Source organism: Myxococcus sp. CA056 (genome assembly GCF_013336715.1).
GTDB lineage: Bacteria > Myxococcota > Myxococcia > Myxococcales > Myxococcaceae > Myxococcus > Myxococcus llanfairpwllgwyngyllgogerychwyrndrobwllllantysiliogogogochensis.
The window spans coordinates 1-115,343 of record NZ_JABUMT010000006.1; the positions used below are offsets into that span (position 1 = coordinate 1).

Sequence of the window (115,343 nt, forward strand, 5' to 3'; positions counted from 1 at the left end):
CGAAGGGCACGAGCCCTGACGCACTTCCCTCGCCGAAGCAATTGGCATGGTTGTGCGTGAAGAGGCCCTCGGAGTTGACCTCCGCGGAGACCGCGACGTTGGCGCGCATTGAGCAGGACGAGGAAGCGTCGCGTGTCGTCGCATTGACCCGGCGGTTCTGCGAACTCGTGCGCTCGCGGGGCGTTTCACAGCGAGCAAGGCCACCGAGGTCCTGCAGGCCCTTCGAAGCGTGGTTGGGCGAGGCTCGTGCGTGCGGAGTACGCGCGGTGGAAACCTTTGCGGAGGGCCTCGAACAGGACGGCGATGCCGTCCGGGCTGCCCTGACCTCTCCCTGGAGCAACGCCCAGGCCGAGGGTCAAATCACGAAGCTCAAGCTCCTCAAGCGTTAGATGTATGGCCGCGCCAACTTCGACCTATTGCGTCGTCGAGTGCTGCTCACCGTCTGAACCAAGGGTCCACACGAAGTGCGGGAGAGCCACGAAACCGGGGCAACTTCAGGTGAAGGAGCTTCACAGTCCATCCACCGTGGGATGGGTGAGCGCAATCGCTGGCGGCGTTGTCATCCCAGCCATGAAAGCAAGCGCTCCCTGTGCTTGGCGCGGGCATGTGAGTTTCGTGAGGCACTCACTCCGTGAAACAAGGCGAGATTGAAAGCGCGGGACCCCGAGATAGCCCCTCCAGTGTGTTCTCATTAAATGAGAGGTCGGAAGTGTTTCGCGCCTGTTCTGCGCCGGATCTTCTTCCCTTTGCCAGGGAATGCCTGACTTCGAGTCTCGTCACGCTTGCTCGCTTGTTTGGTGGTCGAAAAGGCCACTGCCTTTGTCTATAAGGGAGTGAACGAACATTCATTCACCGAGACCTGTGGCCCTCGGCGAACCCATCCGGCCCGTTGGGAGCTGTCCCCTGAAGCGCGTACACACCTTGGTCTTCCCCACGCCGGCCGTTTACTGGCTCGTGGCGGGCTGCATCCTCATCTACGTGGTGGTGGCGATAGTGCTCGCGCCCATGTCCATCCACCTGCTGCCACTGTCGATGGTGAAGGACCTGCTGCGAGGCAGCTTCGGGTTCATCCTCCTCGTCCTGGGGCTCCCCTGCGGCATCTACCTGATTGCCTGGCGCGCCAGCGACCTGTTCGTCTGGCTGCGCTCCCCTGAATCACTGGTGGTGGACTCGCTGCGGCTCACGTCCGGTGACACGACGCTGGCCTGGGGGAACGTGGGCAGCATCGTCCGCCAGCACAACCATGACCGCCTCTTGCTTCTCCACCGCGGCGGCAAGTACCGGCTGCGGCTGAACCTGTGGAGCGACTCGGACGAGCTTGAGGCCGAGGTGACGGACCGTGTCGTCGCCGCGCTCCTGGACAAGGTGCGCCGCCAGGTCGCCTCGGGTCATTCCGTGGCCTTCGGCCCGCTGACGCTCAGCTCCGAGGGACTGACGCACAAGAGGCAGCTCATCCGCTGGGATGACATCGAGAGCATCCGCTTCCAGGACGGGCACGACCAGGGTGTGTCGACCCGGGAGCTGATCATCGCGGCGCACGGGAGGTTCCGGAAGATCGACGAGGATAAGATCGTCAACGCCCCGGTGCTCCTGGCCTACCTGACCGACCGTCTCGAGCAGTGACTTTTTCCCCCAACCCCGAACAGGCATCACCTCATGGAAATCTATAGCTCTGCCAAGACGAAGGCGAAGTCGGACCAGCCGCACGCGTTCTACTACTCGCGCACGAAGCTCATCGTGGGCGCTGTCATCTGGACGCTGTCCACGGCCTTCTTCGGCGCGCTCACCTATCGCTCCATTGGCGAGACGGGCGTCATGGCCTTCTGCGGCTTCATCACGGCGACGTCCATCTGGATGATCTTCAACTGCGTCAAGCCGCTGGGAAGTCTGGACACGCCTGTGCTGACCATCGGCCGGGATGGCATCCTCTTCCCGGATGGCGTGCTGATTGCCTGGGACGACATGAAGGAGAACACCTACGTCGACCAGTCGTACATGGGCATCCCCATCGGGAAGTCGGTGGTCGTGAAGACCACGCTGAAGAAGCCCAAGGCCAAGCAGCTGCGCGTCGCCGCCGTCCAGATGTCGAGCGACGAGTATCTGGCCATCTGCGACCGCTACAGCCAGGCCGCGTGACCCACTGCTGAGCCGCTCCTGCGTCAGGCCCTGCCAGGCCCGGCGCGGGAGGTCTCCTCCCAGTGTCGCGAAGTCACAGTGACACCGGGCGGAGACCGATGAACGAGTCCCGCGCGGACGCGGGCCGATGTGGCCCCTGCGATAGACTCCCGAGCGCCATGCTGCAGCCGTGAAGTTTGCGAGGCTCGGTCGAGATCAACCAGGAGAGGCATGTGACGCCGCGACTGAGCTCCTGCCGCATGTTGCTGCCTCATGAAGGACGAGCGGTGGGCGTGGACTGGAGCGGTGCGGCCCAGGCACACCGGAAGGTCTGGGCCGCGACCCTGAGCTTCAGGGGCGGCCAGGGGCACCTCGTCCAACTCCAGCGGCCTTTCACTTCACGAGGCGCGAAGGCGGTGTCGGAGGGCCTGGGCCCGTGGCTGGCGGCCCAGGTCGCCGACGTGGTGGGACTCGACTTCTGCTTCAGCCTGGAAGCCAGCCAACTGGTCGCATTGGGTCTTCCCGTCACGGGCCCTCGAGAACTGGGACAGGCGATCGGCGAGATGTTCACCTCGGCGGAGTCGTTCAGGGCCGCCGTCGGGCCAGAGAAGAAGCGCGTCACGGAGGTGGAGTGCTCCGCGCCGTTCGCCCCCACCAACCTGCGCATGTACAAGCAGACCTATTGGGGCCTGCGGGCACTTGGTTCCTGTCGCGGCGCCTTTCCTCCCTGGAGCACGAGTCCCGGGCCGGCCCTGGTGGAGGTACTTCCCGCCGAAGTCGTCCGATGGCTCGGCCTGCCCAAGACCTACAAGGGCCGAGGCTTCGAGGAACGCCGGCGAGAAATCCTCCGGCGCGTCCGCGCATCCACGGACCTCCTCATCCCCGACAGCGACCTGCTCACGATGGTCTCTGACGCGGACGGAGATGCGCTCGATGCACTGCTGGCCGCACTGTCTGCCGCGTCGGCGTGGGCCTCGGGTTTCACCGGCGCCCCTCCCACGTCGGCAAGCACGGGGGAGGGGTGGATCTACTCCGTGAGGCAGCGACCCGTGTAGTAGCGAGAATCGACTGCTCAGTACGTCCCGATGTCGTAGACAGTCGACAGCCAGTTGCCGCAATTCCAGCCAGTGCCCGTCGACAGACACACCGGGTAGCGCGCCCAGGAGCGGTGGACCTGGACGACGTCGGTGCGCCCATCGCCGTTGACGTCCGCCGTCATGAACCGCTGCTCGGAGGACCCCGAGTTGTAGATGGTTGCCGACGAGTTGCTGCAACTCCAGCCCGAGCCCGTGGAATAGCACGTGGGGATGCTTCCCCAGCCACGGTAGGTCTGGATGACGTCCGTGCGCCCGTCCCCGTTGAAGTCGCCCGTCAGCATCTGCTGCTCGTGCGAGCCCGAGTTGTAGAACGTGCCCGACGGGATGTTGCAGGACCAGGTTGCCGAGGCCAGGCCGTAGCACAGCGGCATGGCATTCCATCCGCGATAGGACTGGAGGATGTCGTCCCGCCCGTCGCCGTTGAAGTCGCCGGTGAGGAAGTCCTGCTCGGCATTGCCCGCGTCGTACATGGCTACGCTGGGGTTGCTGCAGGACCAGGCCGTGCCCGTCGACAGACACACGGGCTGCGTCAACCAGCGGCGATACGCCTGCGCGATGTCATCCCGTCCATCGCCATTGAAGTCTCCCGACAGGTAGCGCACCTCGGGAGAGTCCGTCGTGCGGAGCGTGGCCGCCGGGTTGTTGCAGGACCAGCCGGTGCCAGTGGAGCGACACACGGGCAGCATCGACGAGTCGTGGTACGCCTGCGCGATATCCGTCTTCCCATCACCGCTGAAGTCGCCGGTGATGAAGCGCTGGCTCCCGGTTCCCCAGTTGTAGATGTCCGCATAGGGATTGGCGCAGGACCAGGCCCCCAGGCCCGTGGAGTAACAGACCGGGTAGCTGGCCCAGAAGCGATAGGTCTGCACCAGGTCCGTGCGTCCGTCGCCGTTGAAGTCACCCGTGACGTACCGCTGCTCCGGAGAACCCCAGTTGTAGACGGTCGCGGAAGGGTTGGTGCACGACCATCCACTTCCCGTCGAGCGGCACATGGGAATAGAACCCCAGCCCCGGTACGTCTGGAGGATGTCCGCGCGGAAGTCGGAGTCCACCTTGGCCACGTGGAACTGCTGGTCGGCCCCGCGAGGCTGCCCGTAGAACTGCCGCACGCCCTGGATGTCAGTGGTGCTGAGCTGCCCGCCGTTGTTCCAGGTCGGGCTGCAGTAGTTCATCACCGACATCAAGTCCCACGCGCCCACGTAGGTGTCCCCGTCACTGCCCTGGGACGGAGTGGTGCAGGTGGACGGTGTGTCTCCGCGGTTGTGCTCGTGCGCGAAGCCCAGGGCGTGGCCGAACTCGTGAACGCCGATGGAGCGGATGCAGTGCTCACGCTGCGCGGCGCTGGAGGCACAGGAAGGGCTCCAGTTGGCGAACGTGAAGTTGAGCACCATGCCCTCGTTCTCGTCCTCGATTTCAGTGCCCAGGCCCTCCGTATGAGGCCCTTCGTCGCTGATGGTGATGCGGATGTCCGCGGAGCTGGGGCAGGCGCCCCAACCGGAGAACACCAGGTTGCTCTCCTTCTCCCAGGTGTCGCGGATGGAGGTGCGCACCCACTCCTTCTCGGTGGCGAAGCCCGGCGTGTCCCAGCACACCGTCAGGTTGGGGCGCCCCCAGACTTCGTCCGAGTCGACATACAGCGACTGCTCCGACGTGCCGATGGCCACGAGGGATGCGTCGGTAGTCGGAGTGGAGTCCATGGGGGCGCCACATGCGACGAGCAGTCCTGCGCCCATGGTGAGGAGGAGCCCTCGGGCTCCAGTGAGCCCGGTGTTTCGGTGCCTTGATGTCTCGATGAACATGACTTTCCCTTGGCGGACGCGAGGCGCCATCCAGAGGGACAGGCGCCTCGCGCAGGAATCGAACGCGAGACACCAGGATTCTTCGCCCGGGTCCGTTCAACTCGGACGCTCCGAGACGCTGATATGTCTTTGTTGGCGGAATGCGGAGCGCCGCCCCACGTGCTGGCACGGCTCCCGAATTCCGCCGTCGGCGCCACTCGTGGCTCAGCCCGGCCCTCGGAGGAGCCGGGTGGCCTCCTCGCTTTGGGGTTGCGCATCCTTCTGCCCGATGAGCTGGGTGGGCTCCAACTCGGCAGGCGCGGAAGTTGGCGCACGGGTCAGGAGGGCCTGGACCTCTTCGGGCGTGGGGTCGCTCAGCTCTGACAGCTCGCGCTCATGCGACCAGCGCTCCGGGTAGTTCTCTCGCAGCCAGCTCGCGAGGTCGACCACGGGAAGCGCCTGCCGCACGGGGAGCAGCGCTTGTTCCAACTCCCTCGCGTCCGAGAAGCGCTTCGCGGGCGTCAGGTGCAGCGCCTTCTCCACAATCCCACGAAGCAGCCGATTCACGGCGGGAGCCTCCGGGCCTTCCCACCGTGCGCGCTGTTGCAGGCTCAGGCTGATGCCCGGAAGGTCTCCCCAGAGCAGCTCATGGAGGACGCAGCCGAGCGCGTAGATGTCACCTGACGTCGTCGCCTCCGCGCCCGCCCTGCGCTCCGGCGGCATGTACGCGAGCTTGCCAATGACATCTCCGGCCTGGGTGAGTCGACTCACGGGAGGCAGCGACGCCGTCGACCGCGAAGCCAGATGCTCCTGGGGACTGTCCACCCCATGCGCGATGCCGAAGTCGACGACCTTCACCACTCCGTCGAATGTCACCACCAGGTTGTCCGCGCTGATGTCGCGGTGGATGACGCCTCGCTCGTGCGCGTAGGCGATTCCCTTCAGGGACTGCAGGCAGAGCTCCACCACGACCTCGAGCGGCACCTCGCTCCCGCGCCGCACCAGCCGCGCGAGCTTCAGTGCGTTCACCCCGCTCAGGTACTCCATGACGATGAACCACGCGCCGTCCACCTGTCCCAGATCATGCACGGACACGATGTTCGGATGGTGCAGGCGCGCGGCGGTGCGGGCCTCTCCAATGAAGCGGTGGAGCCGGACGGCCGGGTCTTCACTGTCCTCGTCGACCATCCGCTTGAGGACCACCAGCCGATGAAACCCCGCGCGGCCCGTGCGCACCGCCAACCAGACCTCGCCCATGCCGCCACGTCCGAGGCGCGAGAGCCGTCGGTAGCGATGAATTCCCGTGCCCAGGTCCGCGCCCCTCAAGGACCGAGCGGTGAGGATGGCGAGCGAGGTGGTGGCCAGGAGCAGGAACGGAAGACCCACGAGCGCGAACAGGGGCGGACCTGAAATCCACCCGACGTCCACCGCCAGCTCTCGCCCCAGGATGCCCAGCGCGAGCAGGGCGGCCCCAAGCACCGCCGCGGCCATGGCGCCCCGACGCTTCAGTGTCAGCAAGGCCTCCAGGGCCCACGTGCCTCCCACCGTCACCGCCAGCAGCCAGAACATCGGCAGCCCCAAGCCCACCGTCGCGCGGGACAGGTCCTCGGACGTCATCCGGGGCCCCGACGTCGCCAGCACGGACCCGAGCACGTCCGCGACCCGCATCGCTCCGAAGGCCACCGCCACACCCAGCAGCACCCGCCGCGAGCGCGTCAGTGGCACGTCCAGCAAGGCCCAGAGGACTCGCAGCAGCGTGTAGGGCAGGGGAATGGAACACAGCGCGCCGAGCAACAACCATGGACGGGTGTCCACGAACATCCACCCGACTTCGTGCCGAGTGGCCCCCGCGGAGAGGCTCAGCGCCGCGAAGCCCAGGAAGCTCGTCGCGAGCCATAGCTGGACACGTTGGGAGCGCACCGCCGCCCAGGTCGCGAAATGCACCAGCGCGAGCACGAAGAATGCCCCCGCGAGCGCCAGGTGCAGCATCGTGTAGGGCGTCACGGGCGGGAGCCTAACCCAGACACCTCGGTACTCGCGAATTGCAGCCTATCCAGGAGGATGGGGCCGCCGTGAGTGCCCCGGGGATGACGCGAGGTCTGCTCGCGTCATCGACCCGGCGAACAGCTACTTCTTGCCCGCGACCTTCGCGTAGGTGCCCTTGAGCGTCACGCCGACGGCGAAGGTGCCGGCATGGCACTCGATTTCAGAGGCGTTCTGCAGCTCGTTCCTCTTGTAATAGCTGACGATGTTGACGACGGCGTTGGCGCCGCGCTTCTGGGCGCCTTCCTGGAGCGAAATCAGCGCCGACAGGATGGCCCACTTGCAGCCCTCCTCGTCGGACTTGCCCACGCCGCTGGTCTTCTTGTTGGAGACGTCCTCGCCCAGTTCCTTGGTGACTTCGGGCGTCTTCGCGCCGGCCAGGTAGAACTTCACCGTGCCATCCAGCTTCCCCTGGGCCTGCGGCATCGACAGGACGGAGGCGAGCGGAATCATCGTCACGGTGTCTCGCGCCAGCGCGGGGCTGGAGACGGTGAGCGCGAGCAGCGACAGCAGCATTGCCTTCTTCATGGGGTTCTCCGTCACTGCCACCGGCGGAAGATCAACGACGTGTTGATGCCGCCGAAGGCGAAGTTATTGGTCATGACGACCTCGGTCTGGATTCTTCGGCCATCTCCCACCAGATAGTCCAGCGGAGCGCAGCGCGTATCCACCGAGGCCGCGTCCAGATGCAGCGTCGGAGCGAACCAGCCCGAGCGCATCATCTCGATGGTCATCCACGCCTCCAGCGCCCCGCAGGCCCCCAGGGTGTGCCCCATGTAGCTCTTGAGGGAGGAGATGGGCATCCGCTCACCGAAGACCTGCTGCGTCGCCGTGGTCTCCGCCACGTCGCCCGTGTCGGTGGCCGTGCCGTGGGCATTCACATACTCCACGACGCCTGGCTCCAGGCCCGCGTCCTCCAGCGACAGGCGCATGGCCTGGGCCATGGTCTCCGCGTGGGGCTGGGTGATGTGTCGCCCGTCGCTGTTCGTGCCGTAGCCGACCAGCTCCGCGTAGATGCGCGCGCCTCGGGCCCTGGCGTGCTCCAGCTCCTCCAGCACCAGCGTGCATGCGCCTTCGCCGAGGACCAGGCCGTCGCGCTGCGCGTGGAAGGGTCGGGGCGTCAGCTCGGGCGTGCCGTTGTTCTTCGTGCTGGTGGCGAACAGGGTGTCGAACACCGCGGCCCCCGTGGCATCCAGCTCCTCGGCGCCGCCCGCGAGCATCGCCACCTGCCGGCCCATCTTGATGGCCTCGTACGCGTACCCGATGCCCTGGCTCCCCGACGTACACGCGCTCGAGGTGGTGATGATGCGGCCCGTGAGGCCAAAGAAGACGCCGATGTTGACCGCGGCGGTATGGGACATGGACCGCACGTAGGACGTGGCGGTGATGCCCTCGGTGCTCTTGGCCACCAGCATCCGGCCGAAGTCACCGATGCTCGGCGGCGAGCCCGTGGACGAGCCGTAGGACACGCCCATCTTCCCGCTCGACAGCAGCGGGTCTCCCAACAGCCCGGCATCGACGAGCGCCAGCTCACTGGCGCGCGTGGCCAGCAGCGCCACCCGGCCCATGCCCCGCATCGTCTTGCGCGAGTACGTCTGCGGCGGCAGCACGAAGGGCGCGGCGGGGGCACCCACCTGCGTGTTCAGCCCCTCGTACTGCTTCCAGTCCTCGATGACCTGCACCGCGTTGCGCAGCGACTTCAGCCGCGCCTCCACTTGCGGCCAGTCGTGACCCAGGGGGCTGAGGGCTCCAAAGCCCGTGACGACGACGCGCCTCATCCGAACAGCCCTCCGTTCACGGAGATGACCTGCCGCGTGACATAGCCCGCGTCCTCACTCATCAGGAAGCTCACCGCGGCGGCGACCTCCTCGGGCCGTCCCAGGCGCTTGGCTGGAATCAACTTCAGCGCCTCCTCCACGATGTGCGGCTCCACCATCTCCGTGTCAATCAAACCGGGCGCCACGCAGTTGACGGTGATGCCCCGGCTCGCCAGCTCCACCGCGAGCGCCTTCGTGGCGCCGATGATGCCGGCCTTCGCCGCGCTGTAGTTCACCTGGCCCCGGTTGCCGGTAAGCCCGGAGACGGAGGACAGCGTGACGATGCGGCCCGGCTTGCGCCGACGGACCATCGGCATGGAGAGGGGGTTGAGCACGTTGTAGAAGGCGTCGAGGTTGGTGTGAATCACCGCGTCCCAGTCCTCGGGCGGCATGGCGGGGAAGGCGTTGTCCCGGGCGATGCCCGCGTTGCACACCACGCCGTAGTAGCAGCCGTGCGCCTCGACGTCGGCGAGCAGTGCCTTCTCCGTCTCGGCTCGGTTCGCCACATCGAAGCGCAGCACGCGGGAAGCCCGGCCCAGCTCGCGGACCTGGGCGGCCACCGCCTCCGCTTCCTCGACCTTCGCGCGGCAGTGCACCACGACGTCGAAGCCGTCGCGCGCCAGCCGCAGCGCCACCGCGCGGCCAATGCCCCGGCTGGAGCCCGTCACCAGTACCGTCTTCTCACTCATCCGTGCCCGCCTTCATCACGTCCATCGAGGCCGGGAGCTGGAACACCGTCAGCGCGGCCGTGGCCACCGTCTCGCCTCCAATCCCGAGCGTACAATCGAACTGGCTCATCCCGTTGTCCGTCCAGAACTGCCGGCGGACCTCGATGCGCAACTGCTCGCCCACCTTGAACGCGGGGCGGCTGCACTCATACCGACGGGTGCCGAGCAGGAAGCCCATCCGCTGGGTCTCCCCCTGCAGCCGCTGACGCCAGCCCGCGTAGGCCGCGATGGCCTGGGCCATGAACTCGATGCCCACCCAACCGCCCACGGCGCCGGACTCCTGGAACAGGCAGTCCTCGCGCAGCGTCACCTCGGCCACGAGGCTCTCCTCGTCGCCCTCCACCGCGCGGTCGATCAGCCGCATGCGGTCGGCGTGGGGCACAATCTCGGAGATGTCGAAGGCAATGGGCGTGCGCATCAGGCCCTTCCCAGGATGAGGGCGGCATTGCTGCCACCGAAGGCGAACGAGTTGCTCAGGACATAGCGCGGCGGGCGCCCGAGCGCCTCACCGGGCTTCACCAGCGCGAGGGCGGGCAGTGACGGGTCAGCCACTCCATCCCACCAGTGCGGAGGCAGCCGCCCCTGGGCGTCGTCCGTGAGGGTGAGCCAGCACAGCGCCGCCTCCAGCGCCCCCGCGGCCCCCAGCGTGTGGCCCGTGAGCGGCTTCGTGGAGCTGCACGGCACGTTGCCCCCCAGAAGCGCGCTCACCGCCCGGCTCTCCATGGCGTCGTTCTGCGGCGTCGCGGTGCCGTGCAGGTTGACGTAGCCCACGTCGGCCGGGGTGATTCCCGCGCGCCCCAGCGCCGTCCTCATGGCGATGAGCGCGCCCCGGCCCCCGGGCTCGGGCGCGGAGAGGTGGTGCGCGTCCGAGGACTCGCCCCAACCCGCGAGCCGCACGGGCCCAGGCTCGCGCGTCATCAGGAACAGGGCCGCGCCCTCGCCGATGTTGATGCCCCGGCGGTGGACGCTCATCGGGTTGCAGCGCGCGTCGCTCACCGAGTCGAGCGACGTGAAACCCGCGATGGTGAAGCGGCACAGCGCGTCCGCGCCGCCCGTGATGACGGCGTCTGCCGCGCCGGAGCGCAAGAGCCGCGCCGCCGTGGCCAGGGCCTTGGCGCTGGACGAGCACGCGGTGGAGATGACGAACGAGGGGCCCTTCACGCCCAGCACATGGTTCAGCGCCATGGCGGGAGAGCCCAACTCTTGTTGACGGACATCGAAGTTGGAGGGGAGCTGGCCAGTGGCCGCGCGCGAAACGATGGCGGCCTCGCTCTCCCCGATGCCGGAGGTGCTGGTACCCAGGACCACGGCCACGCGCTCCGGGCCATAGCGCCGCATGGCCTCGTCCACGGCGGGACGCACCTGGGAGAGCGCGGAGAGGAGGAGCGCGTTGTTCCGGCTGCGCAGCGGCACCGGCAGCTCGTCCGTGGGGGGGAGCGGCTTGGTGACGTACCCCACGTGGAGTGGCCGGTCCGCGAAGTCGAAGCGCTCGGAGACGCCCGTGGGCCTGTCACCGAAGAGGGCCGTGGCCACCTCGAGCAGGCCTTGTCCCAGGGCGCAGACGAGGCCGAGCTGATTCAGGAAGACGGGCGGAATCATGAGCTCATTCCTCCGAGGGGCGTGACTCGATGGTCAGCCGGTAATGCTCCGCCAGGTTGACCAGCTCCGCGCGGCCCACCCAGCGCGGCTCTCCATCATAACGCACCGTGAGCCAGTCCTTGTCCGCGTGGCGCAGCACGCGCATGCCCGGCGAATCCTCCAGCGTCCAGTCCGGCGGCAGGGCCGCGCGCACCGCCGGGGCCGGCCAGTAGACCAGCTGGAGGTCCCGCAGCACCGTGCGCGACTGGAGCTGCTCGGGCACGCGAGCGTCCCGCTGCTCGTCCAGCTTCGCGCCGTCCCACTGCAGGGTGAAGACGCGCTGGCCCAGCGCGAACCCCGCCAGCTGGAGCGACGACGCGTCGATTTCGACGAGCGCCTCCAGCGAGCGAGGTCCGCCCGGGTCCGCGTCATGCGCGAAGCTCAAGCGCTGCGACAGGCTCACGCTGCCTCCGAACGTCGCCGGAGCCAGCGTGAGCGTGGGCAGGGCCACCTCCGGCGCCACCCGCCGAGGGGGCGGGGTGACGCAGGAGACGAGCCCGAACAGGACGACGATGGGAATCAGGCGGCGCACAGCTGCTCGAGTACGCCGAGCCGTCGCCGGCTGTCAGCCACGAAGGGGTTCTCCTTGTCCCAGGCGTAGCCGGCCAGGATGGCGGAGATCATCCGACGCACCTCGGGGGACGCGTTGGGGTGGAAGATGACGTTCTGGAAGCCGCCCGCGTACCAGGACTCGACGAAGGTGCGGAACGTGTCCACGCCCGCCTTGAGCGGCACCGCGTAGTCGCGCTCCCAGTCCACCGTCTCGCCCGCGAACACACGGCCGATGCACTTGGACGCGAGGCTCGCGGACTTGACGGCGATGGTGACGCCCGAGGAGAACACCGGGTCCAGGAACTCGCCAGCGTTGCCCAGGAGCGCGAAGCCGTTGCCCCACAGCGACTTCACGTTCGCCGCGTAGCCGGTGATGCTGCGCGCGGGCGTGTCCCAGACGGCGTCCTTCAAGAGCTTCGACAGCGTCGGGTCATCCGCGACGATGGCCTTGAGCCGCTCGGTCTCGGTGCCCTGGAACTGCTCCAGGTACTCGCGCTTGGCCACCACGCCCAGCGAGCAGCGCCCGTTGGAGAAGGGGATGGTCCAGTACCAGACGTCCACGTGCTTGGGATGCACGGTGACGCGAATCTTGCTGCGGTCGAAGTTGCCGCCGGACGGCACGCGGTCCTCCACGTGCGTGAAGAGCGCGCCGCGCACCGGGAAGTTCGACGGCGTCTCCAACTGGAGCAGGCGGGGCAGCACACGGCCAAAGCCGCTGGCGTCGAGCAGGAAGCGCGCCTGCACGCGGTAGGTCTCGCCCTCGGGCGAGCGCACCGTGATTTCGGGCTCCGCGCCGGTGACATCCACGGACTCGACGGTGTGGCGGAAGCGCAGGGTGGCGCCCATGCGCTCGGCGGCGAGCGCCAGCACGTGGTCGAAGGTTCCACGCTGCACCTGGTACGTGGTGCCCCAGCCCTTGGAGAACTTGTCGCGGAAATCGAAGTCCGTGTACGTCTCGCCGCGCGCGAAGGCCGCTCCATTCTTGAACTGGAAGCCCGCCTCCACCACGTCGCGAATCATCCCCGCTTCCTCGATGTACTCCATGCTCTGCGGCAGCAGGCTCTCTCCGATGGAGAAGCGAGGGAACTGCTCGCGCTCCAGGATCAACACCTGACGACCCTGCTTGCGCAGAATCCCCGCGGCCACCGAGCCAGAGGGGCCCGCCCCAATGATGACGACTTCTGTCTTTTCTACCTTCACGACACGTCCTTGCCAGGAGGCAGTCTGCAACAGGGCGTGAGCAACCAGATGGTGACTTCGCCCAGTAGCATGGTGAGACCAAAGGAGCGCAGGGCCGGAGTGGCCGAGAGCCCCAGGAGACCGAATGAGAGGAGGGTGCTCACGCCCGCGAGTGCCACCGCGAGCCAGGCGGAGCCCTCACCCGGGTGCTCCAACATGAAGATTCCGTAGTCCACGCCCATGCCCAGCAGCAGCATGAGGCCCAGCACGCTGAAGAGCTGGAGCGGCTCGCCCACCCAGCCGAACACCGCCAGCGTGACGAGCGTGCCCACCACCGTGGGCAGCCAGGCCCGCCACGCCTCGCGTCGGAAGCGCACGACGAGCAGCAACAGCACCGCGACATAGCCCAGCAGGATGAGCCCGCCCATGAGCCGGCGGTATCGCTCCAGGAGCCGGGAGATCTCCTGCGTCTTGTCCACCCACCGCACGCCCTCCAGCCCCTGGGCGGCGTCGGCGATGCGCGGGAGCACCGACGGGTCATTCAGCCCGCGCAGCATGACGATGCTGAAGTGCTTCTCGCCCAGGCGCCCCAACCACTGCTGCCGGATGGCCGCCGAGGCGGGACTGGCGAGCAGCCGCTCCGGAGTGAGCACGTCGTCCGCGAAGCGCGCGCGGGTGGGCTCCTCGCCCGTGGCCTGGGCCACGGCGGCCACCGCCTGCGCTTCCGCGCGGGCGCTCAGCTTCGCGTCCGAGCGCTGCTGCTCCGCGCTGGGCAACCAGTCCGACACCGCGCGATAGCCCGCGAGGACCTTGTCCGTCACCAGCGGGTCCAGGCGCGCCTTCAGCGAAGCCTCGCGCGCGAGCACCTGCTCCTCGTCCTGGCCTCCCACGAGGAAGAACTGGGCGGGGCTGGGCAACCCCAGGAGCCGCCCCAGCTCGCGCTGGTCGGCGATGAGATGCGCCGGCGCGCCCTGCAGCTGTCGCACGTCATCGCGCGTCCGCACGCGCCACAGCCCTCCGATGATGAACAGGACGAGCGCCGCGGTCCCCACCCACCACGCGCGGGTGGAGGCGAAGCGGGGCCAGCGCGCCAGGGACGTGGCGAAGCGCGTGGAGAAGGACGTCACGGGCAGGGCGCCGGTGTCCAGCGTCGGGAACCAGCAGGCCACCGTCAGGAACGCGCCCACCAGGCCCGTGGCGGAGAACAGCGCCATCTGCCGCAGCCCGGGGAAGGGCGCCACGCCCAGGGCAAGATACGCCACCACGCTGGTGAGCAGCGCCATCACCATGCCCGGCAGCAGGCTGCGCATCAGCGGCCCGCGCTCGGAGGGCGGCTTGCCCTGGCGCGCGGCGAAGTAGTGGAAGCCGTAGTCCTCCGCCACGCCGACCAGGCTGGAGCCAAAGACGAGCGTGAGCAGGTGGACCCGCTCGAACACGAGCGCCGTGACGCTCATCGCCACCGCGCAGCCGATGCCCAGCGACACACCCACCAGGATGATGGGCCGCACCGAGCGGAACGTCAGCCACACCAGCACGAGCACCGCCACCAGCGAGCCGATGCCAATGGTGGACATCTCGTTGCTGGCCTGGGACGCGGCGGCCTCCGCGTACAGCGGCACGCCCGCGGCCACCACCCGGCTGCCGGGCACCTGCGTCGTCACGGCGGCCCGCGCGCGGTCCACCACGGTGGTGATGTTTCCGTCGGCGCCCAGCGCGAAGGCGGAGACCTGGCTGTGCCACGCCAGGAGCACCCACTCGCGGCCTTCGCCAGACAGCCAGAGGCGACCGTCGCGCGGGCGCGCGGTGCTTTCGGAGGCGCGCGCCGCCCACCAGTCCGGCCACAGGCCCAGCGGGTCCGCCTCCCAGTCCGTCAGGTGGGGCCCCGCGGGCTGGTACAGCTTCATCAGCGCCGTGCCGCCCAGTTCCTCCGGTGTCGCCCGCGAAAGCCACGTGCGCTGCGCGGGCGTCAGCAGCCTGTCTCGATAGGGACGGTACAGCTCCAGCGCCGCATCCAGCGAGGACGCGTCCAGGGCGGAGGGGCTCAGGAGCGAGGTGTCCTTCGAAAGCTCCGCCGTGACGAGGTCCGCCGCGCGCTGGGCGGATGCCCAATCCGGCGCACCCACCAGCAACACCAGCTCCCGGCCCGCCTGGTCCGCGAGCTTGCGCGTGGCGGCATCGACCTCAGGGGCCTGCTCGTCCTCGGGCAGGAGCGCCAGGACGTCGGTGTCCAGGCGCGCCGAGCGCCAGAACTGGACCTGGTGCACACCCACGGCCAGCACCACCAACAGCCAGAGGATGGCGGCCTTATTTCGCAAGACGCCCGGCTTCCGCGTCACTGGGGGCGGGTGTCTGGCTCAGCTTGTCGAACTGGATGACGCTGGTGTCGCCGCGCGCCTCGTCCAGCTTGACCTGCCGCACGTACGAGTCTCCCTCCAGATGGATGCTCTTGAAGACCCGCTTGAGGCCCTCGTCCGTGGGCGTCAGGGTCAGCTTCCAGCCCGCCGTGCCCACCAGCTCGCCCTCGACGCGAAAGCGCTTGGACAGCGCGGCCACGTCACCGGACAGGAGCGCGAACATCACCTCGTTCACCGCCGCGAGCCCCGGCTCCTTGCTCGCGTCCAGGCGATAGGCCGCCGCGCCCGTGCCCTGCTCGGCGCTCAGCGACTTGCGCGTCAGCGTGAGCGTGGACGCGAAGGGCACCCGCGTGTCCCACAGCACGCCGTGCTCCCGCGACAGCAGGAACGCCCCGCGCGAGACGAGCGGCTTCTTGAAGCCGGCCACCGTCTTCTTCTGCTCGAAGTCCCCCCGCAACAGCGGCACGTCCGCCAGCCGGGCTCGGACCCCCGCGACGATGTCGTCACCGGCGCTGGCCGTCGAGCCCACCAGCAGCATCACCAGCAAGAGCGCGCGCTTCATTCGGGCTTCACCCCCAGCCGCTGCCAGAGCACCGGCGGACAGATGTACTGGAGCTCCTTGGTGGCCATCGACACGGCGACCTGGACGGTGTGGGCCTGGTTCACCTTGCGGCCCGTGGAGGCGTCTCGAATCACATAGTCGATACGGAGCCGGTTCTCCCATTCGGTGATTTCGGCGCGAATCTTCAGCGTCTTTCCGTAGAGCGCGGGCTGCACGTACTTCAGCCGCATGTCCACGACGGGCCACGCGAAGCCGGACGCCAGCATCTGCGGGTAGTCGTAGTCGAACTTCGCCAGGAGCGCGCACCGCGCCAGCTCCAGGTACTTCACGTAGTGGCCATGCCAGACGACCTCCATCAGGTCGATGTCATGGAAGGGCGGCGACAGCTCGATTTCATGGCTGAGGTCAGGCCTCATAGAGCCCCCACTCGCGGGCGCGGATGGCGCCCAGCAGCCCTTGCAGCTCCTTGTCCAACGCTCGGTCCTCCACCACCAGCGGGATTCGCTGCTCCAGATCGGCCTGCATCGACGCAAGAGACGGCGCCAGATTCATTTCTTGAGCAATCCGGCCTCGCAGGGTGATTCCCTGACGCGCCGCGATGAGCATCGCCGCCACCACCTGCTCGGACAGCTCCAATACCCGGAGGCAGTCGCGCGCGGCGATGGTGCCCATGCTCACCTTGTCCTGGTTGTGGCACTCGGTGGAGCGGGAGAACACGGACGCGGGCATCGTCTGCTTGAGGGCCTCCGCCGTCCACGCGGAGACGCTGATCTGCACCGCCTTGAGCCCGTGGTTGATGGCCGCGCGGGGGCCCGTGGAGCCGGAGAGGTTGGAGGGCAGCCCGTGGTTGTAGCGGGTGTCCACCAGCAGCGCGAGCTGCCGGTCCATCAGGTCCGCCACGTTGGCCACGGCCGTCTTGAGCCCGTCCATGGCGAAGGCGATGTGGCCCCCATAGAAGTGGCCGCCGTGCAGCACCCGCTCGCTGTCGGGGTCGATGAGCGGGTTGTCGTTGGCGCTGTTCAGCTCGTTCTCGATTTGCGCCCGGAAGAAGGGCAGGGCGTCCTCGAGCACGCCAATCACGTGAGGCGCGCAGCGCAGGGAGTAGCGGTCTTGCAAGCGCTGCTCGTTGCGGCTCGGCCGGTCCGTGGCCAGGTCCACGCGCAGTCGCGCGGCCACGCGCTGCTGTCCCACGTGCGGCTTGAGGGCGAACAGCGCCTCGTCGAAGTGGTGCGCGTTGCCGGCGCTCGCCACCACGTTGAAGGCGGTGAGCCGGGTGGCCAGTCGTCCCAGGTACTCGGCGCGCTCCCACGCGAGGCAGGCCAGGGCGGTCATCACCGCCGTGCCATTCATGATGGCCAGGCCTTCCTTGGGGCGCAGCTTCAGGGGCTTCAGGTCGTGCCGCGCGAGCACCTCCGCGGCGGGACGTCGCTCGCCCCGGTACCAGACCTCTCGCTCTCCGCAGAGCACCGCCGCCACATAGGACAGCGGCGTGAGGTCGCCACTGGCGCCCACCGAACCCTCGGCGGGAATCAGCGGCAGGATGTCGTGGCGCAGGAGCAGCTCCAACTGGGTGAGCAACCCCAGCCCCACGCCGGACACACCCTGGGCCAGCGAGGCCAGCCGCGCCGCCAGCACCGCGCGCGTCTCCTCGGGCGTCAGGAAGCGGCCCGCGCCAATGCCGTGGTACGCGTAGAGGTGGTGCGGCAGCTCGGCGATCAGCTCGGGCGGAATGGAGACGGTGCACGAGTCTCCGTACCCCGTCGTCACGCCGTAGATGTTCCCGTCCTCCGCCAGCAGCCGGTCCAGGAACTCCGCGCCCCGGGTGATTCTGCGGCGGAAGTCAGTGGAAGTGCTCAGCTCGGCGTCACGCTCCCGGCGCGACAGCGCGGACACGTCTTCAATGGCGAGCCGGCTCCCATCGAACCGGACCGCACGCTCATTCTTGATTCCTGGCGGAGGCATTCGCCTGATCCCAAAAGGGAAAGAAGTTGAACCAATCGAACGGAGAGCGCTTCAGCAGCGCCGTCACCCGCTCGGCATAGTGTTGGGCGTGGCCCGTCAACGCGGCCGCGCGCTTGCCCCGGGGGAGCTCGACACGCTCGGCCAGGGTCTCGAAATGGATGGTGTATCCGTTGTTCTCGTGGATGCACCCCAGCAGGTACAGCGGGCACTTGAACAGCGAGGCCAGCACGTAGGGCCCCACGGGGAAGGCGGCCTTGTGCCCCAGGAAGTCCACGTCCACCGTCTGACTGGCGCTCACCGGCACCCGGTCTCCGGCAATCACCACGAACCCGCCCTCCGTCACGTACTTCTCCAGCGCGACGGCTGTCCCAGGCCCCATGTCCGTGACTTCCACCAACTGGAAGCCGCTGTCCGGATTGAGCCGCTTGAGCAGGCGGTTGAACTGCTCGGCATGGCGGGTGTGCACCAGGATGTGGAGCTTCACTTCGCCACGCTTCTCCGCCATGGCGCGACACAGCTCCAGGCAGCCCATGTGCGCGGTGACGATGATGCCGCCCTTGCCCGCCTTCACCACCTCGTAGAACTGCTCGCGCCCCTCGGTGTGGACCTGCTCGAAGCGGTATCTCCCGCTGACGGCCAGGAGCTTGTCGAGCATCGTCTCCGCGAAGGTGACCATGTGGCGCAGGCTGTCGCCTCGCCCGGGTTTGCGCCCGAGCGCGCCGGTGGCCTGCTCCACCCGCGAGAGGTACTGGAGCGATGCCTTGCGCACCACGGGGCGGGCCAGCCAGTGCACCAGGACCACGGGGTACAGACAGAGGCGGAACGGCCAGCGCCCCAGCAGCCGGTGGACCCAGTACAACAGCCAGATGCCGAGCACGAAGGTGCTCTCGCCCATCTCCGCCCAATGCCGCGGCTTCATGCGGAGACCTTCCGCCACAAGAGCAGCGGCAGCCGCAGCAACATCCCGAAGAAGAGCCGGGCGTGCATGCGGGAGATGCGCACGTTGTCCCAGAGCACGTCGAAGTGGGAGATGCCGTCGGTGGGGTAGCGCACCTGGGTGGGCTGGTTGAGGATGCCCACCCCTCGCCAGTACAGCCGCACGATGACTTCCACGTCGAAGTCCATGCGCCTGCCAATGCTCACCGTGTCGATGAGCGCGAGCGTGGGCGTCAGCGGATACACGCGGAAGCCGCACATCGAATCGCGGATGGCCAGTGACAGCGTGTTGATCCACACCCAGATGTGCGTGGCGTAGCGGCCGTACAGCCGGCCCTTGGGCACCGACTCGTCGTAGATGGGCGTGCCACAGATGATTTTTTCCGGGGCCGAGGCCGCCAGCTCGACGAAGCGGGGGATGTCCCGGGTGTCGTGCTGGCCGTCGGCGTCAATCTGCAGCGCGTGGCTGAAGCCGGAGGCCTTCGCCGCCCGGAAGCCCGCCATCATCGCCCCGCCCTTGCCCTCGTTCCGGGGCAGGCGCACCAGCTCGATGCCGGACCTGTCCGCCTCCGCCAGCGTGTCCAGGACCTTCGCGCAGCCCGGCTCGCTGCCGTCATCCACCAGCAGGCACGGCAGCCCGTGCGCGCGCACGGAGTTCACCACCGCGCCCACCGCCTCGCCGTGGTTGTAGACGGGAATCACCACGCAGAGCTTCATCCGCGGACCTCACCGAGCAGGATGCGGCCGCTCCCGTGGGTGCCGGCCTCGGACGTGTACTTGAACTGGAGGCTGCCCTTGGCCTGCGTCCAGGTGAGCTCCAGGGTGAGGAGCGTCTCGGGGACGATGAGCTGCTGGAACTTCACCGCCTCCATGCGGAGGAACTCCGGCGGGAGCGTGAACAACTCCCGGCCCAGATGGAGCGCCCACTCGATTTGCGCCACGCCGGGCAGGATGGCCTTCTCCGGGAAGTGGCCCTTGAAGTACGGCAGGCTCGCCGGTGTCTCGATGCTCAGCACGGCGCGGTCCGCGGTGTGCTCGAGCACGCGCAGGGGCGGGCGGCGGGAGTCGAAGAGGGCGACGAGCGCGGCCTCGGTGGATTTGCCCTGGGAGTTGACTGGCATCGCCTCCAGATACCGGAATCGACGCGGAAGGACACTGGGCTCGAACTGGGAAGACAGGTGCTTTCGGATGGCCCGGTTCAGGAAGGGCTTTCCACTGTCGGCGTGAAGGTGCCGGCCGGTGGGCCCCAGCACGGCCACCACCCCCAGAACCGAGCGGTTTCCCTCGGACAGGGGCACCACCCGCGCCTCGCGGACCAGGTCACTCTCCAGCAGGGCCCGCTCCATGGCGCTCAAGGAGACCCGCTTCTCCTCCAGTTTGAGCAACCGGTCCATGCGCCCCAGCAGCTCGAAGCCCTCCGGCAGCAGCTGGGCGCGGTCCTCCGTCTGGAACCAGGTCCCGTCCGGCAGGTGGGGGGAGCGGACCGCCAGGGCATCCTCCGTCAGGCGGACCTCCACGCCGGGCATCGTCCTCCAGCTCAGCGCCTCGTCCTGGGTGCGCTGGCGCCAGGCGATGCCCCCGGTCTCCGAGCTGCCGTAGACCTCCACGGGCGCCTGCCCGAGCAGCCCGCGACAGGCGTGCAGCGCGTCGGTGGACAGGGGGCCCCCCGAGGAGAACACCGAGCGCAGGTTCCCCCGCACGCCCGCCCAGTCCAACGTGTCCGGCAGCCGCTTGAGGTGGGCGGGGCTGGCGATGAGCGCCGCCGGCCCGTGCGAAAGCTCGGCGACGATGTCCTCGGGGTACGGCAGGCTCCGGGCCAGGAACGGCCGGCCCGACGTCAGCGGCCAGAGGACCCGGAACAGCAGGCCGTAGATGTGCTGGTGCGACACCGTGGCGAGCACGCGGCCGGGACTGGGACCGAGCCTGTCATCGAAGAGGTCCGCCAGCGTGGCGACCTCCCGGGTGAGCTGCCCCAGGTGTTTGGGGATGGCGGCGGGCTCTCCGCTGGAGCCGGAGGTGTAGACGACCAGCGCCTGGGCCTCCGGGGAGAGCGGCGTCCACTTCGCGCGCGCGCCCTCCTGGAACTTCAGGAGCGGGGTGGACGAGGGAATCTGGCCGGCGAAGCCGTCCACCTCGCCGCGGAGCTTCTCGCGCGTGGTGGGCTGGATCTCCGAGGGAAGATAGACGCACCGGCCCGCGTGCCAGGCGCCGAGCAGGGCCGCGGCGAACTCGAAGGTGTCCTCGAAGGAGAGGGCGAAGCGGTGGCCCCCGTGCCGCTCATACGCGGCGCGCCAGCCGGCGGCCCGGGCCTCGAAGTCCGCGAAGGTGAGCACCTGCCCCTCGCGAAACGCCACCGGAAAGTCGGCGGGGCGTCCACGGCTGAGGAGGTGTTCGATGGCGATGCGCTCAGCCATGGGCGTGGCTTGCCTTCACGCGTCGGCGCACCAGCCACTCCCCGGCGAAGAGCACGCCCATCAGCCCATAGGCGATGAGCCCGTTGTACAGCGCCCACGTGGCGTCACTGGCCCACAGCGCGGTGCCCAGCGCGATGCTCCCGTTGACGACGAAGAACCCGCACCACACCTGCGTCACCCGCCGCGTATAGGCCACGCCGGACGGGGGGAGCTCGGGCTCGCGCAGCCGCGCCAGCCGTTCGATGACGCTGGGAGGGGACACGAGGCTGGTGGCGAAGACGGTGAGCAGCATCGTGTTCACGAGCACCGGATAGAGCTTCAGCGGCAATGCGTGGTTGCCCAGCAGGCTGGTGCTCGCGAGGACCAGGGCCCCCGCGGCCGTGACGAGCCAGACGCGCTCGCGCGTGGCCACGGCCCGCACGACGGCCATGCCCGCCAGGGGCACCGCCATCCAGCGAGGCTCGAACCGGCCCAGGCCCCAGTACACCAGCAGCGGATACGCGAGGCTCAGCACGCCGAGCAGCGCTGGACGCAGAAGCTTCACGCCGCCACGGACTCGTCGAGCAGGCTGTGCAGGGCGTCGACGACGTCCTGAATCGTCCGGACCGACTTGAAGACCTCCGGCGGAAGCCGCTTGCCCGTCACGGGCTTGAGCTTCACGAGCAGGTCCACGGCATCGATGCTGTCGATGTCCAGGTCGTCGCGGAGGCGGGCCTCGGGGGTAATCCGGGCCGGGTCGATGTCGAAGGTGTCCTGCAGGAGCGTGCGCAGGTTCTCGAAGAGCTGGGTCTTGGTCATGTGCATATCCCCCTCGAATGGGTGGTGCGGGTCCTCAGGACTTGCGGTGGGCGCTCACGAAATCCGCGAGGGCGCGCACACTGGCGAAGTGACGGCGGTTCTCCTTGGAGTCGCTCGCCAGCGCTACCCCATAGGCCTTCTGGAGCGCCAGGCCGAGTTCCAGGGCATCGATGGAATCGAGCCCCAGCCCCTCGACGAACAGCGGCGCCGCCGGGTCTATATCCTCCGGCTTGAGGTCCTCGAGGTTCAGCGTCTCGATGACCAGCTTCTTGATTTCCTGCTCAAGCGCCTGCATGGCGTTGTGTCTCCGTGGAGAAGTAGTCGTGCAATCTCTCGGTGAGATGGCGGGCCGCGAGGGCCTCTCCGTGCGCCTCTTCGACCAGCGACGACACGCGAATGTCGTCTTGAACCACGATGTTGAACTTCATCCGGGTGGGGGCCACGCGCCACCACGGCATCCCCTTGGTGAGCGCCATGGGCGCCACCTGGATGGTGACCGGGGTGATGTCGCACGGGCCTCGCACCGCGATGTTGGCCGCCCCGCGCTGCAGCTTCATGGGGCCGGACAAGGGCGTGCGGGTGCCCTCCGGGAAGATGATGAGGTTGTTGCCCGCCTTCACGGACGCGATGCAGGCCTCTACGAGCTCCGGGCCGGAGTCATTGCAGAGGTAGCCGGTGGCCTCGATGGGGCCGCGCATGAAGGGGTTGTTCGCCAGGCTCGCCTTGACCACGCAGTCCGCGTTGGGCACCAGCGAGATGAGGAACACGACGTCGATGAGCGTCGGGTGGTTGGCGAGGATGAGCAGCCCGGGGCGCGCCAGCTTCTCCACGCCCTCGACGCGGTAGTCCAGGCACCCCAAAAAGTGCATCAGCCCGACGAAGAAGCGGAACGAGTGGTGCACCGCCAGCCGCGCCAGCCGGGTGCGGCGCGGCCTGTCGCGGACCAGGAGCGACAGCAGGGGGAAGAACAGCAGGCGCAGCGCCAGCCCCCCCACGCCGAAGGTGGCGAAGGAGATGCCCGTGGCGATCACCCGCCAGCCGCGATCCAATCGCTCAAGCATCGCGGTGCCACCGCCAGAGTCGGGAGCCCGTGTGGTGCTCGAAGCGCGCCTCGCCGGAGACGAGGAAGCGCAGCACGGAGAGCTCCTCCGGCAGCGGGTCCACGGACGTCCGCTCCGGTGCGCCCTCCGAGGCGCCGCAGGTGAGCTGGTAGGTGGGGCCTTCTCCGGCCGCCCGCACGCTGCAGGCCCAGGCATGCGGGAGCGCTACCTGCTCGGGGAAGTGCGCGAAGGGGGCGGGGCGGGGCTCGTCATAGACGACGACGAGGACCTCGGGGGCGCCCTCGGCCAAGAGGCCGCACGCCTCCACGAAGGCCGCCTCCACCGTCTCCGCGCCCGCGGCCACCGCGCTCTGCGCCGTCAGGTCACCCCGGGCGATGGAGTACAGCGCGCCAATGGCGTTGTGCACCGACAGGCTGAAGGACGTGGGCGACAGCGGGGTGGCCTGGGCCAACTGCTCCAGCAGCTCCACGGAGCGGCCCATGTCCCCGTAGCGCGACGCGAACACCATGGGACACGGAGGCGCGTCCGCCTGGCACGAATAGGCCGCCTGCAGCGCGATGCGACCCAGCCGGTCCACCCGACGGCGCATCATCGCCGGCATCTCGGTCAAGGGCGGGGTGCCCTCGGCCGGAAGCGGATGCGGCTGTGAGAGCCAGGACCGCCAGGCGTCTTGCCCGACAAGCCCGGGAGCCCACGCGGCCCAGTGGTGGACGGAAAAAACCATGATGGCAGGGAAAAAGGCGGATGCTGCGTGCGGCGGTCCTCTACCAAAGCATCATATACGAGACAATTGGCTCCAATGAGGATTGCCTCGGAGGACGAGCCAAGGGGCCTCCGTATTCACTCGGCCATGCTACGCCGCGCCCGCACCGGGCCGAGAGGGGTGGGGCGGCGGCCGCGCTCGCATGGCCGGAGGGGAAGAAGCCGCGCGGCGCTGGGATTCGGAGCCGTGACGCCCGCGATTCCACCCGGAACGCAGCGCTCATTCGCACGTGGCGTATGCGGAGCGCCAGGGTGCAGCAACGCTGGGTGGTAGGGGGTGGGATTGGCCTCTCGCGGATTCCCCCCGGTCGGTTCCTACCCGGGGCGGAAGATGGATCTCCGGGCAGGTGCTTCGTGGGGGCTCATCGCTTCCGCCAGGATGGAATCGCGATGGGGTTGTGGCCCGTGAGGCAACGGACCGGGCCAACGGGTTGTCCTCGGGGCCACGCGTGAGTGCTCGCGCGGGAGTGATTCGCGAGGCCGCTCGTGGGGGAGAACGCCGCGTCGCGTCCCTGGTACGCCGCTTGAAGATTGTGGGCGGGAGCCGTTCGTCCCAGGGAGCGCAGGTGATTCGCCGGAACGCCGGACCGGAGGTAGCCGCGAGGAGGCCCGACTCAATCCCGGGCGTTGAGAATGTGTTGGAGGAGCTGGCGGGAAATCTGGAGCAGCTTCGCGGCGCCGCGCACGCTGCCTCCGGACCTGGCAAGGGCCTCGTCCACGAGGGTGTCGCGGACCAGGCTCTCGAAGTGATGCAGCGGCACCTTGCCGGCGCTCGCCCTCAACGCGGGGCCCAGCTCCGGAGGGCCTGACAGCGTCTGGGTCCACACGGCTTCCAGCCGCGCGAGGTCCAGCGGCTTGGGGACGAAGGCGCGCACGCCACTGGCGGCCAGTCGGAAGGCCTGCTCGGCCGTCGCGCTGCCGCTGATGGCAATGACATACGGCAGGGGCTCCACCGCGAGCAGGTCATCCAGCAGGGAGTCGCTGGTGCCGTCCGGAAGGCTGACGTCCAGGAGCACCGCGTCGGGAGGTTGGGTTCGCAGCACCTCGCGCGCGGCGGCGAGGGTGGTGACGTGCGTGATTCGTTCAGCGCGGGATTGCAGGACGTCTTCGAGCACGCGCGCCAGGCTGACCGAGTCCTCTATCAGCAGGAGGTGTTGGACCATGGCCATACAGGAAAGCATAACACGCAAGGTCCTCACCGATGCGTCCAACGACGGCGAAGTGCTGGTGAGCGCGGTGCGCATCGTCTTCTGCGCGCTGGTCATGGCGCGCTTCCTGGCGTTGGGAGGCGTGGCCGCGGATGGGGGCTGGCCGGCCGCGGTGCTGGAGCTGGCCTTGTTGCTTTCGGGCATGACGCTGTCCGTCGTCGCGTTCTGGGCGGGACGGCGGCGACTGTTCGGTCCGAGGCTGCTGGTGGCCTCCGCGCTCCTGGATGCCGTGGTCGCCCAGGGCACGCTCCTGTCCACGTTGTTGTGGCATGGCGACAGCTACACCGGCCTGTTGCGGATGCCGGACCCCTCCGCCGTCATCGCGGTGGTCTTCATCACCGCGTTGCGACTGTCACCTCGTGTCGCCTGGGTGGGCACCGGCGCGAACCTGCTGCTCCTGGGGGGACTCGTCGCCCTCGACTTCCGGTTCAATGCCAGTCAACTGACGTATGGCGTTTCGGAGGTCGCGCTGCTCGTCATCTTCGTCGGCAGCGCGGGGAGCGTGGCCGCGGTCGCGTGTGGCGTGGCGCGCCGGATGGTCCTCAAGTCCGGTGCGGAGGGGGTGAGGATTCGCCGGGCGCGCACGAACCTGAGCGTCATCCTGCGCGAGCACCACGATGCGCGGACGCTCCTGTCGGCGGCGCGGCTTCGCGCGGACCTGCTCCTGAGAGACCCGGGAGGCGCCTCGTGCTCGCGGCATGTGCAGGGGCTGGCGTCGGACCTGCGCGAGCTGTGGGAGTTCGTGGAGAGCGTGAAGTCACGCGCCCTGGGCGAGCTGGCGATGATTGACGAGGCGACCCCCGTCGAGGTCTCCGCCACCCTGCGCAACGCGGCCGCCGTGGTCCAGACGCGCTACTCGCATGTGCGAATCCTGCTCGGGCCCGGGGCACCGGAGGGACAGGGGCCGCGCGTCTGGGTGGTGGGCGGCGAGCGGGGGCTGGCGCACGTGGTGACGAACCTGCTCGTGAATGCGTGTGAAGGGGATGGGCAACGTGGCGCCGGCACCGTCCAGGTGAGCGTCGAGCCGGAGGGCGGCACGCGGAACATCCTCCTGCGGGTGAGTGATGACGGGCCGGGCTTCCGGGCGGGGTTGCTGGACGGGGCGCGTCTCACGGGAGGCACGACGAAGCCGGAGGGCTCGGGCCTGGGAATGCGGCTGGTGGGCGGGCTCATCGAGGCGAGTGGAGGGTCGCTGCGCGCGTCGAATCTCCCGGAGGGTGGGGCTCGGGTCGAAGTGATGCTCCTCGCCGGTGGGTGAGCGTCTGGGGGGCCCGCCACCGCTTCACGTGGACGAGCGCCAGTCCGATGTTCGCGGCGAGCAGGACGGTCATCGGCTCGAGCGTTTCCTGGTGTGACGTGGGCGACAGCTTGAGCAGCACCGCCAGCAGGGAGCCGAGGGTGAGCACGCCGACGCAGTGACGTGCCCGGCGCTCGGCGCGCTCGTTCCCCCAGGCGATGCCCAGGCCGAGCGGGAGCAGCGCGAGTGAGAGGGGATGGGCCAGCCACTGGTTCTCGTTGAGGCCGAAGTAGGGGTGCTCGGAGCCGAGCATCAGGACGAAGCCGATGGCGCCCGCCGTGCCGAGCGTCGCGCCGATGAACGCGTGGTACAGGCCGAAGGTGACTCGGAAGGCGCGACGGTGCGTATGCGCGCGGGGCACCGCGAGCAGGACCATCGCGCCCGCAACGAGGAGGGCGAGGAGCCCTCGCGTCAGCGAGGTCGGGCCCGGGGCCAGCGGGGGAGGAATGGTGGTGGTCAGGTGCTCATCGTGGCTTCGCCTCACGAGCGGAGTCGAAGTGCCCTGTCCGCTCATGAAGGAGAACTCCGCGAGTGCCCGGGCCAGCTCCAGGGGAAAGGCGGCCTCCTCCCACCGGGTCATCGGCGCGTCCACGTCGTCGTTCAGCCAGAGCATCAGCGCCCACTGGAACAGCGGGGTGTCGCGGGTGTAGCGGCGAAGGTGCTCGCGGTGGGTCAGCGCGGCGGGGCCCGCGAGCCGGGCGTGCAGCGCTCCGCCCAGGGCGTCGTCCAATGCATCGCGCAGGCGCGTCGCGCAGTTTCCCCGCAGCGGGTCATACGCGTACTCGCGCGTCTCGGGATTCACGTCGCGTTCGAGGCGCGCGAGGAGTCGGCGCCGCTGCTCCACGGACAGGTCCAGCTCCTGGAGGAAGATGGAGCGCCCCCGCGCGCGATAGAGGAAGAACGAATGCTCCACCGAGAGCCGGGCGGCCCAATAGGTGGGTCGCTCCAGGAGGTAGCGCACCTCGGCGGCGGGGCCGTGGGAGGTCACGCCATAGCTGTAGAGCGCGACCTCACGCAGCCGCGTATCCTCGACCCAGAGGGCGCTGTGTCCGAAGCGCTCCTGGACGTATGTGCCGGGACCGAAGGTCACCACCTGGATGCGCAGCGCCTCCGGCTGTGCGCCGAAGTCCTCGGCCGTCGCGGCGAGCAGCGGTGTGCTCCAGAGCAGCCCCAGGAGCAGGGGGAGTGTCGCGAGTCTTCCCATGCTCGCGAGGGTTCCACTTCGCCGTCATCCGGGGCAGGGCAAGAAATCTGGCAGTGGGCAGGTTCCTGGCTTCGCGGCACCTTGGCTTCGCTTCGTGAGCGACGTGGCCCCTGGGGCCGCGCCATGCCCACGAGTGTGACCCACCCCTAGAGGAGACGACGATGACCGCTGCCCTTTTCCCCACTGCGATGACGCCTCGCTTTGGTTCGAGCCTGATGGCGATGCTTGCCGCCGCCGTGCTGTTCCTGCTGCCCGGAATGGCGCACGCCGACGATGGACTCCGTTCCGTCACCCGGCTCCGCATCACCGTCGCCACGGGCGGAGACGACCTGCGCAATGCCAGCCACGCGGTGGCCGCGATCAAGTACGTGGGGCTGTCCGGCAACCAGCTCACGGCCAGCATCAACCTGAACAACGGCGCGCGCTGGCCTGACTGGACCTCGCACACCGTGACGATGGTGACGCCCACGGGCATGCTGCTCGCCAACCTCGTCGAGTTCAGCATCCAGTTCACCTCCGGCCAGCCGGACATCTTCGCCACGGGTGACAACTGGAACATGAACGCCATCACCGTGACGGCCGTCCTCGATGACGGGACGGAGGCCGTCATCATCCAGCAGGCCGACAATTACCTGCACCGCTTCTGGAGCGACCACGACACGCGTTGGGCCACCGCGCTCTAGCGCGACCCGGGCCAGGGCCATCCTGGCCGCGCGCGACGCCGGACCTCCCCAGGACTTTCGGGGGGGCCGGCGTTTTTCCGTCGTCGGGCCCTGGCGCGGCGTCCGCGTCGAGGTGCGGGGCCGCGTGCGGGTCGCTGGCCCGCGGTGACGTGTCTCGCATCAGGTAGAGAGGGTCCCTCCGGGGTGCATTGCCGCTCCGAGGCCTCGACGGCAGCTTGGCCGCTCTCATCAGCCGGCATCGGCTGCACGGCCCCATGCGGGCAGGAGCGTCACGCCATGTTTCAGGTCCTCGCAGGCATTCTGGCCGCGGCGGGTGTGGCCGGGTCGAACCCGGTCCCCGATGCCGCCCCGGACGCGTCCGCCGATGCCGAACTCGCCAGGGCTTGCACCACGTTGACGGCGCCGGGCGGCAGGAAGGCGAGCGTGTGCAAGACGTGGACGGCCACGGGCGGCGGCTACTACAAGGGCACGTGGTCCACCAGCAGCCACGGCAGTGGCGTCAAGCTCCAGTTCTACGCCGATGGGTGGGTCGTCAACGCCGCGTGGAATGGGAGCTACTCGGGCGTCGCGCGCTTCCATCTGCGGCTGTGCAACACCAGCTCCGGGCAGTGCTCGGCCTGGTTCTAGCCACGCCCCCTTCCTCATGAGCAGGCGGTCCGCTCTGGCCACCACGAGCACGTCTGGTCGCCAGCCATGGTGCCCAGGCCCTGTCTCTCCGCTCGCCCCTGCGAAGCCCCCGCGGCCGTTGTGAAGCGCCCTGTCCCTCCCCACCTGTACGCGAACCCAACGCACGGAGGTTGTCGCATGGCTCAGGTGGAATCCCAGAAGTTCCAGATGCAGCCGTTCCTCGTCGGCGCGAACAGTCAACTCACGGATGACATGCGCGCCTGCATCAGCAACTGCATGTCCTGCGCGGCCGTGTGCCTGCAGACGATGACGTACTGCCTCCAGAAGGGCGGGAAGATGGCCTCGGCGGACACCATCCGCCTGCTGGAGGACTGTGTGCAGATGTGCAAGACGAGCGCGGACTTCATGCTGCGTACCTCGCCGCTGCATCCGCAGACGTGCGCTGTCTGCGCGGAGGTCTGCGAGCGGTGTGCCGTCGCGTGCGAGCGCATGGCGGACGACGCGGTGATGAAGGCCTGCGCGGAGTCCTGTCGCCGCTGCGTCGAGTCCTGCCGACGCATGGCGAAGATGTCCTGACGTCGCGTGCATCACGGGCCGGCCGCGCCGCTGTCGGGGCGCCGGCCGGAGCCCGGAGCGGCGGGCTACGCGGAGGGCTCGCTCCAGTCCCAGGCGACGATGGCCCACTCGTCCGTCGCGTCGCGGTAGGTGTGTAGCGGCTTGAACCCCACGCGCTCGTGGGCGCGCAGGGAGCGGGTGTTCCGGGTCGCGACCTCCGTCACCAGCACGTCGAAGCGCTCGCGGTACAGCTCGCGATGCCCGGCATAGAGCTGGTCGAACAGCCCCACGCCCCGGTGGGCCTTGTCGATGCAGATCTGCCCCATGACATAGAAGCGCTGCTCACCCAGCGGACGGCCCTGGTAGTCCAGCGTGTCCAGCAGGTCGAACATGGGGACGAGCACGGGCATCAGCGAGCGGCACTCCCGGGGCATCGTCAGCGCGTAGGCCACGAGCTCTCCCGCGTGGCTCGCGATGACGCTGGGGGCCAGGGCGTGCATCCGCTCCAGGGCCGCCACGTCATGCTCCACGGTGACGAATCCCTGTGCGCGCATCTCGTCCGCGCTGATGGCTTTGGGCAGGTTCTTGCGCTGGAGGTCCAGGATTCGCGCGAGCTCCGAGGGGCTGCGCACCGGTGTCACGTCATAGGGGCTGGCCATGCGCCGGAGGATAATGGGGACCGGGTTCGCGTGTCTCGGCTTCGCTCGGAGCCTGGCGGGGGCCCGGCGCGCGATGGGTCGCCAGCCACTGTTCGACTTCCTTGACCTGCCGGGCTCGGGGCTTGGGGAAGCGGTGGTTGTATTCCTGCGTGGCGGTGGCGAGCTGGCGGGCCCGCTCCAGGCCGTTGGACGTGCTCATGAGCGCACGCGCGAGCGAGAACCGGGCATCCGCGAGGAAGTCGTCGTTCTTCGTCGACGTCTGTTTCTCGTAGACCGTCACCGACCGCTCGAGGAAGGGAATCGCTTTCTTCGGGGCTCCGAGCCCCTGGTAGTCATCGCCGATGCCGAGCAGGTCGAGCGCCACCATGGAGTGTTGGGGGCCCAGGCTCTTCTCGTTGATGAGCAAGGCGCGCTGGTGATGCTTCAAGGCCTCCTCGAAGTGCCCCAGGGAGGCCAGCGCGGTCCCGAGCCTCGACAGGGAGGAGGCGACCTCGGGATGCTCGGGGCCCATCACCTTCTCGCGGATGCGAATCGCCCGCTGATAGTGCTGGATGCTCTCCTCCGTGCGCCCCAGCTCCAGCAGGAAGCCGCCGATGTTGTGAAGCACGCTGGCGGCGGGCTCGCTCTCCTCGCCATAGGCGCCCTGGTGGATGGCCAGGGACTCCCTGGCGTATTTCAGCGCGCTCTCGGAGTCGCCGACCCGGATGCTGAACACGGAGAGGTTGCCCAGGACGGTCGCCAGATAGGGATGATTGGGGCCGTAGGTCTTCCGGTAGATGGCCTCCGCCTCGAGCAGGTAGCGCAGGCCCTCCGCGTGGCGATTGAACTCATGGAGTGCGTGGCTCATCGTGAGCAGCGCCGTCCCGAGCTCGGGTTCGTTCGCGGTGTAGACCTTCCGGGCGAGCTCCACCGCCTTCTCGCTCGCGGCCAGCGCCTCCGCGGGGCGGCCTCGGGTGCGGTGCAGGCTGGCGAGGTTGCGGAAGTACATCGCCTCGATGCGTGCGTCTTCGCCCAGCCGCTTGAGGGCGGCTTCCGCATGGGCCGGGGCCACGCCATCGGGGTCCACTTCGGGCCCCACCAGACTGATGAGCCGGATCATCCCCGCCCAGGACTCGGCGGCCTGGCGGTCGTGGCGGCTCGCGGTGGCGACCTGGATGGCGTGGTGCAGGGTCTTGATGGCGTCGCGGTAGGCGAGGTTCTTTCCCTGGGATTCGGCGACGAGGTCCAGGACCTCGGCCTCCAGGGGCCCGTAGCCAATCTCGTGCGCCTCGCGTGCCACCTCGGTCGCGAGCGCGAGGGCAGGGGCCAACTGGCCCGCGGTGAGCTTCGCGCGGACCTGCGCGCGCTGAGCGCGCACGGCCTCCATGTGTTTCTGGCTCGACTCGTCGGTGGGCGGAGGCTCCGGTGCGGCGAGCGCGGAGAGGTTCGCGCAGACCGAGAGGTTCTCCAGGCCGTGCGCCATGCGCGGCGAGTTCTGGATGACCTGCGTGTCCGCGGTCGCGAGCGTGTCCACCACGGCGCCCAGGTCCTTGAGTCGCTGGTCCAGGCAGATGACGCGCCGTTCGAGCAGGCGTTCGGTCTGCTGGCCCTTCACGCGCGTGGCGACGCAGGCCTCGTGACTCGCCGCCACCCAGTTGCGCGCGAAGCCGTCCAGGGTGCGCTCCACCTCGCTCCAGGCTCCGGCGGCGTAGGGGAGGGGGCTGCTCTTGAAGACGGTCTGGACGGTGGCCTTGCGGGAGGCGTCCCAGATGCCGATGAGGGACTGCTCGCTGCCCGCGCAGGGGTCTCCGGAGGTGGAGCGGTGAAGGGCCGCGCCACCGGCGAGGAGCAACAAACCCGCGCTCGCGGCGAGCACCGCGCGCCGCCATTTTTCTCCCGGGGCATGGCCGAGCCTGCGCAGCAGCGCCTCCATGGAGTCGTGGCGCGCGTCGGGTGATGCGGAGAGTCCCTGGAGAATCACCTGATGCACCCATGCGGGAACATCCGAGCCCTGCGGCGGGCGCGGCCCTGGCTCGGGAAGGGGGGCCTCCGGCGTGGCGTTCACCACCGCGGCGGGCCTGGCGAAAGGCCGCTTGCCGTAGAGCGCTTCATGGAGCGCGACGCAGAAGCTGTACTGGTCGCTGCGCGCATCGGAGGGCTCGCCGCGCTTCTGCTCGGGAGCCATGTACGCGGGAGTTCCCAGCACCATGTCCGAGCGGGTGTGCCACTCGGAGCGCAGGGGAACGGGAGACGAGGAGCCCGGAGGCGTGGGCGTGTCGTCGATGCCCTCGACGATGCGCGCCAGTCCGAAGTCGGTGATGCGCACGCGGCCGTCCTTGCCGACGAGCGCGTTGTCTGGCTTGAAGTCGCGGTGGACCAGTCCCTGGGCATGCGCGGCGGCGAGACCGCGTCCCGCCTGGATGAAGAGGCTCAGTGTCTCGCGCCAGTCGTTGCGTCCCTTGCGAGCGCGGATGTGCGAGCGCAGGGTGGTGCCGTCCACCAGCTCCATGGCGAGGAAGACGTGCTCCCCGAAGCGGCCCACGTCGTGGATGGTGATGACGTTGGGGTGGATGACGCGCGCGGTGGCCTGGGCCTCGCGCAGCAGTCGGGCCTGCGCGCGCTCCAGGTGGGCGGGGGTCGTCGAGTCGATGCGAATCAGCTTGAGCGCGACGCGACGGTCCAGCTCCGGGTCATATGCGGCGTGGACGACGCCCATGCCGCCCGCTCCGATGCGCTCGAGCACGACGTAGCGGCCCAGCAGCGCGCCGCGCTCGAGCCAGGAGAGCGGGGGGACCGACGAGGAAGGGGACGGAGTGGACGAGCCTGCTTCCCCGTCCTCCGTGCGGGCCGCCTCCCCTACGAGTGCTCGACAGGAGGCGCAGGAATCAAGATGCTGCTCCACCTGGTGCGCGGCTTCTGCGTCCAGTTCACCCTGTGCGAAGGCGAAGAGTCGTCGCGTCTCGAGGCATTCCATGACGCGAGGACGATAACCGACGTGGGCGGTCATGACGATGAATGGCACCGACCATGAAGTAGACGTGTCTTTCGCGCGAGCCTGCGCTCGCGGTGATGCGCAGGCCCTTGCGGAGTTCGAGGCCCGCTACGTCCCACAGCTCCGAAAAGCGTTGCTGCACCGAGGAATGGAAGTCTCGGTGGTGGACGAGGCGCTCCAGGTGCTGCGCGTGAAGCTTTTTCTTCCCAGCGGTGATCGCGCTCCGCGAATCGCGGATTACGAGGGAGAGGGCACCCTCTTGGCGTGGCTCCGTGTCGCGGCGCTGCGCACCGCGCTCAACCTGATGCGGGAGCGGAGGATTTCGTTCGATCTGGACGACTCCAAGCTCGCGGAAACGAGCGTGCCGGAGGTGGACGCGGACCGGCGGTTCATCCAGGAGCACTATCGCGAGGACTTCGCGGCGGCGTTCCAGGAGGCGCTCAAGGCGCTGGAGCCGCGCTCACGGACGCTCCTGCGCCTGCATCTGGTGGAGGGGTTGGGGACGGCGCAGATTGCCCGCGCGTATCAGGTGGACCGGTCCACGGTGAAGCGGTGGCTGGCGCAGTCGCGGGAGCGGCTGCGTGATGATGTGCGCCAGCGCCTCGCGGCCCGACTGGGCGAGGACACCCAGGGGCTCAGCAGCCTGCTTCGCGTGCTCCAGAGCCAATTGGACCTGAGCATCCGCAGCGTCATGCGAGACGCGACGCCCACCTGAATCCCTTCAGGGGACTTGCTGGCGAAAGCGCTGGGAAACCAGGGGGTTGTGGCGCGGGTGGAGATTCTCTCGCGAGAAATGCGCCACCTGTTCGCGGGCCGTGTCTTCCAGGAGATGCACCCCGGAGCGTGCCTTGCTTCCTCACACCCCACGCGGTGCGGGTCCGGGGCGGGATGACCGTTGCGGTTGGGATTCGACGGGAGCGTGGAGCCGACCCGCGGGGGGCGGCTCCACGCTCCATGTTCGAACGCGGCGGACGGTTCGTCAGGGCGCGGGAGTCGCGCCGAGCGCCCGGCGAATCGCACGCGTGACGGGAAACTCGTCACCGTCGTTGCTTTCGAGCGTCCTGGGCCCCGAGGGGAACAGTGGAGGCTGGGCCATGAAGCGTGGCCGCGTACCCCGGTGGGGCTGCGCCGCGTGCACGATGAAGGGGTGGCACAGGTAGACGGTTCCCGCGTCACCGGTGGCCAGCGCTTCAGGACAGTGGGTGGTGGTGTCGAGCCTGCTCGCGATCTCCATGAAGCTCAGTCCCGCGGCGCCTTCCGGGGCGAGGAGTCTCGCGATGTCCCAGTGGGAGCCGACGCGGATGCGCGTGGGGGCGTCGTGCTCTCCGACGTCGGAGAACAGGAACAGCATCAGCAGCGCGCGCCCCTGGGAGGCGACATTGGCGCGCCACTCGAAGAAGGAGCCCGTTCCTCCATCGGGAGGCGGGAAGCTCGTGTCGACGTGCCAACCGTCGTCGCCGGGGTTCTCGGCGCTGGGGAAGCGGATGGGAAAGCTGCCCAGGCTCATCCGGGGAGCCCATCTCCCGGGACCGACGAGCTGGTCGTACGCGGCCCTCAATCGTGGAGTGTTGGCTGCTTGCCGAAAGGGCTCCTGGACGTACTCACCGAGCCGGATGACGGGACGTGTCCAGGTGGGTGGGTCTTCCGGGGAGCAGCCCGTGTCGCGCCAGAGGATGTCGCGCGCGGCGTCCGCGACCTGTCTGGGAAATGCGTCATCGAGCCGGACGAAGCCTTCCTCGATGAACTGTTGGACCTGGGCATCGCTTAGAACAGACAGGGGGGCAGGGTGGGGAGGGGTCATGGGAATCGTCCTCGGCTCAATGCCTATCGATGGATGAAGGCCAGACCGCCCAGGGTGAGCGGTCCTACGTGGAGGGCGCCACGGCCGGCGACACCTGCTCGCGAGGCGGAAAGATGGCCTGTGCGGCACCGGAGACCAGCGGCGACACGTCCTGCTGGAGCCGCTTCAGCCGGCCCAGGCGCTCCGGCGTCCATCCACGCCCCGGCGCCGAGTCGCGCACCAGGCACCACACCGCCACGCGCCGTGCCTCCGCGCTCCCGCTCATGGTGAGTCGGGCCTCCACGGCTTCCAGGTCGCCCACGGGCAACGTGTTCACCGCGGCACGGCACGCCTCCAGCGCATCCGCATGCAGATGGCCCGCCTCGCCCATGTGGACCAGTCGCTCCGCCAGCTCCCGAGGCGCCAGCGCCGCCGTGGCGCACCGCACACGCAGCGGCGCCAGGCGGCTGTCCTGGGAGAGAACCTGCTCGGCCGCACGCGCCGCCAGCACGTAGCTGGCGCGGGACTTCACGTCGAGGCGCAGGAGCTGTTCCAGCGCCACGGTCAACGCGCGCCGGTCCGGGGCCACTGCTTCCAACATGCCCTCCAATCGCTCCAGGTCATGCTCATTGGAGCGATGGAGTACGGCCCGCATGGCCGCGCCCCCCTCGTCATCGTAGGGCGACGCCAGCCGAGCCCCACAGGCGGAGAGGAAGGTCCGCTCGACATCCTTCACGCCGAGCCACGCCGCACGCTGGAGCAGTTCAATGCGCGCCTCCGGCTCGGGCCGCGCCAGCACCCGTCCGAGCAGCGCGGACAGCTTGCGGTCAGAGTCCTCGGTGAGCCGGTCCGCGGGAACGTCGCCCAGGCGCGCGGCCATGACCCAGTCGGCGTCCTCCACCGCACGGGCGAAGACAGTCCAGGTGGGCTCGCGCTCCAGGTGGTCCCAGAGCGCGCGCAGCATGGCGATGCGCACATCCCGATGCAGGCGCATTCCATCCAACTCCAGGAGTCGCTCGTAGGCGGCGTCCGCGCGCAGCTCCCCCAGCAGGCGCACCACCTCCTTGGCGACGGTGACCTTGGTGAGCGGGACGCTGGCCAACAGCGACAGCACACGCCCGGGAGGCATGCCGTTGAAAGCACGTCGCAGTCCGTAGATGGCGACGCGCGCGCGGGCATCCTCCAGGCAGCGCAGCAGCGTCGGCACCCCCTGGCCCTGGTCGCACCGCGACAGGACCTGGATGGCCTTGTCGCGCACCGCGAGCCGCGCGTCATCCACCAGCGCGCACAGCCCCTCCATCGGCGCCCAATCCACCGCCGCGAGCGTCGCGACGCCCCAGAGCAACGTCGGCGTGTCGCGCTCCAGGTCCTCGACCAGCCGCCCCACCGCGTTCGAGTACAGGGCGCTCTGCTCCGACGTCCACCGATGGAAGCCGTTGGCGTTGAACGCCAGCAGCCAGCCGGTCTTCGCCGTCGCGAAGCGGCCCGTGATGACGGGCGCGCTCAGGTAGGGCGTCAGCAGCTCCTGCCTGCGGCGGTGCAGGTACGTGTGAACGACGGGGAAGCAGATGACGCTGGCATCAGACCGCAGCAACCGAGGCAGCAACCCGTCAAAGGCCATCCACGCCCTGGAGCGGAGCACCGTCAAGGCGGAGTGAGCCTCCTTCCCCATGTGGAGCGCCACACGCTCCAGTGCGGAGACGAGCTCGGAGTGCAGCGGCCGTGCCTCCTCCTCCGAGTGGGCCAGCGCGATGATTTCGGAGAACCAACCCCGGTCGTGGAAGCGCCGGACCACGGCGCCCACGGTGGACTCGAAGCCCGCCCGGTCGTACTTGGACTGCCACTGGGCCAGCCCCAGCGCCAGCAAGGACCAGGGCGTCTCGTCGCGAATGGATGCGGCGAGCTCGGGCAGGCCCGGCACCAGGCTCACACGCTCGCCCAGGCTGTTCACCAGCGCCAGCATCGGCCCCCCACGCTCGCGCTGAGCCCATCCCCGGGCGATGCCCAGGAGGTGGGGCGCGGCGGTGCGCACCTCGTCATCCGTGAGGAACTCGCCCAGGCGCGTGTTGAAGAGCTGGCCGCGCTCCTTGAGCAGGGTGGCCAACCACGTCGCGCCCCAAGCGGGAGCCTGGGCGAAGGTGCGCAGCAGCAGCGTCTCGGCGAGCACCGCGGTCCGATGGGACAGGTCCGCCGCATCCAGCGCGTCGCGCAGAATCCGGCCCACGGCCTCGGTGTGCTCCGCGCGCCACACACGGCGGGGCCACAGCACGAGCGCACCCAGCATCGCCATGCGCACGGGGTCCTGCTCGTTCTTGCGTGCCAGGACCAGGGGTAGGGCGCGGTCCACCAGGGCCGGCTCGTCGGCGCGCAACCCGGGGATGGCCAGCAGCGAAGCCAGCGCCTCGCCGCGGATGTTGCCCTCCGGGTGGCCCAGATGGGACTTGAGGAGCGCTTCTGCCTCGTCCCACGAGAGCAGTCGCGCGTACTCCATGCGCGGCAGGGGGCGGGTGCCCAGGGCGACGACCTCGTGGAGGTGTCGGCGCGCCTCGCGCTCACGCAAATCGTTGGGCAGCGCGGTCAGCGTGGCGGGAGGGATGATGCCCTCCGGATTCCTCGCGGCCACGCTCCAGCGCGCGTGGACGCGGTCTCGCTCGTGGGTGTCGGGGATGGAGCGGAGCAACTGCGCGCCCCAGTCCGGAGCCACATCCACGGCCGCGCACCACGCCTCGACCACGGCGCGACGGGCGGACTCGGAGAGCCGGGGCAGCAGGGTCCTGGCGTCCCCCAGCGTGATGGGCGCGCGGCGAACGAGCCACACGAGCGCCTCCTCGCTCAATCGCGGCGCGGCGCGGGCGAACTGCTTCTCGAAGACAGGGGCGTGCTCATGCCGCTGGAGCAGCGCCACGGCGGCCTCGGGCCGATGAAGCACCAGGCAATGCCAGTCATAGGTATCGGGGTGGATGTGGCGGGAGAGCAGCAGCTCGAACACTTCCAGGGCCGCGTCGGGAGCCTGATCGGCGATGCGAGGCAGGTACGCCCGGAGGTACATCCTCGTCACGGGGTCGGGCTCGCCCGTCACCGCCTTCAGTCGCGCGGAGAGCACCTCCGCGAGGATGCCGGGGGCGTCGTGCGCCAACCGGTTCCAGAAGCGCATGCTGGGGCGCGTGAGTGCTCGGGGGAGGTGGCGGCGGATTCCCTCCGGGGTGGCCCAGGGGACGGCGTCAGCGAAGTCAGGCACGTCCGCACAGGAGGCCAGCCCGTCGAGATACGCATCGATGACGCCCCTCCGCTCGGTCCGCACGAGCCCTCGGAGGAGTCCATCCTGCCGGCGAACGACGCGCGCCATCTTCAGCGCCTCCAGCGCCTGCGTGTCGTCACAGGCCAGGGGCACCAGATGGTAGGCCAGGGACCGGACGCGAGCGGACACGTCGGTGGTGGCGGAGAGCACCTGCCGCCCATCGCGCCAGCTGTACTGGGCGAAGAGCGCGAGCTGCCGGTCATGGGCATCGCCCTGGGACAAGTGCCCAAGGACCTCGCGGACCTCGGAGTTCGTCGGCGCGAGGCGGCCCAACTCGACCATCCTGGTGACGCGAGCATCGTGGTGGGTCGCGGACAACTCGGCGCGCAGCTCGGTGAGGCGAGTCTCGTGCATGGACGCGGGAGACTGGCCGACGTTCCCGGGCCTGACAACCCCTCCCGGGGGGAGTGGAATGAGCGACGGCCCCTGTCCGCGCATTTGGGCTGCCCAGGCAGCGGAGGCAGGACTCGGCGTGGAGCCGCTGGGGCGAAGCACGCCCTGTGCTGGCGTGCATCCGTGAATCCACCTGTATGAGAATCATGCAGTGCGCTGCACACCTTCTCGGGAATACACAGCCGGCGACGACCAGGATTTGCCAGGGCTCCGTATCTCTCTCGGCTACCTCAGTCGATGTCCCTTCCAGGAGAGAGAAGCATGTTTGGAGCCGTGCGAATTTCCAAGCTCGTGACAGCCCTTGCATCCGCCATCGTCGCACTGGTCTCGGTCCCGGCTTTCGCCGGGCCTGTATGGTTCGACACGACGGCCGCGATGCGGAGCGCGGCAGGCTTTCCCATCACGAACCGCAACGACGTGGGCTGGGCCTACGCGAACCGGAGCGCGGAGGCGGTGTGTGCCTATTATGGTTACGCGCGAGGGATGTACACCGGCGACCAGGACGGTGAGTTGATGGGCATCCATTGTTTCACCTCGGACATGGTGACCTGGCAGGATATCCCTGGCGGCGATGCGCGGGCGTGGGCCCTGTGGCAGGGCAGCTCCATCTCGCTTGATTCGCAGGCGGCCTACAACGCGGGCGCCATCGCGGATAACGAGTGTGGCTCCTTCTACAACACGGGGTTCTTCACGGGCTTCGCGGACACGTCGGCGGATCTCTTCGGACTGGTCTGCGTCCCGAGCACCCACGTCGCGGTTCGCGGGGTCGACACCAATGACTCTCGCTTCCCGTTCCTCAGTGGCATGAACCCGCCGTTTGCTTCGTGGTGGCACCTGCGCGGGTCCATCAACCGGGTCTGCCAGTACTTCGGTTACACCACGGGCACGATGGACAGCTACGCCAACACCGGTGTCCCGTTCGTGCTGAACCTCGGCCTCAAGTGCATCTACTGAGCTGGGAACACGTCCTCGCCATTCGCATCGCGGACGGTGGTTGAAGTGGAGAGGGGGGCCCTCGGCGTGAGCAGGGGCCTCCTCTCCACGAAGAACACGCCCAGGCACGGGGCGGCGGACCTCCTGCCCGGGCGCGGTGATGCGGTCTTCATGATTCAGGTTGTCTTTACTTCAGACAGGACCCGAGGTTGGTGGAGATGCTCCAAGAGGTCGTCTCGCCAAACTGGGCGAAGTAGCCGCAGTTGCAGCGAGCCCTCCCCACGGGGATCGTGTAGAGGATGTTGGAATAGTAGAAGGTCTCCCAGTTTCCAAAGCAGTAGTCCGGGGACGGCTCACCCGGGCCTGGCCCGCCTGCGTCGGGTCCTCCGGCATCCGGCATGTCCCTGTGCTCGACGCCCAGGTCTGAGTCTCTCTCCTCATCGAGAACCAGCGCTCGCTCGCTGTCGCCGAGGAGAGTCTCCTCGTGCTCGAACGAGAGTTCGTCAGGGGCGCAGCCCGTCAGCATGAGGATGGCCACCCCCAGTGCACCGCAAAGACTCCGTTCTGCTCGCATGTATTCCTCCCGGGTTGAGAGGGAGCGTGCCGGAGTCAGATGAGGCGAGGCAATCCCAGATATGTGGGGTGATTCGTCGCGATGCTGTCACGGCCCGACGCGCCGGGGGGCGCGATGTTCACGCCCCCGGAGCCCTGCCTCAGAGCTGGTTGATCATGATGAGGTTTCCGCAGGTGTCGTCGAAGATGGCCCCCATGACAGGCCCCATCTGCGTGGGCTTCTGCCGGAACTCCACGCCAAGTGCGCTCAGCCGCTCATAGTCCTTCTGGATGTCCGAGGACATGAGCGCCGTGGCGGGAATGCCATCCGCGAAGAGGGCCTTCTGGTACGTCGTCGCCGCAGGATGCCCATTGGGCTCCAGGACGAGCTGGGTGCCGTTGGGGTCCTCGGCGGAGACCACGGTGATCCACCGCGCGCCTCCCGCGGGAACGTTCACCTTCTCCACGAAGCCCATCTTCTCCGTGTAGAACTTGAGCGCCTTTTCCTGGTCATCGACGAACAGACTGCAGAAGGGGATTCGCATCGTTCCCTCGGGAGGTGATGGAGTCGCCACGGGGCATCCGGACGACGTTCAACCACTTTGTTGAGCATAGCGGCGACGAAGTGACAGTCAACCACCTGGTTGTGAGTATGCGGGACGCGCTTCACTCAGTCGCCCGTCTCCTTCGCGCGAGCGCGGACCTCGGAGGCGAACAGCTCGGCGGCGGGAGCACGAGGCGCGCCCTTGCGCCAGAGGAGGGCGGCCAGCTCGGAGCGTGGCGCGGGCGCCAGCCGCTTCACCACCAGTCGTTCCACGTCCGCGAGCCGGGGCTCGGGCAGCACCGTGACGGCCAGCCCCGCGCGGACGATGGCCAGCACCGTGGCGACCGCGTTCGATTCGAGCGCGATGCGCGGGGACAGGCGCAGCGTGGCGAAGTACGCATCCACGCGGGAGCGCACGCGCAGCCCCGGAGAGAGCAGGGCGAAGGGCTCGCTCGCGAGCTGCCGGGCCCCGACCGACTCCGCTGACGCGAGCACATGCCCGCGCGCCACGACGAGCGCGAGCCGGCTGTCGAACACGGCCTCCGTGTCCAGGTCCGGCGAGCGCGCCGGCGCATAGCCCAACCCCACGTCCAGCTTTCCATCCGCCAGTCGTCGCTCCAGCCGCCGCACCACCGCTTCCTCCGCGCTCAACACCAGCCCTGGATGGCGGCGCAACACGGCGGCGAGCGCGGGCACGACGAGGCCGCGCATGCTGGGCGGATAGCCCACGCGCAGCGAGCCTGTCGCCAGGCCCCGCAGCGCGCCCACCGCCATCCGACCCGCGTCCACGTCCTCCAGTGCCCGCGAGGCGTAGGTGCGAAACAGCTCCCCCGCCTGCGTCAGCCGCACCCCGGTCCTGGCCCGCTCGAAGAGGGGTGTACCGAGCTCCTCCTCGAGCTGGCGGATCTGCTGGGACAGCGTGGGCTGGGAGACGTGGACCCGCCGCGCGGCCCGGCCGAAGTGCAGCGTGTCGGCGACGGCGGTGAAGTAGCGCAGGTGCCTGAGCTCCATGGCGCCATCATAGATGGCGCCTATCGACTCCATGCGAACAAACGAATGTACGAATCGAGCCCGGACCGTAGAACTTCCCTTGTCACGGAAGGAAGGACTGCGATGAAGGCCTCGGACCTGTTCGTCAAAGCACTCGAAGCGGAGGGCGTGCGCTGCGTCTTCGGACTCCCCGGAGAGGAGAACCTGGACCTGCTGGAGTCGATGCATGCCTCCGGCCTGCGGCTGGTCGTCACCCGGCATGAGCAGGCGGCCGGCTTCATGGCCGCGACATGGGGGCGGCTGACGGGGCGCGCGGGCGTGTGCCTGGCGACGCTGGGGCCGGGCGCCACCAACCTCGTCACGCCCGCCGCGTACGCGCAGCTCGGCGCCATGCCCATGGTGATGCTCACCGGGCAGAAGCCCATCAAGGCGAGCAAGCAGGGCCACTTCCAGATTGTCGATGTGGTGGGGATGATGCGCCCGCTCACCAAGCAGACGCGCACGCTTGTCTCCGCGGAGCACATCCCGTCGGCGGTGCGCGAGGCCTTCCGTCGCGCGGAAGAGGAGCGGCCCGGCGCGACGCACCTGGAGTTGCCCGAGGACGTGGCGCGTGACTCCACCGAGGCCGCGCTCCTGGCCCCCAGTGCCTGGAAGCGGCCCGTGGCGGATGAAGGCTCCATCGCGCAGGCCGTGGAGACCATCGCCTCCGCCAAGCGGCCCCTGCTGATGATTGGCGCGGGCGCGAACCGGAAGCTCACGTCGGAGATGCTCCGCGTCCTCGTGGACCGGGTGGGCATTCCCTTCTCCAGCACGCAGATGGGCAAGGGCGTCGTCGATGAGTCCCACCCGCTGTGGATGGGCACCGCCGCGCTGTCCGACGGCGACTTCGTCCACCGCGCCATCGAAGCCTCCGACTGCATCATCAACGTGGGCCACGACGTCATCGAGAAGCCGCCCTTCGTCATGCGCGACAGCCGCCGCGCCGTGGTCCACCTCAACTTCTCCTCGGCGGAGGTGGACCCCGTCTACTTCCCGAAGCTGGAGGTGACGGGCGACATCGCCAACGCCGTCTGGCGCATCGCGGAGGGATTGGGCTCGCGCACGAACTGGGACTTCACGCCGTTCGAGAAGGCTCGGGCGGGATTGGAGGCGCAGCTCGCGAAAGGCTTCGCGGATGACCGCTTCCCCATCTACCCCGCGCGACTGGTGGCGGAGGTGCGCCGCGCGCTGCCGGACGACGGAATCGTCTGCCTGGACAACGGCATGTACAAGCTGTGGTTCGCCCGCTACTACCGCACGCGGCGGCCCAACACGCTGCTGCTCGACAACGCGCTGGCGACGATGGGCGCGGGGCTCCCGTCGGCGATCGCCGCCAGGATGGTGCACCCCCGCCGCAAGGTGGTCGCGGTCTGCGGAGACGGTGGGTTCATGATGAACTCGCAGGAACTGGAGACGGCGGTGCGCCTGGGCCTGGACCTGGTGGTCATCGTCGTACGCGACGATGGTTACGGAATGATTCGCTGGAAGCAGGGGGAGATGGGCCTGCCGGACTTCGGCATGGCCCTGGGCAACCCCGACTTCGTCCGCTACGCGGAGGCCTACGGTGCCAGGGGTCACCGGCCCACGAGCGCGTCGGAGTTCGGCGCCACGCTGGCGCGCAGCCTCGATGCGGGCGGCGTCCACGTCATCGACCTGCCCATCGACTACTCGGACAACACCCGCGCGCTCGGCGTCGGGGACAAGGAACTCGAGGTGCTCCATGCTGGCTGAACGCTACCCGTACTATCTGGCCAATCGTCCTCGCCAGCCCAACTCGGACCTGCCCGTCGTCGACAAGTACTCCGGAGAGGTGGTGACGCGAGTCGCGCTCGCGGACGCCGCCGCCGTGGAAGAGGCCATCGCCTCCGCGGTGCGCGCCGCCGAGCCCATGCGCAAGCTGCCGGCCCACGCGCGACAGTCCGTCCTGGAGCACTGCGTGCGCCGCTTCCAGGAGCGCGCCGAGGAACTGGCCCTGGTGCTCTGCATCGAGGCGGGCAAGCCCCTGCGCGACGCACGCGGTGAAGTCACGCGCCTCATCGAGACCTTCAAGGCCGCCGCCGAGGAGGCCGTGCGGGGCGGGGGCGAAGTGATGGACCTGGAGGTGTCGCCGCGCGCGGAGGGCTACCGAGGCTTCACCCGCCGCGTGCCGGTGGGGCCCGTGTCGCTCATCACCCCCTTCAACTTCCCGCTCAACCTCGTCGCCCACAAGGTCGCCCCCGCCATCGCCGCGGGCTGCCCCTTCATCCTCAAACCGTCGGACCGAACACCCGTGAGCGCGATGCTGCTCGCGGAGGTGCTCGCGGAGACGGCCCTGCCCGAAGGCTCCTTCTCCGTCATCACCCCCTCGCTTGCGGACATCGGTCCGCTCATCGAGGACGAGCGGCTCAAGCTGCTGTCGTTCACCGGCTCGGAGAAGGTGGGCTGGGACCTCAAGGCCCGCGCCGGACGCAAGAAGGTGGTGCTGGAGCTGGGTGGCAACGCGGCCTGCGTGGTGGACCGCGAGCCCGGCGCCTCGCTGGACGTCATCGCGGACCGGGTGGCGCATGGCGCCTTCTTCCAGTCGGGGCAGAGCTGCATCTCCGTGCAGCGGGTGCTCGTGCATGCCTCGCACTACGAGGCGCTCAAGGAGCGGCTCGTCACGCGGGCCCAGGCCTTGCGCGCGGGCAACCCCCGGGACGAGGCGACGACGCTCGGCCCCATGATTGATGAGCCCGCGGCGCGGCGACTCGAAGGCTGGATTCAGAGCGCGGTCGCGAAAGGCGCTCGCGTGCTGACGGGCGGTGGTCGCAAGGGCGCGCTCTTGGAGGCCACCGTGGTGGAGGGCGTGCCCGCGGACGAGCCGCTCTGCGCGGAGGAGGCCTTCGGGCCGGTGGTGTTGCTCCAGTCCTTCACGTCCTTCACCGAGGCCCTGCGCACGGTGAACGAGGGCCGTTACGGCTTGCAGGCCGGCCTCTTCACCAATGACCTGTCGCGCGCGATGCGGGCGTGGGACGAGCTGGAGGTCGGCGGAGTCGTGGTGGGTGACGTGCCGAGCTTCCGCGTCGACACCATGCCCTATGGCGGCGTGAAGGGCTCGGGGCTGGGACGGGAGGGCGTGAAGTACGCCATCGAGGACATGACCGAGCCGAGGCTGCTCGTGCTGCGCCAGCGGGCGTCGAGCGACGACTGAGCTTCAAGAAGCAACGACGGTTCGACAGCCGGTGGCATCCCCTGTACGTCGAGGGCCTTTCCCGGAAGGCCCTCCATGCTCAAGTCGATGCTCACCCTGCTGGTCCTCGCGCTGTCGTCTCCTTCGGTCGCCGCGTCCCCGAGCGCGGATGAGAAGGCCGTGCTCGACGGGCTCCACGCCGCGTGCGAGGCCTTCCAGAAGGGCGACCTCGCCTTCCTGGAGGGCTTCCTCGCCGACGGCTTCACCCAGATGGACTCGGCGGGAAACGTGACGGACCGCGCGGCCACCCTGGCCGAGGTCCGCGCGAAGGAGCCTCGCTACGAGGTCTTCCGCAACCACGACATGAAGGTCCGCCTCTACGGCGACACGGCGGTGGTGATTGGCATCACCTCCGTGAAGGGCGTCTCCGGTGGCTCGCCCTTCGACGTGGACTTCCGCTTCACCGACACGCTCATCAAACGCGACGGGCGCTGGCGGATTGCCGCGAGCCACATCTCGCGACTTCCCAAGGCCGCGCCTCCCGCGACGACTGGCAAGAAGTAGCCCGCCAGCCGTCAGCGGGACGGTGCTCAGCGGATGACGGTGTAGCCGGCGTGGGCGTGGTCGCTGACGCCCTCCGTCTTCACCTGGGCGCTGGTGTCGGTGTCCAACCCGCCCGATACCCAGACCTGGTCGAAGTTGTCGCCGTTGGCCTTCTTGCCGCCCACCACGCGGCGCAGGCCCGCGCCCTCCAGCGCGTCGCCCACGTTCTTCGTGGAGTCGTTGAAGTCGCCCATCACGACCAGCTCGCGCGCTGGAGGGCCCTTCGCCTCCGCCCGGGCGATGTCGGCCAGGTACGCGAGCTGTTTCGCGCGCAGCCCGCTGGACTCGCTGCCCGCCGCGAGGTGCACGTTGATGATGCTCTTCTCCCGACCGTCCGGCCCCACCACGCGCGTCACCAGCGCGGTGCGCGGCTCGGAGGGGCTGTTCTTGCGCAGCGCCTCGTTGCGCTGACCCAGCTCGTTGCGTTCCGCGTTGGTGACCTTGCCGTCGCCCAGCGCCGCGAGCTGCTCCGGCGAGGACACCGTGGGGCCGCCCGACTCGGCGGCGGGCAGGGTGATGGTGTACGCGTCGACGACCTTGTCCGGCGCGCCCACGTACACCGCGTTGCCGTACGTCGCGTCCGCGCCGCTGTCGCCCTTGATGTTCCGGTCATCACCGGAGAAGGACTCGCCCGTCACCAGCGTGCCCTCGGGCGTCTGGTAGAGCGTGGTGCCGTCGTTGCCCTTGCGGATGGCCGTCGCCGGCGCGTCCTCGCCGATGGGCACCGTGGGCACCGTTCCGGACTTGAAGGCCTCGAACGCCGGATTGAGGTGGGTGACGACACTCAGCGCGGTGTTGGCGTTGCCGCTGCGGTCGACGTTGATGTCCACCTCCTGGAATCCCGCGATGTTCGCGCCCGTCTCGCGGATGAGCCGGGCCTGGTCCTCGCGGTTGTCCTCCGTGCGGTACTTGGAGCCCGCGCCGTTGGCCAGGTTCAGCGTCAGCACGCCAGAGCCGTTGCCCACGTCCGGCAGCTCGTTCGCCTTCACCGGCTTCGAGTACCCCTCCGGTGGCGCGGGGTTCAGCTCCGGCCGGGTGGGACTGGGGCCCGGCGACGGCGACGGCGTGAAGGAATCCTTCGGCGTCTCCGCGGCGCTTCCATTCTTCGCCCGGGCCTCGTTGCCGACAGGGGCGGCGGCCGGCTGCTGAAGGACGTTCCGGGCCCAGCGACCCGCCACATTCCAGATGCTCATCGTCGACTCCTCGCGTTCCATGAGGGAGCGCACGGCCAGGCGCCGCGCGCCCCGAGGGCTCTCTGCACGAACCCCGAGTGTCGCTCAGCCCCGCCATCCCAGGAAAGCACGCCGGGTCGTTTGGACCCCGGGAGTCGCTGTCCCCGAGCTGACGCCTCGTGGGCCGCAGGGCGTCCGGGCTCGGAGAAGTTCATGGACGCGGCCCACTCATACCGCTAGTAGGTTTGACCTCAAACATTCACCCGAGGGTGGAGGCACCCGCCAGGGCACACCGTCCGGTGCGCGCTGGCTCGCACGCGTCCCGCCACGAGAGGCCCGAGACATGGTTCGTACAAGCTCCCTGCAGTCGCTGCTGTTCGCCCTGCCCACCGAGGCCTCCGGTGTGGAAGGGGCCGCGCCGCCCTTGCCCGTGCCGGTGCCGGAGGGCGCCTGGGGTGGACTGGAGCTGTGGCAGTGGGCGGGGCTGGGCGTGTTGGTGGCGGGAGCGTGGCTGTTGGGGCGGGGCGTGGAGTGGCTGGTGATGCGGCTGGTGGACCGGGCCACGTCGATGACGAAGTCCGGCTGGGATGACCAGCTGGCGGCGTCGGCGCGAGGGCCGGTGCGCTACCTGCTCTTCGTCGTGCTGGTGGCCTCGGGGCTGTGGGCGTTGAAGCTGCCACCCGTGGCGAAGCACGGCGTGGAGCTGGTGGCCCGCTCGGTGGGGCTGGCCGCGGTGGGGTGGTTCCTCCTGCGCTTCGTGAAGCTGGCGGCGGGCTTCGTCGAGCAGACGGTGGCGCGCGAGGAGCAGGGCGGCAACGTGGCCCGCGCGCGCGGATTGCGCACGCAGCTGTCGGTGCTGCGCCGGGTGATTGAAGTGGCGGTGGTGCTCATCTGCGCGTCGCTGCTGCTGCTCCAGTTCGAGGCGGTGCGCAACGTGGGCGTGTCGCTGCTGGCCTCCGCGGGCATCGCCGGCCTCTTCATCGGCCTGGCCGCGCAGAAGTCCATCTCCACGCTGCTCGCGGGCATCCAGCTGTCCATCACCCAGCCCATCCGCATCGGCGACACCGTCATCGTCGAGAACGAGTGGGGCTGGGTGGAGGAAATCACGCTCACCTACGTGGTGGTGAAGGTGTGGGACTTGCGGCGGCTGGTGATTCCCATGGGCCACTTCCTGGAGAAGCCCTTCCAGAACTGGAGCAAGGTGTCGCCGGAGATCATGGGCACCGCGGAGCTGTACGTGGACTTCCGCACGGACGTGCCCTCGGTGCGCGCGGAGCTCAAGCGCGTGCTGGAGCAGGAGTCCAACGGCCTGTGGGACGGCAAGGTGCAGGCGCTCCAGGTGACGGACCTCTCCGAGCGCACCATGAAGCTGCGCGCGCTGGTGAGCGCGTCGGACTCCGGCAAGGCCTTCGAGCTGCGGTGCATCGTCCGCGAGAAGCTCATGGCCTTCCTTCGCGGGCAGCCCCACGGCCTGCCCATGGTGCGCACCGAGGCGAGCCTCGCCGAGTCCGATTCGCCCCTGGCCGCCGTGCGCCCGGGCCTGGGCGCCCTGGCCGCACGGTCCGGCGACTGAAGGCCGCTTCCACGAATGGGGCCGGTGTCGGTCCAGGAGGGTGACGCAGCCGGGCAAGGGGCTTCTGTTGACGGGTGAACACTTCCCTCCCGTGCTCAGGGGAGGGGTGTGTTGCCGGGATTCACCGGAAAAACGGAAAGTACGGGTCCGTCTCCGTCGACGCGCGCGGGTTGGCGTTGCGCACGTCCTGGGGACCACACGCGGAGGCCGTGCGATGCGGCCGCCCGCGGTGATCCGCGTCGCACCACCCACCCACCGAGGAGCGCTGCCCATGAAGCGGTTGATTCCGTTTGCCCTGTTATTGCTGAGCCCCACCGCGGCCTTCGCTGAAGCCGAGGACAAAGAGCTGTGGATTTCGCTGGGCTCCGACGCCCTGGCCCCCGTTTCGGAGGCCTTCGCTCGGGAAGGCTGGAGCGTCCCCGCGCCCTCGCTGTCGAAGGAGGACGTGGTGGTGATTCCCGTGCGCGAGTCGCAGCTGTCGCGCATCGCCGAGGTGATGCACGACCGGTTCAACCGCTGTGCGGGGTTCGTGACGTTCGAGAGCCGTGACGAAGCGGAGCAGTCGCTGGTGCCCGCGTCCGACGCGTCCACGCGCGACCTCATCACCTACACCATCGACAACGCCGCCACGGCCAACTGCCTCATCGGCCAGATGACGGAGGCGAACGTCCGCAGCACCATCAACTCCATGGCCGCGTACACCACGCGCTACTACACGTCGAGCACGGGCGTGAGCGCGGCGAACTGGCTGCGCAGCCGCTGGGCGACCCTGGCCGCCGGCCGCACGGACATCACGTCCGAGCTGTTCACGCACACCGCCTGGGCGCAGCCCTCCGTCATCCTCACCATCCGGGGCACCACGCTGCCCAACGAAGTCGTCGTGGTGGGTGGCCACCTGGACTCCATCTCCTCCGGCAGCACGGCGCCGGGCGCGGATGACAACGCCTCCGGCATCGCCTCCTTCACGGAGGTCATCCGGGCGGCGGTGGCCTGCAACTACCGGCCGCAGCGCACGGTGAAGTTCATGGGCTACGCGGCCGAGGAAGTCGGCCTGCGCGGCTCCAAGGAGATCGCCGCGTACCACAAGAACAACGGCATCAACGTGGTGGGCGTGCTCCAGCTCGACATGACCAACTACCGGGGCACGTCAGCCGACGTGGGCATCGTCACTGACTACACCAACTCCGCGCAGAACACGTTCCTGCGCAACGTCATCAACACCTACGGTGCCGGCATCACCCACGTGAACACCACGTGCGGCTATGCCTGCTCGGACCACGCGTCGTGGACGAACGCGGGCTTCGCGGCCTCCATCCCGCATGAGGCTGTCGTCAGCCAGGGCAATCCCTACATCCACACGACGGGCGACACCATCGCGAAGTCCGGCAGCACGGCCAACCACGCGCTCAAGTTCTCCAAGATCGCCGCGGGCTTCGTGGCGGAGCTGGCGAAGGGCCCGACGGGCCCGACGGGCCTCTAGCTTCGCAAGCCCAGGCTCCCCGTTCCATCGCGCCGCCTGTCTCGAGGGCGCGGTGGGACGCGGGGGCCGCTGTCGTCTGTCGTCGCGCACGAGAGGGTGAACCGGTACGCTCGTCCGCCATGGCCTACTCGGCGGAAATCAGCCGCACCGCGCCCGCATGCATCCTCCTCTTGATTGACCAGTCCGGGTCCATGGATGACCCCTTTGGTGGGCCGGGTGGCTCGCGGAAGAAGGCCGAGGGCGTCGCGGACGTCACCAACCGGCTGCTCCAGAACCTGGTGGTGCGCTGTGCCCGCGAGGAGGGCATCCGCGATTACTTCCACCTGGGCGTGCTGGGTTATGGCGAGCGCGTGGGCTCCGCGTTCTCGGGCCCGCTCGCGGGTCGGGGGCTGGTTCCCATCAGCGAGATTGGCCACGCCCCCGCGCGGCTGGAGGAGCGCACGCGGGAGCGGGAGGACGGCATGGGCGGGCTGGTGCGGGAGAAGGTCCGCTTCCCTGTCTGGTTCGAGCCGGTGGCGCACGGCCCCACGCCGATGTGCGAGGTGCTCTCCCGCGCATCTTCCCTGGTAGGGGACTGGCTGCGCGAGCACCCAGAGGGCTTTCCTCCCATCATCGTGAACGTCTCCGATGGGCAGCCCACGGATGGAGACCCGACCGCTGTCGCGTCGTCCCTGCGTGCGCTGCGAAGCTCCGACGGCGCGGTGTTGCTGCTCAACGTGCATCTGTCGTCGAACCCGGCGACGCCCATCCAGTTCCCCGACGCGGAGGTGGGGCTTCCGGACGCGCATGCGCGGCTGCTCTTCGACCTGTCCAGCCCGCTGACCCCGGGCATGCTCGCCGCCGCGCGAGAGGAGGGGCACGCGGTGCGCGAGGGGGCCCGGGGCTTCGCCTTCAACGCGGACATCGTGTCGCTCATCAAGTTCCTGAACATCGGAACGCGCCCCAGCAACCTGCGGTAGCCCTGGCCAGGACGTCGTCACCGTGAGAATCCAGCTCGAGGCGATGTGGGTGCAGAAGGCGGGCAACACGCCCTCCGAGAACGAGGACGCGTGCGCGCCAGAGCAGACGTCCACGTTCGAGGGCGAGGTGCTGCACGTCGCCGTCGCCGATGGTGCCACGGAGAGCCTTTTCTCGGGCCTGTGGGCCCGGCTGCTCGCGGGGGAGTTCGCCGAGGGGCGGATGGGTGAGTCCTCCGCGCTGCTCCAGGCCCTGCCCGTGCTGCAGCGGCGATGGCACGCGGACGTCGGGAGTCGGGAGCTTCCCTGGTACGCACAGGAGAAGCTCCTGGAGGGCGCGTTCGCCACGCTCTTGGGGGTTCGCCTGGAGGCCGCGCGCGGTGGCGACGCGGTGGGCACCTGGACGGCGCTGGCGGTGGGGGATTCGTGTCTCTTCCAGGTCCGAGGAGACCGGTTGCTGCGGTCCTTTCCCCTGGAGGCGGCCGTGTCGTTCGGCTCGCGTCCGTTCCTGGTGTCCACGCAGTCCGGTCAGAACGCGCGCGTGGGCGAAGCGGCGCGATGCGAAGCAGGGGACGTGCGACCCGGGGACCTCCTGTTGCTGATGACCGATGCGCTGGCCCACTGGTTCCTGGCCGAGCACGAGCGGGGCGGGGCGCCCTGGCTCGCGCTTCCCACGGGGACGTCGGAGGACCTCCCGGTGTCCTTCGCGCGCTTCGTGGATGGCCTGCGGACAAACAAGGTCATCCGCAACGATGACGTCACGTTGCTTCGCTTGACGGTGGGGGCGTGAGGTCGTGATTCTCCCTTCGGACAGCGACTACCAGACGGCGCTCCAGCATCCTCGGCAGGCGTTCGCCGACCCCGAGTTGAGAGAGGGCGTCGTCGAGCTGGGAACGGGCGCGATGGCGAGCCTGCCCCGGCCGCGCGCGGGCAACTTCGCGACCATCTACAAGGTGACGTGTGGCGAGAAGGTCTACGCCGTGCGTTGTTTCACCCGCCCATTTCCCTACGACTTGCAGTCCCGCTACCTGGAGATCCAACGTCATCTGGAGCAGCACTGGCTGCCGTACATGGTTGGCTTCACGTTCCTTCCCCGAGGCATCCACGTCCGAGGGCGGTGGGTGCCCATCGTCAAGATGGAGTGGGTCCAGGGAGAGTCCCTGGAGCGCTATGTCGGGCGCCACCTGCATGAGCCCGCGAAGCTGTTCCAGCTCGCCGCCGAGTGGTTCGACCTGGTGAAGGCGCTGAGCCGCGCCGCTGTCGCGCATGGTGATCTCCAGCATGGCAATGTCATTGTCACCGACTCAGGACTGCGGCTCATCGACTACGATGGAATGTGTGTGTTCTCGCTGCGTGGGCGCGAGAGCCATGAGCGGGGGCACGCCAACTACCAGCATCCAGCGCGCGACTCGGGCTCGCTCAACCTCCAGTTGGACCTCTTCCCGGCGTGGGGGGTATGGCTCTCGCTGGTCGCGCTCGCGCACGACCCGTCGCTCTGGGAGCGGTTCCAGGGGGGCGACGACTGCCTCCTGTTCCGGCGGAAGGACTTTGTCGAGCCGACCCGTTCTCCATTGCTCCAGGCGCTACTGACTTCGCCTCATGCTCGAATCCGCGAGTACGTGCCGAGAACCCTGTTGTCCCTGCTGGCACTCGCGCCCTCGCGCTTGCCGGAGCTGACCCTGGACGAAGGACTGGACAAGCGACTTGTTCCGGAGCCCGGACCGCAGCCGACGCGCGCGCAAGCCCACGCGCGGGCGCTGGCGCGCTTCATCGCTCCCGCTTCGCTGGCCCCCCGCGAGTTTTCTCGTGAGGACTCGTTGGAGCGCGGCATGACCGGGGGCGTGCTGGTCACCGCGATCCTGGGGCTCATCCCGGGCGTGGTGTTTTCTCCGTGGTGGTTGGTGGGATCGGGGCTCGTGGGTGGACTGGGGCTTTCGCGCGCGCTCTTGCTGTATCGGAAGGAGCCCGTGGCCCAGGAACACCTGCGGTTGGAAAGGCAATGGGCCGAGTCCCGTGCGTCCCGAGGCGATGTGGAGGCGCGACTTCAACAGCTTCGAGTGGACCGACCGGCCGTGGCGCAGCGCGCCCAGGCGGCCCACGCTCGACTCCTGGGTGAGCAGGAGTCGCTCCATGTCTGGATGGAGGAGGTTCGCGAGCGCAACCACGATGTGGATCGCTCGGCGCTCGACCGCGTCGACGGACGGCGTGTCCAGGTGGACCGAGAGGAACTCAACGCTCGAAAGGACCTGGAGGCCGAGCACAAGGGCTGGGAGGAAGACGCGGCGCTCCAGTCCCGGCTCCCCGACGAAGAGAAGAGACAGGTGCGACTGCGGTTCAAGCGCGAGGCCGAAGAACTCGCGGCCCGCTTCGACGCGCGGCGTGAAGCCCTGGAGTTGGAAGAAGACTCCGCGGCGGTCCAGATGCGAGCGGATGGCATCCTGTCGAGGGAGTTCCGCAAGGCCCTGACGCATGCCGAGCAAATCATCGACCAATTGAGGGAGCACCATGTGGAGCTGGTCGAGGTGGACCAGGAGATCGCCCGCCTCCGGCGCGAGTGCATCACCCTCTGTTGGAGAGAGCTGGAAGCGGAACGGGCCGTCTCCTCGGGCGACTCCCTCAGCTTCACGCGCTTTCTCGCGCGGCTCTTCCACGAGACTCCCGAGAAATCTTGAAGCAGGGCTGTCGTTGTCACCCGGGAGTCACCAGTGACTGGACACACGCTCGGACGGGCGGGTTACGTCCCCGGCTTTGGTCGTGGTGGCGCCGGTGTGTCCCTGGCGGGCGTGGTGGACTTCGACTACGAGAGAGCGTCCCGGCTGGGCGTCGCGGATGCCCTGGGGGCCTTCGTGGCGGGCTCGGCGGCTCCCGCGGGGGGCAGCACTTCCTGGAGGACGATGATGACAACGTGGTTCGTGCCGCGTGGTTGGTTTGGGGCCTTGGCGCTGTCCTGGCTCACGATGGGAAGCGCCCTGGCGGCGGCTCCGGCAGCAGGGGCTCCGAAGCGCGAGGCACTTCGGTCCGTCGTGGATTCGCTGGCGGCGGAGGCCGCGCGCCTGGCTCCGGGAGCGGACGTGGCCATCGCGGTGAAGGACCTGCGCACCGGAGAGTACGCGGGGTCTTCCGACACGGTGCCGCACATCTCAGCCAGTTCGGCGAAGGTGTTCTGGGTGGCGGCGGCCTTGAAGAAGGCCGAGGAGTCGAAGGTGGCGCCGCTGGCGGAGAAGGTCTTCCGCACCTCGGACAACGAGGCCTCGGGCGCGGTCATCGACCTGGTGGGTGGGCCGGACGCCATCAATGACTATCTGCGCTCGCTGGACGTGAAGAACACCGCGCTGACGAAGTGGAACTACGGCAAGCCGCGCCGCGCGACGAACTCGCCCCAGGCGATGGGGAATGACAACTACCTCTGTGCTGCCGACGCCGTGTCTTTCCTGCATCGCTTGAGCGCGGGCGAATTGCTGAAGCCAAAGCCCACCTCGCGCATGCTCGCGTGGATGGAGCTGACGCCTCGCGAGGGGTGTGGTGGTTGGCTGGGGACGCTCCTGCCCGCGAAGGTCCGGGCCTCGATGCGCCACAAGGCGGGCTGGCTGCCTCCAGGGTGCTGCTCGGATGACTCGCGCTACAATGTGCTCAACGAGGTGGGGTTGGTGCGGCTGCCGGATGGTGGCCACTACGCGGTGGCCATCCTCGCGGCGCGCGGACCGGACTGGCCGCGACAGGCGTTCTTCGTCGAGCGGGCGTCGTGTGTGCTCTATCGCACGCTCTCGGGAGAGGCCTCGCTGGACTGTGGGGAGTCGCTCGCGAAGCAGGGCGGACCCGCGCCGGTGCCCGTCGAGGACGGCGGCACGCCTCCGAACTACGACTGCTGAGCACGGCTCGATGGAGTTCCTCGCCACGCGTGTGGAGGGGCTCGGCGGAGGGAGGCACGCCTCCGAACCACGACTGCTGAGCACGGCTTGGTGGAGTCCTCAGGGGTTGAATGCAGGACCCCGAGCCACGAGCGCGGAGGGGTTCGATGGCCCTCCCGCGCTTCGGGATGGGCTGTGCCGTCCGTACCTCTTTCCCGCCGCGAGACCCTGGCGCTGGAGGATGTCGCCCGTTCTTCCTCCCACCCACGCTAGATTGCGGCGGCAACCGGCGTGGGAGGACTGTCATGGGCTTTGGTTGTTGCCACTACCAGTCGGTGGGCGAGGGGTGTGACTCCGCCTTCACGATGGATGCGTCGCGCGTCACCTTCGGTCGAGGCTGTCTGTCGGAGGTGGGCGAGCGGGCCCGGGCGCTCGGCATGAGACGCGTGGCGCTGTTCTCGGATGCGGGCGTGGCCCGACTGCCGCACTTCGAGAAGGTGCGCGCCTCGCTGCTCGCGGCCGGACTCGAGGTCGGCGTCTTCACGGACGTTCGCGTCGAGCCCACGGACCGCTCCTTCCTGGAGGCGGTGCGGTTCGCCGCGGACCTGCGCCCGGATGGCTACGTGTCACTCGGTGGCGGCTCCGTCATCGACACGTGCAAGGCGGCGAACCTCTATGCGACGTGGCCCTCCGACTTCCTGACCTACGTGAATGCCCCCGTGGGCGAGGGCAGGCCGGTGCCCGGTCCCCTCAAGCCCCACATCGCCTGCCCCACGACGTCGGGAACCGGCAGCGAGGTGACGGGCATCACCATCTTCGATCTGCTCTCGTTGGGCGCGAAGACGGGCATCGCCTCGCACGCGCTGCGTCCCACCGAGGCCCTGGTGGACCCGGACTGCACCGCGACGCTGCCGGGCGAAGTGGTGGCCGCCAGCGGCCTGGACGTGCTCTCCCACGCGCTGGAGTCCTATACGGCGCGACCCTACGTCCGCCGCCCCGCGCCTCCGCGCCCCAGCCTGCGGCCCATGAGCCAGGGCGCCAACCCGTGGAGCGACCTGGGATGTCGAGAGGCCCTGCGGTTGATGGGGCTGTATCTGGAGCGCGGCGTGAAGGATGCGGGAGACCACGAGGCACGCGAGCAGTTGATGTGGGCGGCGACGCTGGCGGGCATCGCGTTCGGCAACGCGGGCGTGCATGCGCCCCACGGCATGGCGTACGCGGTGGCAGGGCTCGTGCGCGAGTTCAGGCCCACGGGTTATCCCCAGGACGAACCGCTCGTACCCCATGGAATGGCGGTCATCCTCAACGCGCCCTCGGTGTTCCGGTACACGGCGGAAGAGAGTCCGGAGCGGCACCTGGAGGCCGCGACGTGGCTGGGCGCGGACGCGCGCGGCGCGGGGCCGAAGGACGCGGGCGAGGTGCTGGCGGACAAGCTCATCCGCATCATGCGCGCGGTGGGGATGCCGAACGGACTGGGCGGAGTCGGGTACACCGAGGCGGACGTGGCGGCGCTGACGGAGGGGGCCTTCCCGCAGCAGCGACTGTTGCAGAATGCTCCCCGCGAGATGTCGAGGCCCGTGTTGAGCGGGCTGTTCCAGCAGGCGCTGGGGTATTGGTAGCCATGGGGAGACTGAAGCCGTGAGTGACGTCGAGACCGCCGAGCGCTATCGCTACTTCCTGCCCATCACCACACGGTGGATGGATAACGACGTCTACGGCCACATCAACAACGTCACGTACTACAGCTACTTCGACACGGTGGCGAACCACTTCCTCATCCAGGAGGGCGGGTTGGACATCCACGGCAGCTCCGTCATCGGGCTCGTCGTGGAGTCGAAGTGCCACTACCGCGCGCCGCTCGCCTATCCAGACGCGCTGCGGGCGGGGCTTCGGGTGGACAAGCTGGGCACGCGCTCGGTGACGTATGGGATTGGCATCTTCAAGGAAGGGGCGTCGGAAGCGGCGGCCCACGGGCACTTCGTTCACGTCTTCGTGGACCGCCAGACGCGCAAGTCCACGGCGATCCCCGAGCGACTGCGCGAGGCGCTTTCGCGACTGACCCTGGCGACTTAGGACAGCGGCCATGCCCTCGTCCTTCCTCGACCTCCTGGTCAAGACGCATCCCTGGGGAGCCACGCTCCTGCTCGTCGTGGGGTTCGCGTTGGCCCTGCGCGTGGCGTCGTGGATGAGTGGCTGGCATGGACTCGCCAGGCAGTTCCGCGCGGACGGGCCCGCCCCGAGTGACATGCGGAACTTCACCACGGGGAAGATCGGCTGGATCGACTACAAGAGCTGTCTTGCCGTGGGCGGCGATGCGCAAGGGCTCTACCTGGTGCCGAATCTCATCTTCCGACTCTTTCATCCCCCGCTGCGGATCCCCTGGTCGGAGATTCATGACAGGGAGGTCACGTCGTTCTTCTTCGTGAAGCGCGACACGTTTCGGGCGGGGGAGCACTCCACCCGGATTCGGCTCCGGGCCGCCGTGACGGAATCCCTCGACTTCTACCTGCCCCCGGCGAACTGATGGAAACGCTCAGCATCACCTTCGACGCACGGCATGAACTCACAGGCGAGGTGGGTTCAGTGAAGTGTGGCCTCTGTGGAGAGGCCGCGCGGGGTCGGATGCTGGACCAGGGTGGATTGGCTCGGGGCTTTGGTTGGGATTGCCCGTGTGGCGCGTTGGGGATTCATGCGCCGCTGTATGACCTGGATGAACTGTACCGTGACATCCTCGAGGCCTGGGGCTTGAAGCCTCGTGACCCGGACGTCTCGCCGCCGGCTCCGGTGGGCGAGTCCGGGCTGTTGTCCGCGGTGTATGTGGATGGGCCAGCGCTGCTCCGAGGCTTGTTCGTGGAGGCGCGGAGTCAGGGCGCCCAGGTGGCCTCCACGGAAGTGCTGGTCCGGCTCGTGGTGCCTGGGTTTTCGTCCCCTGCGTCCATCTGGGATGTGGTCTGGGCACGCGCGCCTCGGCAGGGAGAGTGACGATGATGGAGACACCCTCCGTGTTTCTGCTGGCCGCGACCTCCATTCCGCTCTGGTTGGGCATTCCGCTGTTTGTGGTGGGCCTGCTGGCGTTGGCGCTCTTCTCGTCGCTCAAGGGGGGCTGGTTCTGGCTCGCGCGGAGGTTTCGCACGGACGAACCCATGCCGAGGGGCGCCATCAGTGGTGTCACGGGGCGGATGGGTTGGGTCCATTACAGGAACTCGCTCACCGTGGGGGCGGACGAGGATGGCCTCTACATCTCGATGATTCCCGTCTTCATGCCCTTCCATCCTCCCCTGTTCATTCCCTGGTCGGAGATTCGAGAGCGAAAGCGGGAGACGCCGTTCCTCTCCGTCCTCACGAAGTTCGACAGGCTGGAGGTTGGCCCGAAGCGCACGGTGGTGCGCATCGAGAGCCTGGTCATGGACGGGCTCGGTCGATACCTGCCGCTCCCGCGCTGAGCCTCTCTTCCTCGAGAGGCCCAGCCCGCTCACTCAAGGGCGTGTCAGGCGTCCCGCGCCGCATGCACGGGAGGCCGGCGCACGGACCACGGACGTGCCTCCTCCAACTGTCCCGCGAGGCGGAACAACGTGGCCTCATCCGCGAAGCGGCTCACGAACTGGACGCCGATGGGCAACTCCTGCGCGTTCCAGTGCAGCGGCACGGACATCGCGGGCTGTCCTGTCACGTTGTAGAGCGCGGTGAAGGGAATCATCGAGAACACGTGGCGGTACCACTCGCCAGCGCTCATCGGCTTGTTGGAATCCATCGCGCCCAGCGGGTAGGGCGGCACCGCCGCCGTGGGCGTCAGCAGCAGGTCATGGTCCACGTAGAACGCGCCCACGGCGCGGCTGACCTGATTGAACACTCCCAGCGCTGCCTGGAGATCCGTCGCCTTCAGCGAACGGCCATGCTGCACCGCCGCCCAGGTGGTGGCCTCCAGCGTGTCCGGGCCCACGGGACGTCCCAGGGCCCCGCCCAGCATCCCCGCCAGGGCCGCGTTGGTCGAGGACCAGACCGTCACCATCGCCTCCACCAGCGCGGCGTCGTCATAGACGGGCGCTGCCTCGACGAGGTCGTGCCCCAGGGAGGCGCATAGCTTCGCGGCGTCCTCGACCGCCGCGACGTTGTCGGGGCTCACGGGCCCTCCGGACGCGGGCCTCCTCGAAATCGCGATGCGCAGCCGCCCCGGCTCCCGCCGGACCTCGTTGAGATAGGGCCGCTCCGGCGGCGGCGCGTAGTGCGGGTCGCCCACCGCGGGACCGTGGGTGGCATCCAGCATCGCAGCGCTGTCGCGGACCGAGCGCGTCACCACATGCTCCACGCCCAGGCCGTTGATGGCCTCTCCTGAATTGGGCCCCACGGAGTTGCGCCCGCGCGTGGGCTTCAGGCCGAACACTCCACAGAGGGCGGCGGGAATGCGCAGGGAGCCGCCGCCATCATTGCCATGGGCCACCGGGACGATGCCCGCCGCCACCGCCGCCGCCGAGCCTCCACTGGAGCCACCGGAGCTGCGTCCCAAATCCCATGGGTTGCGCGTGGGGCCATGCAGCACCGGCTCCGTCGTCGCGTTGTTGCCGAACTCCGGCGTGTTCGTCCGGCCCAGCAACACCACGCCCGTGCGGCGAAAGCGCTCCATCAACACGGAGTCGAACGGCAGCATCAGTCCGCGCGTCAGCCGACTCCCCAGGTCCGTCGGGACGCCCGCCGCATGCAACGCCAGGTCCTTGATGAGGAAGGGCACCCCGGTGAAAGGACCCTGGGGAAGCCCCGTCTGCACGGCGGCCCGCGCGTCCGCTTCCCGGACGTCGATGACCGCGTTCAGCTTCGGATTGACGCGGGCGATGGCCGCGAGCGCCGCTTGTGTCAGCTCCGTCGGAGTCACTTCCTTGCGACGCACCAGCTCCGCCAGCCCCATCGCGTCGTATCGCGTGTAGTCGTCCAGGTGCATAAGCCCTTGTGGCGCACCGGACCGCGGAACGCGTTCCAGGTGCGGCGCACGAGGATACCGCCTTGCCTCGGGCCGCCGCGAGGACGGCCCAAGGCACACCTCGACTTCAGTACCGACAGGCGCGGGCTTCGCAGTAACCCTGTTGCCCCTTGCACACGCAGTCGGCGTCGTCGCTGCACCGCGTCAGCTCGCACCACGGGCCTCCACCGCCGCCACCACCACCAGGAAGGGTGTAGCGACACCCATTGCTGACGCAGCTCACGCTGCTCGCGCCGGGGCACGCGGCCCAGCACTCGCTCACCGTCGAGCACCGGACCGCGACACAGACCAGACTCGCCGCGTCCTGGGGTTCGCTGGACTCGGGCGCGAGAACCTCGGTGGTGGCCGGCTCGGCGAAGGCGGCCGTGGTGAAGGACAACAGGAGGGCGAGACTCCACGGGAGGGCACGGCGCAGGGACATGACTGCTCCTTCGAGACCCCGGCCGACCTCGCGCCAGTGCGGGACGCCATGGGCGAGGACAATCGTATCAGCATGGCTCTGGTAGCGCGGATGTGCGCCCGACCTGCCGCACTGTGTCTGTTGTTCCGCTCCACGCCGTCAACCGGGTTCAGACGCGCCTGTCATTGGACCGACACCCCGGCGCCCGCCGCTTCCAGGCCGGCGACTCCTCGTGACGCACGGAGACGTCCCCTGAAACCACGGTCTCGAGGTGGGCGTGGATTGCTCGATATGCCCGTCGTGCGGGGAGTATCCTCCCGGGCGCGAAGGCGGAGCCGTCCGCCCCTGCATCCCAGAAGGAATCCCCCTCCATGTTCATGTCTCAGCACCGTCGGCGCCAGGGAGCCCTGGCCCTCCTTCCTCTCACCCTCTGTCTCGGGCTCGCGTGCGGCCCCGTGCAGGAGGGTGAGGCTCCCGTCGAGGTCGCCACCGAGGCCCAGACACAGCCCCTGGCCGCGCCGGGCTTCGCGGAGCTGCACCACCACATGTTCGCGGAGGAGGCGTTCGGCGGCGGGTGGTTCCACGGCAGCCACACCGGCTCGCTGGTGAGCTGTGACGGTGGCCTGCCGGAGAGTGACCATGCCCGGGTGCGCATGGACCTGAGCAACCTGCTCAACCTCTGCCCCGGGGTGGACCTGAGCGGCAACCCGTTGCTCGCGGCGTTCTTTGGCCTGGGCGGCGCGGTGGGCTCGGAGTTCATCGGGAAGATCGAGGGCACCGAGGGCGACACGGGCATCCACCTGGGGCGCATGTCGGTGAACACGCAGTGGCCGCGCTGGGACACCATCGCGCATCAGCAGTCGTGGGAGGGGTGGCTGCGGCAGGCGCACCAGGGCGGCATGTCCCTGGTCATGGTGTCGCTGGTCAGCAACGAGTTCCTCTGCAAGGCATTGCCGTACCAGAACATCTCCCGGCCGTGTGACGAGATGGTGGACGTGGAGCTGCAGCTCCAGATGGCGCGGGCCTTCGACGCGCGCACCGACTGGGTGGAGATCGCCCTGACGCCGTCGCACGCGCGCAGCATCATCGCCTCGGGCAAGCTGGCCATGGTGCTCTCCATCGAGACGAGCAAGCTGTTCGGCACCAAGGACTGGCGCCTGGAGCTGGACCGCTTCCACGCCCTGGGCGTCCGCTCGCTCCAGCCGGTGCACCAGCTGGACAACCGCTTCGGCGGCGCGGCGCTGCACAACGCCATCTTCCAGGCCGCGCAGTTCACGGAGAACTGCCACATCGACACCGACTGCGGCGTGACGACGGACACGATGACGCTGGGCTTCGACGTGTACCGCGACGCGGCCGGCAACTGCCGCAACACCAAGGGCCTCACCGCGGACGGCAAGGCGCTGCTCCAGACGATGATGGGCAAGGGCATGCTCATCGACGTGGCCCACCTGTCGGAGAAGGGCCTCCAGGACGCCTTCGCCGTCGCCCAGGCGAACACCTACTACCCGCTGGTCATCTCCCACGGCCACTTCCGCGAGGTGATGAACCCGAAGCTCGCCGACGACGAGAAGACGACGCCCGCGTGGGTGGTGCGCTACCTGCGCCAGACGGGTGGCATCTTCGGCCTGCGCACCGCGCATGACGAGACGCGCGCGTACACGCACTCCGGCGTCGCCAACAACTGCCATGGCTCCACGCGCTCGCTGGCCCAGGCCGTCGAGTTCGGTCGCCAGGGCCTCAAGGTCCCCATGGCCTTCGGCGCGGACCTCAACGGCTTCATCCAGCAGACGCGTCCGCGCTTCGGCAACAACGGCGCGTGTTCCGCGACGTTCCAGGCGGAGGCGGATGCGCACCTGCGTCAGCAGAACGTCTCCGGTCCCGCGCGCCTGGGCACGGGCTTCGACGAGTTCGGCCTCGCGCACGTGGGCTACCTGCCTGACTTGCTGAAGGACCTGGGCCGCGTGGGCGCCAACACCACGGGGCTGTCCGGCTCGGCGGAGGCCTTCCTCAAGGTGTGGGAGCGCGCGTCCAACCCGCGCACGGGCATGGCGGACGCGGCGGCGGACATCGACACCGCGGGCGTGGCCACCTACGTGGACAAGGGCACGCGCGAGGCCGCGTACCCGGTGCTGTGCGGCGAGCACTACGCGCCGGACTCCAAGGCGGTGGGCGAGTCCTGCCGCTTCAAGGAGGAGTGCGTCAGCGACGCATGCACCGCGTCCGGCTGCAACAGCGCGGGCACCTGCATCTGCGACCAGGAGACCGACTGCGCGAGCACCCAGTACTGCGGTTGGGGGCTCAACAGCGGCAAGTGCCAGCCGAAGAAGGCCAAGGGGGCAACGTGCCTGTATGGCAAGGAATGCCTGTCTAATACCTGCCGTTGGACGCTGACCTGCGGCTGAGCGAGGGAGCCGGGGTGCGCATCGCCGTTGCGCGGCGCACCCCGGGGGCGTAGGGAGTCGACACTCCCATGTCCGCATTCGCCAAGCTGCTCGAAGCCGTTCGGAAGGAAGCCCGCCCCGGTCTCTGGTCCAAAGGCGTGGGTCTCGCCCGTGACGGGGCCGTGGTCCTCCAGTCGAAGACGGACAGCGAGCTGGAGCTGAGGGTCCGCTCGGCGGGGCGCCCGGTCCCCTTCACGGTGGCCCTCTATCCCGCCGACGACGCCTGGGAGTGTGACTGCCCCAGCCTCGTGGACCCGTGTGAGCATGTCGTCGCGGCGGCCATCTCGCTCCAACAGGCGGAGCGGGAGGACGCGCCCATGCAGACGGCGGCGACCCGCTGGTCTCGCATCGCCTATCACTTCACGCGCACGGGGGACGGCCTCCAGCTCAAGCGCACGCTGGCCCACGCGGACGGCAAGGAAGAGGCGCTGGAGGGCAGCCTCACCTCGTACATCGCGAAGCCCGCGCAGGCCGCGAAGCTCCAGGTGGAGCAGGCGGACCTGCTCGCCGACCGCATCCTGGAGCAGCGCCGCACGCGCGGCACACTCAACCCGGAGACGCTCGACGCGTTGCTCAAGGTGCTGGTGCAGGCGCGCAACGTCCTGTTGGACGGTCGCCCCGTCGCCATCCCCGACGAGGTGGTGGTGCCCCGGGCGCTGGTCGAGGAGCGCGGCGGGCAGCTCGTGGTGACGGTGGCGCGCGACTCGCGCGTGTCCGAAGTCGTGAGCCCCGGCGTGGCCCGCGTGGGAGACGCGCTGGCCCGCATGGGTGAGACGGGCATGACGGGGCCGTGGCTCCAGAACCTCCCCATCGTCCGCACGTACAGCGCGGAGAACCTCGGCGAGCTGACGTCGAAGGTGCTGCCGGAGCTGGGCCGCCGGATGCCGGTGGAGGTGCGCACGAAGCGTGTGCCGTCCATCGACCGCGAGCTCAAGCCGCGCATCCTGCTGGAGCTGAACCAGCTCGAGTCGGGCCTGTCCGTGCTGCCCACGCTCGTCTACGGCGCGCCGCCGACGGTGCGCATCGACAACGGGAAGATGGTGTACCTGCGCGGCGCGGTGCCGCTGCGCGACGAGGCGGTGGAGCAGCGGCTCATCCACGACCTCCGCGAGGAGCTGAACCTGGTGCCCGGACGTCGGGTGACGGTGCAGGGCCCGGAGATGGTGCGCTGGGCGGACCGGCTGCGACGGTGGGGCGGAGACCTGGCCGGTGACGGCGCGTCCGTGGTGAGTCCGGATGTGCGGCTGCGTCCATGGCTCTCGGTCGAGTCCGCGGGGGATGGCGCGGGAATCCCGCAGGTGCGCTTCACGCTCGAGTTCCAGGTGGAGGGGGGCAAGGGCGGCGAGGCCCGCTCGGTGGACGCGGCGGCCGTCGTCCGGGCGTGGCAGGAAGGACTGGGGCTGGTGCCGCTGGTGGGAGGGGGCTGGGCGCCCTTGCCGCGCGCGTGGCTGGACAAGCATGGTCAGCGCGTGGCGGACCTGCTCGCCGCGCGTCAGCCGGACGGCCGCGTCTCCAACCACGCGCTGCCGCAGCTCTCCTCGCTGTGCGAGACGCTGGAGCAGCCGCCTCCTCCGGGCCTGGACAAGCTGGCGCCGCTCGTCGAGGGCTTCGAGAAGCTGCCGCCGCCCGTGTTGCCTGAGGACCTCAACGCGTCCTTGCGTCACTACCAGCAGACGGGTGTGAGCTGGCTGGGCTTCCTCAAGAGCGCGGGCCTGGGCGGCATCCTCGCGGACGACATGGGTCTGGGAAAGACGCTGCAGACCATCTGCGTGCTGGGGCCGCGCTCGCTCGTCGTCTGTCCCACCAGCGTGCTGCCCAACTGGGTGGCGGAGCTCAAGCGCTTCCGTCCGTCGTTGAGCGTCTGCGTCTACCACGGCCCCGGCCGCGAGCTGGACCCGGCGGCCGACGTGACGCTCACCACGTACTCGATTCTGCGACTGGACGCGGCGGCGCTGGGCGCCAGGGAGTGGGCCGCCCTGGTGCTGGACGAGGCGCAGGCCATCAAGAACCCGGAGAGCCAGGTCGCGCGCTCCGCGTTCGGCCTCAAGTCCAACTTCCGGTTGGCGCTCAGCGGTACGCCGCTGGAGAACCGGCTGGACGAGCTGTGGAGCTTGATGCACTTCACCAACCCGGGCCTGCTCGGGGGACGGCGGCAGTTCGAGGAGAAGGTGTCGCGCCCCATCTCCGAGGGCAACGCGGCGGCCTCCGCGGACCTGCGCCGTCGCATCCGCCCCTTCGTGCTGCGCAGGCTCAAGCGGGACGTCGCGCCGGAGCTGCCCCCGCGCATCGAGTCGGTGATGCACGTGTCGCTGGATGAGCGCGAGCGCTCCATCTACGACTCGGTGATGGCGGCGACGCGCAAGGAAGTGGTCGCCCTGCTCAACGAGGGCGGCAGCGTGCTCAAGGCGCTGGAGGCGCTCCTGCGACTGCGACAGGCGGCGTGCCACCCGGCGCTCGTCCCCGGTCAGAAGGCGACCTCGTCGTCGAAGGTGGAGACGCTGGTGGACGCGCTCGATACCGCTGTGTCGGAGGGCCACAAGGCGCTCGTGTTCTCCCAGTGGACCTCGCTCCTGGACCTCATCGAGCCGGCGCTGAAGCAGGCGGGCATCGGGTTCGACCGGCTGGACGGCACCACGGTGAATCGCGGCGATGTCACCTCCCGCTTCCAGTCGGAGGACGGCCCGCCGGTGTTGCTCATGTCGTTGAAGGCGGGCGGCACGGGCTTGAACCTCACGGCGGCGGACCACGTCTTCCTGGTGGACCCGTGGTGGAACCCGGCCGTGGAGGCGCAGGCGGCGGACCGCGCGCACCGCATCGGTCAGGAGCGGCCCGTCAACGTGTACCGCCTGGTGTCCCAGGGCACCGTCGAGGAGCGCATCCTCGGACTCCAGGACAAGAAGCGCGCGCTGATGGAAGCGGCCTTGAGCGAGGCCGCCGGCGCCGCGGCCATCACCCGTGAAGACCTGCTGGAGCTGTTCTCGTGAAGTGGCTCCAACTCACCACCCTGGGAGTTCTCCTGATGATGTCCGTGGATGCCGAGGCGAAGAAGCCGGACGCGGCCAGCACGCTGCGTGCCCTCATCGAGCAGGATTGGCAGTACCAGCTCGAGCACAGTCCGACGTACGCGTCCGTGCAGGGCGACCGTCGCTGGAACGAGCGCTGGGATGACCTGAGCCTCGCGGCCATCCAGGCGGACCACCAGCACTCGCGACAGGTGCTGGAGAAGCTCAAGAAGGTGGAGCGCGCGCGGCTGTCCGCCGAGGAGCAGCTCAACCTGGACCTGTTCCGCAGGGACCACGAGACGTGGGTGGAGGAGCACCGCTTCGGCTGGTATCTGCTGCCCACGAATCAGATGGGAGGCATCCCCGAGGGCATCAAGCAGCCCCCTGGCGTGCAGACGGCCTACCAGCTCGCGGACACGCTGCGCTTCGAGACGGTGAAGGACTACGAGGACTGGCTCGTCCGGCTCCAGGGCTTCGGCACCTATGTGGACCAGGTGGTGGCGTTGATGCGCGAGGGTCTGCGCCAGAAGAAGGTGCATCCGCGCGTCATCCTCCAGCGCATCCCGCCTCAAATAGAGCGGCAGCTCGTGGAGGACCCGACGAAGAGCGGCTTCTACAGCCCCTTCCTGCGCTTCCCCGAGAAGCTCTCCGCCACGGAGCAGCAGCGTCTGGCGGAGGCCGGCCGGAAGGCCGTGCGCGAGGGCGTGGTGCCCGCGCTGCGGCGCTTCCACCAGTTCCTCACCGCCGAGTACCTCCCGGGCGCGCCCGAGGCCGTGGGCGTCTGGCAGCTTCAGGACGGCGTGGAGATGTATGGCTTCTTCGCGCGCAAGTACACGACCACCGCGCTGACGCCGGAGCAGATCCACACCCAGGGGTTGGCGGAGGTGAAGCGCATCCGAGGGGAGATGGAGGCCATCATGAAGCGGACGGGCTTCCAGGGCTCGCTCGCGGAGTTCTTCCAGTTCCTGCGCACGGACCCGCGCTTCTACGCCCGCACCGGCGACGAGCTGCTGATGCGCTACCGGGCCCTGTCCAAGCGGATTGACCCGCTGCTGGTGCGCCTGTTCAAGACGCTGCCGCGCCAGCCCTACGCGGTGGAGGCGACACCGGAGGCCATGGCCCCCGACGTGACGACGGGCTTCTATTACCCGGCGGCCTCGGACGGCTCGCGTCCCGGCACGTACCTGGTGAACCTCTACCGTCCGGAGACGCGCCCGCTCTGGGAGATGGTGCCCCTCACGCTGCACGAGGCGGTGCCCGGACATCACCTCCAGACGGCCCTGGCCACCGAGCAACTGGGGCTGCCTGAGTTCCGTCGCTACGGCTACTACGTGGCCTATGGCGAGGGCTGGGCGCTGTACTGCGAGACGCTGGGGGACGAGCTGGGCCTCTACGTGGACCCCTACGACAAGTTCGGCCAGCTCTCCTATGACATGTGGCGCGCCGTCCGCCTCGTCGTGGACACCGGCATGCATGTGAAGCAGTGGACGCGCCAGCAGGCCCTCGACTACTTCATGGAGAACGCGCCCCGCCAGGCGTTGGACATCACCAACGAGGTGGACCGCTACATCGCCTGGCCCGGGCAGGCGCTCGCGTACAAGGTGGGGCAGCTCAAGATTCAGGAGCTGCGCACGCGCGCCGAGCAGGCGCTGGGCTCGCGCTTCGACGTGCGCGAGTTCCACGACGTGGTGCTGCTCGGGGGCTCGCTGCCACTGGACGTGCTCGAGCGCAAGGTCGACGCGTGGGTGGCGGGACAGCAGCCCCCCGCCGGAAAGAAGGGGGCTTCGTCCCACGCACCAGCGCCGTAGCTACTTGCCGCGCTTCACCGTGGCCCGCACCAGCTGTTTGATGGCGCGGTGGGCGCGCGGGCCACCGGCCTTGATGAGGCGGTCATTCAGGTCGTCCACCAGCCGGTGGCGCAGCGGGGGCTCGGTGGTGAGCAGGGCCTCGTAGCTGGCCCGCAGCTCCTCCTCCCGCTCGGCGAAGGCGCGCAGCTCCTGCTCGCGCGCGGCGAGCTGCTCACGCAGGGAGAACAGCTCCTCCCGCTCCTCCTCGCGCGCGGCGAGCCGTGCCCGCAGGGTGTGCAGCTCCAACTGCTCCGCCTCCCACCGCGTACGCTGCTGCTCCAGCTCCCGCAGCCGGGCCTCCGTGGCCTCGCCGCGCTCGAGCAGTGCCTGGTGGCGCATCTCCGCTTCCCTCGCGGCGGCCTGGGCCGCCTGGGCATCCTCGGCCCGCTGGAGCCGCGCCTGCTGGAGTTCCTGGCGGAAGTCCTCCATCCACAGGGACGCGCGCGACACCCAGCTCACGTCCGGCGTCGGCAGCTCCAGGCTGACCGCCAGTCGCTCCAGCCACTCGCGGCGCAGCGCCCGCTGGCTTTCGATGTACTCCGTGCCTCGGGCCAGGGACTGGCTCCAGTCGCTCGCGAGGAACTCCGCGAGCGAACCCTCCGTCTCCGCGAGCCCCGCCTTCTTCTGGCGGTAGTAGTCGTTGAAGGCGAACAGGTGGGTGGGTACTCCGGCGACCTTGCCCAGCAACGTGACGTGGTAGGACGAGGCGAAGAGCACCTCGCCCTGCTGGATTTGCTCGACGGCCTGATGCAGTCGTCCCTGGAAGAGCAGGCCCACCAGGTCGATGACGTCCGCGCGAGGGAAGTACTCCGGGAAGGACGTCTTGCGCATGGCCGCGACGCTGTCCTCCACCACGGGCCGCTCATCGATGTACGCGTTGAGGACGACAGGCGAGGCGTCCTCTCCGAACCGTGTCCGCAGCGCCTGGAGCTGCCCGTTCATCAACGTGGTGGGTGTGGGCATCAGCGCCGGGTCCTCTCCCACGTTCGTGTAGACATACGTGGAGAGGTTCATGTGCAGCGCGAAGCGTCCGGCGCCAGGTGTGCGGGGTTCGCCGCGTGAGGCCTGCGCGCCCGCGCGATCCAACTCCTCCAGCGCGTCGTCTCCAGACAGGCGCGCTTCCAGGCCGCAAGCGACGAGGGCCTCGGTGGACTCCGGATCCCTGCAACCGACGAGCGCCGGCTGCCACTGCCGCGCATGCGCCGCGAGGCGGCTGGCGAACTCCGGCCCCACCTGGAGTCCCGACAGGACGTAGTGGCCCGGCAGCCACGCGCGGAGCACCGTCTCGATGAGCTCCAGCATGGAGTCCCCCCAGCGCCCGTTGAAGTACCCGCCGCCATAGACGTGCAGGCGGCAGGGCCCCCGAAGCAGGAGCGGGGACACGGGCTCCAACCCCAGGCTCCTCGCCGAGCGGTCCGCCTCCTCCCAGGGCGCGCCCGAGAAGAAGACGAAGTCCTCCGTGCCGAGCACCGCGGGAAGTTGTTTCAGGGACTGCGGGTCCGTCACCCTGCCCAGCTCATGCAGGGAGGCGACGACCGCTGACTCCTGGCGCGCGCGGTGCCAGCGGACAACCCCTTGCAGCATGAGGATGTCCCCGAAGTTCCAGTAACCGTTAAATCCTCCAGCGAGGAGGACTTTTGGCAGCTCGGGGGAGTTGAGCTTCTTCAGGGTGGTGGGCGTCGCGAAGAAGGAGAAGCGCATCCTCGTTTCTTAATCACGGACGTCACGACGTCGTCACGCCCAACCGACGTGTCGACAGATGACAGTGTTCCGTTTCACAGAGGCCGAGGCTCGGCCGTCCGCCTGTCTTGAATGTTTCGCGCGCACCTCCGAGCACACTCCTGTCTCGGGCCTGGACTCATCGGCCGGATTTGCCTGCCGGGGGCCGCTTGGATTTGGGCGCGGGCGTGAGCCGTCCGTATTTCTTCAGGGCCTTCACCAGTCCGTCCGGGGGCAGGCCGTAGACGCGGATGTTGTCCGCGCCCGTCATGGTGTCGGAGGCGAGCATCGCGTTGAGGATGGCTTCCTGTGTGGCCTGGACCGTGGCCTCGAAGAGGGGATTGAGTCTGTCGTTGCTGAGCACCGCGACGTTGGCGGGACGCTCCTGGGCCGCGGGCTTGAGGCTCTGCGTGGAGAACGCGAGGAAGATGTCTCCCGAGTAGTTCTCACCCAGTCCGCCCATCTTCGCGATGCCCAGCGGCACGCGCCGCGCGAGCCGTCCGAGCTGGTGGGGCAGCAGGGGGGCATCCGTCGCGACGATGATGATGATGGAGCCCGCGCCCTCGAAGGGAGTGGGCACCGCGGGCGGACCGCCGGTGGCGCCGCAGGACGTCAGGGAGCTCATCATCGGGCTGCCGGGCTTCTGCGTGCCGAGATAGCAGGGCTTGTGGTCCGCCAGTTCCTCGCCGACGGGAACCCCTTCGACGGAGAAGAGGCGTCGCGAGCCGTAGTTGCACTGCACCAGCACGCCCAGGGTGTAGCCGCCCGCGGACTCCGGCAGCTTGCGCGAGGCGGTGCCGATACCGCCCTTGAAGCCGTGGCACACCATGCCGGTGCCGCCTCCGACGGAGCCCTCCAGCATGGGGCCCGGGCGTGCGGACTCGAGTGCCTGGATGGCGTGCGACGGCTTGACGTGGAAGCCATAGAGGTCGTTCAGCATCCCGTCCCAAGTCTCCGCCACCACGGGCAGCCCCAGGTCCCACGCGAGGTCCTTGCCCATCGCCCAGGAGATGACGCCCTCGCGCACCGCGCCGATGTCGTTGGTGTTGGTAATCATCACCGGGCCATTGAGTTCACCGGACTCCTGAATCCAATGGGTGCCTGTCATCTCACCGTTGCCATTGAGGGCGTAGATGGCGGCGAACACCGGCTCCGCGACGCCGTCCCTGCCACGGGGCAGCACCGCCGTGACACCGGTGCGCATGGGGCCCTTTCCGGGCTCGATGCGCCCCTCGCCGGAGATGAGCGTCGTATGGCCCACCTCCACGCCGGGCACATCGGTGATGGCGCCGAGCGGACCTGACTGGCCACCGAAGGTGATGCCCAGGTTCCTGGCGCGGGGGCGGGCGCGCTCGGTCTGGGCGGCGCCGAGCGAGGGAGTCACCAACAGGCAGAGCAGCACGGAGGAGAGCAGGGTGCGCATGCCCCGCTTCCTACTCCTCCCCGCACCGTTCGTGTAGCCAGGATGCGAGAGCGCCCGGGGATTCCCGAGCGCCTTCGCGGTGCGTCAGAACGCGGTGCCGTCCGCGCGCAACCCCGGGGACGAGGTGAGGCCGGAGGGCAGCGACGTGTGCCGCACGAAGGCCCCGTTCGGGTCCGCATCCGGGGAGCGGTTGTCGGACACATTGTCAGCGGGAGAGACGTAGCTGTACGTGTCCACGTCGGTGTTGTCCGCCTTGCGCAAGCGCACGGTGTCGCCATCGTTGCTCAGTCCGAGCGCTCCACTGGAGGCCCTCACCGCGTTCGTCCTGCCCGGAGGGATGCCCGCGGCCCCTCCGAAGACGACCACGGCCTTGCCCGCGCCCAGCGTGGTTCCGGCCGGGAAGACATGGCGCGAGAGGGCGGAGTCCCACACGCTCCATCCCGAGATATCCACGGCGACGGCGCCGACGTTGACCAGCTCCACGAACTCATAGGCGGGGTTGTTGTTGCCGTTGACGGCGGGCTCGTTGGCGAGCACCTCGTTGATGATGACGCGGCTGGCGCCCTGGACGATGGTCACCGGCGAGTCGCTCTCGTCGAAGAGGGTGGCGTTCGACGTGTCCACCACCCGCACGAGCGTGTTCGTGGAGGAGAGGGCGGGCAACGTCCACGCATGACTGCCCTGGACGGCGGGCACCGAGGCGGCCAGCACGCTCCACGTCGTGCCACCATCGGTGGTGGCTTCCACGCGCACGTCACCGACACCCCAGGCATGCCACCGGATGGGGAGCACGGAGCCGGCGAGGAAGGTGCCTCCGTGGGGGTCCTTGAGCCGCACGAACGGCTCCGTCGCGGAGCTGAACGCATACGTGCTGACGACAGGGCGGTGGTCGCTCAAGGTGTTCAAGTAGTCGGGCACCCACTCGTCCGCGTAGATGACCTCGGCGGAGCTCGGGACATAGCGGGCGGCCACCTCGTTGCTGGCCAGCGTGTGGTCCACCATGTTCTCGAAGCCGATGGACGTGTCGTCGCCCGCCAGCGACAGCTCACGGGTGATGAAGGTGTAGCCGTTCGGGTCCGACACGAAGTTCTGGTACGGCGTGGGCATGGGCTGCTGGGTGCCGGGGTCCAGGGTGATGGACTCGTCCACGTCGTCGTTCCAGTCGCCCAGGACGAGCACGTGCTCGTTCGGCAGGTTCTGGTCCAGGTACTCCTTCAGCGCGGCGCTCGCGCGCTCACGGGCGGCGCGGGGGCTGGTGTCGACGCCGTTCTCCGCGCGCATGTGGACCACGATGACGACGAGCGGCGTCTGCGTGCCCTGGATTTCGGTGGTGAAGTTCACGCGCAGGGGCGGGCGGTTTCCGAAGTCGCTCTCGCTGCCCACGCGGAGCAGCTCCGCGCTCTGGAAGGTGAGCGTGCTGTCGTAGAGGATGCCCAGCTTCTGCGTGGTGCCGCCGTACGGAGAGGTGCTGCCCGTGACGTAGTTGGCGTTGTTGGAGAGAAAGCCGCTGAAGCCCGGGAGCTGGGCCTTGAGGGTGTCGAAGTCGACGACGTCGACCATCTCCACCATGCCCCACAGGTTGGCGCCCGCCTGGAGCATGACGTCGCGCGCGGAGGCAATCTGCAGGTCATCCAGCGCGCCGCCCTGCGACGTCGAGTTCACGGGACCCTGCGTGTCGGAGCCGAAATAGGTGAGGTTGTAGTGGCCCACCTTGAAGACCGGCGGGCTGAAGCTGGAGATGGTCAGCACCAGGCTCCGCGAAGCCGTGCGGTCCGTGGAGTCCGTCGCCGTGACGATGAGGTCGAACGTTCCCTGCACGGTGGGCGTCCCGGAGAGGACACCCTCCGAGGACAGCGTGAGGCCATCTGGCAGCGCGCCCATCGTGACGGCCCAGCTCAGGGGCTCGACGCCTCCGGTGGCCGCGAGGGCGGATTGGTAGGCCGCATCCCGGGTGGCTCCGGGCAGTGAAGCGGTGGTGACGCTGAAGGCGGTGAGGACGGTGAGCTGGGTGGCATACTGCGCCTGCCTTCCATTGGCGTCCGTCGCCGAGACGACGAAGCTGAACTGGCCCGCCTCGGTGAAGGTTCCCTGGAGGAGTCCCTGCGCCGACAGCGTCAGGCCGGGCGGCAGGTCTCCCACGCGCGCGAAGGTGATGGGGGCCTTGCCGCCGACGACGGTCAGCGTGAGCGAGACGCTCTCGCCGACTTCATGGGATGAGAGCTGGAACTGCACGATGCGAGGACGCGCGTAGACGGAGAGGGCGAGGTCGGCGGTGTCGCTCGCGCCCGAGGCGTCCCGCACGCGCACGGTGAAGGTCGCATCACCGGCCGCCGAGGGTGTGCCGGCGAGGGAGCCGTTGGTGCCGAGCGTGAGGCCCGCGGGCAGTGCTCCGGCGGTGACGTCCCAGGTCAGGGGCGCGAGTCCACCGCTCGCAGACAGGGCGAGCGAGTAGGGATCACCCGTGTATGTGTCCGCCAGGGTCTCCGTGAGGACGACGGGAGGCGTGGTCGAGCCACCGTCCGTGTCGGGGCCCGCGTCCGGAACGAACCCACCATCCAGGTCGGGGCCGCTGTCTGGAGTGAAGCCGCCATCCGTGTCGGGGCCGCTGTCTGGAGTGAAGCCGCCATCCGTGTCGGGGCCACCGTCGAGCGTGGGGCCCGCATCCGTGTCGGGGCCACCATCCAGGGGTGGGCCACCGTCAGGGTCTCCGTCGTGTCCAGGGCCGGCATCCGTCTTGGTTCCGCTGTCCACGGGCCCGGGTGTGGGGTCGGAATCCGAGCAGGCGGTGAACAGGAAGAGGACGAGCAGCGGCGCGACTGCGCGATGCGACAACATGAAGGACTCCGAAGCAGGGAACGAAGCGCGCGGGGGGGCCTGGAATCCTAGCGCAGGAGCCCGTCGCGCATGCGGGTGGGTTGATGGGAGAGGGCGTCAGGTCGTCTCCGCGCCCGGCGTCCGACGCCTCGAAACCGGCCCCCCGGCACACGGTTCCTGGAGCTGGCCCCTCGGCTCCCTGCGCGAAAGAAACCCCATGACCGAGCGTGAGTTGACGCATCTCGAGGTGCCGTGTTTCGTCGACTTTTCCGAGGCCCTCTCGGGTCGGGAGTTGATGGCCCAAGGCGTCGGACCCGACTTCGACCTGTGGCTCCTGGCCCTGGAGGGAGAACGGGATGACCGGGAGAAGGTCGCACCGGGCCTCCCATCCTTCGCGAAGTCGCTGGCGGATGTGCCGCAGACCTACGAGGTCCTGCGCTTCTCTTCGCCGGATGCTCCGCCCGAGTGCGTCCGCTTGCCGCCCAACCGACGCAACTTCCATTTCGTGCAGCCCCTGCCGGAGGGCGAGCTGCTGCTGGTGGGCGGCCGTTGCGGCTACCTCGACAAGGACGCGCACGAACGCAACGCGGTGGTCTATTCCCGCGACGGGCGTGTGACGCGTGAACTCACCCTCGGCGATGGCATCCAGGACGTGCAGGCCACCGCCGACGGGCGCCTGTGGGTGAGCTACTTCGACGAAGGCGTGCTCGGCAATCGAGGGTGGGGGCGCGGGGATATCGACAGCGAGCCGATTGGACGAAGCGGGTTGGTCCTCTTCGATGCGCGGGGCCAGCGCCTCAGTGAGTACGACGCGAAGGCCGTGGGCACCGATGTCATCGTCGACTGCTACGCGCTCAACGTCGCCTCCAATGACGAGATGTGGCTGTACTTCTACACGGACTTTCCCCTGGTCCGCCTGCGCACGGAGGGCCGGCCCGCTGTCTGGAAGACGCCTGTCACAGGGGCGAGCGCGCTCGCAGTAGGGGCGACGCACGTGTTGTTCGGAGGCTCCTATTCGGCGCGCTCAACCTTCGAGTTGTTCGTCCTGCACGGTGGCCGCGAGGAGGCGCTGACTCCGGCGGGCACCTTCGTCTTCGTGGACCCGGACGGTACCCGGTGGCAGCCGACCTGGATGTGCGGGCGCGGTCCCTGGCTCTACGGTGGAGAAGGCACTCGCGCCTTTCGCATCGACCTCGACACGCTCATCGCCTCGACCCGGGTCTGGCACTGAATGCTCCTGCCACTCTCGACGACCCATTCCCCCGCGACAGACCTGGGCTCCCTGCTGCACAAGAGCCCGCGTGTGGCACCTGGAGACGCTGGCGAAGGTGTGTCGCGCGGACCCGGATTGGCTCATGGCGACGTCCCATCGCGTGGTGTCACTGAGTGACGCGCGGGCCGTCGAGGACGCGACGCGCTGGTGGGAGTCGCTGACCTCGCGAGGCGGGGAGGGCATGGTGGTGAAGCCCCTCGCGTACGTGGCCCGAGGCCAGAAGGGAGTCCTCCAGCCGGCCATCAAGTGCCGGGGCCCGGACTACCTGCGCATCATCTACGGTCCGGAGTACACCGCGCCGGAGCACCTGGAGCGTCTGCGCAAGCGAGGGGTGTCCACGAAGCGCTCGCTGGCGTTGCGGGAGCTGGCGTTGGGGGTGGAGGCACTGGAGCGCTTCGTCCGGAAGGAGCCGCTGCGGCGCGTCCACGAGTGTGTCTTCAGCGTGCTCGCGCTGGAGAGCGAGCCGGTGGACCCCCGGCTGTAGCCGGACCGGGGCCGCTTCCTTCACGCGGAGGGCCCAGGCACCAGGTGCCGTGCGTGCGCCCTCCGAGGCCCTTCACTCAGTGAAGGCCAGGCGCCGACTCGGGCGTCATGCCGGACCGGGTCGACTTCGTGGCTTCTCGCTGCGCGTACTCCGCCATGCCCTCGAAGTCGACGCAGAGGCAGGGCTCGTTGCCGATGACCCACGCGTCGTGTCCCGGTGGGATGATGGCCACGTCCCCAGGACCCATTTCGTTCTGGTCCCCGTCATCCATCTTCACCACCATCCTCCCGCTGACGACGTAGATGGAGTGGGCCACCTGGCAGCTCTCCGTGCCGGCGATGGGCTTGACGTCCTGGGACCACTTCCAGCCGGGCTCGAAGACGCCCATCCCCACCGTGCGCCCTCCGTCGAACTGGAGAACGTCCGCATGCCCGTGCGCCTCGAACGGCCGGCGCTCATCGGGTGTCGAGAATCGCTTGATGATGAACTCGCTCATGATGTTTCCCTCCGCGAGCCAGAGGAGGGAGGAGCGCCGCGCGCCCCACACGCCCCGGGCCCGCCCATGTTTCCCAAGGGAAACCTAGGGACGTTCCCGGCGGACGTCAGTGCTCAGGTCATCAACTCCAGCGGCATGGACAACCCCGCCTCGAACCCCGGCTCCTTGCGAAGTTGCTCCAGCACGCCGCGCGTGCAGTGCAGCGTCACCAGGGGAAACAACCCCGGCTCGCTCACCCAGCGCACGGCGCTCATCAACTCCCGCGCCCGCAGGAAGCCCAGCACCGTGTCGCGGAACTGCTGGCTCTCCTCGCCCGCTTGCCGATGCACCGCCGCTCGACTCCTGGCGGGCGCGGACGCGGCTGGTCGCTTGCCACCCTGGCGAGAGGACGGCCGGGACGCAGTGGGCTGCTCCCGGGGCATGACGATGGCTTCAATCCACATCGTGTCGCCCTCCTCGTGGCGTGGCGATTCCAGACCTGCTTGAAGATTATCGGACAAGGGCGTGGTCCAGTTGTGTCCCCACCTCGTCGAACAAAAGGGTGGGGCGCCTGCACCCCCATCGCACGGGTTCGATTCGGAGCGCCGCTGCCCGCCCCGTGGAGTCAGCTGGCGCAGAGGGGCCTGGTCGCTCGGCTGCCCCACGGGGGGACGGCCGTCCGCCGCGCGCCCGACAGGCCGCTCTCAGGTGCGGAGCTTGTCAGGCTCGCACGCGAGGGGGCCTGACTGGCGGCGCATCACTTCCTACCTTGTCGCTCATGAAGGACTCCAGTCGCCAGCTGCCGGTCTACGTTCCCGCCCGCACGGTGTGGGCCGTGGGGCTGCAGGTGCTGCTCCTGGCGATCTGCTGGCTGGTGCTCCGGCGGCTGTATCCGCTGTTCACGCTCCTGGCCGTCGTGCTGCTGCTCTCCCTCGCGCTGGATCCGCTGGTGCGCCGGCTGGAGCGGTGGGGCCTGAAGCGAGGGTTGGGCGTGGCCGTAGTGGCGCTGGTGCTCCTGGGGTTGGTGGGCGTGCTGGTGGGCACGCTGGTGCCCGCGCTCGTCCAGCAGATTGAGGGCCTGGTCCAGGCGATGCCGGGGCTGCTGCAGCGGCTCTCCGAATCCCAATGGGTGAGGGAGCTGGGAGCTCGCTACGGCTTCGAGATGCATCCCGAGGAGCTGCTGCGCTTCGAGCCGATGGACCTGGCGGGTCGTGCCGTCGGGGTCCTTTCCTCCACCCTGGGACTGCTGGCTGCGGGCATCACCGTGGTGGCCCTCTCCGTCTTCAGCCTGCTGTTCGGCAAGGAACTCTACGAGAGCATCCTCCAGTGGGTGGTGCCACGCCGGAGGCACCACGTGCGCGGGCTGGTGGAGCGCATGCGCGCCGCGGTGAGCAACTACGTCGCCGGCACGCTGCTGGTGATGACCATCGGCGGCACCGTGGCCGCCACTGTCGCGCTCGTCCAGGGCGTGCCCTTCTTCCTGGCCCTGGGGCTGGCGGTGATGGTGCTGGGGGTCATTCCCTATATCGGCAGTGTCATCAGCGCCGTGCTGGTGAGCCTCACGACGCTGGCCACGGTGGGGCTGCGCGCGGCCGTCATCGCGCTGGTCGTCTTCATGGTCTACCAGCAGATTGAGTCCAACGTGCTGGGCCCCATGGTGCAGCGCCGGGCCATCCGGATGAACCCGCTGCTCATCTCCATCGTCGTGCTCTGTGGCGGCGCGCTCGCGGGCCTCCTGGGCGCGGTCGTCGCAGTGCCCCTGGCCGCCGCCGCGCAGGTGCTCGTCCAGGAGCTGCTCCGGGCGCGGCAACTGAACTGGAGGCGCGTCCACCGCCGCGAGAATGCCCGGCGACAGGCGGGGCGGGGCGCGGTGGAGGAGGGGCTGCTGTTCGCGGGCCCCATGGACGACACGTCCGAGCACGGGGGGCCGCCTTCGGAGAGCGACCGCCACTGAGCGGCGTGGCGCCCGGACGTGAAGAAGGGCTCCCGGAGTGTGTCCCGGAAGCCCTTCTCGTTCAGCTCAGGCTGACGACAGCGCCGCACCTCCGACCTGGGAAGCGTGGAGGCGTGGCGCCGGGCTTCAGCGGCCCGCGGGGGCCGAGCGGCCCTGCGACGTGACGGACTTGCCGCTGTCCGCCGCGGCCACGGACGTGCCGACCGAGAACACCAGGTCGTCACGATCGTTGTAGGAGCCGCTGGTGCACGCGCTCGCCGTCCCGTTGAAGCGGAACTGCGGACGGATGGCGTGCGTGCCCGCCGTGGCACCCAGGTTGAACGTGTGAGTGAAGGTCCTCGCGACCCCCCCCGCGGTGCAGGCCACGTTGGTGGTCAGCGCCGTCCAGGACGGAGCCGACGCGTTCGTCGTGTAGTAGAGGTCGAAGAAGTCCGTCGTCCCCCAGCACCACACGGTGACTTCCACCGTCACCTGCTTGCCCGTGGCGAACGCGCCCTGGTCCGTCGTCTTGATGACCACCCGGTCGATGCTCTCATCGGTGTGGTAGACGCCGGAGACGCCGTCCGCGCACGAGTCGTTGATGGTGTTCGGCTGGTTCAGCTCGGCGCCGCCAGACAGCGTGCCGCGGCCGTTGACCAGCGTGGTGCCGGTGTCGCAACCGCACACGTTGCCGCAGGTCGGAGCCTGGAGCGTGGTGTTGAACGTGGCCACCGCGGGCGTGCAGACCGTGCTGGTGGTGAAGCTGCGCACGGTGCTGTTGGGGCTGGCACCGCAGACATCCGCCGCGCGGGCACGCCAGTAGTACGTGGTGGCGCTCGTCAGAGCCGGAGTCACCGTCCAGTTGCTGGCCGACAGGGCGGTGCCCGTCCGGACGATGTTGGTGAACGCCGAATCAGAGGCCACTTCGACCACGTAGTTGGCCGCGCTCGGCACGTCGGACCAGTCCAGCGCCGCCGACGTCGCGACGCCCGTGGCGCCGTCCGCCGGAGACGCGAGCGTCGGAGCCGACAGCGGCGTGCAGCCGCGCGTGGTGTAGCTGAACGCGGTGGACCAGGCCCCCACGCCGCCGCACGAGTTGTTCGCCCGCACGCGCCAGTAGTAGGTGGTGTTGACGTTCAGCGCCGGGGACACCGTCCACGTGCTGGAGACCAGCGAGTTGGCCGAGGCCGTCACCGTCGCGAACGTCGGGTCGGTGGACACCTGGACCTCGTAGGTGGAGGCACCGGACACGTCCGCCCAGTCGAGCACCGCGGCCAGCTCCGCGCCGGTGGCACCGTTGCTGGGGCTGGACAGGGTGGCGAGGCCCGGCGCGGTGCAGGCCGGCGTGGCGCACGAGCACGCGCTCGCCGCGCCGTAGCACGCGTTCGAGGACGCGGGGACGATGGAGTAGCAGTACTCGCGGCCGTTGGCGACCTCGGAGTCCGTGTACGTGGTGCCCGTGACGGTGGCGACCTTCGCCTTGCCGAAGTTGCAGCCCATGCCCTCGGTCTTCATCACCCAGTACTCGCTGGCGCCAGCGGAGGCCGTCCAGTTCAGGGCAATCTGACCGTCACCCGGGGTGGCGGTGTGCGTGGGCGCCGCGGTGGGGCCGGCCGAACAACCCGAGTTCACCGGGGGGGTGGTGTTACATGCGATGTTGTGACGGTTGAACGCGGCGTGGATGGCCGTCATGTGCGGCGTGCCGTCCGCCAGGTTGCCGTTGTCGTCGTCCGCCGCCAGCCACTGCATGTAGCCGTTGGTGGAGCCGCAGCCGTCGGACGTGCCGCCGGTGCAGTTACAGGAGTGCCACGCGCCGACGTTGCCGCTGCCCTGGTAGAACAGCTTGTTGCCGACGATGAACGCCGTGTTGGAGTCGTAGTTGAACGGCGCGCCAGCCAGGTCGATCTTGACCAGGTCCCAGGCGGCCTGACGGGCAGGCGAGGCGGCGCAGTGAACCTGACGGCTGCACGGGCCCGTGCCGGAGCTGCAGTTGGGGCACACGAAGTTCTGCGGGGTGGCCGGGGGCGCGGGCACGCCGCCGTAGGTGGCCGCCTGCCAGTCCGCGTCACGCACGCCGGAGCACCGGGTGTTGCACCACGGCGTGCCGACCTGCGACTCGTTCTGGTTCTGCCCCGTGCCGTCCGGCGTCACACCGCAGCCACGGCTGCCGGTCTGGAAGAAGCCGTAGCCCACGCAGGACGTCTGCAGACGATAGATGGCCGCGATGTCCGCGTAGCCTTCGCTGGAGTTCGACAGCACGCCGTTCGAGTCGAAGTCATCCATGCCATGGCCCCACTCGTGGTCGAACACGGCGCCAATCTCACCGGTGTTCCGGCAGCCACCGCCGCTGCGGTAGAAGTTGACCGACGTGCCGTTCCAGAAGGCGTTGCAGGTGCTGTTGATGTTGACGTTCGCGAGCAGCTGCGTGGACAGCCAGGTGTTGCCCGGCAGGTAGCCGCGGGCCTGCTCGGCCAGCTTGTTCAGCTCGTAGAAGCTGGAGCGCGACGCGGGGGAGTTGCCCGCCTGGCCGGTGATGCAGTCGTGGTCGTTGTTCGCGCCGCCCATGGCGATGTTGCCCGTGGTGGAGCTGACGTTGATCGCGCCGCAGGTGTCCGCCACGCGGACGTAGCGGCCGGACAGCGTGGTGGCGGCGGTGCCAGTGCTATAGGCGAAGATGCCCGCGCCATCCGTGAAGTTGTTGGGCGAGGCCAGGCCCGTGTTCGCCCAGGGCATGGGCGAGTTGGGCTTCATCGTGCCGCACACCGTGTTGTCCACGCAGGTGCCGATGTTCGTGGACGGGTAGATGCCGCCCTGGATCTGCGCGTCGAAGTAGTGGTTGTCGTCCTCGATGGCGAGCGTCTCGCCGGAGTGCGCGTCCACCGTCACCTTCCAGCGCTGGTGGGCGTCCGGGTCCTGGAAGCCGTAGGCGTAGACCAGGCGATGCTCGTAGCCGGTCCCCACGGCGCCGGCAAAGGACTCACCCTGGGGCGCCATGGGGGCGACCTCCAGCGTGGGCTGCTGCCAGAGCTGCTGCGGGCTGGCGTTCAGGCCGACGAAGCCGTTGCCCGCGACGAGCGCGTCGTTCGGCGCGAGCGCCGGGCGCGTGTCGATGCCCACGTTGGCCCACGCCTCGGTGCCGATGAGGATGAGGTTGCCGTGGCTGATGGTCGCGGCGATGCGCGCGTGGCGCACCGGCAGGCCATTGACCACCTGCTGGATGTGGACCTGCCACAGGTTCTCGTTGACCGCCGTGATGCGGGGCGAGCCCAGCTGCATCAGGTCGATGTTGAACGCGGCCTGGTTGTCCGCGATGAACTTGAAGACCAGGTCGCCGATGACGGACTCGTCCACGGCCGCCACGGAGCGGCCAATGGACTCACGCACGCCGTCCAGCGTCACGTTGTTGCGGAAGCCCTTGCCGGGGATGAGGGGAATGGAGCCCTCGATGCCCGACGGGGTGCCGGTGCGAGGGTCGATGTGGACGCGGAAGTCCTTCCCGTTGCGGGCGAAGAAGTCATCCCAGCCCGTGGCCGTGTCCTTGGCCATGGTCCGCATCGCCTGCTCCAGCGGTGTGTTCTGGATGGGCAGGTAGAACTCGGGCTTGTAGAACGCCTTGCTGGCGATGGCGCTCTGCCCCTGTTCGGGGGGTTGCACCGCCCAGCTCGTCGCTGACATGAGCAAGGCAAGACATGCTGCTGACACCTTGGTGTGGCGCATGCGGTTCTCCTCTAAGGGGGTCCCGAGGGGCGGACCCGAGGTGGCTCCAAGACGGAGCCCGCAGACGCCTTACTGATGCCTCACCAAAAAATGAATATGCCTTATTCCCCGGCTACCAATCGAAACTGGATCCCTAGGAAAAACAAGGCCGCGAAGTGTTCACTGGCCAACGCCATAACGCACTGTAAGTAAATCCCACCATGGCTCTGAGCGCGGAAGTGTGCCACTGCCACCAAAATTTTATTGACAGGGTGTTGCGGGCTAGCGCGGCCAGATGCGCACCCAGTCATCCTGGATGAGCTTGCCGCTGGTCCTGTCCGTGCTTCCGCTGGCCATGAAGCCTCGAGGCGCGCCGAGCGCCAGCGCGCCGGCCTCCACCCACAACAGCAGCAGCAGGGCCACCACGAGTGCGGGCACGCGCGTGGCCAGTGCGGGGCGGCGCGCGGTGAGGACGACGAGGGGCAGCAGCAGCAGCGGAACCAGTGCGGGGAAGATGGTGAGCAGGCCGCGCGTGTAGCCGAAGAAGGCGACGGTGATGAGCGCGCGGTGCAGGACGACCAGCGTGAGCAGGCTGAGCTCGCGCCAGGGGCGGGTGAGGGACAGCGCGGCGCCCGCGACGAGCAGCACGAGCAGCGGCCACTTCAGCCACGTGCCCTCGGGGACGAAGAGGTCCACCGGGGCGCGCGCGCCGCTCAGGCCGGAGGGGAGGTTGGAGGCGCCCAGCCCCAGGCTCAGGCCGTCCAGCCAGCGCGACAGCTTGGTGCTCCAGAGGCGCGCGGCGTCCGCGGGGTGCTCGCGCATCCACTCCAGGCCCACCGCATAGCCATGCAGCAAGAGCTTGCGCTGCGCGGGATTGGCCACGTCCAGGTGGCCTTCCTGGCCGAGCTGATTGACGGAGTCCGGAGTGAAGCCGCCGGTGGCGCGCGCGTGGTTCGCCATGGCGAAGTTGATGGGGCCATAGGCGGTGACGGGCGCGAGCACCGGCAGCGGCTCCAGCGTCGGAGTGTTCGCGTTCAGATCGCCGAGCACCTTCGCGTTGCGCACGGCCCACGGCGCGAGCACCAGTCCACAGACGAGCACCGCGGCGCCCCAGCGGATGGCGAGCGCGGGCAGCGGCGTCGAGCCCCGGTAGAGCCACGCCCACGCGAGCAGGAAGGGCCACAGGTAGAGGTGTTCGGCGCGGGTGAGCGAGCCCAGGCCCATGACGAGGCCCAGGAGCGCGGCGCCGCCCCAGGTCGGCCCCGCCTTGTGCCGCAGGACGAGCGCGAGCGTGGCGGACAGGAAGAAGGCGTAGAGGACCTCGTTGCTGTACGTCGTGGAGAGCACCAGCCAGCCGAAGCTGGAGGCGAAGAGGGCCGCGCCCACCAGACTCCACGCGGTGCCCAGCAGCTTGCGCCACCAGGCCCAGGACAGCGCCACCGTGGCCGCGCTCAGGGCGGCGAGGCACAGTTTGTATGGATAGGCATTGCCCTGGGGCTCCCCCAGCACGCGGTACAGCACTCCGAGGAGCCAGGGGAACAGGGGCGGATGGTAGGGCAGGGTGGCGGGGCCTTCCGTGCCGCGCACGTGCTCCAGCGCGTACGTGTGGAAGAAGCGCGCGTCCCCGTAGAAGAAGATGGAGAAGGGCCACGCGCGGTCCGGCGCGGACTGCAGATACAGCCAGCGCAGCAGCAGGCTGAGCGTGAAGGTCACCGAGAGACCGAGCGCCACCGGGTGCCGTTGCCACAGCTCCCGCGCGCTGACGAAGAACCGGCGCATGCCACCCCCAGGAATCGGCGCAGGCTAGCACCTCGGGCGCGCGCGGGGCCCAGGCGTTCAGAAAAGCGCCCTTGCCATGAGTTGTGGATGGCGGGATGCGCGACGCGCTTTCTAGAGTCCCGGCGCCGCGGCGTTGGCGGCATCACGCAGTCCGGCTCGGAGGGCCGAGTGTCCCAAGCAGGCGAGAAGTCCATCCTGGCCATCGACCTGGGCACCTCGGCCGTGAAGCTGGCCGTCGTCACCCTTCGCGGAAGGATTCTCGGCGGCGAGGTGGAGCCGCTGGCGCTCGACCTCCTGCCCGATGGAGGCGCGGAGCAGGACCCGGAGGCGTGGTGGAGCGCCGTCGTCCGGGGCACGCGTCGCCTGCTGGCGTCGGGGCGGGTGGCCGCGCGTGACATCGTCAGCGTCAACTGCAGCTCCCAGTGGTCCGGCACCGTGGCCGTGGACGCGCAAGGCAAGCCCCTGCGTCCGGCGCTCATCTGGATGGACTCGCGCGGCGCCCCCCACGTCCGGCGCGTGGCAGGCGGGCTCATTCCCATCGAAGGCTACGGCGCGGCGCGGCTGTTGACGTGGATTCGCCTGACGGGAGGGGTGCCCAGCCTCTCCGGCAAGGACCCGGTGGGCCACATCCTCTACCTCCAGGCCGAGCACCCCGACATCTACCGCGACGCCTACAAGTTCCTGGAGCCCAAGGACTGGCTCAACCTGCGGCTGAGCGGACGCTTCGCGGCGTCGTTCGACTCCATCACCCTGCATTGGGTGACGGACAACCGCGCGCTGAACCGCATCGTCTACGACGAGCGGCTCTTGAAGATGGTGGGCCTGCACCGCGACAAGCTGCCGGACCTGGTGCCCGCGGCGAGCGTGCTGGGGCCGCTGAGCGCCCGGGCCGCGAACGAGCTGGGGCTGAGCGAGGACGTGCGCGTGGTGACGGGCGCGCCGGACATCCTCGCGGCGGCGGTGGGCTCCGGCGCGGTGAGAGACCACGAGGCGCACCTGTGCGTGGGCACGTCGTCCTGGCTGTGCTGCCACGTGCCCTACAAGAAGTCGGACCTGTTCCATCAGATGGCCTCCGTCCCCTCCGCGCTGCCGGGGCGCTATCTGCTGGCCAACGAGCAGGAGTCCGCTGGCATCTGCCTCACCTTCCTCAAGGACAACATCCTGTATGGCCAGGGGGGCGGGCCCGGAGCGGAAGAGGACTCCGCGGAGGTGTACCGGCTGATGGAGCGCGAGGCGGGGAAGGTGCCCGCGGGCAGCGACAAGCTCATCTTCATGCCCTGGCTCAACGGGGAGCGGAGCCCCGTGGACGACAAGTCCCTGCGCGGGGGCTTCTTCAACCAATCCCTCAAGACGACCCGTGCGCACCTGGTGCGGGCGGTGATGGAGGGCGTGGCCTACAACTCGCGCTGGCTGTTCACCTACGTGGAGCAGTTCGTCGGCCGGAGGCTGGACTCGCTGCGCATCATCGGTGGCGGCGCCAGGTCCGCGCTGTGGTGCCAGATTCACGCGGACGTGTTGGACCGGGTGATTCAGCAGGTGGACGAGCCGGTGCTCGCCAACGCGCGCGGGGCCGCGTTCCAGGCGGCGGTGGCGCTGGGCGAGCTGACGGTGGAGGAGATTCCGTCGCTCGTCCCCATCGCTCGCACCTTCGAGCCCGACCCGGCGAACCGGGCGATGTACGACGAGTTGTTCCGCGAGTTCGTCAATCTCTACAAGAGCAACAAGGCCATCTTCGCGCGCCTCAATCGCGCCCGGAGCGCCTGACGCCAAGGAGTGAAGATGGCCCTGCCAGACCCGAAGTCGCTCAAGCTGCTGAACCACGTCCCGCCCCGGTTGCTGTCGGCGGCCGAGCGCTACCTCAAGGCCGTGCCGCTGGTGCGGGACTTGTTGTCGAAGGAGACCGACACGCTGCTGTCCGAGCTGGAGGGGAGCCTCAAGCCCTACCGGGGGAAGATGACGGCCTTCGGGCGGCTGCCGGTGACGGGCCGCTCTCGCGAGGAGGTGCTGCGCGAGCTCCAGGCGCTGGAGGCCCAGGAGGAGGAGCGCTGGCGGGAGGGCAAGGTGTCCGGTGCCGTCTACAACGGTGACCAGGAGCACATCGACTTCCTCAACCGCGTCTACGCCCTGCACTCGCAGAGCAACCCGCTGCACGCGGACCTGTGGCCCAGCGCCACCAAGTTCGAGGCGGAGGTCGTGGCCATGGCGGCGAGCATGCTGGGCGCCGATGCCGCCAACGCGGGCCGCGTGCCCGACGAGCACGTCTGCGGCTCCATGTCCTCGGGTGGCACCGAGAGCATCATGCTCGCGGTGAAGACGTACCGGGATTGGGCCCGGGAGACGAAGGGAATCACGAAGCCGGAGATGGTGGCGCCCTCCAGCGCGCACCCGGCCTTCGACAAGGCGGCGCACTACTTCGGCGTGAAGATGGTGCGTGTGCCGGTGGGGCCGGACTACCGCGCGGACGTGGCGGCGACGCGCAAGGCCCTCAACCGCAATACCATCCTCCTCATCGGCTCCGCGCCGGGCTTTCCCCACGGCGTCATCGACCCCATCTCCGAGCTGTCGGAGCTGGCGCGCAAGAAGCGCCTGGGCTTCCACACGGACGCGTGCCTGGGCGGCTTCGTGCTGCCCTTCGCGCGCGCGCTGGGGCGTCAGGTGCCGCCCTTCGACTTCCGGCTGCCGGGCGTGACGTCCATGTCCGTGGACACGCACAAGTTCGGGTACGCGGCGAAGGGCTCGTCGGTGGTGCTGTACCGGGGCACGGCGCTGCGCTCGCACCAGTACTTCACGGCCACCGAGTGGCCCGGGGGCATCTACTTCTCGCCCACCTTCTCCGGCAGCCGCCCCGGCGCCCTCATCGCCGTGGCCTGGGCGTCGCTGGTGAGCATGGGCGAGCAGGGCTACATGGAGGCCACGCGCCGCATCCTGGAGACGGCGGACACCCTGAAGCAGGGCATCCGCTCCGTCCCCGAGCTGCACGTGCTGGGAGACCCGCTGTTCGTCATCGCCTTCGGCTCGCAGACGCTGGACATCTTCAAGGTGATGGAGCGGATGGGCGAGCGCGGGTGGAGCCTCAACGGACTGCACAAGCCCGCGGCCGTGCACCTCTGCGTCACCCTGCGGCACGCGCAGCCGGGCGTGGCCGAGCGCTTCCTCGCGGACCTGCGCGAGGCGGTGGAGGACGTGAAGGCCCACCCGGGCGAGAAGGGGACGATGGCGCCCGTCTACGGCATGGCGGCCGCCGTCCCCTTCAGGGGCCTGGTGAGCGACTTGCTCAAGAAGTACATGGACCTGCTCTACAAGGTCTGAGCGTCCGGCCCTCCGCCGCGCGGCCTTCAGTGCGGTCGCGCGGCCCACTCCCATGTCGTGCCCTGGTGCAGCGCCGCGTAGATGTCATCGCGCAGGACGTTGCACTCGTCATGCGTCAGCGTGCGCTCCAACGCGCGCAGCACCACCCGCAGCAGCACGTTCTTCTGGTCCGGACGGAGGGCCAGGCGCTTCACTGCGCTGGGAGGGAGCGCGGAGTACGGAGTCTCCGTCACCACCTCCACGCTCTCCACCAGCTCCGCCCGCTCGCCGAGCGCGGCGCGCACCGCGTCCCCCAGCTCCTCGGACGTCCGGCCTTCGTCGATGACGAGCGACATGTCCCTGCGCACCGCCGGCATCAGCGACACCGGACGGTAGGGTTCCAGGTCCAACAGCTGGGTGGAGATGCGCGCGTCCGTGGAGCGCAGGAGCCGGATGTCATCCAGGCCCTTGCGCAACATCAGGATGCGGTCCAACCCCAGGCCCATGGCGAGCCCGGTGACGGGGCCCGCCTCCAGGCCGCTCTCCGCGAGCAGCGCGGGCAGTGCCAGGCCGCACTCGCCAATCTCCACCCACTCCTCCCCCTCGCGAACATCCACCTGGAGCCCGTCCGTCGTGTACGGATGCACGGCGTCGGTGAGCCGCACCTCGCGCCCGGGCAGCAGCGCGCCCACCACGGTGTGAATCATCTGTCGCAGGTCCGCGGAGGTGAGGGGCGGTCCGCGTCGCACGCGCCAGAGGTCCATCTGGTGCGGCTCGCCGGTGTGCAGCCGGTCGATGCAGTCGCGGCGGTAGACGAGGCCTGGACAGGCCAACAGCACGTCCTCGGGTGGGGACGCCGCCAGCTTGCGCAGCACGGCCGGAATCATGGCGGACGTCTGTGAGCGCAAGAGGGCCGTGTCACAGACATACCGCGTGTAGCGCGCGTCCCGGGCCACTCCTCCCGGCGGGTAGTGGAGCCGGTCGTAGTTGTCGGCGATGGAGACGACGGGGCTCTGTCGGTGGATGAGGACGTCGCAGCCCCAGGCGGAGCGCAGGGCGTCCAGCGCGGAGGCCACCAGCCGTTGCAGGGCATGCGGGCCGGAAGCAGGGTCGGTCAGGTCACGAACGGAGAGCGCGCGCCGAAGCTCCTCGGCGCTGAGGATGGAGACGGAAGGGGACGACATGGAAACCTCTCGGAAGCGGTGGAAACGCAGGGTCTCCGGCACGCCGAGCGAGAAGTCCGCCAGGCGCCGCCGGCCTCGGATGCCCCCCCCGGCGGCTTCGGGTGGGCGTCGCGCCTGACGGCGTTTCACCAACGAGAGGTTCGTGCGCTCAGTGCGGCACGCCCTCCCGACACCCAAAGGGAGCCGGGGGGCTGCTAAATCGACGAGCACTGACGACCAGAACCATGTCGCTACGAATAACGCCGGCCGCTTTCAAACGCAAGCCGGGGCCCTCGCCCTCAGGTGGAGAGGGTGCGGCCGAACACGTCGAACAGCTCGCGCCAGTGCTGCTCGGCGGCGTCCTTGTCGTAGGTGGCGGAGCCGTCCACCGCATAGCCGTGTCGCGCGCCGACGTGGAGTCGGGACTGGTGTCGGACGCCCGCGTTCTTCAGTGCCGTCTCCAGCCGAAGGATTGCGTCGGCCGGCATGGAGCTGTCCTGGTCCGCGTGGCCGAACACGAGCTCGCCGCGAACGTCACCCACGCGCAGGTGGGCGCTGTCCGGGGACTCCGTCGCCAGCCTGCCTCCATGGTTGGACACCGCCGCGGCGATGGTGTCCGGAAAGTCCGCGGCCAGGCGCACGGCGATGGAGCCACTCATGCAGTAGCCGGCCACGCCGACCTTGGGGCCGCGCACCTGGGGCAGTCGCGAGAGGAAGTCGAGCTGTGCCGCGCCGTCGTCGCGCAGCCGCTCCGGCGTCAGGGTCGCGATGAGCGCGTAGATGCGCTTGCGGAACGCCTCGTCCGCGAAAGTGCCGTTCAGGTCGAGGCTCGCGGCGCGGCCCTCGCGGTAGAAGACGTTCGGCAGCAGGACGACATAGCCGCCGTCCGCGAGTCGTTGGGCCATGTGCTCGAAGGCGGGGCGGATGCCCAGCGCGTCCGTCAGCAGGATGACGGCGGGCCACGGGCCGCGCCCCTCCGGCTGGAACAGCTTCGCGTCCATCGCTCCCTCACGGGTCTGAAGCTCGATGTCTTCCATGGGCATTCCTCGAAGGTGTGGGGCGGCTCGCTACAGGGACCGGGTGGCGATCTCCGTCAGCTCCGCCTCGGTGAGCGTCAACGGATTGGCCTTCATGCTGCTCGCGGCGCGCGCTTTCGTCACCAACTCTGGCAGTCGCGCGGGCGTCAGCCCGTAGGTGGCGAGGCCGGGAATCTGGAGCTCGGCGCGCAGCGACTCCACCCACGCGAGGGCGTCCTCCTCGCGAGCATCGGGCCGGCCGGTGAGCATCGCGGCCAGCTCACGGAAGCGGAGCAGGGAGGGGTGCTCCGGTGCGCGAGCGCGAAGGGCGCGCAGGTTGACGTCGAGCACGGCGGGAAGCAGGGCCGCGCAGACGGCGCCATGGGGCGCGTCGAACATGCCGCCCACTGGCGCCGCGAAGCCGTGCACCGCGCCCAGCCCGGAGTTCGCCAGGCACAGGCCGCCGAAGAGGCTGGCCAGCGCCAGGTCCTCGCGCGCCTCCGCGTCCGGCTCCGTCAGGACGGCTCGACGCAGCGAGCGCGCGGAGCGGCGCAGGCCCTCGCGTGCCAGGGCGTCGGTGAGGGGGTTGGCGCGCGCGGAGAGGAAGGGCTCGATGAGCTGGGACAGCGCATCCATGCCGCTGGAGGCCAGGACGGCGGGCGGCGCGCCGATGAGCAGGTCCGGGTCCACGAGCGCCACGCGCGGCAGCAGCTGTGGCCCGCGCAGGCTCGCCTTCACCTGGGCCTGCTTCGAGCCCAGCACCGCGTTGCGCGTCACCTCCGAACCGGTGCCCGCCGTGGTGGGAATGGCCACGAAGGGCAGCGACGCCCGGGTGAGCGGCTGGCCCCGCCCGATGACCTCCAGATAGTCGAGTGGATCTCCCCCCTGTGTCGCCAGCGCGGCGAGCGCCTTGCCCGCGTCGAGCGCGCTGCCTCCGCCCATCGCCACGACGACGTCACAGCGAGCCTCCCCGAGGATGCCCAGGCCCTGGCGCACGAGCTCCACCGTGGGCTCTCCCTCCACGGCGAAGGACTCCACGGTGAGGCCGAGCGCCTCCAGCGACGCCTTCAGGCCGCGCGCTCGCGCGGGGGCCTTCCCGGTGACGAGCAACACCCGCTGACCGCCGAGCGAGCGCACCAGTTCGGGGGCCTCGGACAGCCTGCCCGGGCCGAAGATGACGCGTGTCGCGGTGGCGAACTCGAAGGCCGTGGGACTCACGTCACCACCCGGCGTCTTCGGGGAACAGGTTGACGAACTTCCGGCTGGCGCGCGGCTCCGCCATCATCGGCGCCACGGTGTCGCGCCAGGTGAGGTAGTGGGCCGTCTCCTTGTGTTCGGCGGGAGCCTGGGCCGTCCGGTAGACCTCCACGAGCACGAAGCGCGTCGCGTCGTCGGCGTCCTGGATGACGTCGAAGCGGGCGATGCCGGGCTCCTGGGCGCTCGCTCGCGCGTTGGCGAGGGTGGCTTCGCGGAAGGCGTCCACGTGCTCCGGCTTGACGTGGACCTGGACATGGACGACGCGCAGGCTGTTGGGCATGTCCGGAAACTACTCCGGGCCGAGGCCGCGTGGGGACGCGACCCCGGCCCGGATGAGGGCACGGTGTGGGGTGCCGTACAGCCGTGGCGTGCCTACGGGGCCTTGATGACCGCCGTGGGGTTGAGCACGTCCTCGAGCTTCCGGGCCATCAGCCAGCCGTCGTGGTAGACGATGCCCGTCTGGGTGATGGTGTCGTTCCGGTACAGGCCAATCTTCAGGTAGTTGACCTGGCCGGAGTACTGGGTGGCGATGTAGCGCTTGGGCATCACCAGCTTGCCGTCGAGGTACAGCTCCACGAAGCCCACCTTCGAGTCCGCGGACCAGCGCACGTGGAAGATGAAGTCCATCCACTTGCCGCGCGTCAGCGGGGCGCGCCAGACGATGGTGCCCGGGTTGCCGCCGATGTTGAGGCGGACCTCGTTGCCGTAGACGTAGAACTCCACCGGGGGCGAGCCGCCCACGGTGTCGCTCTCCTGGTGCCACTGGGTGAAGAGCTGCCACGTGTTCACGTTGGGGAACGTGGAGTCGAACATCGTGCTCCAGCGGTAGTAGTACTCGGAGCCCGACGGCTCGCGCGTCATCCGCACCAGCTCATTGCGGTTGCCGCTGGAGTTGATGGGGTCGTCGCCCCGCTTCACCGTGGCCTTGAGCGCGTAGCCACCCTGGCGCTTCGGCGAGGACACCATCGCCAGCCGGTCCGCGCTCACCATCTGCGCTCGCGTCCACTGGCTGATGTTGTTCGTCTCGAAGTCACCCACCCACACCACGCTGCTGCCCGTGGGGGGAGGCGTCGTCGGGGGCGGCGTCGTGGTCGCGGCGGAGCAGGCCCGCGCCTCGGCGATGGACGCCCAGTCGTTCAGGGTGCTGCCCATGAAGGTGATGCGCACGCGGCGCGCGGAGACCTTGCTGAACGAGTACGTCTCCGCGGAGGACGACTTTCTGCTCGTGCCGCTGTACACCTGCGTATACGTGTAGCCATCCGGCGAGACGGACACCGTGAAGGTGTTGGCCCGCGTGGTGCCTTCGTGCCAGGCGATGGTGACGCCGGAGATGGACTTGCTGGCGCCCAGGTCGTAGTCGATCCATCCACCCTTGCCGAGATAGCTCCAGCGGGTGCCCAGCTTGTCATCCATCGTGTTGGCCGGCACGTTGCCGTCATGACCCTTGGCGATGACGGACGCGGCCGTGAGCTGCGTACAGCCCGTGGCCGTCAGCGCGGCGGCGGAGACGGACGTGGCGTACTCCGTGGCATCCAGCCCGGCGGGGGCCTCGCCCAGCTCGGTGACGTCGTCCTGGGGACCACAAGCGGTGGCGCTCAGGCCGAGCAGTGCTCCAGCCAGCAGAAGAGACTTCTTCATGTAGGGACCTCTGGGGATTCAAAAACAGACAGACGGGGAGTGTGTCCGGCGGCCATCTCACGACGGGCCGGTTCCTGGTTTCAGCTGGGGGGGTTCTCCAAGGTCACGGCGGGGGTTCGCCGCGTTGCGACGGAGACAACCATCGACCAAATTTATTTCGTATTCAACAGTTCTCGACACGCCTGCCTGCCCTCCAAGAAACGGGGCGGAACATACTGCGGGTGAGGGCTGGGGCGGTGGGGCTGGAAACGTCTGTCATTGGTGGCGGATTGGCGCGGATTGTGAGGGTTTGAGCGCACCCCCAGAAGCGCCGAGGAGGCGTGCGGTGGCTTGGAGGGCAGGGCCACAGGCGAATTCAATACACACGCACAACCCCTGGGCGCGAGGGGCGCGAGGGGCCGGGAGCGTTAGAGGTTCGGGCTCTGGAGGTGCTCATGACCTCGTCTTCGGGCGTGTGCCTGGCCTGCGGGACACGACTTTCCCCTGGCCTGTCCACCTGCCCGCGCGTGTCGTCACGGGTGTCCCTGGCTGAAGGGGTTCGCCGGTGGGGGACGGGGGCCTGTCAGCCGCCGCTCGTGGGGCGGACCGCGCTGCTGGAGCGGCTGAAGTGGTGCGCCGAGGAGGCCCGCAGGGGGCTGGGGCGCGCCGTCTGGCTGGTGGGCGCGGAGGGCATGGGCAAGTCGCGCCTGAAGGACGCGCTGGTGGAGTCGCTCACGGCCAATCGCTTCGAGGTCTGGGAGGGCAGTGGCCTGGCGCTGCCGGGGACTCCCGCGGGGCCCTTGCTGGAGCTGCTGGAGGCCACGCGGGGCCTGCGGCCCGTGGCGGGCGTGGGGAGGATGTCGAGCGCGGAGGCGGAGCGCGTCGCGCACTTCCTGGAGGGACGCGAGTGGCAGGGCATCCCCGCGAGCCTTTCCTCGGAGAGCATCGCGCTGTTCGATGCGCTCTGCCACGCGCTGCTGCCGCACCGGGGACCGCGCATCCTCATCCTGGAGGACTGGCAGCACGCGGACCCGCTCAGCCGGGCGCTCGTCGAGGTGCTGGTGTCGCGGCTGGCGCACGCGCCGGTGCTCGTGCTCGTGTTGGAGCGCACGGGCGGCCCGGGGCTCGTGCCGCCGACCGCGGAGATGCTGGAGGTGGGCCTGCTCAATCCGGAGGATGCCCAGGCGCTGGTCGCGACGCGACTGCGTCCGGGCTGGCCCAGGGACGCGTTGCTCCAGGTCGGCGCGGGCCATCCGCTGCACCTGCTGCATGCGCTCGCGTTCCACGAGGAGCACCCGCTGGTGCCCCTTCCTTCGTCGGGCCCGGCGGTGCTGGCCGCGCGCCACGAGGCGTTGTCACCCGCCCGGCGCGAGGCGCTGCACGTGAGCGCGGTGCTGGGGCCCTGTTTTCCCCGGTCGGTACTGGGGGCGCTCGTCGGTGGCTTCGGAGCGCTCGCGGGGTTGGAGGCGGGGGGCTGGCTGAGGCCCGTCTCGGGGGGGCGGTACGCGGTGGGGGCTCGGCCACCAGGGCCGCCTGAGGTGACTTCGTCGGACGTGGAGGAGCTGGCGCTGCATCGGCGCGCGGCGGAGGCGTACGAGGCCCTGCCCGCGGAGTCGCGGCGGCGGGCCTGCGCGGAGGTGGTGCGCCACTGGCTCGCGGCGAAGGTGCCCCAGCGCGCGTTGCCGCACCTGCTGGAGGTCGCCGCGTGGAACCTCGCGGCGTTGGAGCCGGCGGCGGCGCTGGGGGTGTACCGCGTCGCGCTGGACGTCGCCGCGTCGCTGTCGCTGGACGCCGCGCGCCAGTGGTCCCGTGTGCTGTGGGAGCGAATCGGGGACGCGCACCGGCTGGCGGGAGAGCGAGCGGAGGCCGAGTCCGCCTGGCGCATCGCCATCTCGCTCGAGGATCCTCGCGCGGTGCTGGCGACGCCCGAGCACCTCCACTGTCTGCGCAAGCTGGCCGCGGTGGTGTTGTCGCTGGAGCGCTACGAGGAAGTGGTGTCGCTGGGGCAGGCCGTGGGGGAGCTCGCGGCGGGCCCGGACGCGCTGGTCTGTACGGCCTCGTTGGACGCGCTGTGTGCGCTCGCGCTGTGTGGGTTGGGGCGCTTCGAGGAGGCGGAGGCGCGCCTGGCGAGTGCTCGGGCGAGGTTGCTCCAGGCGCCGTACCAGGAGGGGCCGGGGCGGGCGAGTGTGGAGGCGGCGCTGCACCGGGCCATGGGGACGCTGCTGATGGGGCAGGGGCGTCCCGGACAGGCGACGGCGGAGTACGCGGCGGTGCTGCGCTGGACGGAGCGCGCTGGGGACACGTGGGAGCACTCCACGGCCCTGTTCAACCTGGGGGATGCCTACGCGCGCGCGGGAGACAGGGAGCGGGCGGTGCACTACTTCCAGCTCGCGCTCGACTTGAAGGCGCGCATGGGGGACCGGGGCGGGATGGCGTACACCCACCATGGGCTCGCGCTGCTGCACAGCCAGGCGGATGCGCCCGAGCTGGCGAAGGAGGACGCGGTGCGAGGCCTCCAACTCGCGGGGATGCTTGGGGACCGGAAGCTGAAGTCACTGCTGCGCTGTGCGCTGGGGCGGGCCCACCTGCGACTGGGAGAGCGCGAGGAGGCGGCGCGGCAGCTCCAGCTCGCCGCCCAGGACGCCGCCGCCGCCAATGCCCGCCCGGAGCTGCTCCAGGCCCAGGCCGCGCTTCGCGCACTGGAGGCGCGGCGCTGAGGCAGTGAGCTGGTGAGGCGCCGCGCCGGAAGAAACGCGGGAGTTGACGGAACGGTCCGCGAGCGCCGAGTGTCCACCGCGAGTGACTTCCGCCGCGCCGCGCTCCTGGTTCCCGTTGCTGTGCCTCGCCTGGGTGGGCCTTGCCCAGGTCGCGACCGCCTCCACGCCGGATGTCTTCGAGTCGTATCTTCGACCCGAGCACGCGGCGGCGGAGGGCTTCGCGCCGTGGCCAGACGTCGCGCGCGCCAGGCCGGGCAGCGAGGTGCGAGCACTGGCCCGGGGCCGCGTGCTATCCGTCGGCGCACGAGGTGACAGTGTCACGCTGGAACACCTGTATCACGAGAACCATGAGCTGCTTCGCGCCCGCTCGGAGTACTCGGGGCTGAAGTCCGTGGCGCTTCGTCCCGGCGCGCTCGTCACGAAGGGGCAGGTGCTCGGCCAGGTGGGCGCGTCCGAGCGGCTCACCGTGTCGCTGCACACCGGCCGCCTCCTGTCCGCCGACGAGTCCCGGCGCTTCACCGCCGAGCATTCCCGCCTGCCACAACCCGCGAGCGAGCCGGTGCTGGTGCTCATCTCCCACGCGCAGAATCAGCTCCGGCTCTACGAGGGCGGTGTCGAGCGGGCCCGTGTGGAGGTGGGGTTTGGCCAGGAAGCGGGGCCCAAGCAGCAGCGAGGAGACAACCGCACGCCCGTCGGCATGTACTTCATCGTCCAGACGCTGCGCGGGGACATCCCCGGGCCCTACGCCGCGTTCTACGGCGGCCACTGGCTGCGGGTGAACTACCCGAACCCGTGGGACGCGAGCCGGGGTGTGAAGCAGGGCTGGCTCACCGCGAAGACGCGCGAGCGAATCGTCCGGGCCTGGGAGGCCCGCGCGGCGACGGACGCCACCACTCGACTGGGAAGCGGCATCGGCTTTCACGGGTGGGCAGGAGAGTGGTCCCTGGAGGCGAGCGGAGGTCGGCTGTCCTGGGGCTGTGTCGTGTTCCACCCCCGCGATATCGCCGCGCTGTATGAGCGAATGCCGCAGGGCACCATGGTTGTCCTCTTCTAGCCGGCCCCGAGGCATGGAATCCTTCGCGGGTGATTGAGCTAGAGACTCCCGAGGCCTTCGAGCGGCACCTTCGCGATGGCAGCAGCCTGGCCAACGTCGTCATCCAGGGACTGGACCTGCGGCGCTACACGCGCGAGCTGAGCACCGCGGCGCTCGCCGGGACGGTGTTCCTGGGGTGCGAGCTGGAGAAGGACGCCCTGCAGGCCGCGCTCGCACATGGGGCGCTCGTCTTCCCTCCCATCACCGGCGTGCCGTACCAGCCCTACCGGGGCGGCCTCTACTCTCCCGAGGAGCTGTACGCCGGCTTCGACCCGATGCGCCCGGAGACGTACGAGGACACGCTCGACGCACGCATCTATCGACACTGGGAGGCTCACGGCCGTGGCACGCCGCCCACTCTCTTGGAGACGCTCGCGCAGCGACTGCATGACCACGCTGTCACGGACGCGATGGAGGACCTGCTCGCCGCCTCCGGACCTTCCCGGAAGGTGGTGGCCATCATGGGCGGACACTCCATGAAGCGCGGCCAGCCCGACTACCGCGAGGTGGCGATGCTGGCCCGGGAGCTGACGCGCGCGGGCTTCTTCCTCGTCAGCGGCGGCGGTCCGGGAGCGATGGAGGCCACTCACCTGGGTGCCTGGTTCGCGGTGCGTTCGGGGGCCGAACTCGACGGCGCGCTTGCCATCCTCTCCAAGGCCCCCAGCTACACGGACCGGGATTGGCTGGGCCGGGCCTTCCAGGTGCGCGAGGCCTTTCCGCTGGAGCCCAAGGACGTCTTCGCCTGCTCCAGCCTGGGCATCCCCACGTGGCACTACGGCCACGAGCCGCCCAACCCCTTCGCCACGCACATCGCCAAGTACTTCGCCAACAGCGTGCGCGAGGACGGGCTGCTCACCATCGCCCGAGGGGGAATCGTCTACGCGCCCGGAAGCGCCGGCACCATCCAGGAAATCTTCCAGGATGCCTGCCAGAACCACTACAACAGCGTGGGCGTCATCAGTCCGATGATCTTCGTGGGCCGCGAGTTCTGGACGCGGACGCGCCCCGTCTATCCCCTGCTGGCGCAGCTCGCGCAGGGACAGGAGTACGCGCGGCACCTGCTGCTGACGGACTCCCGGGAAGAAGTCCTCGGGGCGCTGCTGGACTACGACCGCGCCTCGCGCATCGCGAGCTGAGACGCCGACATGGGACGCAAGCGCCACTACGAGGACAAGAAGTGGATGAACAAGCCGAAGGCCTTCGGGAAGTATGGGCCCGTGCGGCCGAAGGCCCTCTTCTTCGACGTCGATGACACCCTGGTCGACCGCGAGGCCGCGTTCGGGCGCTACTTCGAGCGCTTCATGGCCCGGTTCCCCGAGGTGTTTCCCGAGCACCGTCGCGCCGAGGACCTCGCCACGCTCCGCTCTTTCGACGAGCGAGGAGGCCGCGACAGGGAGGCCTTCTGCGCCGACGTGACGAAGACGTTCGAGACGGGGCTCGACGCGAAGGCGCTCTGGGCGGACTTCCAGTTGAACCTCGCGGACTTCGTGGTGGGAGACCCGAAGCTGGCGGTCTGGCTCAGGGAGTTGTCGAAGCGCCAGCCCGTCGTCGTGGTCTCCAATGGCTTCTCCGGCACTCAGCGCAGGAAGCTGCTTCACGCGGACCTCTACCACTCCGTTCCAGAGGGCTTCTATTCGAGCGAGGTGGGCGTGGAGAAGCCAGACCCGGCCATCTTCAAGGCGGCGCTGGCGCACGTGAATCGCGAGCCGTCGGAGGTCCTCCACATCGGGGATGACCCGGTGCGGGACATCGTCGGCGCCACGCGGATGGGGTTCGCCACGTGCTGGGTCTCCCATGGACGGGAGTGGCCCGCCGCGCTGGCGCCGCCGACCTTCACGGTGGAGCGCATCACCTCGCGACACGAGGCTCTCGTGGAAGTGCTCTCGCAATGGACATGAACGCGGTGGTCGGCTCGCACGACCTGCTCTTCATCACCCTGGACACCCTGCGCCACGACGTGGCGACACGGCTGGCCACCGAGGGACGCATTCCCCACCTCGCCGCGCTGATGCCGGGAGGACAGTGGGAGGAGCGCCACTCGCCCGCGAGCTTCACGTACGCCGCGCACCACGCGTTCTTCGCGGGCTTCCTGCCCACCCCCGCGCGCCCTGGCAGGCACTCGCGGCTGTTCTCCATGCGCTTCGAGGGCAGTGAGACGACGGGGCAGGGCACCTGTGTGCTCGACGCGCCGGACCTCGTCACGGGCCTGTCGGCGCGCGGCTACCACACCGTGTGCATCGGCGGCGTGGGCTTCTTCAACAAGCTCAACCCCCTGGGCAACGTGCTGCCGGGCCTCTTCGCGGAGAGCCACTGGGGCCCCGAGTTGGGGGTGCGCGAGCCTCGCTCCACCGAGCACCAGGTGTCCCTGGCCGTCGAGCGCCTGGAGGCTCTTCCTCGAGAGCAGCGCGTATTCCTCTTCCTCAACGTCTCCGCGCTGCACCAGCCCAACCGCCACTACCTGGCCGGGGCCTCCGAGGATTCCGTCGCGTCCCACGCGGCAGCCCTGGAATACGTGGACAGTCAGCTTCCACCCCTGTTCGCCGCATTGCGGCGCCGGGGGCCGGCTTTCTGCATTGTCTGTTCGGACCACGGCACGGCCTACGGCGAGGACGGCTATAACGGTCATCGCGTGGGTCACCCCGTCGTCTGGACGGTGCCCTACGCCGAGTTCACCCTGTCGTGAGAGTCCTCACCATGACGCGCCTGGAGCAGATGCTGGGAGAGACGCCTTACGTGGCGTACCTCTATGGCTACCCGCACAAGACGGCCTACCGGCCCTTCACGCCAGCGCTCTCGCTGGAGTCGGTGTGGGCCGAGGAGCGGCGTGATGCCCTGTTCCTCTACTTCCACGTCCCCTTCTGCGAGATGCGCTGTGGCTTCTGCAATCTCTTCACGGCGGCGGGGCCGAAGCAGGACGTGGTGGACGGCTATCTCGGGGCGCTGGAGCGCGAGGCGCACCGGGTGAAGGCGGCGCTGGGCACGGCGAGCTTCGCGCGGCTCGCGGTGGGCGGAGGGACGCCCACGCTGCTGGACGTCGCGGGGCTGCATCGCGTCTTCGACCTGGCGGAGAAGGTGCTGGGCGCGGACCCGGATCACATCCCCGTTTCGGTGGAGGTGTCGCCGGAGACGGTGGACGCGGAGAAGCTGCGGGCGCTGCGTTCGCGGGGCACGGACCGGGTGAGCATCGGCGTGCAGAGCTTCATCGAGGCGGAGGTGGCCGCGGTGAAGCGGCCTCAGCAGACGGCGCAGGTGGAGGCGGCGCTGGACCTCATCCGCTCCACGGGGTTTCCGACGCTGAACCTGGATCTCATCTACGGCATGGAGGGCCAGACGGTGGAGACGTTCCTGTACTCCATCCGGCAGGCGCTGCGCTTCACGCCCGAGGAGATCTACCTCTATCCGCTCTACGTGCGTCCGCTCACCTTCCTGGGGAAGAAGGCGCGCGCGTGGGATGACCTGCGAATCGCGCTGTATCGCGCGGGCCGGGAGTTCCTGCTGGCACAGGGCTACACCCAGGTGTCCATGCGCATGTTCCGCGCGAGCCATGCGCCGGACGCGGGGGGCCCGGTGTATCGCTGCCAGGAGGACGGCATGGTGGGGCTGGGGTGCGGGGCGCGCTCGTACACGGGACAGGTGCACTACTCGTCGGAGTACGCAGTCGGCTCGCGCGAGGTGCGCTCCATCATCGCGTCGTACAGCGCGCGCACGGCGGAGTCCTTTGGCGAAGTGGGGTATGGCTTCCGCCTGGACGGTGAGGAGCGGCGGCGGCGGTACATGCTGTTGTCGCTGCTGGCGGAGGGCGTGGACTTCTCGACGTACCACGAGCAGTTCTGCACCGACGTGCTGGAGGACTTCCCGGAGCTGCTGGAGCTGGAGGCGCACGGGCTGGCGCGGCGGGACGGACAGGCGCTGCGGCTCACGCCCTCGGGGGTGGAGCTCTCGGATTTGATTGGCCCCTGGCTGCACTCGACGGGGGTTCGTGAGCTGTCACAGGAGTACTCCTGGCGATGAAGCTCACCGTGCTCTACCGAGGGCCGCTGTCGAGCTGTAACTACGGCTGCGAGTACTGTCCTTTCGGCAAGTGGAAGCACACCGACGAGGAGCTCGCGAAGGACCGCGCGGACCTGGAGCGGTTCCTGGCGTGGGTGGAGGCGCGCACGGGGGACACGGTGTCCGTGTTCTTCACGCCGTGGGGCGAGGCGCTCATCTGGCCCTGGTATCAGCAGGCGCTGGCGCGGCTGACGCATCTGCCGCATGTGGAGCGCGTGGCGGCGCAGACGAACCTGTCGTGCAAGCTGGACTGGGTGAAGGACTGCCGCGCGGAGAAGCTCGGCATCTGGGCGACGTACCATCCGGAGTGGATGAAGCGCAGTCGCTTCGTGGCGCAGTGTGAGACGCTGACGGCGCTGGGTGTCCGGCACAGCGCGGGCATGGTGGGGTTCCTGCGCTTCGCCGAGGAGGCGGAGGCGCTGCGCCGTGAGCTGTCCGACGACACGTACCTGTGGATCAACGCGGTGAAGGACGGGCAGGAGGAGCCGTACTCGCCCGAGGACGTGGCGCGCTTCACGGCCGTGGACCCGTTGTTTCCCGTGAACAACGTGCGGCATCCCAGCCTGGGCCGCGCGTGCCGGGGAGGGGAGTCGGTCATCTCCGTGGACGGGGAGGGCACGGCGCGCCGGTGTCACTTCATCGATGAGCCGATTGGGAACATCTACGCTCCGGACTTCGACCAGGCGCTGAGGCCTCGGCCGTGCGCGAAGACGACGTGCGGGTGTCACATCGGCTACGTGCACATGGACTATCTGGAGCTGGACCGGGTCTTCGGCTCCGGCATCCTGGAGCGGGTGCCGGTGAAGCCCCTGTGGCGGCGGCAGGACGTGGCCCCGCGGGTCTCGCCGCGCGAGTAGAGCGGACTGCCGAGGTCAGGTCGCGAGGGGGCGGGATTCCGGTGCGTCCTCCGCGCCCGAGGCCGACTCCATCCGCGTCACCTCTTGGCGAAGGTGCTCCAGCCATTCCAGGAGCCGTGCTTCCGGGAGGTGGTGTGAGCGGCTCTTCCAGAGGGCTCGCTCCAGTCCGTGAGGTGGCCGCAGGCGGGCTCGCAGGGCCTTGTGGACGTGAGGGTCGGGATAGGCACGCAGGAAGGCCACCGCCAACGGGAGAGCCTGCTCCCGAGTCGCGCGTCCGCCCAGGTCGAGCAGGAAGACGAACAGGTCATCCGCGTGGCGCTCGGCGGTGGCGAGGTGCGGGTCGTGTTCGGTCTCGAAGTCGATGAGCCACGCGCGCTGTCCGGCCTCGTCATAGAGGAGGTTCTTCAGGTGGGCATCGCCGTGGGACCACGGGCGCGAGGCGTGGGGTGGCGTCAGAGCATGTGCTCGATGCAGCTCGCGCGCGGCAGCCTCGACCATGGTTTGGGTGAGTCGGCCTTGCGCGAGCAGTCGGTCAAGGCGCTCACCGGGAAGGGCTTCCAGTGCGACGGCGCGGCCCCCGCGTGCCTCGGCGGCGCGGTCCGGGTGGAGGAGCGCGAAGGAGTCCAGCTCCCAGTCCCGCCATCGTTTCGCCGAGGGAAACATCCGGATGTGGCTGCGAGACAGGCGCAGGAAGACATTGCCCGCGGCTATCACCGCGCCCATGCCGGGTCGGCGTTGCTTGTGCCAGAGGGAGACCTCCGGTCGGACCTCCAGCGCCACGGTGTTGACGCGCACGGCGTCCACTGCGATGGCGATGCCGCGAGTCCAGAGCTCCGTGAGCTTCACGCGCGCAGGTCCTCGTACCAGTGCACCACCGCGAGACAGCCCAGGCACCAGCAACGGACCCAGCCGCGACCGACCAGCCCCCCGAGGAGCATCACTCCCGCCAGCATGAGCACCGTACCCACGGCGCCCGGAGTACCGCCTGCTCGGCGGAGCAATGCGCGTCCGCTGCGCCAGGGGTGCTCGGCGCCATCCATCAGCAGGGGGAAGAGGAAGAGTCCCTGGACCTCGGCGGCGTAGAACGCGAGCACCGCGAGCACGAAGCAGAGCGCGTGCGGCAGTCCGAGGACGACGGCGAGCCCCCAGCAACAGAGGGCCGCGAGGAGTGCCCCGCCGTACTTGAGCGCGCCCCACCGGCCCGCGTGTGGCAAGTCGGCGAGGACGGGCCGTCCTCGAACCTGGGCGAGTGCCTGTGCCATCCACGTCGCGCTGCTGGCGAAGCCCCCACGCCACGCTCCTCGGGCCTCGTGGGCGAGCGTCGAGCCCGGCGCGTCGTAGAGGTGGGCGGCGCGTGTCAGCAGCTCGGTGCCGCGTCGCCATGGGGAGCGCGGGCGGTCAGCCATGAAGGCCCTCGCGGACGAAGCAGAAGTGCGCCCAGGCGAGGAACGCGGTCGCATGGCCGCCGAGCAGGGTCCGATGCAGCAGGGCCTCCCAGGCATCGCACCGCCGACGATGGAAGACGAACTCGTCGTAGCAGATGAGGACCACCGTCCCGATGAGGACGATGAGCACGGGCAGCAGGAACGCGAGCGGGCGGTGTGCCACCGAGGCGGCGCACATCAGCAGGAAGAGCGGGAAGCCGCCACCCGCCAGGGCGAGGAACTCCGCGCGGTGCTCGTTGGGGCCGACCCGCAGCTGGGCCACGCGGTGGTAGCGCCAGTCCGCGACCCCAGCCACCGTCGCTGTCGTGCCGGCGAGGGCCACCACCCAGAGCTCCCAGGGGTAGCGCAGGGGCTCGGTGAGCCAGCAGAAGCGCGGCTGGCTCGACACGAGCACCAGCGCCACCGCGAAGAGCGTGCCGGGCGCGAGCGAGGCCAGCAGGTTCGCGGCGTCGCGCAGTCGTGCCAGGGGGGCACGTGGCTGGAGGACGGTGAGCTGGGAGGCTGCGTTGGCCATGGCGGACCGCCGGGTGCACGGCGACGCCTCAAGAGCGCCGACGCCCGCGATTCTCGGCCCAAAGCATGCGGAGACGCCAGGAACAGCCACGGACCGCCGAAGCAGGCCCGCTCTTCATGGGGCGTTGCATCCCTGGGGTGATTCAAGAACCGGGGGCCTCACTCCCACGCAATCTGCTCGAAGATCGCGCGAAGCCTGGCTCCCCGAGTGGGGTTGAGCTGAGAGACCCAGGCCACCCGGCCGAGCAGGTGCGCGCGGAACTCGGGATGGCTCCCGGTGTTCTGGCTCGCGGGCCCTCGAGTGCGGCACAGGTGAAGGATGGCCTTCAGTCGGTCGTAGTCCGCCCGAGGCACGGAAGGGTGCTCATTGACCACCACACCCGCCAGTCGTTGCTGGCGACCCCGGCGCATCACGCGAGTCTTCTCGGTGCGCACCGTGAAGCCCTCCTCCCGAACGATTCGCGCCACGCATCGCAGCAGTCGGCCGGTGCTCCGCGCCAGGGCCTCGCCTCCCGAGAACGCAAGGTCGTCCGCGTAGCGCGTGTAGCGGGCCCCCAGCGCCGAGGCGAGCGCCGACAGACGAACATCCAGTCGGTATGCGGCGAGATTGGCGAGGGCAGGTGACGTAGGTGCGCCCTGGGCGAGGTGCCGGGACTCGAGCCTTCGTGCCAGTCGCCAGCGAGCGGTGAGCGCTTCTCCATCCGTCGACCGACGGGCCTGCTCCAGCACTCCGCTGGGCGTTCGGGTCGTGCAAAGCCCCGCGAGGGTCGTGGCCACGTCGTCGGGATAACCCGCGGCGCGGAACACCCCCCAGACGCGCGCTGGCTTCACGGAGAGAAAGAAGTCCTCCAGGTCCACGCGCACCACGACGGCCTGCCCCACGTGGGGCTCTGCGAAGCCGCGGACGCCTCGGCCCGCGACGAACCCGTATGCGGCCTCATGGGACGGAATGATATCCAGGATGCCGTGCAGCACCTTGCGTTGGAGCCGTGAGAGGTCCAGCCCGGGTTGTTCCAGGAGGCGCTCACCGCCGCTGCGCTTCGGAATCCAGGTGTAGCGGTAGCGCCGCCACTGCCCTGGCGGAGTGATGCGCTCGAGTCCGCGCGCATCCGCGAGCCATCCCAACTGCGCGTCGGTCATCCCGAGCCAGCCTGTGAGCTCCGCCTGGGTTGGGAGTGACGGAACGGGCCACGGTTGGCGGCCCATTTCCGGCTCGGTGGCGACCCAGTGGAGAATCTTCACGGGAGCGTGGGGATTGCCGCAGGCCCGCTGAAGGGCGGGACGCGTGGCGAGAATCTCCGCGAGCAGTTCGAAGCGGGCGTGCGGTGGCCGAGGGAAGAACCGTCGTGTGCTCCGTACGACCGAGAGGAGCCACGGCGTCCGGCCACCGATGACTTCGGCTCCGCGTTCGACGAGTCCCGCGGTCGTCCAGGGCCCGGAGAGGAAGGCGGATGCGAGCGCATTCGCCACGGCGATCCGTTTGCTCATGCCTCACTCGTGCGCCATGCGGCGGTTGGGACCCACCTGTCCCGTCTGGCGTGGCCCGCACTGCGGCTCGCCGCAGTCCCGGCCTCGCGTGGGGCTGTGCTCCTCGAAATCATTCCCCGGGGGTACCCCGGAGAGGCAGCGGACCGTGTCACCACGGACCGTCTACCCGCTGGGTATCCAAGCCGCCGCATGGCAGATGGCACCCTACAAGTCCCAGTGGTGCGGGGGAAGCGCGTTATCGCGCAGCTTTCCAACCCGAATGCATCACTTGGGTGGTGGCGTGCTCGGCGTGACAGTCCTGGGCAGGGGTGCCTGGGCCGAAGCGAGGGTGGCGTCCATCATGGCAACTCCTCTCATCCGAAGGAGTCGCACATGCGCATGTCTCGCCTTGCCATCGCGGTGACCACGTTTTCTTTCCTGTCCCTCGCGGCCTGTGGAGGTGTGGAGGCCGCCGCCGATGCACCGGACAGCACGGCGCCTGTGAGTGTGGAGCAGGGCATTGGCATTCCACCCAACTGTCCGAACAATGACCTCGTGTACTGGCTGGAGAACGTCCAGGCCTGTGTCGCGAAGTGCGGCACGACTCGGAAGAACGGGCAGCCCGCCACGCTGTACGCGGGTTGCCAGTCGAATCTGACGCAGACGCGCACCCTCATCGATGTCAGGTACTGCGTCCCAGATTGCGAACTGGCGTGACAGACACTGTCCGGTCAAGCGCTGCAAGCACTCGAATCACTCAGCGGGTCTCTTGCAAGGAACTGGAGCGGCGTGGACGGCAATTTTGATATTCTTGCAATGCAGTAACTGTAGTCTTGACCGCTCCGGAGGGGCGCGAGCCCAGGACGTTCGAGGAACGAGGGACTCGCACTTTTGTGCGAGTCCCTTCCTGCGGTCATCCCGAGATGTCAGCCGCAGGTGCCCATGCCACGGCGCTGACAATCCGCCGTGTTGATGCAGAACGAACCGTCGACCGAACATCTGCCAATCAATCCCGCCTGCTCGCCTGACGTGAGCGTGGCGGGGTCCTCGGCAAACGCGCCGCCTACGGAAGGCGGTGGAGACTGCATGGACGTGGTGGCGAACAGGCCCGTGGTGAGGGCCATCATCATCGCTCCTCCAGCAACCAGCTTTCGCATCATCAGTCACTCCTGGGGTGTGAGGCGGCGGGAATGATGCGCCCGAAAGGCGTCAATCCAAGACAGGAAGCTTCCAGGGACTGTCGCTCGACCGACAGCGCATGAAGGGATTGCTGGAGGGTTGTGTGTGGGTGTGATCCGAAACTGCTGGCTCCTGGAAACATTTGCACCTGAGTTGTAGTGGTTTCCCTGGTTTCGAGCGGTCGACTTTCGCCATGGGTTCGGGTTGTGCAGACTCAGGGAGGATTCAGGCGCTCATCGAGGGAGAACACCATGCGGCTTGGAGTGATTGCGCTGTCCATCGCGATGTGGACCGTCGCCTGCGGAGGCGGCGTCGAGGATGAAGGGTTTGAACAGTGGGGCGCGCAGTCCGCGAGGCTCGTCATCACGACCGAGGACCAGGTCGTGGCGCGACTGCCCGCGAGCACAGGGGCGATTTATGGCTATGCGGAGTACCTGCCGCCCGGCTACCTGACCTCCCCCAACACTTCGTATCCGGTCATCATCCACTTGAATGGCCTGACGGAGTTCGGCACCTCCACCACGGAGGCAAACCTGCTGGAGGTCGTCTCCCGGCATGGGGCGCTGAAGAAGATTCGGACCACGAGCGAGGGCAAGGCGTACTTCGGCCAGAAGCAGGTGATGGTCTTCTCGCCTCGCGCGCCGACGAACTGGGTGCCAGCGGACCTGAACGCCTTCGTCGACTTCCTGGTGGCCAACTACCGCGTGGACCCGACGCGCATCTACCTCACGGGCCTCAGCTATGGTGGCTACGGAAGCTGGAAGTATGCGTATGAGTACGGCCACCGGCTGGCGGCGCTCGCACCCATGGCTACCAACATCGGAGCTCCGGGCCCCACCATCACCAAGCTGTTGAACGTGCCGGTTTGGGCGGTGCATTCGTATGCGGACGGCTCGTCGCTGTCCGCCGAGCGCTCCTGGATGCAGGGCGTGACGAAGAACTACGGACAGTTCCAACTGGTGGCGGTGGCGCAGTCGACCACGACGCAGACGTACCTGTTCCCCGGCGCATCCAGTCCCACGTGGACGTCACAGGCTGGGGTGGTGGCGACCGGAACGGCCATCGGTCGCCTCACCGTGCTGCCGGGCTCAGCCCACGACTGCTGGACGCAGCAGTACAACAACTACGCGTTCTGGGATTGGCTCCTCGCGCAGCAGCGCGCTCCGGTGCCCTGAGTCCGTGAAGCTCAAGCGGCTGACTGCGCGCGCTGGACCTGTCCCAGCATCAGGGTGGACAGCTCGCGCAGGGAGGGGCCGCTCACCACTTCCATCGTGGAGACCTTCACGCCCAGCTCGCCTTCGATGGCCGTGACGATTTCCAGGGCCATGATGGAGTCCATTCCCAGTTCACGCAGTGGCTGGGCCGTGTTCAGCGCCCCGTCCTGCGTGCGCATAACCCTCGCGACGATCCGAGACAGCGTCCGGGTGATGAACTCGCGGCGGGCCTCGTCATCGAGCCCCCCGAGGGCGCGCTCGATGAGCCCGCCACTCCGCTCCGCGTCGGCAGACGACTCCGGCGTCTCCAGCAGTCCAACGAGCCGGCGTGAGCCGCTCCAGGGAACGAGCGCCGCGCCCAGGCGATTCCAGTCCACGTCCGCGATGGCCAGTTGCACGGGAGGGGCGTCCAGGACGCGTCCGAGCGCCTGGAGCGCGGCGTGGGTGGACAGGCCTCGCAAGCCCAGGTGTTCCAGGTGCTGGGCCACGTGGGCATTGCGCGCGACGAGCCCGGCTTCACCCAGCGCACCCCACTGAATCGCCGTCGCCGCCAGTCCTTGCTTGCGGCGGTACACCGCGAGTTGGTCCAGGAAGCTGTTGGCCGCGACGTAGCTCCCCTGTCCCGCGTTGCCGATGAGCGAAGAGATGGAGGAGAAGAGAATCAGGTGGTCGAGTGGCAACGCTCGGGTCATGAGGTGCAGGTTCCAGGCTCCCTGTGCCTTGGCGGCCATCACCCGTTCCAGCGAGGCCCGGTCCAATCGCTCCAGGGGCTTGTCGTCCAGTGCGACCGCGCAATGGAAGACACCTCGTAGTGGCGGCAGCTCGGCGTGGAGCCGCGCGAAGATCTGCTCCAGGTCCGCATACCGGGCCACGTCCGCCGCGAGCGCATGGACCACCACTCCCTGAGCACTCCATGCGGCAAGGGCCTCGCGTGCTTCTTCGGACTGGGCCCCCCTGCGGCTCACCAGCACCAGGTGCCGCGCTCCTTGCTCCACGAGCCAGCGCGCCACCTCCAGGCCAAACCCTCCGAGGCCACCGGTGACGAGGTAGGTGGCGTCCGGTGCGAGTCGCTCGCGCCGCGCGGGCTGACGCACACGCAGCGCCGGGTCCTTCAGGGAGATGCACACCTTGCCGATGTGCTTGCCGCGCGCCATGGCGCGGAAGGCTTCTTCCACCTGACTCGCCGGAAAGGAGCGCGAGGGCAGGGGACGGAAGCTCCCCTCCTCGAAGCGTTGCATCACCTCCTGGTACAGCTCGCGCACTTCTTCGGGTCGGCTCTCCAGGAGTCGGTCGAAGTCCACGGCCGCGTACATCAGGTTCTCGTTGAACGGGCGCAGACGGAGCAGCTCATCCTGCTCGAAGCTGGCCTTGCCCAGCTCGATGAACCGGCCGAACGGCGCCAGACAGTCGAGGCTTCGCGTCATGACTTCGCCGGGCATGAAGTTCAGCACCACGTCGACTCCGCGCCCGCCCGTCCAGGCGCGCACGTCCTCCGCGAAGCTCACGTCCCGGGAGTTGCTGATGTGCGTGAGGCCATGCTCGCGCAGGTACTGACGCTTCTCTTCGCTGCCGGCCGTCGCGATGATGTCCGCGCCACACCACCGGGCCACTTCGATGGCCGCCAGGCCCACGCCACCGGTGGCGCCATGGATGAGGATTCGCTCGCCCCGGCGCAGCCGGGCCACGCGCACCAGGGAGTGATACACGGTGAGGAAGACGATGAGGTTGGCGCCCTGTTCGAACGACAGGTGCTCGGGGAGCTTCACCACGTGGCCCGCGGGCAGCACCACGTGTGACGCGACGAAGCGCGGGGCGACGCCGTAGACGCGGTCTCCGACAGCGAAGTCCGTCACTCCCGCACCCACGGCGCTGATGCGTCCTGCGCCCTCCATGCCGATGGCGTCGCCGATATAGGTGTTCTGCTTCACGCGCGCCGAGAGCAGGCCCAGGGCCTTCATGATGTCCTTGAAGCCCAGGGCGGTGGTCTCCACCTCGATTTCGACTTCACCGGCATCGGGAGCGCGGCGCGCTCTCGCGACGAAGCCGAGCGTGTCGAGTCGGCCTTCCTCTCCCAGCACCAGCTCATGGCCCATGCCCTCGGGGACCGGCTCCAGCGGTTGGGTTCGCGAGAGGGCGGGGGACGTCATGAGAGAGCCGCGCACGAGGCGCGAGGCGTGGAACAGCCCACCGCGCTCGGCGACCTCCTGCTCCGTGCCCAGCCCGCTCAGGCGGACCAGCAAGGCCTCCACGCTCGACGGAGTCGCGTCCAGGTCCACCCAGGTGAGGCGAAGGTCCGGCCGCTCCGTCATGGCGGTACGGGCCAGCCCGAGCAGTGGTGCGTGTTCCAGCGAAGGGAGGTCCGACGGTGTCGGCGCAAAGGGGCGAGGTGTTGCGCCGAGCGCCATGCCTGCCGCCGAGCCGAACTCCGGCCGCTCCGTCATGGCGATACGGGCAAGACCGAGCAGTGGCGCGTGCTCCAGCGAAGGGACGTCTGGCTGTGTCGGCGCGACGGAGTGGATTTCGGAAACCCGTGAGGCTGCCTCCGCTTCGTCGAGCACGGACTCGGCGCGCGTCGTGACCAGGTAGTAGCGCTCGACCCGCCCTGGGCGCAGCGATTGGAGCACGCGCAGGAGGGCATCCGCAGCATCCGTTCCGCGCGTCACTGGAGCCTCGCTCTCGGGCGCTGAGTCCAGCCAGCGCAAGTCCACGAGCCGCACCCGCTCTTGCTCCATCCGCGCACCGAGAACGGCCTCCAGTGCCGAGGTGTCAGTGGCATGGTGCCAGCCACGCGCCCCTGACTCGGGCAGGGAGCCACCGAGCACCACCCACGTCACCTCTTCACGCACCTCCGGCTCCGAGGGCTCGATTCGCTCCCACCGCCGCAGGTACACCGAGCGCTCCAGGAGCGTCTCTTCGTCCGAAGCGGCCCGGGGCAACAGGCGGCAGGTGAAGCCAGTGACCTCGGCCACGACGGTGCCGTCCTCGTGCATCAGCGTGATGTCACCGCGCAGGGTTCCTCCGCTCACGGACAGGAGTCGCCCGTGGGCAATCAGCTTCCGACCCGGGAGTGCGAGCAACTGGATGCGCTCGATGCCCGTGGGAACGATGTCGTGGTGCGCATCCTCCGTCGCTCCCGCGATGAGGCTGTGGAACGCCGCATCGAGCAACACGGGGTGCAGGTGGTAGCCGCGCTCGTCCACGGAGTCGGGGAGGGCAAGTCGCGCGAGCACCTCCCCCGGCGCGCGGTGCAACGCCACCACGGCGCGGAAGGCGGGGCCGTAGCGCAGCCCTCGGCGCTCCAGGGACGCGTACAGCGCCTCGGGTGTCGTCAGGTCCGACAGCCTGGCCTGGAGCGTCGCCACGTCCACGGTCCGGCTTCCCCGCCCCGAGGAGACGAGCTTGCCTCGCGCGCAGACCACGGGCTGCTGTTCCTCGTCCTGTCGCTGAACGAGGAAGCGGGAGGTCTCCGAGGAGAAGCTCAGGCGCACTCGCGGGTTCGCGGCTTCCCGGAGCAGCACCGCCGACGCGAGCTCCAGCTCCTCGATGCAGCAGCGCGCATCCCCCGTGAGCGCGTGCCGTGCCGCCAGCGCCAGCTCCACATGCCCCGCGCCCGGAAAGAGCAGGCTCCCGGCCACCTGATGGTCCGCGAGATAGGGCAGTGCCGCGAGGCTCAGCTCCGACGTCCACGTGGGTGACGGGCCGGGCTCGGAGTCCACCAGCATCGGATGTCCCACGAAGGCGCGTCGCCGGCGTGAGGAGCGGAGGCTCTCCTCCCAGTAGACCTTGCGCTGCCAGGGCGTGCGCGGGGCTCCCGCGAACGCTCCCGCTCCGAAGTAGCCCTGCCACGAGACACCCGCGCCCAGCACATGGAGCCTCCCCAGCGCGGTGGCCATCGTCTCCTGCTCGGGAGTCTCTCGCACGAGCGACGCGAGGACCTCTCCGCGGGCCTTCGACGCGCTCAGCACATCCCGGATGGACGAGGCCAGGACAGGGTGCGGTCCCACCTCGACGAACGTTCCATGCCCGTCCACCACGGCCTGCTGGAGCGCCTCCGCGAAGCGCACGGAGCCTCGGACATTGTTCCACCAGTACGTCGCGTCATGGCGCTCGGTCTCCACCATGAGTCGCCCCGACACCGTCGAGTAGATGGGAATGCGCGGCGCGCGGGGGCGCAGCGGAGTCAGGGCGGTGAGCAGCTCGCCCTGAAGCGGGTCCATGAGGGGGCTGTGATACGGCACCTCCACCTGGAGGAAGCGGTGGAATCGCTGGGTGGAAGCCAGCTCCGCGGCCACGCGCTCCAGCGGTGCTCGCTCCCCCGCGAGAGTGACAGAGCGCGCGCTGTTGATGGCCGCGACGGCGATGCCAGGACCATGGCGCTGGACCTGGTCGAGCGCTTCATCCGGACCGAGTCCAACGGCCAGCATCGCCCCCTGTCCCGCCATCCGCTGCTGGAGCCTGCTGCGGTGAAACGCGGTGAGTAGCGCATCCCTCAAGTCCAACGCCCCGGATGCCCAGGCCGCGCCGACCTCTCCGATGCTGTGTCCCACCACGGCGTCGGGAATGATTCCCCATGAGGCCCACAGTCGAGTGAGCGCCACCTGCAGCACGGCGTTGGCGGGCTGGGCCACCTCCGTGCGGGTGATGCGCGAAGATGCCGCGTCCCGCGTCAGCTCCTCCGCGATGGACCTGCCGGAGATTTCGCGAAAGAGGGCGTCGCATTCCTCCACGGCGTCACGGAAGACGCGCTCGGTGGTCAGGAGCTGTCGCCCCATCGCCCACCACTGCGGGCCCATCCCCGTGTACACGAAGAGGAGCTTGCGTCCCTCGGGCGGCTCCGCGACGAAGTCCAATCCGGGCACATCGCGCTGGCCGTTCGCGAAGGCACGCAGTGTGGCCACCAGGGCTTCCCGGCTCGTGCCTCGGACGGCCAGGCGATGGCGCGGGTGCGAGCGGTGCACGGCTGCGTCGCGGCAGAGTTGTTCCGGTGTGCCGCGTCCCGCCTCCAGCCAGCCGGCGTAGCGGCCCGCGAGCTCGGCAAGGGCTTCGGGCGACTTCGCGCCCAGTGGCAGCAGGTGAGGGCGTCCCTCGGCGCGTCGGGGTGTCAGGGTGGCCAAGCGCGGGGGCGGCTCGGCCAGGACGACGTGGGCGTTGGTGCCTCCGTAGCCAAAGGAGTTCACGCCCGCGACACGTGGCTCCGTCCCGCGAGGCAAGGACTCCGGACGCGTGGGGATGTGCAGCCCGAGTGCATCGAGCGGAATCCGAGGGTTCACCTTCTCCAGATGCAGGTGGGGTGGGACGGTGCCGTGTTTGAGGACGAGGGCCGCCTTGATGACGCCCGCCACTCCCGCCGCCGCTTCCAGGTGGCCCAGGTTCGTCTTGACCGAGCCCATCCGGCAGCGCTCTCCATCCGTGCGGCCCACGCCTGTCACCGTGCCGATGGCGTTCGCCTCGATGGGGTCTCCCACGGGCGTGCCCGTGCCATGTGCTTCGACATACGAGACGCGCAGCGGGTCGACGCCGGCCTTCGCGTACGCCTCGCGCATCACCGCCACCTGGGCTTCCGCGTTGGGCACGGTGATGCCCGGAGTCCGTCCGTCCTGATTCACGGCCGTGCCAAGGATGAGTGAATGGATGGGATTGCCATCGCGCAGCGCGGCGGACAGGGGCTTGATGACCAGCACCGCGGCGCCCTCGGCACGCACGTAGCCGTCCGCCTGGTCACTGAAGGCGTGGCAGCGTCCACGCGGGGACAGGAACTTCCCCTTGGACATGGTGACCTGGGTCTCTGGAAGGAGGAGAACGTTGACGCCGCCCACGAGCGCCGCTTCGCTCTCCTTCGCCCACAGGCTCTGACAGGCCAGGTGCAGCGCGACGAGCGAGGACGAGCAGGCCGTGTCCATGGAGACGCTGGGGCCTCGCAAGTCATAGAAGTACGACAGCCGATTGGAGAGCATCGTCAGCGTGCTCGCCGTCGCCGAGTGGCTGTCGAGCCGCTCCCGGTTGTCCGGGCTCGCGTGCAGGATGAGGTTGTCCATCATGAAGCCGCCGACGAAGACGCCGGTGCGGCTGCCCGCCAGCGCGCTCGGGGGCACCCCCGCGTCCTCGAGCGCCTCCCAGGAGACCTCCAGCATCAAACGCTGCTGTGGGTCCAGGGCGTTGGCTTCGCGCGGGGTGATGCCGAAGAAGCCGGGCTCGAACTCGCGAAGGTCCTGCTGGAGCAGGCCCGCGCGCTGGACATAGCTGCGCCCGGGGGCCCGGCCCGAGGCATCGTGGAACTTCTTCGGGTCCCATCGCTCCTCGGGGATGTCGACGATGCACTCGCGCCCCTCCATCAGCACCTTCCAGAAGCTGTCCGTGTCCTCGATGCCTCCGGGAAGCCGGCAGCCGATGCCGACGATGGCCAGGGGCTCGCGCGAGGCTCCGGGTACAACGGCGGCACTTGCGCGAGGCGGGTTCAAACCGAAGCGGCGGCGCAGCTCCTCGGTGGGCTCCGGGCTGCGGGCTTCATGTCCCAGCACACCCTGGATGATTCGAGAGGGAGGGACGGTGCCCTTCGCGTCGCGGACGACGGCGCGCACCTGGGCGGTGGCCACCGGGCGGTCGGGCTCCGAGGGGCGTCGGAACTCCTGCTGGAAGTAGAGCCATTGCTCGTCCCACGCCACCAGTCGCGTGCCGAGTTCGTACTTCTCGAACAGGCGCAGCGAGCCCCGGAACTGGAGCGACGTCTCTCCGACGGGGACGACCCAGCGGTGTTGAAGCAGGTCCGACAGGAGGCCCGCGCGCACGAGCAGGTCCACGCGGCCCAGGTCCATCATCGCCAGATAGCGGCTGTTGTTCATGTGGCCAAAGAGGTCCAGGTCCGTGGGCAGGACGCGCCACTGCGTGACGCTTTCCTCCAGGGGGCCCAGCCGTCCTCGGGTCTGTCCGCGCAGGAGGGTCTGGAGCAATCGGAGCGAGGGCTTCATGGTGAGTCCTTTCGGGCGAGGCAGGGGCGTCCGGACATGCGCCGGCGCGGCGGTCACCCGGTTCACGGGTGCCGTCAGAAGAGGTGGAGGGAGGAGGCGTCGCGACCGTCAGGCCGCGCGGAGCGAAGAAGACTGGCGGACGATGTCGCCCAGGACGTTGCGTCGCAGGATGACGGAGGCGGCGAGGACGCCGGACATGAGCGATGCGCCCACGCCGACGGAGACGGCGTCCTGTCCCACGAGGAGCAGGTCGCGGATGGGAAGCCGCGAGCGAAGCCAGGGCTGCCGGAAGCGCTCCGGGCTGTGCTCCAGTCCGTAGATGGAGCCCTGCAAGCGATTGGAGAAGTGCGCGGTGCTGAGCGGCGTGGACAACTCCTGGTGCTCCACCCTCCCGCGCAGCCGAGGGAACTGGGCGAGGACGACGGAGAGCAGTCGCTCGGAGAGCTGGGCTTTGAGGGCCTCGTACTCGGGCCCTCGCCGGTGCCAGCGCGTGCCCTCCCATTTCTCGAACCAGGCGTAGGGCACGGGACACAGGGCGGTGAGCGTGGAGCGCCCCGGGTGGCGCTGAGCCCACGAGGGGTCCCTCGCGGACGAGGAGCTCAGGTAGACGACGGGAAGCGGCGCCGAGGCCTCAGCCCTGAACGCGCGCAGGTTCGCGTCGTGGTCATAGCCGGCATGGACCCACACGTTGGTGGCGGGCAGGCCCACCTCCTCGGGTGTGCCTCGGAGGCCCAGGTACAGACCGAGGTGTCCGATGGACTGGGGAATCCGTTGGAGGGCTCGCACGGCCTCGGGAGGTCGCCAGGCCTCCGGGAGCAACACCCCCAGCGTCTGCGCCGCGCCCGCGCCGCTGACGACATGCCGGGCCAGGAGCTCTTCGCCGCTGGCGAGGCGCACGCCCAGGGCACGACCGTCTCGTACGAGGATCTCCTTCACCTCGGCACGGACGCGAACCTGTCCCCCGGCGCGGGTGATGACCGGGGCGATGTGGCCCAGGATGCTTCCGGCGCCACCCACGGGATAGCAGCCGCCCTCCAGGTAGTACTCGGCCATGAGGGCGTGCATGGCGAAGCTGCTGTCTCCGGGAGGAAGGGCGTAGTTGCCCCACTGGCCGGTGAGGACACCCAGCAGGCGCGAGTCCGACGTGAGCGAGCGCAACACGTCCCGCGTCGTCCGGTTCGAGTGGCGGCGGAAGGGCCAGCCGAGCGCGGGATAGGTGAGCGGCGTCAGCCAGCGGGGGAGGACGTGCTGGATGAAGTAGCGCTGGGATGCTCGCTCCACGCCGCGCAGCAGCTTCAGGTACGTGGCGATGGCCTTGCGTTCGGCGGGGAAGGCGCGGCCCAGCTCGGCCTCGAACGCCTCCGCGCCGGTGACGAAGTCGTAGCGCTGGTCGTCGAAGACGAGCCGGTCATAGACGCGGTCCATCCGCGCCCAGCCGAGCGCTCCGTCGGTGACGAAGTCGAACACGCGTCGCAGCGGGGCGTCGGGGTCATGCAGCTTGCCCAGGCAGTGCACGCCGACATCCCACTCGTAGCCCTTGCGTTGGAAGGTGTGGGTCATTCCTCCGGCGACGGAGTGGCGCTCCAGCACGAGCACCTTCAGGCCGTGCCGCGCGAGCACCGCCGCCGCGCCCAGTGAGCCGATTCCCGAGCCGATGAAGATGGCGTCGAAGGACGCACCCCTCGCGGGCGCGTCAGCGCGTTGAGAAGGAAGTGTCATGGAGTGAACCTTTCAGTCCCGGGCCGGCGCGGGAGGTGTCGCGGTGGCCAGACGCCAGAGCAGCGCGGGGAGGCCGACGACAGGCCTCAGGAAGAAGTGACGCCGCTGCTCCGGGGTCAACAGGCGGCGCAGGAAGAAGTGCAGACGAAGCTGCTGGTACCAGGGCAGCGCGGGCGCCAGGTGATGCGCCAGATGACACGGCTGTCCCCAGGGCCCGCCTCCGAGGAGCAGCCCCCAGAACCCCAGGCCCAGCTCTCGCGTTCCATTCACCCGGTCCAGGGGCATGAAGAGGTGCTCGGTGCTCTCGCGGAGCCGGTCCAGGACGAAGCTGAGCCAGCTGCCGACGAGGAACAGCGCCACCCCGGTGAAGAGAAAGCCATGCAGCCAGGTGGCCAGCACCGCGCAGAGCGCGAGGTACGCGTTGGTCAGCGCGACGGAGAGCTGGCGGCTGCGAGTGTGTTCCTGGGGCCGCCACGGGAAGTAGTCCGAGTGGCTGAGCATGGGCGCCAGCGGGAGCAGGCTGCCCAGGAGCCGACGGAAGCGGACGAAGTGGGTGAAGGAGCCGTCGTCGGGCGTCCCCAGGCTCCGGTGATGACTCGCATGGGCCTCCGCGTAATGGAGCGGGTCCGCGAGGAAGAGCCGACAGGCATTGTTCGCGAGCACCCGCAGCCCCCGCGCCACGCGGCCCCTGCCGAGGATGAGGAGGTTGTGCGCGGCGCCCTCGTGGACGCTGAAGGTGACGATGCCGCACACCAGAAAGCCATGCACCGCGCCCGACACCATCCCCGCCAGCACCGTGCCGCCAGGGGTCGACAGGGGCCACGGCAGGAGGGAGGGCAGTAACGTCAGGGATAGCAGGTCCGCCGCGAACAGCCCCAGGAGCAGGAGCACGTTGACGGTGTCATGAAGCGCGGGGTGCGCGCGGAACTGTGATTGATAGTCGCGGGCCCGGTTCCGGATGGCGTCGAGCTGCGGCTGGGTGAGGACGGGAAAGGCTCCGAGCGCGAGCTGCTGGTACGCGGCGGCCCGCTGCTGGTCATCGGGATTCAGATTCATGGAGTGGAGAGCCGTGGCGACAAACGCTGGAGGTGCAATCAGGATGTATTTGATTGCACCCCGGCTCAACTCGCATGGCTGCTCACATTCGCGTCTCCGAGGGGAACGGGGGCCTCGGAGCGTGCTCCACGGGCCTATTGCTCATATTTTTGTCGAG

At 69.1% G+C, this 115,343-nt stretch carries 95 protein-coding genes (1 of these 95 running past the window's edge); 41 read left to right on the forward strand and 54 right to left on the reverse strand.

Annotated features, from left to right (window positions below; genetic code table 11):
* The 4 genes from HUA76_RS24710 to HUA76_RS24725 all read left to right on the forward strand — a co-directional run.
* A partial coding sequence (locus HUA76_RS24710) for a transposase (RefSeq protein ID WP_174462251.1) occupies positions 1–389 on the forward strand: 389 nt, incomplete at its 5' end.
* Between the two features lie 532 nt (positions 390–921).
* Complete coding sequence (locus HUA76_RS24715) at positions 922–1,623, forward strand: DUF6585 family protein (RefSeq protein ID WP_254614463.1); 702 nt, start codon at positions 922–924, stop codon at positions 1,621–1,623.
* Positions 1,624–1,656: 33 nt separating this feature from the next.
* Positions 1,657–2,136 (forward strand): hypothetical protein, encoded by a 480-nt coding sequence (locus HUA76_RS24720; RefSeq protein ID WP_174455073.1) that lies wholly within the window; start codon positions 1,657–1,659, stop codon positions 2,134–2,136.
* Positions 2,137–2,348: 212 nt separating this feature from the next.
* Positions 2,349–3,170 (forward strand): DUF429 domain-containing protein, encoded by an 822-nt coding sequence (locus HUA76_RS24725; RefSeq protein WP_174462252.1) that lies wholly within the window; start codon positions 2,349–2,351, stop codon positions 3,168–3,170.
* A 17-nt stretch (positions 3,171–3,187) separates the two neighbouring features.
* On the opposite strand, the gene HUA76_RS24730 is transcribed toward HUA76_RS24725, so the two are convergent.
* The 22 genes from HUA76_RS24730 to HUA76_RS24835 all read right to left on the reverse strand — a co-directional run bounded on the left by HUA76_RS24730 (position 3,188) and on the right by HUA76_RS24835 (position 24,959).
* Positions 3,188–4,909, reverse strand: a complete 1,722-nt coding sequence (locus HUA76_RS24730; RefSeq protein WP_174462253.1) for an FG-GAP-like repeat-containing protein — start codon at positions 4,907–4,909, stop codon at positions 3,188–3,190.
* Positions 4,910–5,215: 306 nt separating this feature from the next.
* Complete coding sequence (locus HUA76_RS24735) at positions 5,216–6,994, reverse strand: serine/threonine-protein kinase (RefSeq protein WP_174462254.1); 1,779 nt, start codon at positions 6,992–6,994, stop codon at positions 5,216–5,218.
* 123 nt (positions 6,995–7,117) lie between these two features.
* Complete coding sequence (locus tag HUA76_RS24740) at positions 7,118–7,561, reverse strand: excinuclease ATPase subunit (RefSeq protein WP_141640861.1); 444 nt, start codon at positions 7,559–7,561, stop codon at positions 7,118–7,120.
* Between the two features lie 11 nt (positions 7,562–7,572).
* Positions 7,573–8,811, reverse strand: coding sequence for a beta-ketoacyl-ACP synthase (locus HUA76_RS24745; protein ID WP_141640862.1), 1,239 nt, complete (start codon positions 8,809–8,811; stop codon positions 7,573–7,575).
* Positions 8,808–9,539 carry a 3-oxoacyl-ACP reductase FabG gene (gene fabG, locus HUA76_RS24750; RefSeq protein ID WP_141640863.1) on the reverse strand — a complete coding sequence of 244 codons (732 nt, stop codon included), beginning with the start codon at positions 9,537–9,539 and terminating at the stop codon, positions 8,808–8,810. Before fabG ends, HUA76_RS24745 begins: the two co-directional genes overlap by 4 nt.
* The gene (locus HUA76_RS24755; RefSeq protein WP_174462255.1) at positions 9,532–9,996 is read right to left on the reverse strand and encodes a hotdog family protein; all 465 of its coding nucleotides are present in this window, start codon (positions 9,994–9,996) and stop codon (positions 9,532–9,534) included. Before HUA76_RS24755 ends, fabG begins: the two co-directional genes overlap by 8 nt.
* Complete coding sequence (locus HUA76_RS24760; protein WP_174455081.1) at positions 9,996–11,177, reverse strand: beta-ketoacyl-ACP synthase; 1,182 nt, start codon at positions 11,175–11,177, stop codon at positions 9,996–9,998. The genes HUA76_RS24755 and HUA76_RS24760 overlap by 1 nt, the downstream gene beginning before the upstream one ends.
* Positions 11,178–11,181: 4 nt before the next feature.
* Positions 11,182–11,748, reverse strand: a complete 567-nt coding sequence (locus tag HUA76_RS24765; RefSeq protein WP_174455082.1) for a DUF3261 domain-containing protein — start codon at positions 11,746–11,748, stop codon at positions 11,182–11,184.
* On the reverse strand, positions 11,736–12,968 hold the full coding sequence (locus HUA76_RS24770; RefSeq protein WP_141640867.1) for an NAD(P)/FAD-dependent oxidoreductase: 1,233 nt from the start codon (positions 12,966–12,968) through the stop codon (positions 11,736–11,738). Before HUA76_RS24770 ends, HUA76_RS24765 begins: the two co-directional genes overlap by 13 nt.
* A complete protein-coding gene (locus tag HUA76_RS24775; RefSeq protein ID WP_174462256.1) occupies positions 12,965–15,262 on the reverse strand; it encodes an MMPL family transporter in 2,298 nt (765 codons plus the stop codon). The genes HUA76_RS24770 and HUA76_RS24775 overlap by 4 nt, the downstream gene beginning before the upstream one ends.
* Complete coding sequence (locus HUA76_RS24780; protein ID WP_174462257.1) at positions 15,252–15,863, reverse strand: outer membrane lipoprotein carrier protein LolA; 612 nt, start codon at positions 15,861–15,863, stop codon at positions 15,252–15,254. The genes HUA76_RS24775 and HUA76_RS24780 overlap by 11 nt, the downstream gene beginning before the upstream one ends.
* Positions 15,860–16,279, reverse strand: a complete 420-nt coding sequence (locus tag HUA76_RS24785) for a thioesterase family protein (protein WP_141640870.1) — start codon at positions 16,277–16,279, stop codon at positions 15,860–15,862. The genes HUA76_RS24780 and HUA76_RS24785 overlap by 4 nt, the downstream gene beginning before the upstream one ends.
* The gene (gene hutH / locus HUA76_RS24790) at positions 16,269–17,825 is read right to left on the reverse strand and encodes a histidine ammonia-lyase (protein ID WP_174455085.1); all 1,557 of its coding nucleotides are present in this window, start codon (positions 17,823–17,825) and stop codon (positions 16,269–16,271) included. Before hutH ends, HUA76_RS24785 begins: the two co-directional genes overlap by 11 nt.
* Complete coding sequence (locus HUA76_RS24795; RefSeq protein WP_141640872.1) at positions 17,800–18,744, reverse strand: acyltransferase; 945 nt, start codon at positions 18,742–18,744, stop codon at positions 17,800–17,802. The genes hutH and HUA76_RS24795 overlap by 26 nt, the downstream gene beginning before the upstream one ends.
* Entirely contained in the window at positions 18,741–19,478 is a 738-nt protein-coding gene (locus tag HUA76_RS24800) for a glycosyltransferase family 2 protein (RefSeq protein WP_174462258.1), read from the reverse strand. Before HUA76_RS24800 ends, HUA76_RS24795 begins: the two co-directional genes overlap by 4 nt.
* On the reverse strand, positions 19,475–21,175 hold the full coding sequence (locus HUA76_RS24805) for an AMP-binding protein (RefSeq protein ID WP_174462259.1): 1,701 nt from the start codon (positions 21,173–21,175) through the stop codon (positions 19,475–19,477). Before HUA76_RS24805 ends, HUA76_RS24800 begins: the two co-directional genes overlap by 4 nt.
* Positions 21,168–21,719: a hypothetical protein gene (locus HUA76_RS24810; RefSeq protein ID WP_141640875.1), complete on the reverse strand. Its 552-nt coding sequence runs from the start codon at positions 21,717–21,719 to the stop codon at positions 21,168–21,170. The genes HUA76_RS24805 and HUA76_RS24810 overlap by 8 nt, the downstream gene beginning before the upstream one ends.
* On the reverse strand, positions 21,716–21,973 hold the full coding sequence (locus tag HUA76_RS24815) for an acyl carrier protein (protein ID WP_141640876.1): 258 nt from the start codon (positions 21,971–21,973) through the stop codon (positions 21,716–21,718). The genes HUA76_RS24810 and HUA76_RS24815 overlap by 4 nt, the downstream gene beginning before the upstream one ends.
* A gap of 34 nt (positions 21,974–22,007) precedes the next feature.
* Entirely contained in the window at positions 22,008–22,268 is a 261-nt protein-coding gene (locus tag HUA76_RS24820; protein ID WP_141640877.1) for a phosphopantetheine-binding protein, read from the reverse strand.
* Positions 22,255–23,034, reverse strand: coding sequence for a 1-acyl-sn-glycerol-3-phosphate acyltransferase (locus HUA76_RS24825; RefSeq protein ID WP_174462260.1), 780 nt, complete (start codon positions 23,032–23,034; stop codon positions 22,255–22,257). The genes HUA76_RS24820 and HUA76_RS24825 overlap by 14 nt, the downstream gene beginning before the upstream one ends.
* Entirely contained in the window at positions 23,027–23,758 is a 732-nt protein-coding gene (locus HUA76_RS24830) for a beta-ketoacyl synthase chain length factor (protein WP_141640879.1), read from the reverse strand. Before HUA76_RS24830 ends, HUA76_RS24825 begins: the two co-directional genes overlap by 8 nt.
* A 652-nt stretch (positions 23,759–24,410) precedes the next feature.
* Positions 24,411–24,959 (reverse strand): response regulator, encoded by a 549-nt coding sequence (locus HUA76_RS24835; protein WP_254614464.1) that lies wholly within the window; start codon positions 24,957–24,959, stop codon positions 24,411–24,413.
* Between HUA76_RS24835 and HUA76_RS24840 the strand changes: the two genes are divergently transcribed.
* On the forward strand, positions 24,958–26,262 hold the full coding sequence (locus HUA76_RS24840; RefSeq protein WP_174462262.1) for a sensor histidine kinase KdpD: 1,305 nt from the start codon (positions 24,958–24,960) through the stop codon (positions 26,260–26,262). The genes HUA76_RS24835 and HUA76_RS24840 overlap by 2 nt on opposite strands.
* On the opposite strand, the gene HUA76_RS24845 is transcribed toward HUA76_RS24840, so the two are convergent.
* A complete protein-coding gene (locus HUA76_RS24845) occupies positions 26,174–27,505 on the reverse strand; it encodes a DUF4105 domain-containing protein (RefSeq protein WP_174462263.1) in 1,332 nt (443 codons plus the stop codon). The genes HUA76_RS24840 and HUA76_RS24845 overlap by 89 nt on opposite strands.
* A 161-nt stretch (positions 27,506–27,666) precedes the next feature.
* Here HUA76_RS24845 and HUA76_RS24850 point away from each other — a divergent pair, with 161 nt between their 5' ends.
* From HUA76_RS24850 to HUA76_RS24860, 3 genes are all read left to right on the forward strand, one after another.
* Positions 27,667–28,188, forward strand: a complete 522-nt coding sequence (locus HUA76_RS24850) for a hypothetical protein (RefSeq protein ID WP_174455091.1) — start codon at positions 27,667–27,669, stop codon at positions 28,186–28,188.
* A 276-nt stretch (positions 28,189–28,464) separates the two neighbouring features.
* The gene (locus HUA76_RS24855) at positions 28,465–28,815 is read left to right on the forward strand and encodes a hypothetical protein (RefSeq protein WP_174455092.1); all 351 of its coding nucleotides are present in this window, start codon (positions 28,465–28,467) and stop codon (positions 28,813–28,815) included.
* A 177-nt stretch (positions 28,816–28,992) separates the two neighbouring features.
* On the forward strand, positions 28,993–29,391 hold the full coding sequence (locus HUA76_RS24860; RefSeq protein WP_217440161.1) for a four-helix bundle copper-binding protein: 399 nt from the start codon (positions 28,993–28,995) through the stop codon (positions 29,389–29,391).
* Positions 29,392–29,456: 65 nt separating this feature from the next.
* Here the strand turns inward: HUA76_RS24860 and HUA76_RS24865 are convergent, their stop codons facing one another.
* Positions 29,457–30,029, reverse strand: coding sequence for a GNAT family N-acetyltransferase (locus tag HUA76_RS24865; RefSeq protein WP_174462264.1), 573 nt, complete (start codon positions 30,027–30,029; stop codon positions 29,457–29,459).
* Positions 30,013–32,982 carry a tetratricopeptide repeat protein gene (locus tag HUA76_RS24870; protein ID WP_174462265.1) on the reverse strand — a complete coding sequence of 990 codons (2,970 nt, stop codon included), beginning with the start codon at positions 32,980–32,982 and terminating at the stop codon, positions 30,013–30,015. The genes HUA76_RS24865 and HUA76_RS24870 overlap by 17 nt, the downstream gene beginning before the upstream one ends.
* Positions 32,983–33,019: 37 nt before the next feature.
* Here HUA76_RS24870 and HUA76_RS24875 point away from each other — a divergent pair, with 37 nt between their 5' ends.
* On the forward strand, positions 33,020–33,715 hold the full coding sequence (locus HUA76_RS24875; RefSeq protein WP_254614481.1) for a sigma-70 family RNA polymerase sigma factor: 696 nt from the start codon (positions 33,020–33,022) through the stop codon (positions 33,713–33,715).
* A 264-nt stretch (positions 33,716–33,979) separates the two neighbouring features.
* On the opposite strand, the gene HUA76_RS24880 is transcribed toward HUA76_RS24875, so the two are convergent.
* Both HUA76_RS24880 and HUA76_RS24885 read right to left on the reverse strand, forming a co-directional pair.
* On the reverse strand, positions 33,980–34,801 hold the full coding sequence (locus HUA76_RS24880) for a phytanoyl-CoA dioxygenase family protein (RefSeq protein WP_174462267.1): 822 nt from the start codon (positions 34,799–34,801) through the stop codon (positions 33,980–33,982).
* A 64-nt stretch (positions 34,802–34,865) separates the two neighbouring features.
* Positions 34,866–38,432 carry a hypothetical protein gene (locus HUA76_RS24885; RefSeq protein WP_254614465.1) on the reverse strand — a complete coding sequence of 1,189 codons (3,567 nt, stop codon included), beginning with the start codon at positions 38,430–38,432 and terminating at the stop codon, positions 34,866–34,868.
* Positions 38,433–38,846: 414 nt separating this feature from the next.
* Here HUA76_RS24885 and HUA76_RS24890 point away from each other — a divergent pair, with 414 nt between their 5' ends.
* Positions 38,847–39,425: a hypothetical protein gene (locus HUA76_RS24890; RefSeq protein ID WP_174462269.1), complete on the forward strand. Its 579-nt coding sequence runs from the start codon at positions 38,847–38,849 to the stop codon at positions 39,423–39,425.
* 166 nt (positions 39,426–39,591) lie between these two features.
* Here the strand turns inward: HUA76_RS24890 and HUA76_RS24895 are convergent, their stop codons facing one another.
* The 3 genes from HUA76_RS24895 to HUA76_RS24905 all read right to left on the reverse strand — a co-directional run bounded on the left by HUA76_RS24895 (position 39,592) and on the right by HUA76_RS24905 (position 41,511).
* Positions 39,592–39,978: a hypothetical protein gene (locus HUA76_RS24895; protein WP_174462270.1), complete on the reverse strand. Its 387-nt coding sequence runs from the start codon at positions 39,976–39,978 to the stop codon at positions 39,592–39,594.
* Positions 39,979–40,117: 139 nt separating this feature from the next.
* A complete protein-coding gene (locus tag HUA76_RS24900) occupies positions 40,118–40,501 on the reverse strand; it encodes a VOC family protein (protein ID WP_174455099.1) in 384 nt (127 codons plus the stop codon).
* 125 nt (positions 40,502–40,626) lie between these two features.
* The gene (locus HUA76_RS24905) at positions 40,627–41,511 is read right to left on the reverse strand and encodes a LysR substrate-binding domain-containing protein (protein WP_174455100.1); all 885 of its coding nucleotides are present in this window, start codon (positions 41,509–41,511) and stop codon (positions 40,627–40,629) included.
* A 102-nt stretch (positions 41,512–41,613) separates the two neighbouring features.
* Between HUA76_RS24905 and HUA76_RS24910 the strand changes: the two genes are divergently transcribed.
* The 3 genes from HUA76_RS24910 to HUA76_RS24920 all read left to right on the forward strand — a co-directional run bounded on the left by HUA76_RS24910 (position 41,614) and on the right by HUA76_RS24920 (position 45,241).
* Positions 41,614–43,260 (forward strand): acetolactate synthase large subunit, encoded by a 1,647-nt coding sequence (locus tag HUA76_RS24910; RefSeq protein ID WP_174462271.1) that lies wholly within the window; start codon positions 41,614–41,616, stop codon positions 43,258–43,260.
* A complete protein-coding gene (locus tag HUA76_RS24915; protein ID WP_174455102.1) occupies positions 43,250–44,698 on the forward strand; it encodes an aldehyde dehydrogenase family protein in 1,449 nt (482 codons plus the stop codon). Before HUA76_RS24910 ends, HUA76_RS24915 begins: the two co-directional genes overlap by 11 nt.
* Positions 44,699–44,773: 75 nt before the next feature.
* Positions 44,774–45,241, forward strand: coding sequence for a nuclear transport factor 2 family protein (locus HUA76_RS24920; protein ID WP_174462272.1), 468 nt, complete (start codon positions 44,774–44,776; stop codon positions 45,239–45,241).
* A gap of 26 nt (positions 45,242–45,267) precedes the next feature.
* Here HUA76_RS24920 and HUA76_RS24925 read toward each other — a convergent pair whose 3' ends face one another.
* Entirely contained in the window at positions 45,268–46,473 is a 1,206-nt protein-coding gene (locus HUA76_RS24925; protein ID WP_174462273.1) for an endonuclease/exonuclease/phosphatase family protein, read from the reverse strand.
* 322 nt (positions 46,474–46,795) lie between these two features.
* Here HUA76_RS24925 and HUA76_RS24930 point away from each other — a divergent pair, with 322 nt between their 5' ends.
* From HUA76_RS24930 to HUA76_RS24980, 11 genes are all read left to right on the forward strand, one after another.
* Complete coding sequence (locus tag HUA76_RS24930; RefSeq protein WP_174462274.1) at positions 46,796–48,025, forward strand: mechanosensitive ion channel family protein; 1,230 nt, start codon at positions 46,796–46,798, stop codon at positions 48,023–48,025.
* Between the two features lie 271 nt (positions 48,026–48,296).
* Entirely contained in the window at positions 48,297–49,505 is a 1,209-nt protein-coding gene (locus HUA76_RS24935) for a M20/M25/M40 family metallo-hydrolase (RefSeq protein WP_174455106.1), read from the forward strand.
* Positions 49,506–49,624: 119 nt separating this feature from the next.
* Positions 49,625–50,464, forward strand: coding sequence for a VWA domain-containing protein (locus tag HUA76_RS24940; RefSeq protein ID WP_174462275.1), 840 nt, complete (start codon positions 49,625–49,627; stop codon positions 50,462–50,464).
* Positions 50,465–50,486: 22 nt separating this feature from the next.
* Positions 50,487–51,251 (forward strand): protein phosphatase 2C domain-containing protein, encoded by a 765-nt coding sequence (locus HUA76_RS24945; RefSeq protein ID WP_174462276.1) that lies wholly within the window; start codon positions 50,487–50,489, stop codon positions 51,249–51,251.
* 4 nt (positions 51,252–51,255) lie between these two features.
* Positions 51,256–53,133, forward strand: a complete 1,878-nt coding sequence (locus HUA76_RS24950; RefSeq protein WP_174462277.1) for a hypothetical protein — start codon at positions 51,256–51,258, stop codon at positions 53,131–53,133.
* A gap of 33 nt (positions 53,134–53,166) precedes the next feature.
* On the forward strand, positions 53,167–54,330 hold the full coding sequence (locus HUA76_RS24955) for a serine hydrolase (protein ID WP_371823519.1): 1,164 nt from the start codon (positions 53,167–53,169) through the stop codon (positions 54,328–54,330).
* Positions 54,331–54,614: 284 nt separating this feature from the next.
* Positions 54,615–55,928: a hydroxyacid-oxoacid transhydrogenase gene (locus HUA76_RS24960; protein ID WP_141640901.1), complete on the forward strand. Its 1,314-nt coding sequence runs from the start codon at positions 54,615–54,617 to the stop codon at positions 55,926–55,928.
* A 19-nt stretch (positions 55,929–55,947) separates the two neighbouring features.
* The gene (locus HUA76_RS24965; RefSeq protein WP_141640902.1) at positions 55,948–56,382 is read left to right on the forward strand and encodes a thioesterase family protein; all 435 of its coding nucleotides are present in this window, start codon (positions 55,948–55,950) and stop codon (positions 56,380–56,382) included.
* 10 nt (positions 56,383–56,392) lie between these two features.
* Positions 56,393–56,833: a hypothetical protein gene (locus HUA76_RS24970; protein ID WP_174462278.1), complete on the forward strand. Its 441-nt coding sequence runs from the start codon at positions 56,393–56,395 to the stop codon at positions 56,831–56,833.
* Positions 56,833–57,291 carry a hypothetical protein gene (locus tag HUA76_RS24975; protein ID WP_174462279.1) on the forward strand — a complete coding sequence of 153 codons (459 nt, stop codon included), beginning with the start codon at positions 56,833–56,835 and terminating at the stop codon, positions 57,289–57,291. Before HUA76_RS24970 ends, HUA76_RS24975 begins: the two co-directional genes overlap by 1 nt.
* Positions 57,292–57,293: 2 nt before the next feature.
* Positions 57,294–57,752, forward strand: coding sequence for a hypothetical protein (locus HUA76_RS24980; protein ID WP_141640905.1), 459 nt, complete (start codon positions 57,294–57,296; stop codon positions 57,750–57,752).
* Positions 57,753–57,796: 44 nt separating this feature from the next.
* On the opposite strand, the gene HUA76_RS24985 is transcribed toward HUA76_RS24980, so the two are convergent.
* Both HUA76_RS24985 and HUA76_RS24990 read right to left on the reverse strand, forming a co-directional pair.
* Positions 57,797–59,242, reverse strand: a complete 1,446-nt coding sequence (locus tag HUA76_RS24985; RefSeq protein ID WP_174455112.1) for an amidase — start codon at positions 59,240–59,242, stop codon at positions 57,797–57,799.
* Between the two features lie 106 nt (positions 59,243–59,348).
* Positions 59,349–59,702 carry a hypothetical protein gene (locus HUA76_RS24990; protein WP_174462280.1) on the reverse strand — a complete coding sequence of 118 codons (354 nt, stop codon included), beginning with the start codon at positions 59,700–59,702 and terminating at the stop codon, positions 59,349–59,351.
* 356 nt (positions 59,703–60,058) lie between these two features.
* Here HUA76_RS24990 and HUA76_RS24995 point away from each other — a divergent pair, with 356 nt between their 5' ends.
* The 3 genes from HUA76_RS24995 (at position 60,059) to HUA76_RS25005 (ending at position 66,935) form a co-directional block, all read left to right on the forward strand.
* Positions 60,059–62,086, forward strand: coding sequence for a membrane dipeptidase (locus HUA76_RS24995; RefSeq protein ID WP_254614484.1), 2,028 nt, complete (start codon positions 60,059–60,061; stop codon positions 62,084–62,086).
* Between the two features lie 68 nt (positions 62,087–62,154).
* Positions 62,155–65,109, forward strand: a complete 2,955-nt coding sequence (locus HUA76_RS25000; protein WP_174462282.1) for a DEAD/DEAH box helicase — start codon at positions 62,155–62,157, stop codon at positions 65,107–65,109.
* Positions 65,110–65,147: 38 nt separating this feature from the next.
* Positions 65,148–66,935, forward strand: a complete 1,788-nt coding sequence (locus HUA76_RS25005) for a DUF885 family protein (RefSeq protein WP_174462400.1) — start codon at positions 65,148–65,150, stop codon at positions 66,933–66,935.
* On the opposite strand, the gene HUA76_RS25010 is transcribed toward HUA76_RS25005, so the two are convergent.
* The 3 genes from HUA76_RS25010 to HUA76_RS25020 form a co-directional block, all read right to left on the reverse strand.
* Positions 66,936–68,675: a hypothetical protein gene (locus HUA76_RS25010; protein ID WP_174462283.1), complete on the reverse strand. Its 1,740-nt coding sequence runs from the start codon at positions 68,673–68,675 to the stop codon at positions 66,936–66,938.
* Between the two features lie 157 nt (positions 68,676–68,832).
* Positions 68,833–70,116: a P1 family peptidase gene (locus tag HUA76_RS25015; RefSeq protein WP_174462284.1), complete on the reverse strand. Its 1,284-nt coding sequence runs from the start codon at positions 70,114–70,116 to the stop codon at positions 68,833–68,835.
* 84 nt (positions 70,117–70,200) lie between these two features.
* Positions 70,201–72,951: a putative Ig domain-containing protein gene (locus HUA76_RS25020; RefSeq protein WP_174462285.1), complete on the reverse strand. Its 2,751-nt coding sequence runs from the start codon at positions 72,949–72,951 to the stop codon at positions 70,201–70,203.
* Positions 72,952–73,147: 196 nt separating this feature from the next.
* Between HUA76_RS25020 and HUA76_RS25025 the strand changes: the two genes are divergently transcribed.
* Both HUA76_RS25025 and HUA76_RS46505 read left to right on the forward strand, forming a co-directional pair.
* Positions 73,148–74,161 carry a hypothetical protein gene (locus HUA76_RS25025; protein ID WP_174462286.1) on the forward strand — a complete coding sequence of 338 codons (1,014 nt, stop codon included), beginning with the start codon at positions 73,148–73,150 and terminating at the stop codon, positions 74,159–74,161.
* A 70-nt stretch (positions 74,162–74,231) separates the two neighbouring features.
* The gene (locus tag HUA76_RS46505; protein WP_371745572.1) at positions 74,232–74,687 is read left to right on the forward strand and encodes a hypothetical protein; all 456 of its coding nucleotides are present in this window, start codon (positions 74,232–74,234) and stop codon (positions 74,685–74,687) included.
* A gap of 76 nt (positions 74,688–74,763) precedes the next feature.
* On the opposite strand, the gene HUA76_RS25035 is transcribed toward HUA76_RS46505, so the two are convergent.
* Both HUA76_RS25035 and HUA76_RS25040 read right to left on the reverse strand, forming a co-directional pair.
* Positions 74,764–75,183 carry a cupin domain-containing protein gene (locus HUA76_RS25035; protein WP_174455120.1) on the reverse strand — a complete coding sequence of 140 codons (420 nt, stop codon included), beginning with the start codon at positions 75,181–75,183 and terminating at the stop codon, positions 74,764–74,766.
* A gap of 113 nt (positions 75,184–75,296) precedes the next feature.
* Entirely contained in the window at positions 75,297–75,512 is a 216-nt protein-coding gene (locus HUA76_RS25040) for a hypothetical protein (protein WP_254614498.1), read from the reverse strand.
* A gap of 428 nt (positions 75,513–75,940) precedes the next feature.
* On the opposite strand from HUA76_RS25040, the gene HUA76_RS25045 reads away from it, so the two are divergent.
* Entirely contained in the window at positions 75,941–77,116 is a 1,176-nt protein-coding gene (locus HUA76_RS25045) for an AI-2E family transporter (RefSeq protein ID WP_174455122.1), read from the forward strand.
* Positions 77,117–77,242: 126 nt separating this feature from the next.
* Here the strand turns inward: HUA76_RS25045 and HUA76_RS25050 are convergent, their stop codons facing one another.
* Positions 77,243–80,812, reverse strand: a complete 3,570-nt coding sequence (locus tag HUA76_RS25050) for an endopeptidase (protein ID WP_174455123.1) — start codon at positions 80,810–80,812, stop codon at positions 77,243–77,245.
* Between the two features lie 261 nt (positions 80,813–81,073).
* Positions 81,074–82,570 carry a glycosyltransferase family 39 protein gene (locus tag HUA76_RS25055; protein ID WP_174462287.1) on the reverse strand — a complete coding sequence of 499 codons (1,497 nt, stop codon included), beginning with the start codon at positions 82,568–82,570 and terminating at the stop codon, positions 81,074–81,076.
* A gap of 168 nt (positions 82,571–82,738) precedes the next feature.
* On the opposite strand from HUA76_RS25055, the gene HUA76_RS25060 reads away from it, so the two are divergent.
* On the forward strand, positions 82,739–84,334 hold the full coding sequence (locus tag HUA76_RS25060; RefSeq protein WP_246136966.1) for an FGGY-family carbohydrate kinase: 1,596 nt from the start codon (positions 82,739–82,741) through the stop codon (positions 84,332–84,334).
* 15 nt (positions 84,335–84,349) lie between these two features.
* Positions 84,350–85,879, forward strand: a complete 1,530-nt coding sequence (locus HUA76_RS25065) for an aminotransferase class V-fold PLP-dependent enzyme (RefSeq protein ID WP_174462288.1) — start codon at positions 84,350–84,352, stop codon at positions 85,877–85,879.
* A gap of 26 nt (positions 85,880–85,905) precedes the next feature.
* Here the strand turns inward: HUA76_RS25065 and HUA76_RS25070 are convergent, their stop codons facing one another.
* The 5 genes from HUA76_RS25070 to HUA76_RS25090 form a co-directional block, all read right to left on the reverse strand.
* The gene (locus HUA76_RS25070) at positions 85,906–87,042 is read right to left on the reverse strand and encodes a hypothetical protein (RefSeq protein ID WP_174455127.1); all 1,137 of its coding nucleotides are present in this window, start codon (positions 87,040–87,042) and stop codon (positions 85,906–85,908) included.
* A gap of 278 nt (positions 87,043–87,320) precedes the next feature.
* Positions 87,321–88,058, reverse strand: coding sequence for a dienelactone hydrolase family protein (locus HUA76_RS25075; protein ID WP_254614466.1), 738 nt, complete (start codon positions 88,056–88,058; stop codon positions 87,321–87,323).
* Between the two features lie 30 nt (positions 88,059–88,088).
* Positions 88,089–89,255 carry an iron-containing alcohol dehydrogenase gene (locus tag HUA76_RS25080; protein ID WP_174462290.1) on the reverse strand — a complete coding sequence of 389 codons (1,167 nt, stop codon included), beginning with the start codon at positions 89,253–89,255 and terminating at the stop codon, positions 88,089–88,091.
* A 1-nt stretch (position 89,256) separates the two neighbouring features.
* Positions 89,257–89,574 carry an antibiotic biosynthesis monooxygenase gene (locus tag HUA76_RS25085; protein WP_141640926.1) on the reverse strand — a complete coding sequence of 106 codons (318 nt, stop codon included), beginning with the start codon at positions 89,572–89,574 and terminating at the stop codon, positions 89,257–89,259.
* A 92-nt stretch (positions 89,575–89,666) separates the two neighbouring features.
* A complete protein-coding gene (locus HUA76_RS25090; protein WP_174462291.1) occupies positions 89,667–90,932 on the reverse strand; it encodes a heparin lyase I family protein in 1,266 nt (421 codons plus the stop codon).
* Between the two features lie 434 nt (positions 90,933–91,366).
* Here HUA76_RS25090 and HUA76_RS25095 point away from each other — a divergent pair, with 434 nt between their 5' ends.
* The 7 genes from HUA76_RS25095 (at position 91,367) to HUA76_RS25125 (ending at position 99,628) form a co-directional block, all read left to right on the forward strand.
* Entirely contained in the window at positions 91,367–93,628 is a 2,262-nt protein-coding gene (locus tag HUA76_RS25095) for an AAA family ATPase (RefSeq protein ID WP_174462292.1), read from the forward strand.
* Between the two features lie 82 nt (positions 93,629–93,710).
* The gene (locus tag HUA76_RS25100; RefSeq protein ID WP_174462293.1) at positions 93,711–94,682 is read left to right on the forward strand and encodes a L,D-transpeptidase family protein; all 972 of its coding nucleotides are present in this window, start codon (positions 93,711–93,713) and stop codon (positions 94,680–94,682) included.
* Between the two features lie 29 nt (positions 94,683–94,711).
* Positions 94,712–95,857 carry a hypothetical protein gene (locus tag HUA76_RS25105; RefSeq protein ID WP_174462294.1) on the forward strand — a complete coding sequence of 382 codons (1,146 nt, stop codon included), beginning with the start codon at positions 94,712–94,714 and terminating at the stop codon, positions 95,855–95,857.
* A gap of 9 nt (positions 95,858–95,866) precedes the next feature.
* Positions 95,867–96,619 carry an HAD family hydrolase gene (locus HUA76_RS25110; protein ID WP_217440162.1) on the forward strand — a complete coding sequence of 251 codons (753 nt, stop codon included), beginning with the start codon at positions 95,867–95,869 and terminating at the stop codon, positions 96,617–96,619.
* A complete protein-coding gene (locus HUA76_RS25115) occupies positions 96,610–97,404 on the forward strand; it encodes an STM4013/SEN3800 family hydrolase (RefSeq protein ID WP_174462295.1) in 795 nt (264 codons plus the stop codon). Before HUA76_RS25110 ends, HUA76_RS25115 begins: the two co-directional genes overlap by 10 nt.
* 11 nt (positions 97,405–97,415) lie before the next feature.
* Positions 97,416–98,732 carry an STM4012 family radical SAM protein gene (locus HUA76_RS25120; RefSeq protein ID WP_174462296.1) on the forward strand — a complete coding sequence of 439 codons (1,317 nt, stop codon included), beginning with the start codon at positions 97,416–97,418 and terminating at the stop codon, positions 98,730–98,732.
* Positions 98,729–99,628, forward strand: coding sequence for an STM4011 family radical SAM protein (locus HUA76_RS25125; RefSeq protein WP_174462297.1), 900 nt, complete (start codon positions 98,729–98,731; stop codon positions 99,626–99,628). Before HUA76_RS25120 ends, HUA76_RS25125 begins: the two co-directional genes overlap by 4 nt.
* Positions 99,629–99,643: 15 nt before the next feature.
* Here HUA76_RS25125 and HUA76_RS25130 read toward each other — a convergent pair whose 3' ends face one another.
* The 4 genes from HUA76_RS25130 to HUA76_RS25145 form a co-directional block, all read right to left on the reverse strand.
* Positions 99,644–100,474, reverse strand: coding sequence for a hypothetical protein (locus HUA76_RS25130; protein ID WP_371823520.1), 831 nt, complete (start codon positions 100,472–100,474; stop codon positions 99,644–99,646).
* Entirely contained in the window at positions 100,471–101,034 is a 564-nt protein-coding gene (locus tag HUA76_RS45555) for a hypothetical protein (RefSeq protein WP_254614467.1), read from the reverse strand. Before HUA76_RS45555 ends, HUA76_RS25130 begins: the two co-directional genes overlap by 4 nt.
* Positions 101,027–101,587, reverse strand: coding sequence for a hypothetical protein (locus tag HUA76_RS25140; RefSeq protein ID WP_254614468.1), 561 nt, complete (start codon positions 101,585–101,587; stop codon positions 101,027–101,029). Before HUA76_RS25140 ends, HUA76_RS45555 begins: the two co-directional genes overlap by 8 nt.
* A gap of 158 nt (positions 101,588–101,745) precedes the next feature.
* Positions 101,746–103,074, reverse strand: coding sequence for a reverse transcriptase family protein (locus tag HUA76_RS25145; protein WP_174462298.1), 1,329 nt, complete (start codon positions 103,072–103,074; stop codon positions 101,746–101,748).
* Between the two features lie 372 nt (positions 103,075–103,446).
* Between HUA76_RS25145 and HUA76_RS25150 the strand changes: the two genes are divergently transcribed.
* Complete coding sequence (locus HUA76_RS25150) at positions 103,447–103,770, forward strand: hypothetical protein (protein ID WP_174462299.1); 324 nt, start codon at positions 103,447–103,449, stop codon at positions 103,768–103,770.
* A gap of 209 nt (positions 103,771–103,979) precedes the next feature.
* Here the strand turns inward: HUA76_RS25150 and HUA76_RS25155 are convergent, their stop codons facing one another.
* Positions 103,980–104,213 (reverse strand): hypothetical protein, encoded by a 234-nt coding sequence (locus HUA76_RS25155; protein ID WP_141645177.1) that lies wholly within the window; start codon positions 104,211–104,213, stop codon positions 103,980–103,982.
* A 270-nt stretch (positions 104,214–104,483) separates the two neighbouring features.
* Between HUA76_RS25155 and HUA76_RS25160 the strand changes: the two genes are divergently transcribed.
* On the forward strand, positions 104,484–105,407 hold the full coding sequence (locus HUA76_RS25160) for an alpha/beta hydrolase-fold protein (RefSeq protein WP_174462300.1): 924 nt from the start codon (positions 104,484–104,486) through the stop codon (positions 105,405–105,407).
* A gap of 11 nt (positions 105,408–105,418) precedes the next feature.
* Here HUA76_RS25160 and HUA76_RS25165 read toward each other — a convergent pair whose 3' ends face one another.
* The 4 genes from HUA76_RS25165 to HUA76_RS25180 all read right to left on the reverse strand — a co-directional run.
* Positions 105,419–112,411 carry a type I polyketide synthase gene (locus HUA76_RS25165; protein WP_174462301.1) on the reverse strand — a complete coding sequence of 2,331 codons (6,993 nt, stop codon included), beginning with the start codon at positions 112,409–112,411 and terminating at the stop codon, positions 105,419–105,421.
* 108 nt (positions 112,412–112,519) lie between these two features.
* Complete coding sequence (locus tag HUA76_RS25170; RefSeq protein ID WP_174462302.1) at positions 112,520–114,130, reverse strand: NAD(P)/FAD-dependent oxidoreductase; 1,611 nt, start codon at positions 114,128–114,130, stop codon at positions 112,520–112,522.
* A gap of 12 nt (positions 114,131–114,142) precedes the next feature.
* Complete coding sequence (locus tag HUA76_RS25175) at positions 114,143–115,186, reverse strand: fatty acid desaturase (protein ID WP_174455141.1); 1,044 nt, start codon at positions 115,184–115,186, stop codon at positions 114,143–114,145.
* 134 nt (positions 115,187–115,320) lie between these two features.
* Positions 115,321–115,343, reverse strand: the 3' end of a protein-coding gene (locus tag HUA76_RS25180; protein WP_141645172.1) for a TetR/AcrR family transcriptional regulator. 655 nt of this gene lie beyond the right edge of the window; 23 of the gene's 678 nt are visible here — the last part of the coding sequence; its start codon lies beyond the right edge, outside the window; its stop codon occupies positions 115,321–115,323.

Bases quoted from the DNA above. Each gene is read 5' to 3' on its own strand.
- HUA76_RS25155 (WP_141645177.1), bottom strand. From the start codon at position 104,213: ATGATGCGAAAGCTGGTTGCTGGAGGAGCGATGATGATGGCCCTCACC.
- HUA76_RS25145 (WP_174462298.1), bottom strand. From the start codon at position 103,074: ATGAGCAAACGGATCGCCGTGGCGAATGCGCTCGCATCCGCCTTCCTC.
- HUA76_RS25150 (WP_174462299.1), top strand. From the start codon at position 103,447: ATGCGCATGTCTCGCCTTGCCATCGCGGTGACCACGTTTTCTTTCCTG.
- HUA76_RS24930 (WP_174462274.1), top strand. From the start codon at position 46,796: ATGGTTCGTACAAGCTCCCTGCAGTCGCTGCTGTTCGCCCTGCCCACC.
- HUA76_RS24910 (WP_174462271.1), top strand. From the start codon at position 41,614: ATGAAGGCCTCGGACCTGTTCGTCAAAGCACTCGAAGCGGAGGGCGTG.
- HUA76_RS24850 (WP_174455091.1), top strand. From the start codon at position 27,667: ATGACCGCTGCCCTTTTCCCCACTGCGATGACGCCTCGCTTTGGTTCG.
- hutH (WP_174455085.1), bottom strand. From the start codon at position 17,825: ATGCCTCCGCCAGGAATCAAGAATGAGCGTGCGGTCCGGTTCGATGGG.
- HUA76_RS24755 (WP_174462255.1), bottom strand. From the start codon at position 9,996: ATGCGCACGCCCATTGCCTTCGACATCTCCGAGATTGTGCCCCACGCC.
- HUA76_RS24940 (WP_174462275.1), top strand. From the start codon at position 49,625: ATGGCCTACTCGGCGGAAATCAGCCGCACCGCGCCCGCATGCATCCTC.
- HUA76_RS24780 (WP_174462257.1), bottom strand. From the start codon at position 15,863: ATGAAGCGCGCGCTCTTGCTGGTGATGCTGCTGGTGGGCTCGACGGCC.
- HUA76_RS24895 (WP_174462270.1), bottom strand. From the start codon at position 39,978: ATGCGAGCAGAACGGAGTCTTTGCGGTGCACTGGGGGTGGCCATCCTC.
- HUA76_RS25035 (WP_174455120.1), bottom strand. From the start codon at position 75,183: ATGAGCGAGTTCATCATCAAGCGATTCTCGACACCCGATGAGCGCCGG.
- HUA76_RS25115 (WP_174462295.1), top strand. From the start codon at position 96,610: ATGGACATGAACGCGGTGGTCGGCTCGCACGACCTGCTCTTCATCACC.
- HUA76_RS25110 (WP_217440162.1), top strand. From the start codon at position 95,867: ATGGGACGCAAGCGCCACTACGAGGACAAGAAGTGGATGAACAAGCCG.
- HUA76_RS24960 (WP_141640901.1), top strand. From the start codon at position 54,615: ATGGGCTTTGGTTGTTGCCACTACCAGTCGGTGGGCGAGGGGTGTGAC.
- HUA76_RS24920 (WP_174462272.1), top strand. From the start codon at position 44,774: ATGCTCAAGTCGATGCTCACCCTGCTGGTCCTCGCGCTGTCGTCTCCT.
- HUA76_RS24820 (WP_141640877.1), bottom strand. From the start codon at position 22,268: ATGCAGGCGCTTGAGCAGGAAATCAAGAAGCTGGTCATCGAGACGCTG.
- HUA76_RS25020 (WP_174462285.1), bottom strand. From the start codon at position 72,951: ATGTTGTCGCATCGCGCAGTCGCGCCGCTGCTCGTCCTCTTCCTGTTC.
- HUA76_RS25000 (WP_174462282.1), top strand. From the start codon at position 62,155: ATGTCCGCATTCGCCAAGCTGCTCGAAGCCGTTCGGAAGGAAGCCCGC.
- HUA76_RS25095 (WP_174462292.1), top strand. From the start codon at position 91,367: ATGACCTCGTCTTCGGGCGTGTGCCTGGCCTGCGGGACACGACTTTCC.
- HUA76_RS24925 (WP_174462273.1), bottom strand. From the start codon at position 46,473: ATGAGCATCTGGAATGTGGCGGGTCGCTGGGCCCGGAACGTCCTTCAG.
- HUA76_RS24875 (WP_254614481.1), top strand. From the start codon at position 33,020: ATGAATGGCACCGACCATGAAGTAGACGTGTCTTTCGCGCGAGCCTGC.
- HUA76_RS25065 (WP_174462288.1), top strand. From the start codon at position 84,350: ATGGCCCTGCCAGACCCGAAGTCGCTCAAGCTGCTGAACCACGTCCCG.
- HUA76_RS24795 (WP_141640872.1), bottom strand. From the start codon at position 18,744: ATGAAGCCGCGGCATTGGGCGGAGATGGGCGAGAGCACCTTCGTGCTC.
- HUA76_RS24990 (WP_174462280.1), bottom strand. From the start codon at position 59,702: ATGTCCCTGCGCCGTGCCCTCCCGTGGAGTCTCGCCCTCCTGTTGTCC.
- HUA76_RS24865 (WP_174462264.1), bottom strand. From the start codon at position 30,029: ATGGCCAGCCCCTATGACGTGACACCGGTGCGCAGCCCCTCGGAGCTC.
- HUA76_RS24855 (WP_174455092.1), top strand. From the start codon at position 28,465: ATGTTTCAGGTCCTCGCAGGCATTCTGGCCGCGGCGGGTGTGGCCGGG.
- HUA76_RS24975 (WP_174462279.1), top strand. From the start codon at position 56,833: ATGGAAACGCTCAGCATCACCTTCGACGCACGGCATGAACTCACAGGC.
- HUA76_RS24825 (WP_174462260.1), bottom strand. From the start codon at position 23,034: ATGCTTGAGCGATTGGATCGCGGCTGGCGGGTGATCGCCACGGGCATC.
- HUA76_RS24970 (WP_174462278.1), top strand. From the start codon at position 56,393: ATGCCCTCGTCCTTCCTCGACCTCCTGGTCAAGACGCATCCCTGGGGA.
- HUA76_RS24905 (WP_174455100.1), bottom strand. From the start codon at position 41,511: ATGGAGCTCAGGCACCTGCGCTACTTCACCGCCGTCGCCGACACGCTG.
- HUA76_RS24995 (WP_254614484.1), top strand. From the start codon at position 60,059: ATGTCTCAGCACCGTCGGCGCCAGGGAGCCCTGGCCCTCCTTCCTCTC.
- HUA76_RS25165 (WP_174462301.1), bottom strand. From the start codon at position 112,411: ATGAAGCCCTCGCTCCGATTGCTCCAGACCCTCCTGCGCGGACAGACC.
- HUA76_RS24900 (WP_174455099.1), bottom strand. From the start codon at position 40,501: ATGCGAATCCCCTTCTGCAGTCTGTTCGTCGATGACCAGGAAAAGGCG.
- HUA76_RS25085 (WP_141640926.1), bottom strand. From the start codon at position 89,574: ATGCCCAACAGCCTGCGCGTCGTCCATGTCCAGGTCCACGTCAAGCCG.
- HUA76_RS25140 (WP_254614468.1), bottom strand. From the start codon at position 101,587: ATGGCCAACGCAGCCTCCCAGCTCACCGTCCTCCAGCCACGTGCCCCC.
- HUA76_RS24935 (WP_174455106.1), top strand. From the start codon at position 48,297: ATGAAGCGGTTGATTCCGTTTGCCCTGTTATTGCTGAGCCCCACCGCG.
- fabG (WP_141640863.1), bottom strand. From the start codon at position 9,539: ATGAGTGAGAAGACGGTACTGGTGACGGGCTCCAGCCGGGGCATTGGC.
- HUA76_RS25055 (WP_174462287.1), bottom strand. From the start codon at position 82,570: ATGCGCCGGTTCTTCGTCAGCGCGCGGGAGCTGTGGCAACGGCACCCG.
- HUA76_RS25175 (WP_174455141.1), bottom strand. From the start codon at position 115,186: ATGAATCTGAATCCCGATGACCAGCAGCGGGCCGCCGCGTACCAGCAG.
- HUA76_RS24745 (WP_141640862.1), bottom strand. From the start codon at position 8,811: ATGAGGCGCGTCGTCGTCACGGGCTTTGGAGCCCTCAGCCCCCTGGGT.
- HUA76_RS24785 (WP_141640870.1), bottom strand. From the start codon at position 16,279: ATGAGGCCTGACCTCAGCCATGAAATCGAGCTGTCGCCGCCCTTCCAT.
- HUA76_RS24815 (WP_141640876.1), bottom strand. From the start codon at position 21,973: ATGACCAAGACCCAGCTCTTCGAGAACCTGCGCACGCTCCTGCAGGAC.
- HUA76_RS25050 (WP_174455123.1), bottom strand. From the start codon at position 80,812: ATGCGCCACACCAAGGTGTCAGCAGCATGTCTTGCCTTGCTCATGTCA.
- HUA76_RS24880 (WP_174462267.1), bottom strand. From the start codon at position 34,801: ATGACCCCTCCCCACCCTGCCCCCCTGTCTGTTCTAAGCGATGCCCAG.
- HUA76_RS25010 (WP_174462283.1), bottom strand. From the start codon at position 68,675: ATGCGCTTCTCCTTCTTCGCGACGCCCACCACCCTGAAGAAGCTCAAC.
- HUA76_RS24805 (WP_174462259.1), bottom strand. From the start codon at position 21,175: ATGGCTGAGCGCATCGCCATCGAACACCTCCTCAGCCGTGGACGCCCC.
- HUA76_RS24985 (WP_174455112.1), bottom strand. From the start codon at position 59,242: ATGCACCTGGACGACTACACGCGATACGACGCGATGGGGCTGGCGGAG.
- HUA76_RS25160 (WP_174462300.1), top strand. From the start codon at position 104,484: ATGCGGCTTGGAGTGATTGCGCTGTCCATCGCGATGTGGACCGTCGCC.
- HUA76_RS24760 (WP_174455081.1), bottom strand. From the start codon at position 11,177: ATGATTCCGCCCGTCTTCCTGAATCAGCTCGGCCTCGTCTGCGCCCTG.
- HUA76_RS24860 (WP_217440161.1), top strand. From the start codon at position 28,993: ATGGCTCAGGTGGAATCCCAGAAGTTCCAGATGCAGCCGTTCCTCGTC.
- HUA76_RS25025 (WP_174462286.1), top strand. From the start codon at position 73,148: ATGACCGAGCGTGAGTTGACGCATCTCGAGGTGCCGTGTTTCGTCGAC.
- HUA76_RS24730 (WP_174462253.1), bottom strand. From the start codon at position 4,909: ATGGACTCCACTCCGACTACCGACGCATCCCTCGTGGCCATCGGCACG.
- HUA76_RS24915 (WP_174455102.1), top strand. From the start codon at position 43,250: ATGCTGGCTGAACGCTACCCGTACTATCTGGCCAATCGTCCTCGCCAG.
- HUA76_RS24840 (WP_174462262.1), top strand. From the start codon at position 24,958: ATGGCCATACAGGAAAGCATAACACGCAAGGTCCTCACCGATGCGTCC.
- HUA76_RS25075 (WP_254614466.1), bottom strand. From the start codon at position 88,058: ATGGAAGACATCGAGCTTCAGACCCGTGAGGGAGCGATGGACGCGAAG.
- HUA76_RS25045 (WP_174455122.1), top strand. From the start codon at position 75,941: ATGAAGGACTCCAGTCGCCAGCTGCCGGTCTACGTTCCCGCCCGCACG.
- HUA76_RS24845 (WP_174462263.1), bottom strand. From the start codon at position 27,505: ATGGGAAGACTCGCGACACTCCCCCTGCTCCTGGGGCTGCTCTGGAGC.
- HUA76_RS24890 (WP_174462269.1), top strand. From the start codon at position 38,847: ATGCGGAGCGCGGCAGGCTTTCCCATCACGAACCGCAACGACGTGGGC.
- HUA76_RS25170 (WP_174462302.1), bottom strand. From the start codon at position 114,130: ATGACACTTCCTTCTCAACGCGCTGACGCGCCCGCGAGGGGTGCGTCC.
- HUA76_RS25125 (WP_174462297.1), top strand. From the start codon at position 98,729: ATGAAGCTCACCGTGCTCTACCGAGGGCCGCTGTCGAGCTGTAACTAC.
- HUA76_RS24870 (WP_174462265.1), bottom strand. From the start codon at position 32,982: ATGGAATGCCTCGAGACGCGACGACTCTTCGCCTTCGCACAGGGTGAA.
- HUA76_RS25070 (WP_174455127.1), bottom strand. From the start codon at position 87,042: ATGTCGTCCCCTTCCGTCTCCATCCTCAGCGCCGAGGAGCTTCGGCGC.
- HUA76_RS45555 (WP_254614467.1), bottom strand. From the start codon at position 101,034: ATGGCTGACCGCCCGCGCTCCCCATGGCGACGCGGCACCGAGCTGCTG.
- HUA76_RS25120 (WP_174462296.1), top strand. From the start codon at position 97,416: ATGACGCGCCTGGAGCAGATGCTGGGAGAGACGCCTTACGTGGCGTAC.
- HUA76_RS24830 (WP_141640879.1), bottom strand. From the start codon at position 23,758: ATGGTTTTTTCCGTCCACCACTGGGCCGCGTGGGCTCCCGGGCTTGTC.
- HUA76_RS24720 (WP_174455073.1), top strand. From the start codon at position 1,657: ATGGAAATCTATAGCTCTGCCAAGACGAAGGCGAAGTCGGACCAGCCG.
- HUA76_RS25015 (WP_174462284.1), bottom strand. From the start codon at position 70,116: ATGCGCACCCTGCTCTCCTCCGTGCTGCTCTGCCTGTTGGTGACTCCC.
- HUA76_RS24740 (WP_141640861.1), bottom strand. From the start codon at position 7,561: ATGAAGAAGGCAATGCTGCTGTCGCTGCTCGCGCTCACCGTCTCCAGC.
- HUA76_RS24835 (WP_254614464.1), bottom strand. From the start codon at position 24,959: ATGGTCCAACACCTCCTGCTGATAGAGGACTCGGTCAGCCTGGCGCGC.
- HUA76_RS24980 (WP_141640905.1), top strand. From the start codon at position 57,294: ATGATGGAGACACCCTCCGTGTTTCTGCTGGCCGCGACCTCCATTCCG.
- HUA76_RS24885 (WP_254614465.1), bottom strand. From the start codon at position 38,432: ATGCACGAGACTCGCCTCACCGAGCTGCGCGCCGAGTTGTCCGCGACC.
- HUA76_RS25090 (WP_174462291.1), bottom strand. From the start codon at position 90,932: ATGAAGAAGTCTCTTCTGCTGGCTGGAGCACTGCTCGGCCTGAGCGCC.
- HUA76_RS25005 (WP_174462400.1), top strand. From the start codon at position 65,148: ATGTCCGTGGATGCCGAGGCGAAGAAGCCGGACGCGGCCAGCACGCTG.
- HUA76_RS24800 (WP_174462258.1), bottom strand. From the start codon at position 19,478: ATGAAGCTCTGCGTGGTGATTCCCGTCTACAACCACGGCGAGGCGGTG.